Consider the following 111,374-nt stretch of genomic DNA (forward strand, 5'->3'; position numbering starts at 1 on the left):
ATGATCCCCGGGATCAACAAGATGTGCAGCGCATACAGCCGCGGGATGATGATGCTGCCCGGGAAGTCCCCACCGAACAGCGCCCAGTGCAACCACGTCCCGATCAACGGCATCCCCAACGTGATCGAGGAGAACGCCGCCCGCAACCCGGTGCCCGAGAGCAGGTCATCGGGCAACGAATACCCGAAGTACCCCTCGAACATCGCCAAGATCAGCAGCAGCGACCCGATCACCCAGTTCGCCTCCCGGGGCCGGCGGAACGCACCGGTGAAGAACACCCGCGCCAAGTGCACCATGATCGAGGCGGCGAACAGCAGCGCCGCCCAATGGTGGACCTGGCGGACGAACAACCCACCACGCACCTCGAAGGAGATGTCCAACGCGGTCTCATAGGCCCGCGACATCTGAATCCCGTTGAGCGGCTGATACACCCCGTGATAAGTGACCTCGGCCATCGACGGATCGAAGAACAACGTCAAGTACACACCGGTCAACAGCAACACGATGAAGCTGTACAACGCGATCTCACCCAACAGGAACGACCAATGCGTCGGAAACACCTTGTTCAACTGACGGCGCACCGCCGCCGAGGGGTGATACCGCGAATCAATCGCATCGCCCTGATGGGCGGCAAGTTCAGCGAGCTTGGGACTCATGTGTTCGCTCCCGTGTGTCGACCTTCATTGTGCCGCTCGTAGCGCGTCATATTCTCGTCATGAATGGCTTATGCACGCTTCGTCATGAATCGGTCATCGGTGTGACATCACTGCTCAATTCGGCGCTGAAGTCCCGCATGGATCCCACCAGCGCTTCGAGCACGCGATGGGCGACCGTCAGCTCCGCGACGGAGAATTCTCGCAGCGAGGCTGCGGTGTGGACTCCCAGCGGCGTGAAGAACGCCCGGGCGACGGCATTGGGGTGGTCTGCGTAGCGCAGCAGCACCTTGCGCCGGTCGGACGGATGCGGCTCACGCGTCATATGTCCGGACTGCACCATCCGGTCGACGAGGTAGGTGATCGCGGCGCCGGAGACGCCGATGCGGTGGCCCAACTGGCTCTGCGTCAGCGGCTCGCCGTCGCGCTCGGACACCATGACGTGTAGCAGCGCACGAAAGTCGTTGTCAGTCAAGTCATGTCGATCACAGAACACCCGACTCAGATCATCGGACTCGGCGGACAGCGCCTGCACGTCGGACACGATCGACGCCTCGACGGCATCCCTGCTGGGGCTCACTCAATAATCCTTAATTTGATTAATGGTTAATCATCTTAATATAGTCGTCGTCATGAACTCGTGGGATCGATACGCCACCATCATCTCCGGTCGACGGTCGTGGATCGTCACGCTGTTGATCACCGTCGCAGCGGGCCTGCTGATGGCCCTCACGGGCGCGGACGACGGATCCACCAAATCGCCCGTGCCGGTGCCCGCCTCGGCCGAGTCTGCCCGCGCGGCCTCGCTCGCCAAGGACTTTCCGGCGGGTGACCAAGCACCGGTACTCCTGGTGGTCTCACGCGCCGACGGCGCGGCACTGTCCCCGGCCGATCTCGCGTCCGCCCGCGAAGCACGCCAACGGGTCCTGGCTCGCGCCGGCACGCAGGGCGGCGCTCCGCTCGCCACCTCCGAGGACGGCGTCGTCGCCGTGGCACCGGTGTCGATCGCCGCCGACCTCTCCGGTTTCGAGCTCGCCGACACCGTCACGGGCCTTCGCGACGCCGCGACGGACGGCGCACCCGAGGGACTGCGGCTCCAGGTCACCGGCGGACCGGCCTTCGGCGCCGACATCGCCGACTCGTTCTCCGGGGCCAACGTCACCCTTCTGGCGGTGACCGCCGCGGTCGTCGCGCTGCTGCTCATCCTCACCTATCGTTCGCCCATCCTGTGGCTGGTGCCACTGGCCGTCGTCGCCCTGGCCGACCAGACCGCCGCCGCGCTCGGCGGCGTGGTCGTCGGAGCGGGCGGTCTGACCTCCGACGGTTCCACCACCGGAATCACCAGCGTGCTGGTGTTCGGCGCCGGCACCAACTACGCCCTGCTGTTGATCTCGCGCTACCGCGAGGAGCTGGTGCGCACCCCGCACCACCGCGAGGCACTGAGAGTCGCACTGCGACATGCCGGCCCGGCCATCCTGGCCAGCAACGCCACCGTCGTGCTCGCACTGCTGACGTTGCTGCTGGCCGTGGTGCCGTCCACCCGCAGCCTCGGCGCGCAAGCTGCCTGCGGACTCGTGGTCGCCGCGGTGTTCGTCCTCGGCGTCCTCCCACCACTGCTCGCACTGTTCGGCCCGAAGTTGTTCTGGCCCTTCATCCCCCGGCAGGCCAACCACCGCGAGCCACAGCGCGCAGGAGCGTGGTACCGCGTCGCGACGTGGGTGAGCGATCACGCCGGACGGGTCACCGTCGGCACCGTGGCCTTGCTGGCCGTCCTCTGCACCGGGGTGTTGAGCACGCCGATCGGCCTGTCGCAGACCGACCAGTTCCGGGTGAAGGCGGAATCGGTGTCGGCCTACGACACCCTCGCCGCACACTTCCCCGGCGGACTGTCCTCACCCACGTCGGTCCTCGGACGCACCGACCGCGCCGATGATCTCCAGCGGGCCATCGGCGCCACCACCGGCGTCGTGTCGGCGCGTGCCGCCGGCACCTCGGAATCCGGTCTGACGCAGTTCTCGGTCGTCGTCGACGCCCCTCCCGCCTCGGACGCGGCCTTCGACGTCGTCGAACGCCTGCGCGGAGCGGTCCGGGCCGTCGACGGACAGGCCCTGGTCGGCGGGCCCGATGCCCAGGCACTCGACGCCCGCAACGCCGCTCAGCGTGATCAGCGCGTCGTCATCCCGGCGATCCTCGTCGTGGTCCTGCTGGTGCTCTACGTCCTGCTGCGGGCGGCGCTGGCCCCCGTGGTCCTGGTGGCGGTGACGGTGCTCAGTGCCCTCGCGGCCCTGGGCTTCGGCGGGTGGCTCAGCGTCCACGCGCTCGGCTTTCCGGCGCTGGACGACACCACTCCCCTCTTCGCGATTCTGTTCCTGGTCGCACTCGGCGTGGACTACACCATCTTCTTGATCACCAGGGCCCGGGAGGAGACCCACGAGCACGGCACCCGCGAGGGCGTCGTACGGGCCGTCTCGGCCACCGGCGGGGTCATCACCAGTGCCGGCATCGTGCTCGCCGCGGTCTTCGCGGTCCTGGGCGTGCTGCCCCTGATCGTGCTCACCCAGATCGGCATCATCGTGGGGCTCGGCATCCTCCTGGACACCTTCCTGGTGCGGACCGTGATGATCCCGGCCCTGTTCACCCTCGTCGGACCGCGCATCTGGTGGCCGGCACGCGTCGACCCGGCCATCCACCACCACCACACCCAGCGGGAGGTTGACCATGTCCACTAGCGACACCACGATGCGACCGACGAAGTCGTCGGTCCGGGCGTGGCGATGGATCTCGACCCTGCTGGCGGTGAGCCAGCTGGCCAGCCCGCCGGTCGTCGCGCGACTGTTCGGTGACTTCCTGGCCTCCGGCGACACCAACCGGGCACTCATCACGCCGTCGGGCTACGCGTTCTCCATCTGGGGCGTGATCACGCTGCTGACCGTCGTCACCGGGGTCGCCGTCCTGCGCCACGGACTCGGCTCGCCATGGGAGACCCGCGTCCTCGTCGAGCTGTCGGTGGTCTACACCGGCTTCACCACGTGGTTGGTCGTCGCGGCGCAGGACTGGCTGTGGGTCAGCGTGGCCGTCTTCGCGATCATGAACGTAGCCCTGGTCGACGCCGTCCGCCTGACGGTGTGCCGGGCCCGCGATCTGACCTGTCCGGGCTGGGTCCGCGGGCTCGCCACGGTGACCTTCGGCCTCTACCTCGGCTGGAGCAGCGTGGCGGTGTTCGTCAACGTGGCAGCCGCGGCGATCGGCACCGGGGCACCGGCCGGCGACGTCGGCTGGCAGGCGGCGATCCTGGTGGCCGCCACGGCGGCCGCGCTGGTCCTCACCTACGTGCTGCGCGGTTCGCCGGGTTACGTGGCCGCGGTGGTCTGGGCACTCGTCGCCGCCTCGATCGGCGCTGCGCACCGAGGGTCGACGGTGCTGGCCGCCGCCGGGCCTCGACCAGGGGGTGACGGTCCGGCTACTCCAGGGGAGCCGCGTCCTCGGGACGCTCCGGGGTGCCCGAGCCGTGCCTGGCGGCGAGTCGCCGATGCTCGACGAACTGCCAGGCCACCCCGGCGACGACGGCCAGCCCCGCGAGCAGGGCACCACCGGTGGCCAACGAGCTTCGGCCGACGGCGAAGCCGGCAAGGCTCAGGGCCGTCAGGGCGAGGCCGGCGGCGATCAGGGCGTAACCGGGCCACCGGGCGGCGTCCTTGAGGGCCTCGCCGGCGATGGGTCCGGGTTTGTTGGTCGCCTCAGCCGCTCCGCCCTCGTGTCGGTCGTCGGGGATGTCGTGTGCCATGTCGGGTATTCGGTGCCGACGGGCCGCGCCGGCGCCCCGTACCGCGTGTTCTGTGACACATCCACCGCAGAGCGCCGACTTCGGGGAGAATGCACCGCATGACCGCTACGGACGACGTGTCCTCGCAACGCTTCGGTTCGCGGCGCCACGAACTGGCCGAGACGTACCTGCGGTCCCCGGCCACCCGGCCGGCGTCGTCGGGCCGAGGAGTGCACCACACGGCGCTGATCAGCGGTGACGTCGAACGGACCATCCGGTTCTACCAGGAACTGCTGGAGTTTCCGCTCACCGAGCTCATCGAGAACCGCGACTACGACGGTTCCACGCACTTCTTCTTCGACATCGGCAACTCGAACCTGCTGGCGTTCTTCGACTTCCCGGGCCTGGACCTGCAACCGTACCGAGAGGTGCTCGGCGGGTTGCATCACGTGGCCGTCAGCGTCGAGCCGCAGCGGTGGCAGCACCTGCGGGAGAAGCTGGCCGCGGCTGGCGTCGAGGTCTCCGAACACAGTGGGGTGTCGCTGTACTTCCGCGACCCCGACGGAGCACGAATCGAGTTGATCGCCGACCCCCTCGGTGAGATGTACGGCACTAAGGTGCTCTGACCTCGGACCCGTCCAGAGCGGTGGCGGTGACGAATTCTTCGAGAAGTTCCTACGAGTGATGTTGCGGGTGTTCATGACCTCGATTCAGACCGACGAGTTGGTCGTCCTCCTCGACGACGCGGGCCGCAGCATCGGCACGGCCCGCAAGGCCGACGTCCACGGCACGGCGACTCCGCTGCACCTGGCGTTCTCCTGCTATCTCTTCGACGACGAAGGACGAGTTCTGCTGACGCGGCGGGCGCTGGACAAGCGGGCGTTTCCGGGGGTGTGGACCAACTCGTTCTGCGGCCACCCGGCACCCGGGGAGCCCCTCGAGGACGCCGTGGCCCGCCGGGCCCGTGCCGAACTCGGCGTCGACGTCTCCGACCTGCGCTGCGTTCTGCCCGACTTCCGCTACCGCGCCGTGGACGCCGGCGGCGTCGTGGAGAACGAAGTGTGCCCCGTCTTCTGCGCGCGGGTCGACGGACCTCTCGACGCCGACCCCGAGGAGATCATGGACTCCGCGTGGGTGCCGTGGGATCAGCTGCGGGCGGCCACCTCGATGCCGTGGGCCATCAGCCCGTGGGCCGTGGAGCAGGTGCCGCTACTCGACGCCGCAAACGTCGCGCGCTAGCTCAGCGACCGGACCTCAACGCGAACAGCCGCTCGGCGTAGGCGAGGTCGTCGCGCCACAGCCGCGCGGCGGCGGCCCGCATCAGGGGCCGGATCACGGGCGCCGCGACCAGACCCTTGCCGAAGTTGGGTCGGTCGGAGTGCGCGATGACTGCCTCCAGCACCGCGGTGCGCGGCAACCCGTCGGCGCCGGGACCCAGTGGCGTGCCATGGGTTTCGACGACGCTGCCGACACCCTCCCCCTCGACGATGCGCATGACCACGGTCCGCGGCCCCGGTGCGGTGAACTCCGCGATGACCGGGACGCCCAGCTTTCCGAGCCGGAAGGTCACGTCGACGAGGAAGCGGTCTTGGGCGTCGGGAAGCTCGTCGACCGCAGGCGGTGCGCTGAGCACCTTGAGCTGTGTGAAGGAATACGGGTGGAACCAGGCGCCGTGCCAGGGGTCCAGCCGGTTGGCGACGATGTCGCGGGGCTCGCACGTTCCCTCGAGTCGGGCGACGGCGGCCATCTGGGGGTGGCCGGGCCGTTCCGGGACGATGGGTGCGTCGGTGGGCTCCTCGCCCCCGACGGCGTCGAGGCGCACCCAGCACAGCACGCCGTCGTCATGGGCGGGGTACGGCTTCCAGGCGCCGTGCCGGCGATCGGAGAGCCGCAGTCCGTGCCACGGACACACCAGCGTGCCGCACTCCACCGGCGCGGTGGCGAGGTCGGCACCGAGGTGCGGGCAAGCGCGCGGCGCGACGAGCAATCCGCCGTCGGCACCACGCCAGGCCACGATCTGAACGCCGGCGACCACCGAACCCGTTGCCTTGCCGGCGATCTGGGAGCTCGCGGCGAACGGGAACCAGTTGCCGCTGGGTCGGCGTTCGGCGCGGCTCAGAGCGGTGGAGATCACCCGCGGGTCGGCGTCGGCGAAGGTCGGCGTCTGCGCCGACCAGTCCAGGGGCGGCAGCGTGGTGAACGGCCAACTCTTGGCCATGTTGGCGCGGAACTCGGTGAAGGAGCTCATGTGCGTTGACCTTCCGCTCGCGCGATCAGGCGACCGAGCCGCGCGGAACGGCCGCGGTTGGGCACGGTGTGCAGCGTGTGACCGGCCAGACCGAAGGTGTCGAGCAACTCGTTGGCCGCCGTCCACCCCGTCGTGGCGGCCCGCTCCATCAGCGCGACCGGCAGATCGATGCGGATGCCGTCCCCGGCCAGCATCACCCGGGGATCGGGTGTGCGCACGGTGGGCCGTCGTTCGAAGTCGCCGGGCCCGAAGGTCGGACAGTCCTCGCGCCGCAGCAACCGCTCGTCGACGACGGTCGCCGCGGCGGTCTCGGGATAGAGGTCGTACATCCGGGTCAGCAGACCCTCGCGCACCTCGGCGTCGTCGCCGGTCACGGAGTAGCCGTGCAACTCCACCACCGAGCCTCCGGTACGTGAGGCCCACTGTGCCGCTTCGCGTTCGTAGCGTTCCAGCACGCTGACGTTGTCCAGGGGCGGCCTGCCGCCCGTGCCGAGGAACGCCGCCCGGTCGGCACGCACCGGGCGGTCCAACCACAGTCGCAGCACCACGAACGGCGGCGCGTTGCCTACGCCGGCGACACGTCCCCGCCAGTCGTCGTCACCCAGGGTGGGCGACGCCGCCACGATCCGCCGCAACCCGGCGACGTCGGTCGCCAGCACCACGGCGTCCGCGGCGAGCGGCTCGTCGGAGCCGCAGTCGACCCGCACCTCGTCGCCCATCTCCACCGAACGCACAGAGGTCCCGGTGTGGAATCGGACGCCGTTGCCCTCCAAGTACTTTCGCAGCGGATTCCACAGCGCCTCGTCGAAATTGGCGTTGGCGACGTCGAACACCAAACCCTCGTTGGAGCCCAGGAAGTAGATGTGGAACATCGTCACCAGCTCGGCGGCCGAGAGCTTCTCGGGCTTGACGAAGAAGCTCCTCGCGAATACCTCGAACGCCAGGTGGCGCGCCGCGTCCGGAAAGTTGATGTCCTGCAAGAATTCCGCGGCGGTCCGGTCGTCGAGGTCGCGGTAGGTCTGCGGCACCGACGCGGTGGCCAGTGGCGCGGCGGCCATGCCGTCGATCCGCATGAGGTCGCGCAACCGGAAGGTGGGGCTGCGCAGGGCGAAGGTCAGGGCGTTGAACGGCGGCGTGCGCGGCAGACCGCGGAACGTGTCGCGGCGACCGTACTCGTCGACCAACGGGTAGTCCTCGACGGGAGTCAGCGCCGACAGGTGCGGATCCGAGCGACGCAGCAGGGCACGCAGGTTGTAGTACTGACGGAAGAACGCGTGGAATCCACGGTTCATCGCCACCGCGGATCCGTCGGCCAGGGTGTCGGGCCAACCACCGACCCGCCCGCCGACGTAGTCGGTGGCCTCGACGACGTCGACGGCCACACCGCGTTCGCTCAGACCGGCGGCGGCTGCCAGGCCGGCGATACCCGCACCGACGACCACCACTCGCGGCCTCGTCGCCAGCGCGTCGGCGTGGGGCAGACCGGCTCGCGCGGGCACGGTCTCGTGAAGCTTGTCCACTCCTACCCCTTCCGGTGCCGAAGCCGCGCGCCCCAGGCCTTGACGACACCCGCTCCGGCGACGGCCGCGCGGCGTCCGTTACCGACACTGGCACGTCGGCTGAAGATCTCGAAGTCCATCTCCTCGATTTGGTCGAGAATCTCGGAGTAGAGCTTCAGGGCGGTCTCGACGCATGGTCGTGACACCGGCGCCAGAGCCGTGATGCCCGGTCGGGCGGCGTCGTACACCCGCCGCGTGACGTCGTGCTGTTCGCGCAGGGCGCGACGCACCCGGGCGTCGATCTTGCGGTTGCCCTGGCACCAGGTCAGGACGTCGCGGTCGACGCCGTGGACGGCGAGTTCGTCAGCGGGCAGGTAGACCCGTCCGCGCCGCAGGTCCTCGTCGACGTCGCGCAGGAAGTTGGTCAGCTGGAACGCCTTGCCCAGTGCGGCTGCGAACGGCGCGGCGTCCTCCCGCGGGCCGACGGTTCCGAGGATGGGCAGCATCTGCAGACCGATCACCTCGGCCGAGCCGTACATGTACCGCTCGAGGGCGGCCCGGTCGGGATAGTCGGTGACCGTCAGGTCCATCCGCATCGAGGCGAGGAAGTCGTCGAAGAGCTGCCACCCGATGTCGTAGCGGCGCGCGGTGTGCACCACCGCCGTGAGGGTGGGGTCATCGGCGCAGGCCTGGTTCTCGACCAGGCAGTTGAAGAGTTGCGTGGAGAACAGCTGCAGCTGCTGAGCACGCACCTCGTCACCGCGGGTGTCGTCGAACTCGTCGAGGATGTCGTCGGCGCGGCGTGCGAAACCGTAGAGCGCGTGCACCGCGGGGCGTTGGGCGGGGGCCAGCAGCCGCGTCGCCAGGAAGAAGGTCTTGCCGTCGCGGGCGTTGATCTCCCGGCACGTCCGGTAGGCGTCGCGCAACGACGGGTCGAGCACGCCCGCGGCGTCCAGTTCCGAGCCGATCATCGTGATGCGACCTCTCGATTCGCTTGCGCCACCGGCACTCCGGTGATCCGGTCGGCGGCCAACCGGCCCGACATCACGGCGGTCGGAACGCCGACACCGGGCACCGTGGACGATCCGGCCAGCACCACGTTGTCCACGCCGCGCACGGTGTTCGCCGGGCGGAACGGTCCGGTCTGGGCGAAGGTGTGCGCCAGCGCGAAGGGCGTTCCGGCCAGCATGCCCTGGCGACCCCAGTCCGCGGGTGTCACCACCGAGAGCACCTCCATGTCGTCGCCGACCTGAGGCAGTCGCTCTTGGACGGCGCCGAGCATGTGCTCGACGTAGGCCGACGACGTCGCGTCCCAGTCCATCTTGCCGATCTCGGTGTTGGGAGTCGGGGCCAAGACGTAGAGCAGGTCACGCCCGGGCGGGGCCAGGGACGGGTCACCGGCGGTCGGTCGCGTGACCAGCAGCGACGGGTCACCCATCACCCGACCGTCGGTGATGATGTCGGTGAAGGTCTGCTTCCAGGCCTCGCCGAAGAGGATCGTGTGGTGGCCGACCGACGAGTCCAGGGCGGGCACGCCGACGTGAGCCACGACCGCCGACGGCGCCGGCCGCAGCTTGAGCAACCGGCGGGGCGCGTAGTCCAACAGCCGGTAGGTGTCGGGTAGTTCGGTGGTGAGCACCACGGCGTCGGCCGGGATGCGCTGGCCCCCGTCGGTGATGACCGCGGTGGCCCGTGAGCCGCTGCGCTCGATGGCGGACACGGTGGCGCCGTAGACGAATTCGACGCCCGCGTTGGCCGCCGCGGCGGCCATCGCGTCGGGCAGGGCCCGCATGCCGCCACGGGGGAAGTAGACCCCGGCGACGGTGTCCATGTAGGCGATCACCGCGTAGACGGCCAGTGCACTCTGCGGGGGCACCCCGGCGTAGAGCGCCTGGAAGGTGAACACCCGCAACAGGCGTTCGTCGCTGAGGAACTTGCGAATCACGCTCTCCCACTTGCGGAATCCGCCCATGGCCAGCAGTCGGCCCAGTTGCGGAGTCAGCAGCGAGAGCGGCGAGTCGAAATTGGCGCCGATGAAGCCGTCGAACTCGGTTTCGTACAGCGAGGTCAGCCACTGGCGCATCTGCAGGTAGGCGTCGGCCTCCTTGGTGCCCGCGAACCGCTGAACCTCCGCGTACATCGCCATCGGATCGGTGTGGACCTGCAGGGTCTCGCCTCCGGCGAACACCGCGTTGTACGCGGGGTGCACCGGCATCAATTCGATGCGGTCGGTGAGCTTCTCCCCGACCGCGCCCATGGCGTCGTCGATGATGTCGGGCATCGTCAGCACGGTGGGCCCCATGTCGAGGCGGTAGCCGGAGACGTCGGCCCGGCCCACTCGTCCGCCGGGGTGATCCTCCCGTTCGACGACGGTGACGTTGCGGCCACGGCCGGCGAGGTAGAGCGCCGCCGACAGTCCCGACAGGCCACCGCCGACCACGACGACCCGGTCGGTCTTACCCTTTACGGTGCGCATCACGCACTCCTCTCGGTGCAGTACACGGCCATGTCCTCCATTGCGGCACGGGCGTCTTGTGGAATCCCGGCCACGTCGAGGTAGCCGATCGCCTGGGCCAGCCGCTGCTCGATGAGTTCCTCGATCCATTGGATGGCGCCGCTGGCGATGATCAGCGTCCGCCATCGTTCGGCGTCCTCGGTCGTCAGGGTGGGGGTGGTCATCAGGTCTGCCAGTTGGCGTCGCAGTCCGGCGTCGGCCATCTGGTGAGCGGCGACGACGACGCTGGTGGCCTTCTGCGCCTCCAGGTCGGTGCCGACGGACTTGCCCGTCACCGTCGGGGACCCCGAGATGCCGAGGAGGTCGTCGCGCAGCTGGAAGGCCTCGCCGATCGCGGTGCCGTACCGCCCGACGGCGTCGACGACGGCTTCTCTACAGCCGGCCATCGCCGCGCCGATCTCCAGCGGTCGCCGCACGGTGTAGTTGCCGGACTTGCGCCGCGCCACGTCGAGGACTTCCTCGAACGTGGGGAACGCATGCGAATCGTTGACCAGGTCGGCGAGTTGACCGACTGCCAGTTCGACCCGCATCTCGTCGTAGCGGGGCCAGATGCGCGCGAGCGCCTCGGCGCTGACGCCGCTCTGGCGGAGCATCTTCTCGGCCCACACCAGGCAGAGGTCACCCAGGATGGTCGCCGCCGACTCACCGAAGCGATCCGAGGAATCGGTCAGCCCGCGCCCGCGGTGCCAGGCGCTCAACGCGACGTGGGCGGCCGGGCGGCCGCGACGCAACGTCGACTCGTCCATCACGTCGTCCTGCAGAAGGGCGAAGGCGTGGAGCAACTCCAGGCTGGCCGAGGCGCGCAACGCCGCCTCGTCCTGCTCCGCGCCACACAACCACCCCAGGTACATGAAGGTCGACCGAACGTACTTGCCGCCGTCGAGGAAGTCTGACAGCACGCCGCTCGCGACGTCGACGCCGGTGCCGTCGAGTTGGGGAAGGCACTCGGTGGTCACGAAGTCGACGAGCAGGCCCCGCACGGCGGCCCGCACGTCGGCCGAACCTTGGACGGCTCTGACGGGTGACCGGCCGCGATGCCCGCGATGGCGCCGATGGGACAGGACGACACCCGGCGCCTCGTGGTCGTCGCCGGTCATGTGCACGGATTGCCCACTCGGCACGGGTTCACGCCTCGCTTCCACGCGTCATGCGACTGCGTACGTTCTGGTCCGTCGGTGTCGTTGCGCTGGTCCCCACGGCAGGAGATTCGGAGCCGAGGTGAATCCGGCGGTGTGTGACGTGGACGATATTTCCGCATCGGCGTGGATCAGGCGAGGTGACCACCCAGTTCGGCCTCGGCGCCGACGTGCCGGGTAGCGGCGTCGGTCACGCGCTGGTGCGCGGTGCGCAGCAACAGGTCGTGCTGGATGCGGCGCTGCGGTGACGACGTGCGGGCCAGTTGCACCAGGTCGTCGGAGACCTGCCGGGCGATCAGCCGCAGTTTCACGTTGTGCTGCTGGGACTGCTCCCGCAGGCGCAGGAACGCTTCGTCGGCGTCGATCCCGTACACGAACATCAGCATGCCCTTCGCCTGCTCGATGACAGCCCGGTTCGAGTCGTATTCGAAGGCGGCGTTGGTCGTCGCGACCGACTCCTCGTCCCCGGATCGGCCGTGTCCGGGGTCCGGGCACGGGATGCCCATCCGCTGCCGCTCGGACTGCATGACCCCCCCAACGAAACTGAACGAGTAGTCCTTTTCTGAACTATTCGTCCAATAGTGCCCTGTGCTCGGCACCCAGGTCAACGCCCCGCGGTGTCCGCGCTGGTCACGGGCAGGGTCAGCCGGAAACGAGCACCCACCTCGGACGGTTCACACACCAGGTCGCCGCCATGCGCCCGCGCCAGGGCCCGGGCGATCGACAACCCCAGTCCGGCCCCGCCGTGGTCGCGGTTGCGCGAGGCGTCCAAGCGCACCAGACGGTCGAAGATCCGCTCGCGGTCGGCCGGGGCGACCCCCTGCCCGGTGTCGCCGACGACCACGTTGGCGACCGGGTTGGCGGCACCCGCGTCCACGTCGACGTGGACGGTGATCCGGCCGCCGGCCGGGGTGTAGCGGCGCGCGTTGTCGAGCAGATTGGCCAAGATCTGACCCACGCGATGGGGGTCGGCCCGAATCATCAGGCGTTCCGCACCCGTGCGCACCACCGACGTCTGGGGTGCGAGCATGTCGGCTCGCTCCACCTGAGCCTCGGCGATGCCCACCAGGTCGACCTCTGCCATCCGCAGCGGCAGCCCGGCGTCGATGCGGCTCAGGTCCAGCATGTCGGTGACGAGCCGGCCGGCCCGGCGGGCGTCGGACAGCAGCAGCGAGAGTCGGCGCTTCGTACGCGACGACGCCTCCGGCGTGGTGTCGTCGGCGGTGTTGGTCAACTGCTCGGCGGCGACCTGAATGCCGGCCAGCGGCGTGCGCAGTTCGTGCGCGGCGTCGGCCAGGAAGTCTCTCGTCTGCGCCTCGGCGCGGCGGGCCGCCTCCGCGGCCTCCTGCGCGTTGCGCTCGGCAGCCTCCAACGCATCGAGCATCACGTCGAAAGCCGCTGCGGCACGGCCGAGTTCGGTGTTCGGGCGATCCGGATGCAGACGACGGCCACGGTCGCCGGTGCTGATCGCCCTGGCCACCATGGTCAACCGGTCCAGGGGACGCAGCGCACTGCGCGCGACGACGACGAGCAGCACGGCCGCCACGACGAGGGTGATGGCACCCGCGCCGATGAGCAACTCACGCAGATCGCGCACCGCCGCGGTGGCCGGCGTGGTGTCGGCGACCAGGATCACCCGCGAGCCGTCGGGCAGCGGATGCACCAGCGCGGTGTTGGTCTCATCGGGTGGCGGCGGAGGAGGCGGCGGCCCGCCCGGACCACCCGGCGGCGGTGGCGGACCGATCGGATCACCCTGCCCGGGAGGCCGTCCCGGCCCGCCCGGAGGACCTGGCGGCGGCCCGGAGGGCGCCAGCGCCGCTCCCGGCCCCTCGACGGTGTCGGGGCTGATCGCCGGGTCGCCATAGGACTGCCCGTCGGCGGTCACCAGCAGCGCCCGGATGCCGCCCCCGTTCAACTCGGCCGCCGTCTGTTGCGGCGAGGCGCCCGACTGCGCGAGGGCGTCGGCGCGCGTCGCGGTCGCCACCAATCGGTCGTGCAGGTCGCGACTGACCTGGGCGCCGAAGGCGAAGTCGATCACCACGCCGAAGACCACCAGCGCGGTCGCCAGAAGGGCCACCGCGGAGAGCGTGACGCGGCGGCGCAACGACGGGGTCTCGGTCACGATGTCGTCGGTGTCAGTTGATAGCCAATTCCCCTGCTGGTGTGCAGGATTCGTGGGCCGTGTGCCTCGAGCTTGCGACGGAGGGCGCTGATGTAGACCTGCACCAGATTGGGGTCGTAGGCGTCGTAACCCCACACCGCGGTGAGGATCTGCTCCTTGCTGACCAGCCTGCCCCGTTGGTCGGCGAGGTAGGCCAGCAGGCGTAGCTCGGTGGCCGTCAGGTCCAACGGCTGACCGGCGCGGGTGGCCGTGCCGGCGTCGACGTCGAGCATCAGGTCCCCGAGTTGCACGGCCGACGGCAGCCGGCCGCGGCGGCGCAACACCGACCCGACCCGCGACACCAACTCGGCCAGCTCGAACGGTTTGACGACGTAGTCGTCGGCCCCGCCGTCCAGGCCGCGCAGCCGGTCGTCGAGCCCATCGCGGGCGGTGAGCAGCACGATGCCGGTGTCGCCGTAGTCCCGCACGACGTTGATCAGCGCGAACCCGTCACGGCCCGGCATCATCACGTCGAGCACCACCAAATCGGGACGGAAGCCGCGCAGCGTCTCCTCCAGGCCCGTGCCGTCCGAGCGTGCGCCGGTGACGTATCCCGCGTCGTCGAGCGCTTCGCTGACCATTTCGCGGATCGTCTCGGAGTCTTCGACGACCAGGACGCGGGCGCGCGGCTCTGGACGCAACGGTGCGCGACTGGTCATGCGTTCATTGTGTCCCGTGCCGGGGGCGCCTTCCTGAAGCGAAGCTGAAGGATTCGGCCTGCACCCGCATTCTTCAGGTTGGCTTCAAGTTCGCCCAGCAACGTCGTCACCAGCAACAGCCAACCGAAAGTGAGGACGACGTGAACGACGACAAGAACAACGACACTGCCGACACCACCGACACCGACGATTTGACCGCCCAGCACGTGGAACCCGCGCCGCCGGCCGAGAAGCCGGCCAGCCGCTGGTCCGGCACCGGCGACCGCGTCCGCCAGCACCCCGTCGGGGTTGCGGTGGGAACGGGTGTCGCCGCCCTGATCGTGGGCGGCATCCTGGGCGCCGCGCTCTTCGGCGGACCGTCGACGGACGTGGGGCCGGCCGGGATGTCGAATCACTATGCGGCCCAGGGTGAGATGTGCGCGCCCGGACCGCCTCCGGGTGGACCTGGCGGCCAGTTCGGCGGCCCGCCGCCCCCGCCTCCCGGTGGACCAGGTGGACCCGGCGGACCCGGCGGTCAGTTCGGTGGCCCCCCGCCCCCGCCTCCCGGTGGACCAGGTGGACCCGGTGGACCCGGCGGCCAGTTCGGCGGCCCCCCGCCCCCGCCTCCCGGTGGACCAGGTGCGCCCGGTGGACCCGGCGGGCAAGCTGCCCCCGCTGCTCCTGCGGCCCCGGGCCCTCAGCAAGCCCCGGCACCGCAACCCGGCGGCTCCGCACCGGCCCCGGCCGCACCCACGACCCCCTTGCTCCCGGCCGAACAGCCGGCTCGCTGAGCCAAGGTCGCCGCGGGGTTCTCGGGACGACCCGAGGACCCCGCGGCGGCTCATGCGAACCCGAGTTCCAGGCCTGCCCACAGGGCTGCGACGGCCCCGACGACGCATAGCGGCACGGTCGCCAACCCCAGCAGCGTGAACTCACCTAGCCGCGGCCGGATCCCGGCACCGGAGAGCACCCGTCGCCACAGCAGGGTCGCGAGTGATCCGACATAGGTCAGGTTGGGTCCGATGTTGACGCCGACGAGCATCGCCAGGATCAGACCTGCCGGCGCACCGGAGCCCAGCGCCGTGAGCATCAGCAGCGTGGCGGGCAGGTTGTTGACGACGTTGGCCAGCACCGCCGACACGGCGGCCACCACCAACAAGCCGACGAGCGTCGGCGCCTCGGGCAACACCCGGGCGACCGCGCGGCCGAGTCCGTGCTCGCTCACCCCGGCGACCACCACGCCGAGGGCGAAGACGAACAGACAGAACAGTGGTGAGCCGGCCCGGACGATCGTCGGGATCGTCACCGAGCCGCGGCGGAGGCCGGGGATGGCCAGCACGACGGCACCCACCACCGCCACCCACACGGGTTCGATGCCGGCGAAGCCCGAGGCACCGAAACCGACCAGGGTCGCGGCGAGGACGACGAATGCGTAGACGGGCGTGGCCTGCTCGGCGGGCGCTTCCTCCTCGACCGACTCCGCGTCGCGTTCGGCGGCGAGGTCCTTGCGGAAGAAGATGCGAAACACGGCGTACTCGAGGCCGACGACGACCAACCACGGCAGCGCCATCACCGCGGCGAACGAGACGAACGTCAGTCCCGAGGCCGAGAATGCCAGCAGGTTGGTCAAATTCGACACCGGCAGCAAGGTCGACGCCGAATTCGACAGGTGGGCGCACGCGTAGACGTGCGGCTTGGCGCGGACCCGCACGAGACGGGCCGTCGCCAACACGACCGGGGTCAGGAGGACCACGGTCGCATCCAGACTCAGCACGGCCGTCGTGACCGACGCGGAGACGAAGACCAATGCCATGAGCCGCTGCGAGCTGTCGCCGGAGGCCCGCGCGAGCGCAGCGCCCAGCCACCGGAAGACCCCCTCCTCGTCGGCCAGATGCGCGAGAACCAGGATGGCGGCGAGGAATCCGACGGTCGGACCCAGCAGCTTCATCTGTTCGAGTGCGGCACCGGGACTGACCGCGCCGCACACCACCAGGACGGCGGCCACCGGCACCGCCAGCGTCGCCTCGGGCAGTCCGCGGGGTTGGACCATCGCGAACACCAGCACCGCCGCCAGCGCCACCAACGCGGCGACCTCGGCCCAGATCCCGGTCATCGGCGTACTCGAAGGATCACCGGCCGCGGTCCTTCCGGAGCGTCTCGTAGGCGTGCCTGCCACGACTGAACGTCGCGGCGTCGCCCCCGGTGTCCGGATGGTGCGCCGCGGCGTGGTCGCGCCACGCACGCCGAAGTTCGGCCAGCGTGAAGTCGGGCATGAGCCCCAGCACGGTGAGCGGATCGGTGGACGGTGCCGGCAGCGCCGGGCGCTTTGGTGCCGAGGCGTTCCTCGGCGAGGTGCTGCGCGCCGCACCCGTCGTGGCAGCGGACTTCTTCGCCGGCGCCTTCTTCGCCGGCGCCTTCTTCGCGGCCTTCTTCGCCGGCGCCTTCTTCGCGGCCTTCTTCGCCGGCGCCTTCTTGGCGGGAGCCTTCTTGGCGGCCACCTTCTTCGCGGGCGCCTTCTTCGCCGGCGCCTTCGTGGCGACCTTCTTGGCGGGCGCCTTGCCGACTGTCTTCTTCGCGGGAAGTTCTTTCATCACTCTCAGCTCGCCGGAATCGATTGCCATCATTGGTTATTCACGCATCAGACAGGTTGGCCGACACTCCCTCGACACTTGGGCACGACGGTCATCCGGCACGGGATACATTGCCATACGCACGCGCCGGCAACGGCCGGATCGTTGCCCGACGCTACGGGGCCTACCTGAATCCAACCTGAAGACGGGTCCATGTTCAGACGTCGGAGACTCTGGGTACTCCGCGATCGGTTCCCGGAGAACGGGAACGTCACACGCCGACGAATGGAGCTCACCCATGGGTGACAGTGGACCCGAAGAAGCAGTGAAGGGCGTCGTCGAGGACGTCGCGGGCAAGGCCAAGGAGGTCGTCGGCATCGTCAGCGGCAACGACGGCCTCCGCGAAGCCGGCAAGGCACAACAGGACAAGGCCGAGGCTCAGCGCGACGTCGCCAAGAAGGAGGCCGAGGCCGAGGCTGCACGCGCCGCCGAGAAGTCCGCCGAGGCACGTCAAAAGGCCGCCGAGTAACGCACTTTCGCGAAGGCTGTAACGGGCGGGCAGATCCTCCAACGGTTCTGCCCGCCCGTTTGGCGTGGGGACGGCCCTATTCCGCGGTGTCTCCCGAGAGGTCGTAGTCCAGCCGCACCGTGGTGCCGTCATGGCGCCGGTCGACGGTGCATTGGTCGGACAGGGCGCGCATCAAGGCCAGACCCCGGCCCCGCCGGTTGAGCGCCACGGCCGGGCTGGGTCGCCATCGCCCGCGATCGCTGATCCGCACGCGGAGCCGGTGCCCCCCGTCGTAGTGGGCGTGAATCGTGATGTCGCCGCCATGACGCCCGTGGTAGGCATGTTCGGCGCAGTTGGCCAGCGCCTCGTTCACCCCGAGCAGCACGTCGGCACAACGCGATTGGGTCAGCGGGACGTCGGACTGATGCAGCCAGGCATCGAGATCCTGGCGCAATCGCGACGCCTCGACGGCGTCGGACCGGCGCGTTCGGTGCAGCTGCGTACTGGTCCCCACTGGTGCGCGCATCGCTGTCATGTTCGGGGCATACCCCGAAATTCGGAGATGACCACCTGTCGGCGACCACTCGTCAGCGTCCCTGCGCCCACAGTTGCTCGGTCAGGTCCTGGAACGTCACCAGGGCGATGTCGTCGTCCGCGCGTTGAAGCGCCGATCGACTCATGACGGCGCGAACGACGGATCCGTCGGCGTGCGACAGCCGAACCAGCGAGCCGGCATGCCGTTGCAGCTCGGTGACGGCACCGTCGGACTTCAGGGGCGCCTCGAAGACGTCGGTGAAGTTCATGACCTGCAGTTCCTCGCGCCTGAGGCCGAGCATCTCGGCCATCGCGTCGTTGGCGAAGAGCACCGTGCCCTTCTCGGTGACCGCCACGACGGGCACGGGCAGTTGATCCAGCACCCGCAATGCGGGCAGGCGTCGCAGCGTGTCCATCTGCGTCTCGTCGTGGGTGCGTGGACGCCTCCGGTCGACCGACGGCCGGTCGGGCTGAGGTGGTGGAGACTCGACGTGCATGTCAACTCCTCACATTCGCCGAATATCTCTGTGCGGCAGCGCCTTTACGGTAGGCGTTTGACGTGGGTCGACTCCGGACTCGCCGTCGTCTCATCCGCCTCCGGCCCATGTTTGCGGGTGAAGCGCCGGGTGACCGACGACAGTCCGAGCAGGGCCCGCGAGATCGCGGTGGGCGTTCCGCCGTTGCGGCGCTGAAGGTACTGGCCGAGCTTGGTCAGCACCGTGGCCACGACGGGAAGCAACAAGCTGGCCAGGATCCAGCGTCTGACCGGGGTGGCCAAGAGGGCAAGCATGGAACGGTCCCTTCTAGTCGACGGCGGATGCCGTCATCGAACCCGGCGACGCTCGCGCTTGCCGGTGTGAATGGTGGTGCGGGTGGCGACCGACGGGTCGGTGAGCACGCCCGCGATCTGCGCGCACACGGCGTCGATGGCCGGGATGAGCCGGTCGGATCGCGGGGACGCACTCGTGGTGACGGTGAGGTCGACGGTGCGGGTGCCCCGGTCGATGACGGCCTTGCCGCTGGCTGATTCGACGTCGAGGGTCTGCTCTAGGGCCTGGGCCGCCGCGGAGGCAACCTCACCGAGGTCGACGGTGATCGACCCGGAGTCGTCGCGACGCAACGGCAGGTCCTTGACCTTGGCGGCCGGCGAGTGCGCGAACAGCCACCGCAGTGCCAGGACGACCAGCACGACGCCGGCGCCGGCGAGCGCGAAGGGCCACCATCCGGTCGTGGTGGCCGAGTGCAGTCCGGGCACCGAGACGTTGCGAGGCAGGTTGGACACTCGGCCGGTGGTCCACACCACCAGTGCGGCGCCGAGCGCGACGAGCGCGAGTCCGGCGACGACGGCGGCGAACCGGTCGAAGGTGACGGCGGTGCGGGTCATGTCAGTTGGCTCCCGTGCGGGTGCGCACCGTGATGCGCGGGGTGGTGGTGGTGAAGCCGCCGATTGCGTCGGCGACGGCCGTGGTGATAGCGGCCTTGAGGGTGGGGTCGTCCCCGGTGACGTCGGCGGTGACCTTGACGGACCGCAAGCTCGCCGAGGCGCGGCTGTCGAGCACGCCAGGCACGGAACCGGCTGCGGCGCGGGCCAACCGGGCGAGGTCGGCCTTCGTGATCCAGACGCTGGTCGAGGCCGGGACCTCCAGTGCGGTGCGTCGCCGCGGCCGGATCGCGGCGTAGATCCACCACAGTCCGACGAGCACCGCGACGACGCCGGCTGGCAGCATCCAGCCCTGAGGGGTCAGACCGTCGAGACCGGAGACGGCGGCGTCGATCCACGCCGTGCCGGTCAGCCAGCCGAAGTGCACGGCGGCGTCGCGCAGCGCGATGGCGCCCGCGGCGAGGATCAGCAGGGCCAGCAGCGCCCCGACGTAGCCGGCGGCAGGCGCAGCCACGGGCGGACGGCCCGGTGCGGGCCGGGCGGTCCCGACTGCGTGTTCTTGGGTGGTGGTCATTGCACGGTCCTCGATGAAGCGGTCAGGGGTAGGACGGCGTCGACGGCGACGTCCACGCGGTCGACGGTCAGCGCGGCGTAGTCCTTCAGGGCGGCGACGACGTTGCGTTGGACGGCGGCGCCGACGACGACGGCGGACTCGGGCCACGCGACGGCGATGTTGACCTGTACGCGTGCCCGGTCACCGGCGACGGCGACGCTGGCGCGCGGCAGTTCGCGGCCGGTGATCTTGTCCAGACCCGCGGAGTGCGGGTGCACTCCTTCGGTCAGTCGGGCGGCGTGCACGGCGAGCCGTTGGGCCACCTTGTCGCGTACGACGAGATCGCCGCGTCCGCCGGGGTCCTCGGCGGGGTCGACGCCGATGTCGTCGTCAGCCACGACGGCTCCCGGGGAACAACGCCGACAGGTCGAACTCGCCGTCGCGCTGGCCGCCGACCAGATATCCGGCGACGCCCAGGATCAGGGCGATGACGAACCCGGTCAGCCCGCCCGCGGCCGCGGCGATGCCGAGCAGCAGTCCGGCGATCAAGCCCAAACTCGATGTGGTCATGTCAACCTCCGAAAGATGTTGCAGCACGGCGTTTCCGGTCTGCGGGGGATATCGGTCAAAGTTCGATGTAGCGGCGCCGCCGGCGCAACAGTCGAAGTGGGTGGGAAATGATGGGGCGGCGCCGGGTACGGCGGACGGTCACCTGCACCGCCGGCGGGCGGAAGTGGACGTCGATCTCGCGAAGCGCGGCTTGGAAGTCCGCTGAGCTGCCGCCGTGATCGGGATGCAGCTCGCGGGCTGCGGCGCGGCGGGCGCTGGCCCGATCCGGGTAGCGGTCCCACCGCGCCACTGTCACGGCGCGGACGCCTCGGTGACGACGTCCTCCACCGTGACGTCCACGACGCCTCCGGTGACTGCCGCGGCGGCGTCGCGGACGAGCGCCGCGGTCTCCCGCACGGGGCTGCCGTAGCGCAGCGTCACGTGGACCTCGGTGACGTCGTCCGAGCCGGTGCGGATACCCGCCACGCGGTGCCCGGGGAGATAGGTCGCGACTTCGCCGAACATGCCGGCGTGCAAGCCGACCACCCCCGGGACCGCGGTGACGGCGGCGGCGACGAGATCAGCCTGGTCCGGCTCGCTCGTCGAGGTCGCCCCTGCGCCCGTGTCGGTGCCGGTCACTGCACCCGGGTGACGGCGTCGTCGACGTCGTCGTCGTCGCCGGCGAGGTGGATGTCATGGACGGTGACGTTGACCTCGGTGACCTCGAGACCGGTCATCCGCTCGATGGCGGTGATGACGTTGCGGCGCAGGCCGCCAGCCAGATCGGAGATGGAGACGCCGTATTCGGCGACGATGTCGAGGTCCACGGCGGCCTGCTTCTCGCCGACCTCGACCGACACGCCCTGGGAGTGGTTGACGTTGGCGCCCGGGATGCGTTCCCGCAGCGCGCCGACCACTCGGGAGGCTCCACCGCCGAGGGCGTAGACGCCGCTGACCTCGCGGGCGGCGATGCCGGCGATCTTCGAGACGACGGTGTCGGCGATCGTGGTCTTGCCCTGCGAGCTGACCAGGTTCGAGCTACTGGCGGCCGTGACGGACTTGCCGGAGGTCGTGGTGGCGGTGGTGACGGGCTGGGTGCTGGTCATCGTTCCTAACTCCTTGTCGGGTGGTGCACTTCGTGCTTGGGTGACGTCGTACTTGGTGTAGTCGGGGCGCGGGGGCCAATCCGAACGTCCGATTCGCGTGAGCTGACTCACAACGCGGTGCCCGGCATGAACGAGGGCCGCGCCCGCCGCTGACGCGGCGCGACGCGGCCCTCGTGGCTGGCTACTTGAAGGTGTCCTTGATGTTCTCGCCGACCTTCTTCGCGCCGGACACACCCTGGTCCTTCTTGCCCTCGGCCTTGAGGTCGTCGTTGTTGGTGACGTCACCCACGACTTCCTTGGCCTTGCCGATGGCGTCTTCTGCGGCGTTCTTGGCCTTGTCCACGATGCCCATGGTGCTTCCCTTCGTTGTGTCGATCATCTGTTGCCCCCGAGCGTTCCTCGGGGGAGTCTTGATTAGCGCGTCAGTGCGCGCCCGATACCTGCCTTGGCCACGCGCTTGGCGGCGCGCTTGGCGTCGCGGCGCCCTCGGCGCGTCGGCTGACGACGCCGGCGCACGACGATCGCGACCAGCACTGCGGCGGCGACCGCGCCGATGACGACGCGCGTGTCGCCCAGCTTGGAGGCGGCGTCGTCGAGGTGGAGCTGGCGGGCCGCGTCGGCGGTGTCGTCGGCGAGGCTGGAGAGCTGATGCTTGGCCCCGTCGACTGCCTCTCCCACGGACTTCTTGACGTCTTCGGCCTTGTCCGACGCTGCCTCGACGGCGTCGCCGGCCTTGTCTGCGACCGCGTCTACGCCCTGCTTGACCTTGGCCTCGGCGGTCTCCGCGGTACCTTCGGCCTTCAGGTCGTCGTTGCCGGTCAGGTCACCGGCGGCCTCCTTGGCCCGTCCGACGGCCTCCTGAGCCTTGTCCGTGAAATCTGCCATCAGCGTCGTCCTTCCTTGGAGTCCTCGCCCCGACCGAATGTCGGCCAAAGCCACCCCGTTTCGAGATGTCGGAAGTTGAGTCGGGCGAGCACGCCAAAACCGAACGTCGTCTCGACGTGAACCGGCTCACATATCGTCGAATCGGGGCGACCGCGCCCAACCGGGCGGCCGCCGACCGATGTGCCAGTACTATCTGCCCGAGCACCATCTGACCCCCTTCGAGTTCGGGTGCGGACGTGTAGGGAGCGTGCGTGACGACAGGCACCGGCGGACGAATCGCCGATGCGGGCGATGCCGCCCTGCTCCACGCGGCGGCGCTCGGCGACCGTGAGGCGTTCGAAGTGGTGGTCCACCGCTACGGCCCGCCGCTGCACCGGTATGCGCGAAGATTGCTCGCCAACGAGGCCGACGCGGCCGACGTCGTGCAGGCCACGTTCATCGCCGCGTGGAAGCAGCTGGAGACCTTCCAAGGCCGGTCGTCGCTGAAGACCTGGTTGTTCTCGATTTGCTCCCACAAGATCGCCGACAATTACCGCGTCAAGCGTGCCCAACCGATCGACGACCAGCTCATGGAGGCGATCCCCGCTCCGACGCGCGACTCGGACCCGTTCACCGCGGCCTCGAACTCGGCATTCTTGGCGGCGTTGGAGGCAGCGCTGGCCGAGCTGCCGTATCGTCAGCGCGCATCCTGGGTACTACGGGAAATAGAGTCCATGACGTTCCCCGAGATCGGGGCGGCTCTGGACACGAGTCCCGACGCGGCACGCGGCCATCACTTCCGCGCCACCGCGACACTTAGAGCCCGACTGGAAAGGTGGCAATGACTTCTTCGCCTCCGGAACCAGACCCTCTCTTCCGTGCGATCGAGTTCCTCCGCGCGGCACCCGAGCCAGGGTGGGACGCCATCGCCGGCCGCGTCATCTCCTCGATCCGCACGACCGCCCGGCCCGGCGGGCACCCCCTTGCCGCGCAAGACCCGACCGGCATGGCCGGTCCCGGTCGGCTCTTCGTGAGCGACCACGTGCTGCGCAGCACCTTGGCGATAGAGCTGCGGCAGCGCTACCTCTGCGCTCCCACGCGCATCACGTTCGACATGGACGACCGGACCAAGACGCTTCTCGGCGTGACGATCGAACTCACCGGCAGCTACGGAACCGACCTTCGGCAGCTCGCCGATCACATCCGCGTGACGACGCTGGGCGTGGTCGCCGACCTGCTCGGTCAGGCCGTCGGCCAAGGACCGGTCGACGTGACGGTGACCGACGTCGTCACCGGAGATCCGCTCGGCGCGTAATCCTCGGCATCTGAATCGTCACCACGCAACAGTGCTTGAAACGGTCCGCGTCTCGGCGGAACATTGAGGGCGTCGCCCAAGACCCCGGCGACGGCGGTTTCGGCACGCCCCGTCTCGGCGGTGGGCAACTCGTAGGAGTCGTTCGCTTGGGGAGGATAATGAGTACCGCGACCGACGGTCATCGGCCGTCTGACATACCGCAGCCCGACGACGAGGCGCGGATCTCCGATGCGGTACGCGACATCGCCGAGCAACGCGCCTTCATCGAACAGGCCAAGGGCATGTTGATGTTCATCTACGGCTTGGACGAGCATGCGGCGTTCGACCTGCTCCGTTGGCAGTCCCAGCAGCACAACGTCAAGCTCAGGGCACTCGCCGAACAGGTCGTGAAGGACATCGCCGAGCTGGGCAAGCGCAATCCGCTTCCCAATCGGCTCGAACACGACAGGGTGCTGCTCACCGCCCATCAGCGGGTGGTGTCGTCGGCCGAACGCCAGGGCGAGGAACGATCCGAGAACGATGCGTAGCCACCGAGCCAGTTGGGTAGCAACACAAGCGGAGGGGTCACATCCCGGGATGTGATGTTCTCAAGCCCTTGGTGGTTCCGACCAGAGCCACCAAGGGCGTCCCCTCCCCCTACGGAACGAGTTCCTCGACGTCGTCGAGCGATGCGTCGCGCGTCTCGCGCATCACCAACAGCGCAATGCCGGTCAGCACCGCGGCGCACAGCAGGTAGACGCCCACCCACGCCACCCCGTAGGAGGTGGCCAGCCACGTCGCGACGAACGGCGCGATCGCTGCGCCGAGGATGCTGGCGACGTTGTAGGCGATGCCGGAACCGGTGTACCGCACGTTGGTCGGAAACAGTTCGGGGAGCACGGCACTCATCGGCCCGAAGGTCAGGCCCATCAACGTCATGCCGACGATCAGGAACACCAGCGTCGACGTGGTCGTCGCCGACGCCGGGTCGAGCAGTAGCCCGAAGGTGGTGCCGTAGATCATGATTGCGACGGTGATCACCAGCAATGTGACCCGGCGGCCGAACTTGTCGGCCAGCAGTCCGGTGACCGGCAGCATCGCAGCAAAGAAGAGCACCGAGATCAGTTGCAGCTGAAGGAATTCGAGATACGGGATGCCCAATCCCCCACCGCTGGCGGTCTTCTTGCCGGTGCCGAAGCTCAGTGCCCACGTGGTGACGACGTAGAACAACGTATAGGTCGCCAGCATGACGAACGTGCCGATGACGAGTTGGCGCCAATGGTTGCGGAACACCTCGGCCAGCGGCGCGCGGACCCGCTCACCGCGGGCGATCGCTCGGGCGAATACCGGGGTCTCGGTCAGGCGCAGCCGAACGTAGAGACCGATGGCCACCATCACCGCGCTGAGGAGGAACGGGATGCGCCAGCCCCACGTCAGGAACGCACCGTCGAGGTCCGGACTGGCGGTGTTGAAGCCCAACCACAGCACCAGGATGAGGAACACGCCATTGGCCAGCAGGAACCCGAACGGGGCGCCGAGCTGCGGCCACATCGCCGCCCACGCGCGCTTGCCGGGTTTGGCGGTCTCGGTGGCCAGGAGTGCCGCCCCGCTCCACTCCCCGCCGAGGGCAAGGCCCTGGCTGAAGCGCATGATCGCGAGCAGTGCCGGCGCAAGCAGCCCCACCTGGTGGTAGGTGGGCAGCACGCCGATGAGGAACGTCGCGATGCCCATCACCAGCAGCGAGGCCACCAGGGTGGTCTTGCGTCCGATCCGATCGCCGAAGTGCCCGAACAAGATCGAACCGAGTGGACGCGCGACGAACGCGAGGCCGAAGGTGGCCAGCGAGGCGAGCAGCGCCGTCGTCGGGTCGCCCTTGGGGAAGAAGAGGTGCGGGAAGACCACGACGGCCGCGGTGGCGTAGGCGTAGAAGTCGTAGAACTCGATGGTGGTGCCCACCATCGAGGCGACGACGATCCGCCCGCGGGGCACGCCGTCGACCAGGTCCGGTTCGCGTGTGGTCATGGGTGGACATCCTTGCACCCGTCGCGCGACCAGGGCGTGTCCGACCCCGTGGCTACCCTCGGGTTGGTGGAGTCGTTTGCAGTGTCTCGTCAGGACGTGCTGGATCGCGTGTCGCGAATCGACGCCGCGCGGTACGCCAGGACGCGAAACCACACCAACGGTGGCACGCAGATCTCGCCGTACCTCACCCGCGGATTGGTGACGCTGCCCGAGGTGCGCGACCTGATCCTCGAGCGGCACACGCCGGCGCAGGCGTACAAGTTCGTCTTCGAGTTGGCGTGGCGCGAGTATTGGCAGCGGGAGTGGACGTTCCTCGGTGACCGCATCTTCACCGACGTGAAGCGTCCGCAGCACCCCGTCAGCTCGCGGCGGATGCCGCGGGCCGTGCGCGACGCCGACACCGGGGTCGACGCGCTCGACGCCGCGGTCCGCGGTCTCCACGACACCGGCTACATGCACAACCACGAGCGAATGTGGTTGGCGGGCTTGATCTGCAACCTGAGTCGTACCCATTGGTGGGAGCCCAGCCGGTGGCTGCACTATTACCTTCTCGACGGCGACCCGGCCAGCAACAGCCTGTCCTGGCAGTGGGTGGCGGGCACCAACAGCCACAAGAAGTACGTGCCGGCCCAGCAGAACGTCAACAAGTATTCACCGCTGCGGCAGCACGGCACCATCATCGACCACGGTTACGGCGTGCTCGCCGACATGGCGGTTCCGGACGTTCTCACCGACCGGGCGGATCTCGACCTCGCCTGGACGCCACCGCCGGGCGACGAGCCGTTGGTCGACCCGGCCAAGCCCACGTTGCTGTATCACTCGTTCTGGTTGAACGCGGCGTGGCGCGATGAGGTCGACGCCAACCGGATCGTGCTGCTGGAGCCGAGCTGGTTCGCCCGCTTCCCGGTCTCGCCGATGGTCACCGACTACCTGGTGCGGTGCGCGCGGGAGATCCCGGGCGCCCAGGTGGTCGTCGCCGAGTTCGACGACCTCGACCTCGGGGACGACGTCACCTTCATGCGCCACCCGTCGGTGCCGCACTGGCGTGGCGCCGCCGACGAGATGCCGCGGATGTTCCCCAAGGTGCCGGAGAGGTCGTACGCGTCGTTCACCAGTTTCTGGAAGCAGTGCGAGCGAACGACGGGGTGAGGGTCTCCGGTATGCCTAGTCGTCTCGATGCGCGATCGTAAGGCTGTGCAGGTAGCCGGCCGAGAAGCTGGCGACGTTGTCCACCCCCACCCGTCCCGGACCGTGAGCGGGACCGATCGCGACGCCTTGGCCAAGTTGACCCGCAGAGTTGCTACCCCAGCTCCACAGCTCGTTGCCAGACGTGAGCGCGAGCGCATGACCCAGACCAGCAGAGACGTCTACGACCCGCGACAAGTTCGGAATCTGGTGTGCAAGCGCGTCGTGGCTCAATGGGTCCACGTTGGGACCCAGCTGGTGAAAGCTGTTGCTGCCCATGGCCCAAACATGCCCATCGCGGTCGACCGCGTAGCTGTTGAAGTCCGCTGCCGCAATCGCGACGATGTCGCGTCCGGTGAAGGCGCCGGTCTCCGCGGGCTTCTGCGGATCGCGGAAGAACAGCCGGTCCGGATCGCCGGTGCCTAAACAGCCCGCGATGTTCATTCCAAATACCCACATCTGCCCAGTCGTTTCCTCCAACGCCACCGTGTGGTAAAGGCCCGCCGCGATGGCCGAGGTGCCGTTGATCAGCGACGTGATTCGGATCGGGAAGTCGAACTGGTCGTTGGGTGACGCCGGGTCGCGGCCGAGTTGCCCATCGCCGTTGCTTCCCCACCCCCAGACAGATCCATCGGATCGCAGCGCCAAACTGTGCCACCCGCCGGCTGACACCGCCTTGACTCCGCTGAGTCCCTGCACGCGGACCGGTACCTCCTGATCCATACCGGAGCCGTCACCCAACTGGCCGTATCGGTTGTCCCCCCACGCCCACACCGACCCGTCCGACTTCACTGCAAGGTTGTGTTCGTAGCCGGCGCTAATTGCTATCACCTGGTCGATGTCGGGCACCTGTGCGGGCACCTGAGACCCACCAGACACCGAGCCCTTGTTGTCACGTGGCCCCCACGTCCACACGGTGCCGTCGTGTTTGAGTCCGACACTGTGATGCGAGGCCGCCACCATGATGAAGCCGTCGGATTCGGCCGGACGGACTGGGCTCGACGACTGGGCCGTACCGCCGCCGACGCCGAGTTGACCGTGGCCGTTGCCGCCCCAGGCCCACAGTTGCGTGGCGACTAGCGGCTCAGGTTCACTGCATCCGCCAAAACACTGCACGAATATCGCACCGTCGGCGTTCGACGGAATTCCGGTCGACGCGGTGCCGTGGACCACGCCTACGCCGGTTTCGGTGTACTTGGGATCCACAAGCGTCCGGTGGTGGCCCTCGCTTTGCAGCCACCACTCGACGGCGGCCGCCGGTGTCGTCCCGCGGCCATGCTGCGCCGCCGCGCCAGTGAACCATGCGGAATAGGCATTCTCGTTGCGCGGCACGCCATCCGGGTCCGCGGGGCAGTAACCAGCCTCCTTGATGCGCACCTGCTCGTCCTTGCCCGTGACGGGATTGACATGCGGAATGTGCCCGCTGTCACCGGAGTCGGGCCACCACTTGATGGTGGCCGCCGCCATCGCGTGTTCGCGCGCGGCCTTCCGCAGCTTTGCGTTGAGAGTGAGCGGCCCAACCCCCTCGGCGGCGCGCGCTTCGTTGATGAGACAAAGGACGGCCGCTTCCGCGGCGTCGGCGGAGGACGATACTGCCTGGTCTTCGGTGTTCTCGCAGAGCGTCATGAGACCAGAAAATACGCCGACGACCTCGCGAACGGGATCTTATTGACGCATCGTCCGGTTCCGACGGGCAAGCGGACGGTCGCGCCCGGGCGACTGTCGAAGAGGCGCGGATTCGCTGGCGAAGGAGTCGACGAAAACTGTTCCGAGGCTGCATCCTCCAAGACTCTTCATCGGCGTTGCCCTCGCGATCCAGGTGAATGGGTTGATTTCAGCATGGATGCGACCCACGCCGAAGGCCGAGGCCCGTGGTCGCGCAGGTAAGTAGCCTTCGGCGCTGCGTCCACGGCCGAGCAGCAAAGTGAACTAGCACGATAATGCGAACCGGTCGGATACTTCCGCCTGCCCGAGGTGGGCAGAACGTTCCTCCGCAGGGCTGAGTTTGGCAAACCTTTCGCCTTCGCGTTCCCGGCTGTACCATCTGGCCGATGAGCAACCCCCAACCGGTACGCGGGGCGTTTCGTGACTCTTGGCCCCGCGCCGCCGTGGTCCTGGCTGCCCTGGTCATTCTCATTGCGCCGATGACGGTCTTGACGGGCATGCCCCACGCTGGCGCCGACGACTGCCCAGACGCCGAGGTGACCTTTGCCCGCGGCACCGACGAACCGGCCGGCGTCGGGCGCGTCGGGCAAGCCCTCGTCGACTCGTTGCGTGAACAGACCGGGCTGAACATCGGTGTGTATGCGGTGAACTACAAGGCGAGCCTCCTGCAATTGCACACCGACGCCGGCTCCAAGGACGCGGTGTCGCACATCGTTGCCATGGCCGCCAAGTGCCCGAACACCCAGCAGATCCTGGGCGGATATTCGCAGGGAGCGTCGCTGGTGGACATCGTCACCGGGGTTTCGGCGGGCGGCATCCTCAAGGGCACGCCGTTGCCCGCGCAGTACGCAGACGTCGTCGCGGCAGTCGTCACGTTCGGCAACGTGGCCGATCGCGTCGGCACACCCATCACGACCAGCAGTCCGCTGTTCGGTTCCAAGGCAATCGACCTCTGCAACCCACGAGATCCGATTTGTCACGCGGGCGCAGGCAACGAGTGGAGCGGGCACACGGAAGGCTACGTACCCGTCTACACCGACCAGGCCGCGACCTTCGTGGCCGCACGGCTCGTGTTCGCCCAACCGCCGCCTGCCCCTGAGCCCTTCGCGACTACCCCTGAGCCTGAGCCCTATGCGACGGTCGCACCGGCTCCGACCGCCGAGCCGTCCATCGTCTACCGCTGACTGAGCCTCGTCGCAGGGGTGCGTCTTCGTGCTGTCACGAAGCTGTCATGTCGATGTGTTTCGCCCTTCGGAATGCATAGGACGTCGATGCAGGTGCTAGAAGCATGGAATCACGAACCTGGCTCAGGTGGACCATTTCCGCAGTTGCCGCCACGGCGTTCACCATCGCGCCGACGGCAATCCTCAAGTCGTCGAACGGTTCAGTTCAGCTCAGGCTGACGACTGCTACAACGGCAACACCGTGCTCAAGCCGTCTGGAAACAGTTGCACACTCCCGGGACCCGTAAGCAAGATCCGCGGCTCGGCGCCCGATGCCAACGCCATCGTCGCCTGCCGGAACCACCCGGGGTGCCTTCGCCACCTATGTCAACAGCCCCTAGGCAGGCGTTCCCATCTGACTGACGACTCTGGGAGAGGAGCGGTACGGTGCCCCCAGTCGGACTCGAACCGACACTTGGCGGATTTTAAGTCCGCTGCCTCTGCCAATTGGGCTATGGGGGCCGCCCAAGCTCGTAGGCTAGTTCAGGCACCGCCATTTTCGCCCCTGGGGTCCGTTGGTGCCGGCGCCGGAACGCATCCCCCTGGCGTCGCGGGCTTGGCCGATGAGCATCGTTGCCGAGCCGACCAGTCTCCCGACGGCCACTGCTCGCCCACTTCGCCTGTCGGACAGAGTCGTTGGCGCGACCTTCGGAAACCTCGAAACCGCCTACCCGACCGGGCTTGGTTCGGACTCGGTGGACTTGGACTTCGGTGGTTCGTCGACCGAGGAGCGGGTCTCGGGCACGGTGAAGATGAGCAGAACCAGCGCGACGACGGCGATGGCGGTCAGCGCAAGCATCGCGGTGGTGTAGCCGGCCGCCTGGTCGATCGCGCCGGCCAGCGCCGGGCTCAGGGTTCCGCCGATGCCCTGCACCATCGTCGCGGCGCCGAACGCCACGTTGAAACGGCCGCTGCCGCGGGTCAGGTCGGCCACCATGATGGCGAACAGCGCACCCTGCAGCCCGGCGCCGATGCCGTCGAGCGCCTGCACCGCGATCACCTCACCGGGGTTGTTCGCCATGACGAACAGCAGCCCGCGGACGGGCAGCACCACGAAAGCCGCCACCATCAACGGTTTTCGGCCCCACTGGTCGCCCCGCTTGGACACCAGCAGCGCCATCGGGATCATCACGACCTGCGCGACGATGATCAGCGCCGCCTGGTAGAGCGCGCCGTCACCGGTGTTGCCCACGGCCAACTTCTGCCCGGTGATGGGCAGCATCGCCCCGTTGGCCAACTGCCACAACCCGACCACGGCCGCGAGCAGCAGCAGCGGCCGGTTCCGAAGGAGCATCCGGAACCCCGAGGGCTTCTCGTCGTCACCGTCGTCGTCCTTGGGCTTCAGCCCGCGAGCCAGATCGTCGTTGATCAAGTGCCCCTTGATCATCAGGGTGGCCAGCACGACGAAGATGCCGAACAGGCTGGCCAACCAGAAGCCCATCTTGAGGCTGATGAGGTACCCCGCGAGCCCGGCGACGGCCGAGCCCATCACGTTGCCCGCGTGGTTGAAGGCCTGCATGCGTCCGGTCTGGGCGGCGTAGCGCTTGGGGCCCACCATGCCCAGTGCAATCGCCGCGATCACCGGGCCAAGCACGACGCCCGCAACCCCCGTGATCAGCTGCGCCGCGGTCACGATGGCGAAGGTCGGCTTGAGCGTGACGATGAACGTGCCGAAGGACGTCAACGCGGCCGCGGCCGCGAGCAGGGCGCGCTTGTGCCGAGTGGCGTCGATCAGCGCCCCGGCCGGCGCGTTGAGCAGCAGGCCGACCGCCCCGCCGAGGGTGAGGATCAGCCCGATGTTGGCGGGGTTCCACGTCTCCTTGTTGATCAGGTACACCCCGAGGAAGGGTCCTAGGCCGGCCTGGACGTCGGCGAGGAAGAAGTTGACCCCGTCCAGCGCCCAGAGGGATCGCTTGAGTTCGGGGCTGTCCGTCATCGGTCTCGGCTCCCGGCCAAGGCCCACGAACCGTGGTGGGCCGTGCAGGTTCCGTTGGGGCTCATCCCGTAGAGGGCCAACTCGCCGAGTTCACCGCTGAACTCCTCGATCGCCGGCAGGACGAACAGGTCGGTGCGGCTGGTCTCGTCGCGAGGCCAGGTGAGCGTGACGTGTGGATTGAAGCGGTCGTCCTCGTCGTCGGAGACGTCGTCGAAGCCGTAGCGCCGCAGCTGCCGCACGCGCGCCGGATCCTCGGGATCAGGGGCGTCGACGATCGCCGCCAGCGGTTCGCCGCCCGGCCCGCGTTCCCTGAGCCGGCCGCGGCGCAGCGGCTCCACCGCGTTGACCACCGCCCGCTGCACGGCCCGGAACTCGTCGCTGCGCTCGAAGAAGACTTCGGGCGCACCCTCGTGGTTGTGCCGGTACTCCGACGCGGTGGCCGACACCGGTCCACACGTCCGGGCCACCTCGGCCAACGCGGCACCGACCTCGGGCACCTCGTCGTCCTCGACGGCCATCATGAAGATCGACACGTGGGGCTCACACGGACCGTCGGATTGCCCCGGAAAGTTCGCACCGAGCCGGAAACACGCTCCGCCGTGGGCCTCCATGGCGTCGGCCAATTGGTTGCTACACGTCACGGCCAATTGACGTAGCCGTGGCGGTAGGACGAACACGACGTCGAGTGTCACCAGGGTCATCGGCTTCTCTCTCAAGAAGAGACCCGGATGAACCGGGCGGCAAACACCACGGCGATGTATTGCTGGGAGTGATGTTGACCGATGAACCTGAATCCAAACTGAAGATTTCAAACCTGGCAACTACCTGAATGCATTGTCCCTCAATGCATTCCTGCAATCGGGCGGCTCTCCGGGCGGGTACGAGCCGACGCCTCGACACCCGTGAGAGCCGCCACGCGTCGGCGGTCAGCGAAGCCTGTGCGACGACGGCCCCGGATGCCCTCTTCCGTCGATCACGATGGGGGACCTGATTATTCGGTTGCCGAGCATTACTGGTCGTGTTGCGATGCTGTTCATGGAGGTGGTGTTCAGAAGGCTCAGCGATCGGCAGTACGCGATAGGAGTGATCCGGGACGGAGTTCGAGACGTCGGCGGCGACGTCGCGATGAGGCTGGCTCCCGGAGACAGCGACGTGCCGCACGACCTCGTGCACTTCGTCGTCGAGGAGCAGGCCGAACTGACGCTGGGGATCTTCGGTCAGTGCGCGGCCGGCGGTGACGTCGGCGGGTTCTTTCGTGCCACCATCGGCAAGCGCGGCAGGGCCCGCCAAATCAAGCGATCTCGCCGACTCGGTGGGGCCGGGCGCTCGCAGGTCGACAGATCCGAGGTGCTGGCGAGTCTTGCTCGAGATGGCGCGATCTCGCCGGAGGTGGACCCGGCGACTGTCTCGCCGACGTTGCGGGAGTCGATCAACGGCCGACTCGACGCGGTCATGACGCAGTGGAACGGAGTTCCCGTCGGAGGCGACCTCGTGTTGCACTGGCCGACGCACCTGACGATTCGACGAGGACGGCTATAGCCACCCCGGTCCTCGACTCGCTTTACAACCGCAGTGCGTCGGCGATCAGCGCCGCTTGCGCGATCACCGCGTCCTGCCAGGGCTGCAGGGTGTGCGCGGGGGAAGCGTCGAAACTCTGGCCGAACGGATCCGGCACGCCGGTCTCGTGCCCGGACAGGGCCTCGAGCACTGCCAGCCCGCAAAACGGCACGTGCACAGGCGAATACCCACCTTCGTGGGAGAACACGATGTTGCCGCCGCACACGTCCTCGGCCAGGCGCACCAGCGTGGCGGCCATGTCCTTGAATCCGCCAGAGGTGACGGTCATGCAGCCCAGCGGGTCGACGGGGCTGGGGTCGAAACCACTGGAGACGAAGATGATCTCGGGCCGAAAGGCGGTGACGGCTGGTACGGCGACGCGCTCGATCGACGCGAGGTAGGCCCCGTTGCCCGACCCCGCCGGCAGGGGCACGTTGATGTTGGTGCCCTGCGCGCCGGTCTCGGTAACGCTGCCGGTGTCCTGCGGGAACAGCCGGTCCTGGTGCAGCGAGATGGTCAGCACGTCGGCGTCGTCGGCGTAGATCGACTCGGCTCCGTTGCCATGGTGCACGTCGTAGTCGACGATCGCGACTCGACGCACTCCGAGCGTCGCGCGCACGTATTCGATTGCGACGCAGACGTTCGAGAACAGGCAATACCCCATGCCCATGTCGCGGCGGGCATGGTGGCCCGGTGGTCGCACCAACGCGTACGCGTTGTCGACCGCGCCGCTCAGCACCGCCTCGGCAGCGGCGATGGTGCCCCCTGCGGCCAGCCGGGCGATGTCGTAGGACCCGCGCCCGAACGGCGTGAAGCCGTCGCCGCCGTCACCGCCGCGGTCGGCGCTTTCGCGTTCGATGCGGTCGACGTGCGCGGCGTCGTGCACCCGCAGCAGGTCTTCGCGCGTCGCCATCCGAGGCGTGACCCGGACGAGTTCGTCGATCATGCCCGAGACTTCCACCAGCCCAGCCATTCTCGACTTCGACTCGGCACTCTCGAACGTCATGTGGGGCTGGTTGAAGCCGCCCGCCGGGAAGATCCCGACGTGGGTTCCGGTGTCGTGCCAGGCGTAGCGCTCGTGCCAGATGTATCCCGTGCGCCGTGTTGCCGTCATCGTGCGATCCGTTCTGGTGTGTGCAGGGAGTCGAACAGCTCGTCCACGCGTCGCCGTTCGTCTTCGTCGTCGGGCTTGAGGTATGCCACCGCGACGTAGACGGCGAAGTTGACCGCCAGTGCGGCCACCCCGGAGGTCATGCCGCCGAGCACGGGAATCGCGATGGGGAAGGACACCTGAAGCACGCAGGCGGTCGCGAAGCCGAGCACCATCGCCGAGACGGCCGCCGCCGCGTTGCCCCGCCGCCAGAAGATGCCGAGGAACACCGTCGGCGCCAACTGCACGATGCCCTGGTAGGACACCTGGGCCAGGGCCACCATGCCCGAGGACAGCACGTCGGTGGTCGCGACCGCGACGGCGCCTGCCAGCAGTGTCAGCACCGCGACCGAGACCTTGCCCCAGCGGGGATCCTCGACCCGGGTGCCGCGGGCCACGCCCACGACGTCGTTGGCGATCTGGGCGCCCAGGGCCTGAAGATTGGCGCCCACGTTGCCCATCGTCGCGGCGAGCACGCACACGCCCGCCAGCGTCAGCACCAGCGGTCCGCCCACCGACGCGGTGATGAACCAGACCTCGTCGGGCGCGTCGGCGACACCGGGCAGGGTCGACGCGGCCATGGCCAGCAAGCACAGCGAGCACCCGAAGATCACCAGCAGCGGGGAGGCCATCACCGCGGCTCGCTTGATCGACTTGGTGCTGTTGGAGGCGAACAGCCGCACGAAGATGTCCGGCCAGCACCAGCCGCCGAGGGCGCCGGTGGCGATCAGGGAGAAGAGGTAGAGCGGACCGTCGACGCTGCCGGGCCCGGGCAAGGTGAAGAACGACGGCGCCACCTCGCCGAACCCGTGGCCGTTGGTGAGCAACCACGTCAGCAACCCGAGGATCAGGACGGTGCCGAAGAGGTAGGCGACGACGCCCTGGACGAAGTCGCTGATGACCAGGCCACGGGCACCCAGGCGCACCGTCCACCACTGCCGGACCACCAGGACCCCGATGCCGATCAGCGCGGCGACGGTCGCCGACACCCTGCCGAAGGACAGGTATTCGAACACCAGCGTCAGCGACTGCATGCCGAGCACCACCCACGGGAACGACGCGATGGCGCCGATGACGGCGGCGGTCACCCGCACCGCGGTGGACCCGTAACGCAGACCCAGCAGGTCGGCTTGGGTGCGCAGGTCGAACCGTCGCCCCCATTCGTGGACGGGGCGGGCCAGCAGGAACATCAGCACCACGGCGAGGATGGAGTAGGCGACGAAGTAGAAGCCGATGGCACCGGCGCTGGCGGCATAGCCCGCGAACGCGATGAAGATGGTGCCGGGCAGCCAGGTGTTGACGAAGGCCATGGCCGAGAACACTGGGCCGAAAGATCTTCCGGCGGTGGCGTATTCGCTGAAGTCGGCGCTGCCCTTGGTGCGCTGAAGCACCACGAGCAGGACGACCAGGAACACGACGACGCCGCCGTAACCGATGAGCACGTCCACGCTCACTCCTCCCCGGCCGCGTCGACGCGATACATGACCACCAACGAGAGCACCCCGAGGACGCCGGTGACGACGAAGAACCAGACCCCACCCTGACCGACGATCCACGTCAGCGGCGGGAACAGCAGGATGACGAAGTTCAGGACGGCGATCGCGAGCACGATGCGGGCGGCACGGGTCCTCGGTGGGCGTGGGACGGGCGGGGCCATCGGCGTCTCCATTCGTGCCGGAACGTTCCGGCATGACTGAGACTCGCGCCACGGGCGCGCGTTGTCAAGGGTCCGACGCGGACTCGAGTGCTGGTTACGATGGCGCCATGGCAGCGCGACGCGTGACGATCGTGGAGATCGCCCAGCACGTCGGCCTGTCCAAGACCACCGTGTCCGATGCGCTGCACGGCGGTGGCCGGGTGTCGCCGCCGACTGCCGCCCGGGTGGCCGCCGCAGCCAGTGAACTCGGCTACGTGACCAACCGGGCGGCCCGCCAGCTTCGCGGCCGCAACGTCGGCGCGTTCGGCATCTACATCCCGCCAATCGCGCGAAACTTCAACTTCTACATGGAGTTTGCCTTCGGAGCGGCGCACGGTTCGGCCGAGCACGACGCCGATCTGACGTTGTTCGCCCGCGACGCCCACGTCGGTCCACGCCACTTCCAGGTCGACGGCGTGATCGCGGTGGACCCGCTGCCCGGTGACCCCATGCTCGAGCGACTCGTCGAGGCCGGCATCCCCATGGTGACCGCTGGGCGCCCGCCCGAAGCGCTCGCCGGCGCGGTCGCCGCAGTGATCGAGGCTCCGCACGCCGACCTCGCCCGTGCCGTGCTGGATCATCTGCACGACAGCGGTTTTCGTCGACCGGCCTTCGTCGGATCCGATCAGCAGTTCTATTCGTCATGGGCCGACGACGTCCGGCAGAGCTACCTCGACTGGTGCGCGGCGCACGTCGTCGAGCCGTCAGCATTCGACTGCCCCCTGGGTGCCACCACCGAGGAACTCGGCGCCGCCGTCCGGTCGGCGGTCGCCCCGGCCGACGTCGACGCCCTGGTGTGTGCGCCCCAGGGATTCGCCGGTCGATCCCTGGCCGTCTTGGAATCCCTTGGTCGCCCCGTCGGCCCTGGCTTCGGATTGGCGTCGTTGAGCAGTGACCCGACGACGGAACTGGGCAACCCGCTGATGACGGTCGTCGACCTGGCCCCGTGGACCTTTGGCCGCGAGGCCGTCAACCTGCTCGCGTCGGTGACAGCCGGCGAGTCGCGCGACTACCTGAACCGCTTCGACGAGGTCGGCGTCCGCCCGGCCGGTGCCCCGTAGCCAGACCCGCTACTGGCCTTCTGTCCCGGACGCGGGCTTGGCGTTCGCATCAGCGCCGTCGTCATTGGCCGGACCGGCGGGCTTGTCGTTGCCCGTGGCGTGGACGCCGGGCACGGCCTTGACCGACTCCTTGACGGTGTCCTTGACCTCCGGGGTGTCCTTGATGGTGTCCTTGACCTCCGGGGTGACCTTGACCGGGGTGACGGGATCGGGCGCGAGGGTGACGTCCTTCACCGGCGCGGGTTCGGCCGTCGGCGCCGGAGTCTTCTCCGGCTCGACCTCGACCGGGGTGACGACCGTCGGCGGCTCATCGCTCACCACCGGTGCGACGGTGTCGTCGACCACCGGATCACCAACGGATGCAACGCCTTCGGACTCCCCCGCCTTGGGGTCACTCGAGACGCCCGCGGACCGCGACGACATCAGGGTGTTCGCAGTGGAGAGCGTGCTGAACGACGACACGTCGGACACGTCCGCGGCGGCGAACGTCGGCGGCGGCGGTGGCGTCGTCGCGAGCGCGGTCGCGATGCCGAACTGTGCGGCCTCGATGCCGCCCACGATGGCACCGGCACCGGCGCCCAGGGACACGACGAAGTTCCTGGTGCCCTCCAATGCGGCGTTGACGATGTTGCCCAGGTTCAGGGTCAGCACCGCGGCGACGAAGTCCTGGACGCCGACGATCGCCGCCGTCGTCACCCCGTTGGCCGCGGTCAGGAACCCGTTGGCCACGCTGAGGTAGGCCAGCGGCACCGCCTCGCTCAACGCGGCCTGCACCAGGGCGGCCCGCTGGTTGCGCCAGATCAGCGAATCGAGCAACGGCTGCCCCACGGCGATCACCGAGTCGCGGATCGCGGCCGCCACGGTGTCGAAGGCGCCGACGAAGTCGAGGGCCAGCACCTGTTGGATCGCCTCGACGGTCACGCCGGGGATCGCCAGCAGCGACTGGGCAAGGCCGACACCGGACTTGGCGAAGCCGCCGAGGTACACCGCCCAGTTCTCGATGGTGTTGCGGATGTTCTGCCGCACGATCGGCAGGGACAGGATGTAGGGCCAGTCGATGGCCGTCAGTTGGACCTCGCGCGACACCGCGGCCGTCACGCTCGCGACCTCGGCGGACATCCGTGCGGGCGCAATCGGGCTGACCGGAGTCAACGCGATCGCGCCGGCACCGACGAGTGCGACACCCGTGGTGAACCACGGTCGAATGGCAGCTTCCATGTCCTACTCCAACCCCCGACGTAAATTGACGATCTTGACAGTAACCCGCAGCGCCCTCACAGGTCGGCTATTCGCCGCACGCCGTAGGGAAGGCGTAAAGACGCAGCTCGGACGCGTCAAGAAAACGCAAGGGCGGACCCGTCGACCGGAAGTCGGCCCTACCGTGGTGGCCAAGTCGACCGTGCGCTCGACGGCCGACGAATGAGGGGATGATGGGCACGTGAGTCCCGACGCGTCCACGCACCGCCCGAAGCGGGGCGAGCTGCGGATCTACCTCGGCGCGGCGCCGGGCGTGGGCAAGACCTTCGCGATGCTCGGCGAGGCGCACCGCCGCCTCGAACGGGGCACCGACGTCGTGGCCGCGGTCGTGGAGACCCACGGCCGCAAGCGAACCGCCGACCTGCTCGAGGGCATCGAACTGGTGGCACCGCGACTCATCTCCTACCGCGGCACCGAGTTCGCCGAACTGGACGTCGAGGCGGTGCTGGCGCGGCGCCCCGAGGTCGTGCTGGTCGACGAGTTGGCCCACACCAACACTCCCGGCTCAAGGAACACCAAGCGCTGGCAGGACGTCACCGAACTGCTCGACGCGGGCATCGCGGTGGTGTCCACTGTCAACGTGCAGCACCTGGAGAGCCTCAACGACGTCGTCGCCCAGATCACCGGCATCGAACAACAGGAGACCGTGCCCGACGAGGTGGTCCGGCGGGCCAACCAGATCGAGCTGGTCGACATCACCCCGGAGGCGTTGCGGCGCAGACTCTCTCACGGAAACGTCTATGCACCTGAACGCATCGACGCTGCGCTGAGCAACTACTTCCGCCAGGGCAACCTCACCGCCCTGCGCGAACTGGCACTGCTGTGGCTGGCCGATCAGGTCGACGCCGCGCTGGCCAAGTACCGCGCCGACCACGAGATCAGCGACACCTGGGAGGCCCGGGAGCGGGTGGCCGTCGCCGTCACCGGCGGCGACGAGTCGGAGACGCTGGTGCGTAGGGCTTCTCGCATCGCGTCGCGGTCCAGCGCCGAGCTGATCGTGGTGCACGTGGTACGCGGCGACGGACTGTCCGGCGTCTCGGCGCCGCAGATGGGCAAGATCCGCGAACTCGCCGTCAGCCTGGGGGCGACGGTGCACACCGTGGCCGGCGACGACGTCTCGACCGCGCTGCTGGACTTCGCCCGCGAGATGAACGCCACCCAGCTGGTTCTCGGCACGTCGCGGCGTTCCCGGTGGGCCCGCATGTTCGACGAGGGCATCGGCGCCGCCACGGTGCAGCGCTCGGGCAAGATCGACATCCACATGGTCACCCACGACCAGGCCAAGGGTGGCCGGTCATGGCAGATCGCCCCGCGCGAGAGACGACTCGCGTCATGGCTCGCCGCGATCGTCGTGCCGTCGGTGCTGTGCGCGGTGATCGCCCTTCTGCTCGACCGCGTCCTCGGCATCGCCGGGGAGAGCGTGCTGTTCTTCGTCGGTGTGGTCGTCGTGGCGCTGCTCGGCGGCGTCGGGCCGGCGACGGTGTCGGCACTGCTGTCGGGACTGCTGCTCAACTACTTCCTCGTCGCACCGCGCTACAGCTTCACCATCGCCCAACCCGACAGCGCCGTCACCGTCGTCGTGCTGATCCTCGTCGCCGTGGCGGTGGCCGCACTGGTCGACAGCGCGGCCAAGCGCGCCAGGGAGGCCCGCCGCGCGTCGCAGGAGGCCGAACTGCTGGCCTTGTTCGCCGGCTCGGTGTTGCGCGGCGCCGACCTGAGCACACTGCTCGAACGCGTCCGAGAGGCCTATTCCCAACGCGCGGTGAGCATCTTGCGCGAGCGCGACGGCGAACAACGAATCGTCGCCTGTGTCGGAGCCGATCCGTGCGTCGACGTCGAATCGGCCGACACCGCCATCGAAGTCGGCGACGACGAGTTCTGGATGTTGATGAGCGGACGGCAGCTTGCCGCCCGCGACCGACGCGTGCTGACGGCGGTGGCCACCCAGGCCGCCGGGCTGGTGCGCCAACGCGAACTGATCGACGAGGCCGGGCAGGCCGAGGCCATCGCGCGGGCCGACGAACTGCGCCGCTCGCTGCTCTCGGCGGTCAGCCACGACCTCCGGACGCCACTGGCCGGAGCCAAGGCCGCGGTGTCGAGCCTGCGCGCCGACGACGTCGGGTTCTCTCCCGAGGACACCGCCGAACTGCTCGCCACCATCGAGGAGTCCGTCGACCAGCTGACCTCACTGGTCGGCAACCTGCTCGACTCCTCACGGCTGGCCGCCGGCGTGGTGCGACCCGAGCTGCAGCGGGTCTATCTCGACGAGATCGTGCACCGCGCCATTCTCGGAATACCCCGGGGCACGGCAGGATTGGACCGCATCAAGGTCGACGTCGGCGACACCGCGGTGATGGCCGACGCCGGCCTGCTGGAACGCGTCCTGGTCAACGTCGTCGACAACGCGATGCGCTACGCACCCGACGGCATGGTCCGCGTCAACGCCGGCCGGGTCGGCGACCGCGTCCTGGTCAACGTCGTCGACGAGGGCCCTGGTGTGCGACGTGCGCAGGTCGACGAACTGTTCGCCCCCTTCCAGCGACTCGGCGACCAGGACAACACCACCGGCGTCGGGCTGGGATTGTCGGTGGCGCGGGGTTTCGTCGAGGCCATGGGCGGCACCATCAGCGCCACCGACACCCCCGGCGGCGGGCTTACCGTCGAGGTCGACCTCGCCGCCCCGAAGGAGGACACCCCATGACCCGGGTGCTGGTGATCGACGACGAGCCGCAGATCCTCCGCGCCCTGCGCATCAACCTCTCGGTGCGCGGTTACGAGGTGCACACCGCGGCCACCGGCGCCCAAGCCCTCACCGTCGCCGCGGAGCACAAGCCCGACGTCGTCGTCCTGGACCTCGGGCTGCCCGACATCTCCGGCATCGAGGTGCTCGAGGGCCTGCGAGGCTGGCTGACCGCGCCGGTCATCGTGCTCTCGGCGCGCACCGACTCCTCCGACAAGGTGGAGGCCCTCGACGCCGGCGCCGACGACTACGTGACCAAGCCCTTCGGCATGGACGAGTTCCTGGCCCGGCTGCGCGCGGCGGTGCGGCGGGCCGACGCCTCCGTCGACACCGATCAGCCCGTCGTCGAAACCGATTCCTTCACAGTCGATCTCGCTGCCAAGCTGGTCACCAGACACGGGGTGGAGGTTCACCTCACCCCCACCGAGTGGGGCATGCTGGAGATGCTGGTGCGCAACCGCGGCAAGCTCGTCGGCCGCGAGGAACTGCTCAAGGAGGTGTGGGGACCCGCCTACGCCAAGGAGACCCACTACCTGCGGGTGTATCTCGCCCAGTTGCGCCGCAAGCTCGAAGACGATCCGTCCCATCCGCGCCACCTGATCACCGAGACCGGCATGGGATACCGCTTCGCGCAGTGACGTGCGGTCACGGCGTCGCCAGCAACTTCGCTGCCACCGCGACGATTGGACTGTGCAGGTCCTCTATCGAGTTCGGGTCCCCGACGAGGAGCGCTTCGACCACCAGCGTCGAGATCGCCGCCACCAGCGTGCGACACGCGAAGCGGGCGGCATCGGTGCGAGCGTCGAACACGTCCGCCACACCGTCGACGAATCGCTTTTGCTTGTCGAGCTTGATGGCGACGGCCTTGGGTCCAGCGCAGTACACGCCGACGAGGTAGAGCTGGGAGGTCTCCGGGCGGGACGCGATCACCTTCAGGTACGTGGTCAGGAAGCTCGCGAACCGGTCCATCGGGGCGTCGGCGGCCGGGGTCGAGAAGATGACGTCGATCAGCGCGTCCTGGCGACGTTCGTAGCTCTCCAGGAAACAGCTCTGCTTGGATTCGAAGATCTCGTAGAACGTCTGCCGCGACACACCGGCGCTGCGGACGATGTCGGCCACGCTGGTTCCGGAGTAGCCGCGCGCGGACATCTCGGCTTCCAGCGCGCCAAATATTCGCTCGCGTTGATTAGTTCGAACCTCGTCACGGCTGAGTTGATGCCGACCAGGTCGAAGCTGTTTGCTGCTGTCCATGCCACCGCCACCAGGTAGACGTGAATGCTGTGCGAGTGCTGAGTGTAGGCGCTAGATCTGCTGGTCTACGGATTGCCAATGATGAACAGGAGTGTCTATATTTGCTCCGACGGGCGGGTCCAGATGAGGGGACTGGATCCGCCCGATTCGATCGTCGTCAGCGAGCCTGCTCCTTCACCGCCTGCAGCGTATAGGTCAACGGCAGCCGCTCGCCCCCCTCGGCCAGCAGGAACTCGCCCTCGAAGTCCGGGCTCGCGACCATCGCGTCGTCGAAGAAGTTCCAGGCCAACTCCCGGTGTTCCTCGAACCCGGTGATCCGAAGACCCACGTCCAAGAGCGCCGTGAAGATCTCACCGAGCCCGTGGTTGAACGAGATCGACTCCGGCGACGGCACCGTGCCCGTTCCGGCATAGGTGTCCTCGTAGACGAAGCGCGTCCCCGGCGTCTCGAAGTACGGATACTCCACCACCAGCAAACCGTCGGGCCGCGGGTCGCTCATCGCCCACAGGATCGGGTGCCCCTCCCTGACGAACAGGCGTCCCCCCGGGCGCAGCAGACCCGCGACGACGCCGGCCCACTCGCGAATGTCGGGCAACCAACACAACGCCCCGATGCCGGTGTAGACGAGGTCGGCGCACTGGACGCCGAGAGCGTCCACCGCGGCGGCGACATCGGCCTCGACGAACCTGACGTCTGCATTGGCCCGGGTGGCCAGCGCCCGTCCCGCCTCGACGGCCGACGGCGAGAAGTCCAGCCCGGTCACCGATTTAGCGCCCAACCGGGCCAACGACACGGTGTCGGTGCCGATGTGGCATTGCAGGTGCACCACGTCGAGGCCGTCGAGTCGCCCCAGTCGGGGCAGGTCGTAGGTCACCACCCCCGAGAGGTAGCCGGGGTCCTCGAAGCTGGCCAGGTCGTAGCCACCCGGCCCGGTGTGCATCGGCACCCGCGACTCCCAGTTGGCCAGATTGACGTCGCGCCAGTCGTCGGTCATGCCGTCATCATTCCCGACGCGCTACCCGCCCGCCGTCTCCTCGGCCAATGCGATCAACCGCGCCCGCACCACGTCCGGGCGCTCGTCGAGGATGAAGTGCCCGGCGTCGACCGGCTCGAACGTGTAGTCGTCGGCGTTGGCCGTCGCGGGATCGGCGAGTGCCGGATGCACCGCGATGTCACCCATGCCGAACAGCACGCGGATGGGCACCGTGGCGCGACGCTCCTCGGGTTCCCTTGCACCCTGGGGTAATTCGCGCAGAAGGAAGGTGCGATAGGTGTCGGTCGCCGTCCGCGCCACCATGGGGTCGCGGAAGCGGTCGGCGTACACCCGCGCCGCGGCGGGGTCCAGCCGGTGCGCCTTGGGGCCGACGGCGAACAGATACCGCAGATACGGCGTGCGTCGCTGCAGCGGCACGCCGATGGTGGCGACGAACGGCTGGTAGAGGAGGAACCTCCAGAAGTGCGGCAGGATCGACTTGGTCGTCTGCCACGGATGCGCCATGTTCATCACCAGATAGGCCTCGAACCGCTCCGGCGCGGCGAGCAGCATTCGGTATCCGACGTAGCCACCCCAGTCGTGGCCCACCAGCAGCACGCGATCCAGACCCATCGCATCCATCAGCGCGAGCACGTCGGCCGCCACGTCGTCCTTGGCCCAGCGGTGCGGCGCGGGCCCGGACCAGCCGTAGCCCGGCAGGTCGGGCGCGATGACGCGCAAGCCGGGCGGCGGGTCGGCCAGCAGCCCGCGGTAGACCCAATGATGTTGTGGCCAGCCGTGCAGGGCCAGCACCGGCCGCCCGTCCTCGGGCCCGGACTCCGTGACGTGAAAGCGCACGCCGCGCGCCTGCACGAACGATCTGCGGACACCCTCGATCGGCGGAACAAGACTAGTCATAAGTCCAGGTTATGGGACCCGTGAAGCCAGTACGCTCCCGATATGCCGGGCTATCGCGAAATGTTCGACGCCAGTATCGAGGACCCGTGCGCCTTCTGGGCTCGGGCGGCCGAGGCCGTCACGTGGATCCGTGCACCTCGACGCATCCTCGACGACTCCAATCCCCCGTTCTATCGGTGGTTTCCAGACGGCGAGCTCAACACGTGCGCCAACGCGCTCGACCGCCACGTCGCCGGTGGTCGCGGCGAGCAGGCCGCGCTGATCTACGACTCGCCCTTGGCCGGCACCAAGCGCACCTACACCTATCGCGAACTGCTCGACGAGACCGCGCGCTTCGCCGGCGTGCTGCGCGGACTCGGCGTCGAGAAGGGCGACCGCGTGGTGATCTACATGCCGATGGTGCCCGAGGCCCTCGTCGCGATGCTGGCCTCGGCCCGCCTGGGCGCCGTGCACTCGGTGGTGTTCGGCGGTTTCGCGGCCCACGAGCTCGCCGCCCGTATCGACGACGCCCGGCCGGCAGTTCTGGTGACGGCGTCGTGCGGCATCGAACCCACCCGCATCGTCGACTACAAGATGATCGTCGACGGGGCGCTGCACCTCGCCGAGCACCGCACCCCGGCGTGCGTCGTCCTGCAACGCGAACAGCACCCCTGCCATCTGACGCCGGATCGCGACGTGTCGTGGACCGAGGCCATGGCCGACGCCGAGGCCGTCGACCCCGTTCCCGTCGCGGCCACCGATCCGCTGTACGTGCTCTACACCTCCGGCACCACCGGAAAGCCGAAGGGCATCGTCCGCGACAACGGCGGCCACGCGGTGGCCCTGCTGTGGACCATGAAGCACATCTACGACACCGAACCGGGTGACGTGTTCTGGGCCGCCTCGGACGTCGGCTGGGTCGTCGGCCACTCCTACATCGTCTACGGTCCGCTGCTGCTGGGCGCGACCACGGTGCTGTACGAGGGCAAGCCCGTCGGCACCCCCGACGCCGGCGCCTTCTGGCGGGTGGCCGCCGAACATGGTGTGAAGGCACTGTTCTCGGCCCCGACGGCCATCCGGGCGATCAAGAAGGTCGACCCCGACGGCAACCTCCTCGCCGGCCACGACCTCTCGGCGCTGCGGTACCTGTTCCAGGCCGGCGAGCGGCTGGACCCCAGCACCTACCACTGGGCGGCCGAGAAACTGGGCATCCCCGTCGTCGACCATTGGTGGCAGACCGAGACCGGATGGTCCATCGCCGCCGCGCCGATGGGCGTCGAGGCGCTGCCAATCAAGGCCGGTTCGGCGACGGTGCCGATGCCGGGGTACGACGTCCGCATCCTGCGTCCGGACGGCACGGAATGCGAACCGGGAGAAGAAGGTTCGATCTGCGTCAAGCTGCCGCTACCGCCCGGCACGCTTCCGACACTGTGGGGCGACGACGACCGTTACGTCGCCTCGTATCTGTCGGCGTTCGACGGTTACTACCTCTCCGGGGACGGCGGCTACCTCGACGAGGATGGCTACCTGTTCGTCATGGGTCGCACCGACGACGTCATCAACGTGGCGGGACATCGCCTGTCGACGGGTTCGATCGAAGCCGTCCTCGCGACGCACCCCGCCGTCGCCGAGTGCGCGGTGATCGGGGCGGCCGACGAGCTCAAGGGTCAGGTGCCGCGCGGTTTCGTGGTGCTCAAGGCCGGCGCGTCGGCCGACGGTCTGGTCGACGAACTGGTTCTGGCCGTGCGCGAGAACATCGGTGCCGTCGCGGCACTCAAGAGGGTCGACGTCGTGGCGGCGCTGCCGAAGACGCGCTCGGGGAAGATCCTGCGCAAGACCATGCGTGGAATCGCCGACGGCCGCGACGAACCGGTGCCATCGACGATCGAGGACGCCGGGGTGCTCGACGCGCTGACACCCATCCTGAAGTCTTGATCCGCATCACGATGATCCGAACTATTCTCGAATGGTCATAGGTGAATGTTCGACCGATTCGACAGAGGTGAACTGCCATGCGGGTACCTGATCAACGCGCCGGTGGGTGCAACTGCCATTGCAATGCGTGCGACAACGGCCATCACTGCGGTAACGCGCCCAACTGCAACGTCCGACGCTAGGAGACCTCGGCTGCCGTTTCCGGCTCGGCCCGTAACCAGCTCGGGAACGGCAGCGGGGTGCCCTCGGACCGCTTGCTGTCGGCGCTGAAGAGGACCAGGCTCACCGCGAAACTCACGAGCGCGACGGTCCCGAGGATGCCGGCCGCCATCAGGTTGCCGCCCCCGAGGGTGACGACGGAGATCACGGCCGCCATGACGGCGCCAATCATGGTGACCAAGCCGCCAGTCGCCAAGATCTCGGCGCTCGGATCGTCGCTGTAGGTGCTCTTCTGCTTGGTCACGCTCGATTCTTACCCTGCGCTGAGGAGTTCAAAACTCGTCGTCACGCAAGCGACAACGCGATGCCGTCGAGGATGTCGTGTTCGCTGACGACCAGTTCGCCGATCCCGGCTCGCCCGCCGAGCGCGCGGGCCAGTTCCTCCACCACGATCGCGCCGCCGCCGATCACGTCGACCCGACCCTCGTGCATGGGCCCCAGCGCCGCCCGTTGGCGGCGGGTCATGCTCAGCAGCCCCTCGCACACCTTCAGAAGGTCTTCGAAGCTCACCCGCGACAGGTGGATGGCCTCGGAGTCGTAGGTGGGCAGGTTCATCGCCAACGCCGACAGCGTGGTCATGGTGCCGGCGACCCCGACCCAGGTCTTGGCCCGTTCGACGGGCACGACGTCGAAGACGGCGTCGAGCGCGTCGCGGACGACGGTTCGAGCGTCGGCGACCTCGGTCGCCGTGGGAGGGTCGGACGCCAGACACCGTTCGGTCAACCGCACGCATCCGATGTTGGCCGAGTAGCTCGCGTCCACCCCGGCCGAGGTGCCCACCACCACTTCGGTGGACCCGCCGCCGAGGTCGACGACGACGAAAGGTGCTCCGGCGGAGTCCAATTCACCGACCGCGCCGTGGAAGGACAGCGCGGCCTCCTCGGTACCGGTGATCACCTCGGCGACCGCGCCGGGGACCACCGCGCCGAGCACCTCGGCGGTCATCGCGAAGAACTCGTCGCGGTTGGCTGCGTCCCGGGTCGCCGAGGTGGCGACCATCCGCACCGCGGCGACCGAGTGCTCGGCCAGTAACGCCGCGTAATCGACCAACGCGGCACGCGTCCGTTCCAGCGCCGGCTCGGCGAAGCTGCCGGTCGCGTCGACGCCCTCGCCGAGGCGCACGATGCGCATCTCGCGGTGCACGTCGGTCAGACGACCGTCGGCCACGTCGGCGATCAGCAGTCGAATGGAGTTGGTGCCGCAGTCGATCGCCGCCACCCTCGTCACGTGCTCCACACCTCTCGGTCCAGGATTCCGGCCATCGCCGGCTCGGCGGCCAGGACGGCCAGCGCCTCGTCGCCGAAGGGGTTCACGCCGGGCCCCTTGGCCAGCGAATGCGCGATGACGACGTGCAGGCACTTGACCCGGTCGGGCATGCCGCCGCCGGAGAACGTCGTGCCCAGCGGTTCGACGGCGTCGCGTTCTGCCAGGAACGATTCGTGGGCGCGGCGGTAGGCGACGGCCAGCTCGGGATCCGCGGCGAGGCGTTCGGTCATCTCCCGCATCATCCCCGAGGACTCCAGCCGGCTCGCGGCCGCCGTCAGCGCCGGATGCGTCAGGTAGTACAAGGTCGGAAAAGGTGTTCCGTCAGGCAGTTTCGGGGCCGTCTTCACCACGGCGGGCTCGCCGTTGGGGCAGCGGTAGGCGATCTCCAAGACCCCCCGCGGTGCGCGGCCCAGCTGCCGGGCGACGGCGTCGAGATCTGCCGCGTCAACCACCGGGACCCGCTGGCGGTGGTGCGGGGGGTGGTGGCACGTCCGGTGCGGGCGCGCCGGGGGGCGGCGGCTCCGGGGCCGACGGAATTTGCCTCACGCCATGGGGCGCATCGGCGATCGTGTGCCACAGCGAGGTGTACCACGGCTGGTTGCTCGGCGGCTTCACCGCGTCCACCCCCGGCGCCTCGACCGGAGCGGCCCCCGGCGGCAGCTGAACCTGATACGGGATGTCGCCGGGCATCACGAAGCCGAGCCGCTCGCGCGCCTGGGCCGCGATGTACACCGGGTCCCCGAGCTTCAATTTCTGCTGCTGGAGATCGGCGATCTGCGAACGCAATTGCGCCTCGGCCTCGACGAGCTGCTTCATCTCGGTGCGCTGCGCGAAGTACGTGCGCACCGGCCCGGCGATCGTCAGCGTCAAGACGCACACCACGACCGCGAGGATCGCGGCGCGCCGGGCCGCCGAACCCAGGCGCTGATCGGACTGCTGCTCGGCCGCCTCGGCGATGGCCCTGCGGATGGGTTCGATGACACCGGTCGGCTCGTCGCCCTCGTCGAACTCCGCGGCTGCCTCGGCGGGTGCGGGACGCGCCTCGATGGCACGTGGCTCGCGCCGGATCGGAGACGCCCCACGCGGACGCCCGCCACCCTTGCCCGGCCGCGACGACGCGGGAGTCCGTCGCTTGGGGTCGGGCCGCTTGGCGTCGGGCATGGCCTGGGAACTCGGACCGGATCTACTTGGTCTCGACCGAGAAGCGCGGGAAGGCCAGATCGCCGGCGTAACGGGCGGCGTCACCGAGTTCTTCTTCGATGCGCAGCAGCTGGTTGTACTTGGCGACGCGCTCGCTGCGGGCGGGGGCACCGGTCTTGATCTGACCGCTGCCGACGGCCACGGCCAGGTCGGCGATCGTGGTGTCCTCGGTCTCGCCGGAACGGTGGCTCATCATGGTGCGGTAGCCGCTGCCGTGCGCGAGGTTCACCGCGTCCAGCGTCTCGGTGAGCGTGCCGATCTGGTTGACCTTCACCAGGAGTGCGTTGGCCGCACCCTTGTCGATGCCCTCCTCCAGACGCTCCGGGTTGGTGACGAAGAGGTCGTCGCCGACGATCTGGATGCGGTCGCCGATGGCGGTGGTCAGCGAGACCCAGCCGTCCCAGTCGTCCTCGGAGAGCGGATCCTCCACCGACACCAGCGGGTACGCGTCGAGCAGGCCGGTGTAGAACTCCGTCATCTGCTCGGCGGTGCGGGTCTGCTTCTCGAAGGCGTATCCCTTGCCGTCGGTGTAGAACTCGGTGGCGGCGACGTCGAGCGCCAGGGCCACGTCGGAGCCCAGCTTGAACCCGGCGCCCTCGATGGCGGAGCTGATCAGGTCGAGCGCGGCGACGGTGCCCGCGATGTCGGGGGCGAACCCGCCCTCGTCGCCGAGGCCGGTGGCCAGGCCCTGCTTCTTGAGCACCGACTTCAGCGAGTGGTACACCTCGGCACCCCAGCGCAGCGCCTCCTTGAACGACGCGGCGCCGATCGGCGCGACCATGAACTCCTGCACGTCGACGCCGGTGTCGGCGTGCGCGCCGCCGTTGACGATGTTCATCATCGGCACCGGCAGGATGTGGGCGTTCGGGCCGCCCAGGTAGCGGAACAGCGGCAGGCCGGCGGCGTCGGCGGCAGCCTTCGCCACGGCCAGCGACACCCCGAGGATGGCGTTCGCGCCGAGGCGCGACTTGTCGGGCGTGCCGTCGCAGTCGAGCAGTGCCTGGTCGACCAGACGCTGGTCGTCGGCGTTCAGGCCGATCACCGCGGGTCCGAGTTCGGCCAGGACGCCCTGAACTGCCTTCTCGACGCCCTTGCCCAGATAGCGGCTGCCGCCGTCTCGAAGCTCGACGGCCTCGTGCTCCCCGGTCGAGGCGCCGGACGGCACCGCCGCGCGGGCGGCGGACCCGTCGTCGAGCGCCACCTCGACCTCGACGGTCGGGTTGCCGCGGGAGTCGAGAATCTCTCGCGCTGCGATCTGCTCGATGACGGGCACTGACGTCTCCTCGCGTGGTGCTGATGCGGACCAGGACAGCCTAGAGCCTGAGGTTTACCGACGCCGAGAGAGCTACAGCGAGTGCCCCTCCGCGTAGGCGGTGGCCCAGTCGCGGACCGTCCTGGCGTACTGGTCGGACAGGTTGTAGGCCCGAAGCGCCTCCATCCAACCCCTCGGCGTGGCGAGGTCCTTGCCGCGCCAGCACAGGTATCCGGCCGCCGAGAGGGCCGCGTCGTCGATGTTGTCGGGGCTGACGACGCCGTCGTTGTTGGCGTCGACGCCGTAGAGCTTCCACGTCGCGGGGATGAACTGCATCGGCCCCATGGCCCGGTCGAACGACCGGTCGCCGTCCAGCGTGCCGCCGTCGGTGTCCGGGATGGACATGTTGCCCATCGAGCCGTCCAGCATGACGCCACGGATGGGCGGGGTCACGTCTCCGTCGGGGGCAATGGTCGCGCCGCGGTAGGTGCCGTGGTGGCTCTCGACCATCCCGATCCCGGCCAACGTCGTCCACGCGAGGTGGCACTTGGGGTTCTCGACCTCGGCGACGCGCGCGGCGTAGGCATAGGCCTCGAGCGCCGTCGCCGGAATGCCCAGGGTCGCCGAACGTTCCGCCGCCCACTCGTGCAGTTGGTCGGCGGGCCGGCCCTTGGCGTGAGTGTCGACCTGGGGCACCGGGTCACCGGGTGGGGGTGGCACGCCGTCGGGAATCGGGATGCCCGTCTGCCACGAGCACGACGAAGCCATCAGCAGCACGGCGGCGGCGACGACCAAGACGGCCCGCAGCCAACGCACTGACGACACCGGACTCCCTCGACGCTCTAGGACTCCCGCCATCGTCCCACGCCCCCGGGAGTGCCCCGGTTCACGACGGATGGCGGGGCGTGCCGTTCCGTCGCCCACCTTGCTAAGGTGAGCCACACCTAGCTATGGCTAGCCAATCTTTGGTTGACGTTCACGAGCAGCAAGGACGGGTGCATGACCGCGGTCGCAGACCTCTCGGTGTCGCTACTGGCTGCCGGCCCCAGCGTCACCTCCCAACTCTTCGGCAGCGCGCTGATCGGAGTCCGCGAAGGCCTCGAAGCCGCCATCGTCGTCACGATCCTGGTGGCATTCCTGGTCAAGGCCGACCGGCGCGACGCGCTCAGATGGGTCTGGCTGGGAGTCGGCGCGGCCGTCGTCATGACCGTCGCGGTGTTCCTGGTCATCCAGTTCGGCACCAGCACCATCTCCGGGCTCGGTGCCGAGGCCATTGCCGGGGTCGCGTCGCTGATCGCCGTCGCCATCGTCACGACGATGGTGCTCTGGATGCGCAAGGCCGCGGCGAGCATGTCCGGCCAGCTGCGCGGTGACATGGCCAAGGCACTCGAGGCAGGTGCGTTAGCCGTGCTGTCGCTGTCGTTCCTGGCCGTCGGCCGCGAGGGCGTCGAGACCGCGCTGTTCATGGTCGGCTTCGCCGAGGCCAAGACGCTGTGGCCGCTCGCGGGTCTCGTCGTCGGCGTCGTGATCGCGGTCGTGATCGCCTACGCCATGTACCGGGGCGCGCTGCACATCAACCTGGCCAAGTTCTTCAAGTACACCGGCGCGTTCCTCGTCGTCGTCGCCGCGGGCATCCTGTCCTACGGCATCGGCGCGCTGCAGACCGTCGGCTGGCTCCCCGGGCTGTCTCACCGGGCCTTCGACATCAGCTCGGGGATGGACTGGTCGTCCTGGTACGGCCAGATAGTCCAGGGCGTCTTCAACGTCACCCCGACGCCGACGTGGTTGCAGTTCCTCGCCTGGGTGGCCTACCTCGTCGTCATCCTCACCGTCTTCCTGCGCCCCACCAAGGCGCCCGCGAAGCCGTCGGCCTCGCCTACGCCGGACTCCCCCTCCTCCAGTTCCGACGCCCACGAGTCGGAACGCACCACCGCACCCGAAAGGTCGAACACGTGATCGTCTCTCCTCACACCGCGAGGACGGGTGCCGCCGCCGCGGCCGCCCTCTTGACGGGCCTCTCACTGGTGGGCTGCCAGGCCAAGGAAGCCCAAACCCCGGCGGGCGGCGGCGACAACGCCCCGGCCCAGATCACGGTCAACGCCTCGGACACGACGTGCGAGCTGTCGGGCACCGAAAGCACTACCGGCCCAAGCACCTTCGTCATCACCAACAACGGCACCAAGGTCACCGAGTTCTACGTCTACGGTGCCGGTGACCGGGTGATGGGTGAGGTCGAGAACATCTCCCCCGGACTCGAGCGCAAGCTCATCGTCCAGCTCACCGAGCCGGGCAAGTACCAGACCGCATGCAAGCCGGGCATGATCGGCGACGGCATGCGCGGCGACTTCACCGTCACCGGCGACGCGGTCGAGGTCGACACCGAGGGCAAGTTCAAGGAAGCCGCGGACAACTACAAGCGGTACGTAAACAGTCAGACCGAGGCCCTGATCCCGGCGGTCGACGTATTCGTCGCCGCGGTCAAGAAGGGCGACGTCAATGCCGCCAAGGCCCAATACCCCATCGCCCGAACCTATTACGAGCGCATCGAGCCCGTCGCCGAGTCCTTCCCCGACGACCTCGACCCCCGAATCGATCTTCGCGAGGCCGATCTGGAGCCCGGCCAGAAGTGGACCGGATTCCACGCGCTGGAGAAGCAGCTGTGGGTCACCGGCCTGCAACCCGACGCCAACGCGCTGGCCGACCAGCTCGTCGCCGACGTCAAGGAGCTCAACACTCGGGTGAATGCCCCCGACTTCACGGTCGACTCCACCCAGATCGCGGGCGGCGCCCAGGGTCTGCTCGACGAGATCGCCTCCAGCAAGATCAGCGGCGAAGAGGACATCTTCAGCCACACCGACCTGTGGGACTTCGAGGCCAACCTGCAGGGCTCGCAGACCGCGGTGTCCTCGGTGCGGCCGATCCTCGACGAACGCAACCCCGACCTCGCCAAGTTGGTCGACCAGCGCTTCGCCGAGTCCGAGGCATTGCTGCAGAAGTACCGCCAGGGTGACGGATTCGTCCTGTACGACACCGTGACCGAACCGCAGCGCCAAGAGCTCTCCCGCTCCATCGACGCGCTCAGCAAGGAAGTCAGCCAGGTGCAGGGTGTCATCGCCGGACAGTGACGCCCCACGGGCGCCGGAGTCGGCCGGCGGCGGATTGTCCCGCCGCCGGTTGTTCGGCGCCGCCGGAGTGACGGCCGCGGTCGTCGGCGCGGCGGGCGCGGGTGCGCTGGCCGGCCGTGCCTCGGCGGCCAGCACCGCCACCGAGGAACTGCAGGGCTCGGTGCCCTTCCGCGGCGAGCACCAGGCGGGCATCGTCACCGCGGCGCAGGACCGCATGCACTTTTGCTCCTTCGACGTCACCACCGACGACCGCGACGACGTCGTGGCGATGCTCAAGCAGTGGACCGAGATGGCCGAGCGGATGACGCTCGCCCAGGAGGCCGTGTCCAACGGCGCCGTCGGCCTCAATCCCTACGCTCCTCCTGCGGACACCGGTGAGGCCCTTGGCCTTCCGGCCTCGCAGCTGACCCTCACCGTCGGCTTCGGGCCCACGTTCTTCACCAAGGACGGCAAGGACCGCTTCGGCATCGCCGACAAGCGGCCCGAGGCGTTGATCGACCTGCCGAAGTTCCCCAACGAGACCATGGACCCGGCTCGCAGCCACGGCGACATCTGCGTGCAGGCCTGCGCCAATGACCCGCAGGTCGCCGTGCACGCCATCCGCAACCTCGCCCGGGTCGCGTTCGGCACCGCCGCCGTGCGCTACTCGCAGTTGGGCTTCGGCCGCACCTCCTCGACCACCCGCGACCAGGCCACGCCGCGAAACCTGTTTGGCTTCAAGGACGGCACGTCCAACCTGAAGGCCGAGGACACCGGCGCACTCGACGAGCACGTCTGGGTCGCCAACGGTGACGGGCCGGCCTGGATGACCGGCGGTTCCTACCTGGTGACCCGCCGCATCCGCATGCGCATCGAGAACTGGGACCACACCACGCTCATGGAGCAGGAGCGAGTCATCGGGCGCCTCAAGGGATCTGGCGCACCCATCGGCTACGCCGACGAATTCGACGCGCTGGACTTCACCACCAAGAGCTCCAAGGGCACACCCCTGATCGACATGGCCGCGCACGTGCGGCTGGCGTCGAAGGAGAACCTCAACGGCATCGAGATCCTGCGGCGGGGTTACAACTTCACCGACGGCACCGACGGCGTCGGCCACCTCGACGCAGGCCTGTTCTTCATTGCATTCGTGCGCGACCCGCGCTCCTCGTTCGTGCCGATGCAGATGGAGCTGTCCCGCCGGGACGCGCTCAACGAGTACATCACCCACACCGGGACCGCGCTCTTCGCCTGCCCTCCTGGCATGCGCGACGGCGACGCCTCGGCCTACTGGGGCTCGACGCTGCTGTCGTGATCGTCGAACGTGAAGTAGATGGCGAATTCTCCGCCGATGGTCGACATCTACTTCACTCTCGGCGGGGTTCGGCGTCGGGTTCGACGGTGCTCGGCCAATGCGCCCGCCACTCCTCTTCGGTGACGGCCCCCAACGGCGCGTTGCCGAGATCGGCGGCGTCCTCGGCGCTGCGCCGGCTCGCCAGAATGCTCTGCTCGACCGTGCGGACGACGTCGACGAAGTCCAATGCCTCTGCACGCACGGCACTCTCGGGATCGCCGCCGAACGTGGTGCCGATCGACACCAGACCCTCGGGCATCAGGTCGGCCGGCAGGCCGGCCGCCGTGGCCCGCTCGACGACCTTCTGCGCCAGCGCCAGCGCCGGCTGCCCGGTCGGCACGTCGTCCATGACCGAGCCGCGCGCCTTGACCTTGACCTCGCGGGCCTTGCGTTCCTCCCACTGGGCCAGCTGGTCGTCGAGTGAGATCGCTTCTCCGGCAAGCACTGCCGGGACCCGGTTGCCGAGCTTGCGCACCAGCGCGTCGGCCACCTCGTCGATGCCGAAGGGTGACTCGTCGGAGTCCTGGGCGATGCGGGCATGGAACAGCACCTGCAGCAACACGTCGCCGAGTTCTTCACGCAGCTCGTCGGCGTTGCCGCCGCGGACCGCGTCGAACAGCTCGTAGACCTCTTCGAGCAGATAGCGCCGCAGCGAGTCGTGGGTCTGCTCGCCCTCCCACGGCCCCGCCGTGCGCAGCGTGTCCATGATCGCGACGGCGTCCACCAGCCGCTCACCGGAAGCCGGTGCCGGCGTGGCGATCAGCCTCGCGCCCGCGGCCAACCGGGCCTTGACCACCGGATGATCGGGGTCAGAGGACAACAGCACCGGGGCATCCTCGCCGAGGTACGCCGGCCGGGAACCTGGTAGCGACCACGGCACCTTGACCGGCATCTCCTCGGTGTACTGCACGTCACCGGCGAGTAGAGCGACAGCCTCCACGGGCATCAGCGACGGCCGCCGCGGGTCGACCAGGACGACGGTCGACGCGACCTGCTCCGCGCTCACCCGGCGACCCCCGCCAGATCCGTGACGTCGACGTCGTTCTGCGGCCGGCCGTCCAGCGCCAGCAGCAGACCCGCCACCACGCGCAGCAATTCGGCGTCGCGGACCCGTGGGGCGCTGACCCCGCTGCCGACACGGGGAATCGGGATCGTGATGGTCGACGTCGTCGCGCGGTAGGTCGCCGACGGGTACATGCGCTTGAGCCGCAGCTGCTGAGAATCCAGCAGAGTCAACGGCGTAACCCGAATGGTCGTCGCGGACGCGGTCACCTCGGTCACGCCGTACTGGCGGCAGAGCAGGCGGAGCCGGGCGGCCGCCACCAGCAGCTGCGCCGGCTCGGGCAGCGGTCCGTACCGGTCGACCAACTCCTCCACCACACTGGCGACCCCGGCCTCGTCCTGGGCGGCGGCCAACCGTCGGTAGCCCTCGAGTCGCAGCCGGTCGCTGCCGATGTAATCGGGCGGCAGGTGGGCGTCGACCGGCAGGTCGATGCGGACGTCCTTGGGTTCCTCGGCGGTGGTGACGGTGTTGCCGTCGACCACCGCGCGGTAGGCCTCGACCGCCTCTCCGACCAGCCGCACGTACAGGTCGAAGCCCACGCCGGCGACGTGCCCTGACTGCTCGGCGCCGAGAACGTTTCCTGCGCCGCGGATCTCGAGGTCCTTCATCGCCACGGCCATGCCGGCACCGAGTTCGTTGTTCTGGGCGATGGTGGCCAACCGGTCGTACGCGGTCTCGGTCAACGGGACCTCCGGCGGATAGAGCATGTAGGCGTAGCCACGTTCGCGGCTGCGTCCCACCCGGCCGCGCAGCTGGTGCAGCTGCGAGAGGCCGAACGTGTCGGCGCGCTCGACGATCAGGGTGTTGGCGTTGGAGATGTCGAGCCCCGTCTCCACGATCGTGGTGCACACCAGGATGTCGAACTCGCGGTTCCAGAAGCCCTCGACGGTGCGCTCCAACTGCTCCTCGGGCATCTGGCCGTGGGCCACCACCACCCGCGCCTCCGGCACCAACGCACGCACCCTCGCGGCCGCGGAGTCGATCGACTTCACCCGGTTGTGGATGTAGAACGCCTGCCCGTCACGCAGCAGCTCGCGCCGCAGCGCCGCGCCGACCTGCTTGTCGTCATGGGGCCCGACGTAGGTCAGCACCGGGAACCGCTCCTCGGGCGGGGTGAGGATCGTCGACATCTCGCGGATGCCGGCCAGGCTCATCTCCAACGTTCGCGGGATGGGCGTCGCACTCATGGTCAGCACGTCGACGTGGGTGCGCATCGACTTGATGTGCTCCTTGTGCTCGACGCCGAAGCGCTGCTCCTCGTCGACGATGACCAGTCCAAGGTCCTTCCACGTGACACCGGTCTGCAACAGCCGGTGGGTGCCGATCACGACGTCGACCGAACCGTCCTTCATGCCGTCGATCACCGTGCGGGACTCGGCCGTGTCGGTGAACCGCGACAGACCCTTCACCGTCACCGGGAACCCGGCCATCCGCTGGGAGAACGTCTGCAGGTGTTGGTCGGCGAGCAGCGTGGTGGGCACCAGCACCGCCACCTGCTTACCCGCCTGAACGGCCTTGAACGCCGCGCGCACCGCGATCTCGGTCTTGCCGTAGCCGACATCGCCGCAGATGACACGGTCCATCGGGACCGCCTTCTCCATGTCGGACTTGACCTCGGTGATGGCGGTCAGCTGGTCGACGGTCTCGGTGAATCCGAACGCGTCCTCCATCTCGGCCTGCCACGGGGTGTCCGGGCCGAAGGCGAAGCCGGGCGCGGCCTGACGCTTGGCGTACAACGTCACCAGCTCTCCGGCGATCTCACGAACGGCCTTGCGCGCCTTGGTCTTCGTGTTGGTCCAGTCGCTACCGCCCAGCTTGCTGAGCGACGGTTCGGTACCGCCGACGTAACGCGACAGCTGATCCAGCGAGTCCATCGGCACGAAGAGCTTGTCCGAGCCGCCGCCGCGCTTGGCCGAGGCGTACTCCAGCACGAGGTACTCGCGGCGGGCACCGCCGACGGTGCGCTCGACCATCTCCACGAAGCGGCCGATGCCGTGCTGGTCGTGCACGACGAGGTCGCCGGCGGCCAGTGCAAGCGGGTCGACGACGTTGCGGCGCTTGGCCGCCAGCCGCTTGCCCTCGGTGGCGGCGGCCCGGTTGCCGGTCAGGTCGGTCTCGGTGATGACGACGAGGTTGGCCCCCGGGAGCACGACGCCGTCGCGCAGTGGACTCTTCAGCACCCCGACCACGCCGGGCTTGGGTACGTCGCCGGGCGCCAACATCGCTGCCGCCGTGTCGGATTCGCCCAACTGCTCGACGATGCGCTGCGCCGTGCCGGCACCGGGGGTAACGACCGCGGCCAGTCCACCGGTGGTCACGTGGGCCCGCAGCATCGCGAACATCTCGTCGAGATTGTTCTGCTGACCCCGCGCCGACGGGGCGGCCTTGACGTTCAATTCGATCGCCGTGCCGTCGGCGAGCTGGCTCAACGTCCACCATGGGTGCCCGCCGACCGCGGCGTTCGCCCGCACGTCGGCGAGGTCGCGGAAGCCCGACCCGCCGAGCTGCTCGAGGTCGATCGGTGCGTCGGCACCCATCGCCGCCACCGACCACGACGCCTCGAGGAACTCCTGCCCGGTCTTGATTAGATCCGCCGCGCGGGTGCGCACCTTCTCCGGATCGCACACCAGCACCGGCGCGCCGGCGGGCAAGTGGTCGGACAGCAGGGAGAGCTCGGTGGGGCGCAGCACCGGCAGCAGCGCCTCCATGCCGTCGGCCGGGATGCCTTCGGCGAGCTTGGCCAGCATGTCGCTGACCGTGCCGGTGACCCGGTTGTCGTCGTGCGGCTGATCGGCCGACAGCGCCGCCGCCCGCGTGCGCACGTCATCGGTGAGCATCAGCTCCCGGCACGGGACCGCGATCATCTCGGTGACGGCGATGTCGGGGATGGAGCGCTGGTCGGCGACGGAGAACATCCGCATCTCCGAGACCTCGTCACCCCAGAACTCGACGCGGATCGGATGCTCGGCGGTCGGCGGGAAGACGTCGAGGATGCCGCCGCGGACGGCGAACTCGCCGCGCTTGCCGACCATGTCCACCCGCGTGTACGCCAGCTCGACCAGCCGCTCCAGCACCGAGTCGAAGGTCGCCGCCGGGGCGGCTCCGGCGGCGAGCTCGGGTTCCTGCCCGACGGTCAGCGTCACCGGCTCCACGTCGGCCAGGTCGGGCGCCATCGGCTGCAGCAGCGACCGTGCGGTGGTGACCACGACCCGCAGCGGGGCGCCGAGACGCCGGTCGTCGGGTTTGGCCAGCCGTCGCAGCACCATCATCCGGGCGCCCACGGTCTCCACGCCCGGCGACAACCGCTCGTGCGGCAGGGTCTCCCAGGACGGGAACATCGCGACGGCGTCGCCCAGCACGGCGCGCAGTTCGGCGGTCAGGTCGTCTGCCTCGCGGCCCGTGGCGGTGACGACCAGCAGCGGGCCGGCCTCGGCCAACGCCGCGGCGACGAACAGCCGTGCGGCGGGCGGCCCGACGAGGGCGAGTTCCGCGGTGGCGTCGGCGGCGCGACGGGTGAGCTCTGCCAGACCGGGGTCGGACAGCGCGAGACGCACCAGGCCGGCCATCGGGGTCTGGACATGGGGGTGCCCCGATGTAGTCATTGTTCTCCCAGTCTAGTCGTCGGCGCCGCTCGGACGCCCAGTGGCCACTTACCCCGCGCTGACGTCGAAAAACCCTGCGTCAACTGGCCATTCGGGTCGCCGGCTAGTGCTGGTCGTGCAATTCGGGGTCGGCCTCGAGGTGGGTCAGCCCGTTCCACATCAGGTTGACCAGGTGCGCGGCGACGACTTCCTTCTTGGGCTCCCTGGTGTCGAGCCACCACTGGGCGGTCATAGACACCGACCCGACGAGGGCTTGGGCGTAGAGCGGGGCCAGCTCGGGGTCGAGCCCGCGCCGCGCGAAGTCGCCGGCCAAGATCGACGCGACCTGGCTCACGGCGTCGTTGAGCAGACTCGAATACGTGCCGGAGGCAATGCTGGCCGGGGAGTCGCGGATCAGGATCCGGAAGCCGTCGGTGCGTTCCTCGACGTAGGTGAGCAGGGCCAGGGCCACCCGCTCCACCCGCACCCGGGACCGGTTGTTGGTCAGCGACGAGGTGATGCCGTCCAGCAGCGCCGACATCTCCCGGTCCACCACGACGGCGTAGAGACCTTCCTTGCCGCCGAAGTGCTCGTAGACGACCGGCTTGGACACGCTGGCCCGTTGAGCGATCTCCTCGATCGACGTCGCGTCGTAGCCGCGCTCGGCGAACAGCGACTTGGCGATCTCGACCAGTTGCTGGCGCCGTTCGCTGCCCGTCATGCGCGCGCGGGGTGCACGCGCTTCCTTCTCCGGCGCCGCCACGGCCATCAGGGTAATCCCCGGGTCGCTTCGCTCCTGCCCGCCGCGCGTAATCCCCGCTCCCACCGAGTCGACTAAAGTCGTTCGCGCAGTCCGTCGTGGTGTAATCGGCAGCACCTCTGATTTTGGTTCAGATAGTTCAGGTTCGAGTCCTGGCGACGGAGCACGAAGCTGCGATTTCGGCGTGATTAGTCGCGGTGAGCGGGACCGATCACGCCGAGATCGCATGAAGGAGCCCACCCACATGGCGACACGAGGCGACACCGCGGTCATCGTCCTGGCAGCCGGCTCGGGCACCAGGATGAAGTCCGACATCCCCAAGATGCTGCACACGCTGGCCGGCCGCAGCATGCTCTCCCACACCCTGCACGCGATCGCCAAGGTCTCACCGCGGCACCTCGTGGTGGTCGTCGGCATGGGCCGCGACCACGTCATCCCCGCGGTCAACGGGCTCGCCGACGACCTGGACCGCCCCATCGACGTGGCCGTGCAGGAGGAGCAGCTGGGCACCGGCCACGCCGTCGGCTGCGGCCTGGCCGCGTTGCCCGACGACTTCGACGGCACCATCCTCATCACCGCCAGCGACGTGCCGCTGCTGGATTCGGACACCCTCGCCGGTCTGGTCGACGACCACGTCAGCCAGTCCACCGCGGCGACGCTGCTGACCACCACGCTGACCGACCCGACCGGGTACGGCCGCATCCTGCGCACCCAGGACGGCGAGGTGCAGAGCATCGTCGAGCAAGCTGACGCGACGGAGTCCCAGCGGGCGATCCGCGAGGTCAACGCCGCGGTCTACGCCTTCGACGCCGGGGCCCTGCGCGGGGCACTGACGCAGCTGCGGGCCGACAACGCCCAGCGGGAGCTATACCTCACCGACGCGGTGGAGATCCTCCGTCGCGACGGTCAGCGGGTCCGCGGCCGCCACGTCGACGACAGTGCCCTGGTCGCGGGCGTCAACGATCGAGTCCAATTGGCCGACCTACACCGTGAGCTCAACCGGCGCATCGTCGCCGACCTTCAACGCAGCGGCGTGACGGTCGTCGACCCGGCCACCACCTGGGTCGACGTGGACGTGACCGTCGGCCGCGACACCGTCGTGGCCCCCGGCACCCAGCTCCTGGGCACCACCCGCATCGGCGCACGCTGCCAGATCGGCCCGGACACGACGCTGACCGGCGTCACCGTCGGTGACGGCGCCACCGTCATCCGCACGCACGGCTCGTCGTCGGTGGTCGGCGACGACGCCGTCGTCGGGCCGTTCGCCTACCTGCGGCCCGGCACCGAACTCGGCGCCGAGGGCAAGATCGGTACGTTCGTCGAGACCAAGAATTCGACCATCGGCGCAGGCACCAAGGTGCCGCACCTGACCTACGTCGGCGACGCCGACATCGGCGAGCACACCAACATCGGCGCCTCCAGCGTCTTCGTCAACTACGACGGAGAAGTCAAGCAGCGCACCACGATTGGATCGCACGCGAAGACGGGCTCGGACAACATGTTCGTCGCCCCGGTGACCATCGGCGACGGCGCGTACACCGGCGCCGGCACCGTCGTGCGGCAGGACGTGCCACCCGGCGCGCTTGCCGTCTCGGCGGGTCCACAACGCAACATCGAGGGCTGGGTGGAACGAAAGCGTCCCCACAGCGCGGCTGCCAACGCCGCACGCAAGGCGGCCGCGGAAGCCGACCGTTCGGACACCTGACGTTGGCCTCGTGGCAACCCGGACCACGCGTCCCCAGAATGGCTACGTACGATCAACCCGTATCGATCCCCGACGGCAAAGGCAGCTTCGACGTGGCCACGGACTGGACCGACAATCGCAAGAACCTGATGTTGTTCTCGGGTCGTGCGCATCCTGAGCTCGCCGAACAGGTCGCCAAGGAGCTCGACGTCAGCGTCACCGCGCAGACGGCCCGCGACTTCGCCAACGGCGAGATCTTCGTGCGCTTCGACGAGTCGGTACGTGGCTGCGACGCCTTCGTGCTGCAGTCGCACCCCGCGCCGCTGAACAAGTGGCTGATGGAACAGCTGCTGATGATCGACGCGCTCAAGCGCGGCAGCGCCAAGCGCATCACGGCGATCCTGCCGTTCTACCCCTACGCCCGCCAGGACAAGAAGCACCGCGGCCGCGAGCCCATCTCCGCGCGTCTGGTCGCCGACCTCTACAAGACCGCCGGCGCCGACCGCATCGTGTCGGTGGACCTGCACACCGATCAGATCCAGGGCTTCTTCGACGGACCCGTGGACCACATGCGCGGGCAGTCGCTGCTGTGCGGTTACATCCGTGACAACTACGCCGACCACGACATGGTCGTCGTCTCCCCCGACTCGGGTCGCGTGCGCGTCGCCGAGAAGTGGGCCGACTCGCTCGGCGGCGTCCCGCTGGCCTTCATCCACAAGACGCGCGACCCGCTGGTGCCCAACCAGGTGAAGTCCAACCGCGTCGTCGGCGACGTCAAGGGCAAGACCTGCATCCTCACCGACGACATGATCGACACCGGTGGCACGATCGCCGGCGCGGTCAAGCTGCTGAAGGCAGACGGTGCCGCCGACGTCGTCATCGCCGCCACCCACGGCGTGCTGTCGGACCCGGCCCGCGACCGGCTGGCCGAGAGCGGTGCGCGCGAAGTCGTCGTCACCAACACGCTGCCCATCGGCGAGGACAAGATGTTCCCGCAGCTGACCGTGTTGTCGATTGCCCCCCTGCTGGCCAGCACCATCCGCGCGGTATTCGAGAACGGCTCTGTGACGGGACTGTTCGACGGGGATGCCTGAGATGGCGCGTCCAGTGGACGACGTCCGCGAGACCCGATGACGCTGCTGCGCACCGCGGCCGTCGTGGTCACTGCACTGGCACTGGCGGGATGTTCGACCGCCGGACGGGATGCGGCGCCGTCGTCGACCACGTCGTCCTCCGCGGCGTCGACGACCGACACCCCCGCCATGACGCCGGCGCCACCGACCGCCGCGGCTCCGACCGACCGGCCACAGGGCTTTCGCGACTACCTGGCGTCGATCAACGTGACCGGCGCTCCGGTACACCTCGACCAGGCGCCCGGACTGACCGTCACGGTGCCGGTGCCCGAGGGCTGGGCACAGACCAGCGACCCGCTGTTCTCGACCGGCGTCGAGTTCATCCAGCCGGTCGGGCAGAGCGGCAACGGGCCGTCGGTGACGCTGATGGCCGTCGAGCTCACCGGCCCATTCGATCCGAAGGACGCGATCCGCCACGCCAACGCCGACGCGCTGCCCCCCACCGCCACCGACGTCACCGAGTCCTATGACGACTACGACGGCTTTCCCTCGGCGGCAGCCCAGGGCGTGACCGCCTCGACCCAGCACTACAACCGCATCGTCCTCGCCGACGTCCCGTCGACCGGCAAGCGGTACCTGGTGCAACTGACCGTCACCACGCCCACCGATCAGCTGATCGCCGCCAACCCACCGCTGAAGAGCGCCGTGGCCGGATTCAAGGTGGCGGTCTCCTGAAGCGCGCCGGAATCGTCGTCGCCGGGGCCGCGATCACGCTCGCCGTGGCCGGCTGCGGTCCGTCGACGCCCGACTACAAGTCGATCTGGACGACGACCACCTCGACGACCACCACCGCCGCGAACGCCGAGAAGCCGATCTCCTTGTCGACCTACTTCGAGAACATCGGGATCACCGGCGCGCCCGTCGCCCCCGACAAGCTGACCGACCTGACGGTGACCGTGCCCGAGCCGCCGGGCTGGAAGCCGTACTTCAACGTCAACCTCTCCCCCGGCACCCGCACCATCGCCAAGGGCGACACCTACCCCACGGCGATGATCCTGGTCTTCCAGCTCGACGGAAACTTCGACGTGGCCGAGGCCCTCAAGCACGCCAACGGCGACGCCGAACTGTCGGAGAACTTCAAGCAGCTCAACGCCTCCACCGACGACTTCCGCGGCTTTCCGTCCTCGATGATCGAGGGCACCTACGACCTCAACGGGCAGCGGATGCAGAGCTACAACCGCATCGTCTTCGCGAGGGGCACGCCCGCCCGGGCCAATCTGCCCGGCCAGATGTACCTCGTCCAGCTCACCGTGACCTCGTTCGCGGACAAGGCGCAGGCCGACGGCCCGGACATCGAGTCGATCATCAAGGGCTTCGTCGTCGCCCCGAAGTGACCGCGATTATGGTTCAGCCATGACTGAGTGGACCGCCGCAGACCTGCCCTCGTTCGCCGGCCGCACCGTGATCGTCACCGGCGCCAACAGCGGACTCGGCGAAGTCACCGCACGCGAGCTGGCCCGCGTCGGCGCAAAGGTCGTCATCGCGGTGCGCAACCTGGACAAGGGCAGCGACGCCGCCGCGGGCATGACCGGTGACGTGGAGGTGCGTCACCTCGACCTGCAGGACTTGTCATCGGTGCGGGCCTTCGCCGACACCGTCGACGCGGTCGACGTCCTGGTCAACAACGCCGGAATCATGGCGGTGCCGTACGCGCGGACCGTCGACGGGTTCGAGAGCCAGTTCGGCACCAACCACCTCGGTCACTTCGCGCTGACCAACCTGCTGCTGCCGAAGATCTCCGACCGGGTGGTGACGGTGTCGTCGATGCTGCACCTGCTCGGCAAGATCAGCCTGAAGGACCCCAACTGGACGGCCCGCCCGTACTCGGCGTGGCTGGCCTACGGTCAGTCCAAGCTGGCCAACCTGTTGTTCACCAAGGAACTGCAGCGCCGCCTCGACGCGGTCGACTCGGCAATCCTGGCGGTGACCGCCCACCCCGGGTACTCGGCGACCAACCTGCAGGGGCACGCCGAGGGCAAGCTCAGCGGCTCGCTGATGTCGCTGGGCAACAAGGTGGCCACCAACGCCGACTTCGGCGCGCGCCAGACCCTCTTCGCGGCATCGCAGGCCCTGCCCGGGGACGCATTCATCGGGCCAAAGTTCGCCATGCGCGGCCCGACCGGCTTGACGTCGCGGAGCCCGCTGGCGAGCAACGCCGCCACCGCCAGGGCGCTCTGGGATCTGTCCGAGCAGCTCACGGGCACCAAATTTTCGATCTGAGGGGTTCGTGCGCTAGCCTTGGCGACGATCACGGCGAGGGTGGACCGCTGAAGTCTCGAACTTCTGGGCCTACCGTTATCGACGGGAACCGATTCGCAGCCCCGCTGCCTCCAGTCGCCCTCACCGTGCCACCAGACGAACGGCACAGGAGCGACACACATGGCCAAGACTGCGGCCCACGCATCGAACAATCTGACCGCTGAGGTCCGCACCAAGACCGGCAAGGGCGCCTCGCGTCAGGCTCGTCGCGATGGCAAGGTGCCCGCGGTGCTATACGGCCACGGTGCCGACCCGCAGCACCTGACGCTGCCGGCCCGAGAATTCGCCGCCGTGCTCCGCAACTTCGGCACCAACGCCGTGCTGACCCTCGATATCGCCGGCAAGGAAGCCCTCGCGCTGCCCAAGGCCATCGAGATCCACCCGATCCGCCGCAACATCCAGCACGTCGACCTGATCATCGTCCGTCGTGGCGAGCGGGTCACCGTCGAGATCAACGTCAACGTCGAGGGCGACGCCGGACCGGACACCCTGGTCAACGTGGAGTCCAACACCATCGAGATCGAGTCCGACGCGATGTCCATTCCGGAGAACCTGACCCTGTCGGTCGAGGGTGTCCCGGCGGGCACGCAGTTCCTCGCCTCGCAGGTCCCGCTGCCCGAGGGCGTCACGCTGATCTCGGATCCGGAACTGCTCGTGGTCAACGTGATTCCGGCGCCGACCGCCGAAGACCTCGAGGCCGAGGGTGCCGGCGAGGCAGTCGACGAGCCCGCCGCCGACGCGGAGGCCGAGGAGTCCGAGGAGTCCGAGTCCACCGAGTCCGAGTCCGAGTAGGTCCCGGTGGCCGAACCACTACTGGTGGTCGGCCTTGGCAATCCCGGACCGCGGTACGAGACGACGCGGCACAACTTCGGCTTCCTCGTCGCCGACGTCCTGGCCGATCGTCTCGGCTCGGGATTCAAGGTGCACAAGAAGTCGGGTGCCTTGGTGACGACGGGTCGGCTCGGTGGTCGGTCGGTGGTGCTGGCCAAGCCGCGTACCTACATGAACGAGTCGGGACGCCAGATCGGTCCACTGGCCAACTTCTACTCCGTGGCACCCGCCGACGTCATCGCCATCCACGATGAGCTGGACATCGACTTCGGTCGCATCCGGCTCAAGCTGGGTGGCGGCGAGGGCGGTCACAACGGACTGCGTTCGGTGGCGTCGGCGTTGGGCACCAAGGACTTTCAACGTGTCCGCGTGGGTGTCGGCCGGCCGCCGGGCCGCAAGGATCCGGCGACCTTCGTGCTGGAGAACTTCAGCGCCGCCGAGCGTCCGGAGGTCGGGTTGATCTGCGAGCAGTCCGCCGACGCCACCGAGCTGTTGATCGAGTTGGGTCTGGAGACCGCGCAGAACACCGTGCACGCCTGGTGATGCGGCACCCCCTCTTCCCATCGAGTGTGCTGCCAGATCGCGAATTCGACGAAGAATGCGATCTCCCAGCACACCCGATGGGGCGCCGGGGGTGATTCAGCCTCGGCCGGCGATGCCGCTGTCGACCACCTTCACCGGCTTGTGCGGATAGCGCTTCTCGGCGTGGTCCTTGGCCGCCGAATTCGGCAGCACGTAGAGCGTCTCGCGCTTGGCCTGAAGCGGTTTGAGCACCAGGTCCATGAAGCCCTTGCGGTCCTCGAGGTAGGGCTCGATGACGTCCTCTCCCGCCGGGCACACCGCCAGACAGTAGGCGGCCTTGTAGTTCGCCTTGAACGACAAGCTCTGCCACATGGAGGCGTTCTCCGAATCAGTGACGCGCGAACGGAAGTCGGCCGCGTCGGCGCTGTCGGCGATGGTCTGCACGTAGTCGGTGAAGCCGCCCATGAACTCGCGGTAGTTGTGCACCGAACACGCGACGAAGTCGAATTCACCGTCCTTGCCGATCGCCCCAACGGGGCACGCCGCGACGCAGAGCTTGCACTCCAGGCACGGTGAATAGTCCAGCGGCTCACCGTAACTGGTGACCGGAGCGTCGACCAGGATGGTCGCCAGCAGGATGAAGTTGCCGAACTTGGGGTGAATCACGTTGCGGTGGATGCCCATGACTCCCAGGCCGGAGGCCACCGCGACCGGCTTGTGGGCGACGACCCAGATGCGGCCGGGGAACTGATCCATCTCCATCGGGAAGGTCGCCGACGGGTTCAGTGCCCGGTGACCGGCGTCCTGCAGCGTTCGGGTGATTCGGTGGGCGGCCTCGTTGATGATCTCGCCGGTGCGGTGGAACTCCTGGTTGGCCACGCTGCGGGCCGGCGACCGGACGTTGTCGCGGTTCATTCGGACCACCAGTGAGATGAAGGTCTTGGCGCCCGGCAGCGCGGACTCGACGTGCTCGCGTTCGGACTCGAGGGCGGGATTCTCGACGCTGGCGAAGGCGACGTCGTCTGCGCCTGCGGCCAGGCAGACCTCGCGCAGCCAGTCGGCGTCGATCACCGCCGGCGGCGGTTCGGCCTTGTTGGCGAGCACCTTTCGCACGGTGGGGTGGTTGGAGATTCGTCCGGCGAGGCGGTCCGTCATGCTAGGTATAGTACACAATATCTAGCATGTGTCAGGATTCGGCCGAAACCCGTAAGGACTCCGTAGGGATGCTCGCCGCGCCCGCCGGTCGGGCGTAGACCTGAGGGCGTGAACGACACGACGACCACGCCCCTGTGGCGACGATTGCTCGACGGCGGGCACTCCTGGGGCTCCCTGGAGGTGTCCCCCTCTCGTTACGGCGTCACCCGCTACCGACTGGTGGTGTTCCCGCCCGGCCTGTCCCCCGACGACCGGGCCCTGCTTCGCATCTGGAGAGCCTGGCCGACCTGGGGCATGGCGACGTTCCTGGCCCTGGAGATCCTCCTGGTGCCCGCGATCGGACCCGTTGCCGCACTCTGGATCTCCTCGACCGTCTTCCTCGGCGGGGGCGCGGTGATGATGGCGATGACGGCACCGTACCGCGGCGGCGTCCGCACGATGGTCGCGATCCGCCACTCGGGAGTGCACGACCCGCAGGCCGCCGAGCAGTTCCTCGAGTTCTACGTGGTGGCCCACGAGCTGATCGAGGCCGACCACGCGCTCGCCGCCGATGCGATGGAGCCCGTCGAACACGAAGTGGCCGTGTGGCGCGCCTACGACCGGATCGCCCGAGCGCACACGGACGCCGAACGCGGTTAGCCGAGAAGGGGTGCCGGCGTGAGCCAAGGTGCGCACGCCCGATCTCCAACGACGCGCGCTCCTCGAGCTCTTCGGCATCCTCGCGGACACCCCTGGGAACGTTGGGTCTACGTCGCGGTGCGCCGGGTCGACGGAACCACCTTCGGGACCAGGTACCTGTGCACGGCCGCCGACCGGGTCACGTCGCCGGCGATCAGGCACTCGCCGGGGTCGCGAGTCGCCTGCTTCGACAGGTCGGGGCCGACGACGTGGTATGCCGCTCGAAGGCGCACGCCACCAAGGCAGTACACGTGCACACGTTGTAGCAGCTCATTCCGAGGGGGCGGCCGCAACGCATCGCCGACTCACAGCCGAACGTGGACTCTTGCCACGGGACTGCGCGCGCCAGCCGTGACGAAGAGTCCCCATTCGGTGCACCAGTGGGGGACGCTAGGTGACCAGGGAGACCGAGTTGGCGCGACGCAGCTTGCCCGAGGGCGTCTTCGGGATGGTGCCGGGCCCGAGGACCACGACGTTGCGCGGCCGGACGTCGACCTCGGTGACGACCTCGTGGGCGACCTGGTGTTCGATGCGCCGCACCTCGGCGGGGTCCTCCCAGGCGTTGGACTCCACGGCGACGGCGAACGTCTCGCGGGAGTGCCCGGCGTCGAGGCGCACCGCGACGGCGCAGCCGGGTCGGACGCCCTTGACGCGACCCGCGGCCCGCTCGATGTCGGTCGGGTAGATGTTGCGGCCCGCCATGATGATGACGTCCTTGACGCGACCGCAGACGACGATGTGGCCGTTCTCCATCTGGTAGCCGAGGTCGCCGGTGTCGTACCAGCCGTGCTGGTCCTGGGCGGGCAGGAAGCCGCCCATGGTGATGTAGCCGGGGGTCAGCGACTCGCCGCGCAGTTCGATGACGCCGACGCCGCGCGCGGGCATGATCTCGCCGTGCTCGTCGACGACGCGGGCCTCGAGGTCTCGCAGCAGCGGGCCCAGCGAGGCCAGCCGGCGGGTGTTGCCCTTCGTCGACGGCACCGCACGCCGCAGGGCGGCCAGCAGATCGGCGTCGACCTCGTCGACGACCAGGCCGGCACCGCACTCCGAGAACGAGACCGCGAGCGTCGTCTCGGCCATTCCGTAGGCGGGCAGGATGGCCTTGGGGCTCAGACCGAACGGCTTGCCCGCGTCCAGCAGGTCCTCGACGTCGGCCGGTTCCACGGGCTCGGCGCCCGAGAGCGCGAAGCGCAGCGTGGACAGGTCGAACTGGCCGGGCTCGGCCTGGTTGCGCAGGCGCTTGGCGAACAGCGCGTAGGCGAAGTTGGGCGCCGCGGTCATGGTGCCCTTGTACTTGTCGATCAACTTGGCCCACAGCAGCGTGTCGCGCAGGAAGTCCATCGGCGTGACCTTGACCAGCTCCGCGCCGAAGTACATCGGGATCGTCAGGAAGCCGACCATGCCCATGTCGTGGAAGCAGGGCAGCCAGCTCACCATGACGTCCTTGTTGACGTCGTACTGGGCGCCGATGAACATCGCCTCGGCATTCGAGTAGATGTTGCGGTGCGTGATCTGCACGGCCTTCGGCGACCCGGTCGAACCGGACGTCAGCTGCATCAGGGCCAGGTCGTCCTCGTCGGTCTCGACCGGGTCGACGGGCTCGGCCTGCAGCAGGTCGCCGATCTTGAGGACCTTGATGCCCTTCTCCTCGAGGACCGGGATGGCGACGAGGAACGGCTCGGAGACGACGACGGCGGTCGCCTCGATCATGCCGATGACGTTCATGGTGTCCTCGGCCCAGACGACGAGGTCGGTGCGCGGCGTGGGCTGGTGCAGCATGGTCAGGCTGGCGCCGCGCATCCAGAGCGCCTGCGCGGTCGGCGCGATCTCGACGGGATAACCGGCCAGTACGCCGACGGCATCCCCGGGTCCGACGCCGGCCGCGGCCAGACCGCCCGCGATGCGGCGCGCACGTTCGTGCACCTCACCCCAGGTGTGACGCACCGGCTCGTGCGGCTCACCGGTCACCATGCCAGTGGTGACCGTGGCAGCGTTGCGGTACATCTTGTCGGTAAACCTGCTCACGACAACCTCCTGGATCTGGGGAGCCCGCCGTGGGCCCCAGTGTTGGACGTGAAGCCAACGCGCGCTGTTCCATGTTCCACCCGTTCGCGCGTGCGTTCCGAGCGGAACGCGCACACGATTGGGGTGCGATTTCGTCTCGAAACGGATGCGGTGAAAGGCGCTGCACCGGGCCGGGCCTGATCGGCGCCGCCGCTGGCGGAACGCCCACCGAGGACCACGGTGGGCGAAGTCGTCGCGCCGCACGTGAAGCCGCTCGTCATCACCGCCGATCATCTTAAGAGACCCTTAAGTAACTACCAAACTTCTGGCTCGATTGAGGCGTGGGTCACACCTCTGCGGCTGCGTCATGCGGTGGGCTGCGTCATGCGGTGTTCGAGGGCGCCGGCACCACCCGGGCGCCGTGCACGGGGCCGCTCGCCGCGCGCACCGTGCGGCACACGCCGGCCCCGGCGAGCTGAACGCCGACGTCGACCGCGGCCGAGGCCGTCGGGCAGAGGAAGGCGCACGTCGGGCCCGAGCCGGAGACGATGCCTGCCAGCGCGCCCGCGTCGACCCCCGCCCGCAGCGTCCTGCGCAGCCCGGGGTCGAGGTTCAGCGCCGCCGGCTGCAGGTCGTTGCCGAGCAGCGGCGCCAGCTCGTAGGGGTCGCCAGAGGCCAGCGCGGTCAGCAGCGGCTCGGGATCTTCGAGCCGCGGCGGCGTGGTCTTGGCGTCGTCGGCTCTGATCCGGTCGATCTCGGCGAACACCTTGGGCGTGGACAGTCCCCCGTCGGCGAATGCCAACACCCAGTGGAAGGTGTTGCGGGACAACACCGTTGCCAGCTGTTCACCGCGGCCGGTGCCGAGCGCCGTGCCACCGTGCAGGGCGAAGGGCACGTCGCTGCCGAGTTCGGCGCCGAGCGCGTGCAGGTCCCGCCGCGGCACCCCCAGCTCCCACAGTGCGTTCATGGCCACCAGCACCGCGGCGGCGTCCGCGCTGCCGCCCGCCATGCCGCCCGCCACGGGAATGGACTTCTCCAACACGATGGCCACGTCCGGCTCCCGGCCGACGTGCGACGCCATCAACTCCGCGGCACGCCACGCCAGGTTGCGGTGGTCCAGCGGCAGCGACTCGCCGTCGCCACCCAGCCCGTCCCCGGCCAGCTCCAGCGACAGCAGGTCGGCGTTGCGCACCGTGATCTCGTCGAACAGAGACACGGCGTGGAACACCGTGGTGAGTTCGTGATAGCCGTCCTCACGCAGGTCACCGACGCCGAGGTAGAGGTTCACCTTGCCCGGCACGCGCACGGTCACCGACCCCGTCGACACCCATTCGGCAGCTGCGTCGGAGCGGGGCACGCACCGAACAGTAACGAAGCCCGTCCGCAACGGAAAAGGAAGCCGCGAGATCCGCGGATCACTGTCGGTTCTGCGAGAATGTGCACGACAATGGACGCGTTCGGGGACTACGTGATCGACGGTGTCGTCGGCCACGGCGGCTCCGCCACGGTCTACCGGGCCCATCACGCCGCGGGGTCGACCCCACCCGTCGCACTCAAGGTGCTCGACGAAGACCACCGGGACGCCGCCCACATGACCCGGCTGCGACGCGAATTCGACTTCGCCAGGGCCACCGCACACCCCCACGTGGTGACGGTCTACGAATACGGCCCCGGCTGGCTGTCCATGCAGCTGATCACAGGCGGCACGGCGGGGAACCTGCCCAGCCGCGAGCTACGCCTCACCGCCCTGGCCCACATCGCCGACGCCCTGGACCACGTTCATGCCCTCGGCATCGTGCACTGCGACGTCAAGCCGACCAACATCCTTGTCTCCGAACCATTCTCACCAGCCGGCGCCATCCTCGTCGACTTCGGCATCGCCCGCTCGCTGGCCCACGAGGGGACCCACCGGATGACCCACGTCGAAGCCTCACTGCCCTACGCCGCACCCGAAGTGCTGCACGGCCATCCTCCCTCGGCCGCATCCGACGAATACGCACTGGCGTGCACGGCCGTCGAACTGCTGGTCGGATCGCCGCCCTTTCGCGCCAGCACCCCGATGGCGCTGGTCGACGCCCACCTCAACGCTCAGGTGCCGAAGTACTCCCGACGGATCGCCTGGATGCCGCACGCCTTCGATTCGATCCTCGCCAAGGCGATGGCGAAGTCACCCGACCTGCGGTATCAGTCCTGCGCGGAGTTCATTTCGCTGATCGCGCACGCCATTGGGTGAGCACACCCAAACGGTGCACATCGCGTTCTTTACTCAGTTTTTACCCCTTCGGGAGCGGTCTTGATCGTCGGCGGCTAGCTTCATCGGATGACCACCGAATCTCAGAGCGCTTACGACAATTCCGCGCTCGCACACGAAGAAGCGGGCTACGAGAAGGGGCTCAAGCCCCGGCAGGTGCAGATGATCGCCATCGGTGGAGCGATCGGCACGGGCTTGTTCATGGGCGCCGGCGGCAGACTCGCCAGCGCCGGCCCCGGCCTGTTCATCGTCTACGCCGTCTGCGGCGTGTTCGTCTTCTTCATCCTGCGGGCCCTCGGCGAACTGGTGCTCCATCGCCCGTCGTCGGGATCGTTCGTCTCCTATGCCCGCGAATTCCTCGGTGAGAAGGCCGCTTACGTCGCCGGCTGGATGTACTTCTTCAACTGGGCGTGTACGTCGATCGTGGACGTCACCGCCATCGCCCTCTACATGCACTACTGGGGCACCTTCGGCGCCATACCGCAGTGGCTGATCGCCTTGATCGCCTTGGTGATCGTGCTGACGATCAACATGATCTCGGTCAAGTGGTTCGGCGAGATGGAGTTCTGGGCGGCGCTCATCAAGGTCGTCGCGCTGGTCACCTTCCTCGTCGTCGGCATCGTGTTCCTGGCGGGCCGCTTCAAGGTCGAGGGTGCGAGCACCGGACCGTCGGTGATCGCCGACAACGGTGGTCTGCTTCCCAACGGGCTCATCGCCCTGGTCGTGATCACCTCGGGCGTCATCTTCGCCTACGCCGCAGTCGAATTGGTCGGCACGGCGGCCGGTGAGACCGAGAATCCCGCCAAGATCATGCCGCGGGCCATCAACTCCGTCATCTTCCGAATCGCGATCTTCTACGTCGGATCGCTGATCCTGTTGGCCCTGCTTCTGCCCTTCACCGCGTACAAGCAGGGCACCAGCCCGTTCGTGACGTTCTTCTCCAGCATCGGTGTTCCCGCGGCCGGCGACATCATGAACTTCGTCGTGTTGACGGCGGCGTTGTCGAGCCTCAACGCCGGGCTGTACTCGACCGGCCGCATCCTGCGGTCGATGTCGATGAACGGCAGCGCACCGAAGTTCACCGCCAAGATGTCGAAGAAGGGCGTGCCGTGGGCCGGGATCGCGCTGACGGCGTGCTTCACCGTCGTCGGCGTGTTCCTCAACCTCGTGGTGCCTGCCGAGGCGTTCAACATCGCCCTCGACCTGTCGGCGCTGGGCATCATCGCGTCGTGGGCCACGATCGTGATCTGCCAGATTCAGCTGTACCGGTGGTCGCAGAAGGGCATCCTGGAGCGGCCCAGCTTCCGGTTGTTCGGCACCCCGTACACCAGCTACGCCACCCTGGTGTTCCTCGCGGCGGTGACCGTGCTGATGTGCATCGAGAACTACTGGAACGCCATCGCCCTGGTGATCATCGTGCCCGCGCTGGTCGGCGGCTGGTACGCCGTGCGGGGACGGGTGCTGGCGGTGGCTCAGGAGCGCGTCGGCATCACGGGCAACTACCCGATCTACGCGGAGACCCCGTTGCAGGACGAGTTCCTGGCCAAGGATGCCAGGGCGCGCGAGGCAGCCAAGGCGAAGTCACACGAGGACGAGAGCTAGAAGCGGACGGCGTCCGCGTGTGCTGAGCGCTCAGGCGCTTCAGTACACGCGGACGTTGGGCTGCCGGGGTGCGGCCTCGACCTGGCCCGACCGCTGAAGTAGACGCACGAAGTCGGCGATGCCGAGAGTCTCGCCCCGGCGTGCCGGGTCGATGCTCGCCGACAGCAGACGCTCCGCGGATTCGTTGCCGGAGCCGGCCCACTCCGCGAAGGCGTTGCGCGAGGTCTTGCGGCGCTGCGCGAAGGCGATGTCGATCAGCTCGAAGACCTTCTTGCGAAACTCGTCCTCGACGGGCCAGGGCGACGTCTCGTAGCGGTCGATGCGCACCAGACCGGAGTAGACGCGTGGAATCGGCCAGAACACCGTCGGCGAGACCGTGCCGTGCCGACGGACGTTGCCGTAGAAGCGCACCTTGGCGCTCGGCACGCCGTAGTCCTTGCCGCCGGGCTCGGCCGCGAGACGCTCGGCGACCTCCAACTGAACCATGACCATGACGGTCCGGATGGTCGGGAACTGGGCGAGCAGGTGCAGCAGCGCGGGGACCGCGACGTTGTAGGGCAGGTTCGCGACGACCGCGGTTGGCTGCTCGTCGACGTCGGACGGCATCAGGTCGAGGACGTCCTTGTTGATGACGACGAGCCTGTTGATCTCACTGTGGGAATGGTCGCCGATGGTCCTGGGAAGCTGAGCCGCCAGAACGGGGTCGATCTCGACCGCGGTTACCTTGGAACCGCGATCGAGGAGAGCCAGGGTCAACGAACCGAGACCGGGCCCCACTTCGAGCACCACGTCATTGCGGTTCACCCCCGACGCCGACACGATCCGACGCACGGTGTTGGCGTCGTGGACGAAGTTCTGTCCAAACGCCTTCCGGGGCCGGAACTCGAGTTCCTTTGCCAGATGCCTTATCTCGGTCCGCCCGAGGAGCCGAATCGTCAGCGCACACCCAACCTTCCACTACACACGGGCCACGCACCCCAACCCTGGCGCGCCCGGGTGACCTCAGCAATCGCGATCTGCTCTTCTCTCGAAGCCAGATCGGCCCGCTGAGCATACCGCAAACCACCGTTGCGCTCCCATGTGTTTTGGTCGAATTGCACTCCACCGTAGAAACCGTTACCAGTGTTTATAGCCCAATTACCTCCGGCTTCGCACCGAGAGAGGGCGTCCCAGGTCTCACCTTGGGACACCGCAGGCACCTCCGTACCGGGCTTGGCGCCGACGCGAATCTTGCCGTCGACGGCCGGAACGATGACGACATTGGCTACTGGCAGCCTCCCCGTCTCCACTCCGTTGACCGTCGCGACGGCGTACGTCACGTCCTGAAGACCCGGTGTTCCGGGGTCGTCGACGACCGTCCGGCTCATGTTCATGGTCACGTCCGGGACCACGTCGTTCGTGGGAACCAGCGGCACCCGCTCGGTCGACCTGGACACCCGGACCCGGGTGACCTGGATCTGCATCCCGTCCGACACCGGCGAGTTCGCTGCCGGCACGACGGTGTCGCTCTGCTGCAGCGGCATGCCCGCCGCCTCGAGGAAACCGGCCACGTTCGCCGCCGCCACGCGCACGGTCTTGATCACTCCGCCGTCGTCGACCTGCGCGGTGCGCGCACCCACCACCGGGAGCGACATCCCCTCCAGCGGCACCCGACTGCCCCGCGAGGCCGCCGCGGGCGCGGTGTCGGTCATCGACAGCTGGGCCAGGGCCCCCTGCACGGTCGACGCCGTCGTCCAGACCTCACGGCTGTTGCGACCGTCCAACGAAATCTGCAGCGGACGGCTCCGGCGCAGCACGATCGTCTCGGATTGCTCGACGGTCTCGTTTGCCGCGGGGTACAGATCGTCGCGTTCTCCGACGGTGAAACCGTTCTCCTGCACGACGTCGATCACGTGAGACTTCATCGTGGAGACGGTCATGGACGTGCCGTCGACGGTCAACGTGACGGTCTTGTGGGTGCCGACGGCGTACCCGCCGGCAAACGTCAGCGCGACCAGCAGGCCGCCGACCAAGAGCCGCAGATGCGGTGAGCGCGCTTCATGAAGCCTATGTAAGTAGTTCAACGATTACTTTCCCGACTATCGGGTCGGCGACCTGCAGAGAACCGGGGCCGACCACACCTATTACAGGACGGTAACCAAGTCCCCTGGTGGCAGCAACTCGCGTTCAGCTGCTCATTCCGTAGGTCCGACGCGCGTTCTCCGACGTCTCGCGGGCGACGTCGACGGCCGATCTACCCACGACCTCGGCCAACGCCCGCACGGTGTACGGCAGACAGTACGACTCATTCGGCGCCCCACGGAACGGATGTGGCGTCAGGAAGGGGGCGTCGGTCTCGACCAGTAGCTGCCCCGGCGGAATCACGGCGGCGGCCTCCCTCAGCTGATGGGCGTTGCGAAAGCTGACGGTCCCCGACAGGCTCAGCAGCCAGCCGGCGTCGACGCACGTGCGCGCCATCTCGGGGCCCGACGAGAAGCAGTGGAAGATGACGGACTCCGGCGCGCCCTCGGTGGCTAACACGTCGAGGACGGTCGCGTCGGCATCGCGGTTGTGGATCATCAGCGGCTTGCCGGTGCGCTTGGCGAGGTCGACGTGCCAGGCGAACGCCTCCCGCTGCTCGGCGGGCTCGGCGCAGCCGTCGAGCTTGCCAGGCCAGTAGAGATCCATGCCCGTCTCCCCGATGGCGACGACGCGGGGATGGGCGGCGAGCTCCTCGATCTCCGCGCGAGCCGACTCGGTCAGCGCGTTGGCGCGCGTCGGGTGCAAGGCCACCGCGGCGTACACGCGGGAATCCCACTCCGCCGCCCGAACGGCCCACCGGGCGGAGTCCAGATCGTCGGCGATGGTGACGACAGCCGTCACGCCGACGGCCTCGGCCCGGTCGAGGATGGCGCGCACGTCGTCGGCGTCGGAGGCTCCGCACGCGTCGAGGTGGGTGTGGGCGTCGACCAGGTTGCCGACGGGTTCCGGCGCCGGCGGCCTCTCGCGTCTTGAACTCACACCACACAATAAGGTGAGTCCAAATGAGCGAGCCGACCATTCCCCCCGGCGCGGGGACGCGCACCTCCGGGTACTACATCACGACGGCCATCGACTACCCCAACGGTGCGCCGCACATCGGCCACGCCTACGAGAAGACCGCCACCGATGCGATCGCGCGGTTCAAGCGACTCGACGGTTACGACGTCCGGTTCCTCACCGGCACCGACGTGCACGGCCTGAAGATGGCACAGACCGCAGAGCGGGAAGGCGTCCCAACCGCGGAGCTGGCTCTGCGCAACTCCGACACGTTCCAGGCCATGCAGGAGCGGTTGAACGTCTCCTTCGACCGCTTCATCCGCACCAGCGATGCCGACCACCTCGAGGCGTCGGCCGACATCTGGAATCGGATGAACGCCGCCGGCGACGTCTACCTCGACTCCTACTCCGGTTGGTACTCGGTGCGCGACGAGCGATTCTTCGCCGACGACGAACTCGAGGAGCGCGCCGACGGCACGAGGTATTCGATCGAGACCGGCACGCCCGTCACGTGGACCGAGGAGCAGACCTACTTCTTCCGGCTGTCCTCGTACACCGAGAAGCTGCTCGCGCACTACGAGGCGCATCCGGAGTTCATCGGTCCGGACGCCCGGCGCAACGAGGTCGTCAGCTTCGTCTCCGGTGGACTTCGCGACCTGTCGATCTCGCGCACCACGTTCGACTGGGGCGTGCCGGTGCCGGATCACCCCGACCACGTCATGTACGTCTGGGTCGACGCGCTGACCAACTACCTGACCGGCGCGGGGTTCCCCGACACCGACTCCGAGTCCTTCCGCAAGTACTGGCCCGCCGACCTGCACATGATCGGCAAGGACATCATCCGGTTCCACGCGGTGTACTGGCCCGCCTTCCTCATGTCGGCAGGTATCGCGCTGCCGCGGCGGGTCTTCGCCCACGGGTTCATCAACGTCCGCGGCGAGAAGATGAGCAAGTCGGTCGGCAACGTCGTCGACCCGATCGCCCTGGTCGACGAGTTCGGCGTCGACGCGGTGCGCTACTTCCTGCTCCGGGAGGTGCCGTTTGGTCAGGACGGCAGCTACAGCGAGGAATCCATCATCGGTCGGATCAACTCCGACCTGGCCAACGAGTTGGGCAACCTGGCCCAGCGCTCGCTGTCGATGGTGAACAAGAACCTCGACGCCAAGGTGCCCCAGCCGGGTGAATTCACCGCCGAGGACCGCGAACTGCTGGCCCTCGCCGACGGACTGCTGGAGCAGGTTCGCGCCCAGTTCGACGTCCCCGCCATGCATCTGGCGCTCGAGGCCATCTGGCTGATGCTCGGAGCGGCCAACCGGTACTTCTCCGGTCAGGAGCCGTGGGTGCTGCGCAAGTCCGACGCCGCCGCCGATCAGGAGCGATTCGGCACCGTGCTCTACACGACGCTGGAGGCAGTGCGCATCGCGGCGCTGCTGATCCAGCCGGTGATGCCCGACTCGGCCGCCAAACTGCTCGACCTGCTCGGCCAGCCCGCCGATCGGCGGGACTTCACCGCCGTCGGCGCCCGCATCGTGCCCGGGACGCCGCTGCCGAAGCCCGAGGGCGTGTTCCCCCGCTACCAGGTCGAGTGAGTCGAGCCATCGGACTGTGACCTGCGTCACGCCATGTCACACTTCGGTGGTCGGAGGTGTCTTGATGGCATGAACGCACACGAGCAAGCCACGAAGGTCGTCGTCATCGGTGGCGGGTACGCCGGGGTCCTGGCCGCCAACCGTCTTCGGGTCGACGACGCCGTCGCCGTCACGCTGGTCAACCCCAGACCCCAGTTCGTCGAACGAATCCGGCTGCACCAGTACGTCACCGGGTCCGACGACGCCGTGGTCGACTTCGCCGACGTGCTGTCCGGTGAGGTCCGCCTGGTCGTCGACACCGCCGACCTGGTCGACCCGTCCTCGAGGACGGTGACGCTGGCCTCGGGCGAGGTGCTTGGTTATGACTACCTGATCTACGCCCTCGGCAGCACCGGCGCCGCGGCCGTGATTCCCGGTGCCGCCGAATTCGCCTACCCCATCGCCGAATTCGAGCATGCCGAGCCGTTGCGCGCCGCGTTGGCCGAGGTGCACCCCGCCGCCCCCGTCGTCGTCGTGGGCGGGGGCCCGACGGGTCTCGAGGTCGCCGCCGAACTCGGCGAACAGGGGCAGTCGGTGACGCTGGTGTGCGGCGGCGTCCTCGGTCCGTACCTCGGCGGGCCCGGCCGTCGCGCGGTGGCCAAGCGGATGCGCCGGCTCGGCGTGACCGTCGTCGACGGCGCCGGTGCCACGGTCACCGAGGTGCGACGAGATTCCGTGCTGCTGGCTGACGGGCGCGAGCTGCCCAGCGTCGTCACCATCTGGACGGCCGGCTTCGGCGTGCCAGACCTCGCGAGGCGCAGCGGCCTGGCCACCGACGGCATCGGGCGGCTGCTCACCGACGAAACCCTCACCAGCGTGGACGATTCGCGCGTAATCGGGGCCGGCGACGCGGTCGCACCCTCGAACGCTCCACTGAGGATGAGCTGCCAGGCCGCGATCCCGCTGGGTGCCCAAGCCGCCAACACCGTGCTGAGCCGCATCGCCGGCGACGAGCCGGCCCCGGTGGACCAGGCCTTCACCGGGCAGTGCGTCAGCCTGGGCCGTAAAGCCGGGGTCATCCAGATCGCCCACCTCGACGACCGCCCCACGCGGGTGTTCCTCGGCGGTCGGGCCGCGGCGGCGGTCAAGGAGGTCGTCTGCAAGGGCACGGTGTGGCAGCTGGGCGTCGAGGCACGCAAGCCCGGCTCGTACTTCTGGCTCAAGGGCGGCAAGCGGGCCGAGCACGTCGCGGCGGCAGTGCGGTGAACACCTCCGAGCATGCCGAGAGATTCACCAGCCTGCGGCCGCTCTTGTTCACCATCGCGTACGAAATACTCGGCACCGCAACTGAATCCGACGACGTGCTCCAGGAGAGCTACCTGCGCTGGGCGGAGGTCGACCTGGAGGGCGTCCGCGACACCAAGGCCTACCTCGCCCAGCTCGTCACCCGGCAGGCGCTCAACGCCCTACGCGCGCAGTCCCGCCGGCGCGAGACCTACGTCGGCCCGTGGCTTCCCGAGCCGCTGCTCGTCGACGCCGCCGACGCGTCCGCCGACGTGGTCCTCGCCGAGTCGGTGTCCATGGCGATGATGGTGGTGCTGGAGACGCTGAGCCCCGACGAGCGGGCGGTGTTCGTGTTGCACGAGGTGTTCGGCTTCGGCCACGACGAGATCGCCGAGACGCTGGGTAGGTCCACCGCCGCGGTGCGGCAGATGGCCCACCGCGCCCGAGAGCACGTGCATTCCCGCCGCAAGAGATTTCAGCCCGCCGACCCCCGGCGCTCATTGGAGATCACCGCCCAGTTCTTCGCGACGGCCGCGACGGGCGACGTCGACGCGCTGATCGCGATGCTGGCCCCCGACGTGGTCTGGACCGCCGACAGCGACGGCAAGGCCAGCGCCGCCCGCCGGCCGGTCGTCGGTGCCGACAAGGTCGCCCGCCTGATCCTGGGGCTGCTGCGCTTCACCGGCGAGGGTGGCCGGGTCGAGCCGGCCTTCTACAACGGCGCACCCGCGCTGGTGCTCTACCTCGGCGACGGCCTGGAGGGCGTGATCGCCGTCGAGATCACCGACGGCCTGATTTCGCACTTCTACGCGATGCGCAACCCGGAGAAGCTGGGTGGGGTGACGGTGCGACGGGAGATCGCGCGCTAGGAACGTCCGTGACAGGCTGTTGCGGTGCGGATCGAGCGGGTCTCCTCAGCCCGCAGCGCCCCGGAGGTGCTGCGGTGTCTGGCCGCCGCGACGACGCGCCTGGGTCTGCCGCCACCGGCGGCGTTGACCGGTGACTGGTTTTGCTCCCGGGCGGTCCTCGCGCCGAGTGTCGCGATCGAATCGGTCGACCCCGGTCAGGTCTTCGACGTCGCTCCCGCGTCGGGATCCGACGCCGTCGGCGGTGGATGGATCGGCTACCTGTCCTATCCCGACGCCGGGCGCGACGGGGTGGGTCCGCGAATTCCGGAGGCCGCGGGCGGCTGGACCGATGACGTCCTGCGCCTCGACGTCGACGGGAACTGGTGGTACGAAAGCCTTTCCGGGTCACCGGCACCCGCGTGGATGGTGAGCGCACTGGCCGTCGACCCGACGCCGTCTCGGTGTCACGTCGACTGGGGGCAGGCGGACCGCGACACCCACCGCGCCGGCGTCCTGGCCTGCCTGGAGGCCATCGCCGCCGGCGAGGTGTACCAGGCCTGTGTGTGCACTCGACTGGTCGGATCGGTGACGGGATCGCCCGTCGACTTCTTCGCCGACGCCGTCGCACGCACGGCGCCCGCACGCGCGGCGTTCGTCGCGGGCGACTGGGGTGCGGTGGCCTCCCTGTCTCCGGAGCTGTTCCTGCACCGGGTGGGCGCTACCGTTACGTCCAGCCCAATCAAGGGCACGCTGCCACTCACTGAATCACCTGCAGCACTGCGTGATTCAGTCAAGGACGTTGCCGAGAACGTGATGATCGTCGACCTCGTCCGCAACGATCTCGGCCGTGTCGCCGTCACGGGTTCGGTGACGGTTCCCGAGTTGCTGGTGGTGCGACGCGCGCCCGGCGTCTGGCACCTGGTGTCGACGGTCTCCGCGCGCGTCGACCCCGACGTCCCGACGTCCACGCTTCTGGACGCGGCGTTCCCGCCGGCGTCGGTGACGGGTACGCCGAAGGCCCGCGCCCGCGAGCTGCTCCAGACCTGGGAGCCGACACGCCGCGGGATCTATTGCGGGACCGTCGGTTTGGCGTCGCCGATGGCCGGCACCGAACTCAACGTCGCGATTCGCACGGTCGAGTTCGACGATGCGGGGGGTGCGGTACTCGGCGTCGGCGGGGGCATCACGGCCGACTCGGACCCCGACGCGGAGTGGGCGGAGTGCCTCCACAAGGCGGCACCGGTGGTGAATCGCTCAGCCTCGGGCGCGCAGCACCGCGTCGTAGAGCTCGCGCCGTGACGGCGCCCCGGGATTCTCGGCGATCACCTCGGCGCACGCGTCCTTGACTCCGGCGCCGGCCCGAACCAGTTCGTTGACCTCCGCCACGAGCGTGTCCAGGTCGGCGCGCGGCTCGGCACCGGCGACGACGACGGTGATCTCGCCGAGCACGCCGTCGGCGGCCCACGCGGCGAGCTCGGCCAGGGTGCCGCGCTTGACCTCCTCGTGGGTCTTGGTCAGCTCGCGGCAGACGACGGCGAGTCGGTCGGGGCCTAGCTTCTCGACGGCGTCGTCGAGACACTCGGCGAGCCGCCGCGGGGACTCGAAGAACACGCACGTGCGTCGTTCGCCGGCGAGCGTGCCCAGCCACGTCGAGCGCGCGGAATGCTTGCGGGGCGCGAAGCCCTCGAAGCAGAACCGGTCCGACGGCAGACCCGAGACGGCCAGCGCCGTCGTCACCGCGGACGGACCCGGCAGACAGCTGACGGTGAGACCGGCCGCGGCGCAGGCAGCCACCAGCCGATAGCCGGGATCGCTGATCAGCGGCATGCCGGCGTCGCTGACCACCAGCACCGTCGCGCCCGCGGTAATCTCCTCGACCAGCCACGGCACCCGGGCCGCCTCGTTCTGGTCGAAGAAACTGACCACCTTGCCCTGGGGCACGACGTCGAGACTCTGCGCCAGCGTCCGGATGCGCCTGGTGTCCTCGGCGGCCACGACGTCGGCGGTGCCCAGCGCCTCGACGAGACGGGCGGAGGCGTCGCCAGCCTGGCCCAACGGCGTGGCGGCCAGGAGCAGTCGACCGGGTGTCACATCGAACAGAATACGATCGCTGACGTGACCGCCCCGCCGATCGACCGCGAGCAGCCGGTGCCGGTCGTCAGCCCTGGTCCGCTGGTGCCCCTCGGCGACTTCGGCCCACTGGACCGCGCGCAGGGCTGGGCGATGACCTCGGTCGTCATGGCGCTGGCCGCCCTGACCAGATTCCTGAACCTGGGCTCGCCGACCGACGGCGGCACCCCGATCTTCGACGAGAAGCACTACGCGCCGCAGGCCTGGCAGATGTTGGGCAACCACGGCGTCGAGGACAACCCCGGGTACGGGCTCGTCGTGCATCCTCCCGTCGGCAAGGAATTGCTGGCGATCGGTGAGGCCATATTCGGCTACGACGGGCTGGGCTGGCGCTTCTCGGGCGCGGTGTGCGGCGTCATCCTGGTGGTGCTGGTCGCCCGCATCACGCGGCGGATCACCCGGTCGACGCTGCTCGGCGGCATCGCCGGCCTGCTGCTGGTCGCCGACGGCGTCAGCTTCGTCACGGCGCGGACCGCGTTGCTGGACATCTTCCTGGTGGTGTTCGTGGTGGCGGCGTTCGGTGCGCTGATCGTCGACCGGGACCAGGTGCGGGAACGGATGCACGTCGCCCAGTTCGAGGGCCGCATGGCCGCGACGCCGTGGGGTCCCCGCCTCGGAGTGCGGTGGTGGCGGTTCGGCGCCGGCGTGCTGCTGGGCCTGGCGGTCGCGACGAAGTGGTCGGGCCTGTACTTCGTGCTGTTCTTCGGCGTGATGACGCTGGTGTTCGACGTCAACGCGCGCCGGCACTACCGGGCTCCGCGGCCGTGGCTGGGCACCCTGCGGCGCGACGTCGCGCCGGCGGTCTACGTCTTCGGCCTGGTTCCGCTCGCCGTCTACCTCGCCTCGTATGCGCCGTGGTTCGCCTCGGAGACCGGCATCGACCGCCACGAGGAGGGCCAGTCGTTCGCCGAGGGCGGCCTGATGCCGGACGCGATCCGGTCGCTGTGGCACTTCACCTACGGCGCGTTCACGTTCCACTCCGGGCTGACGAACGCGGCCGGCAACCACCATCCGTGGGAGTCCAAGCCGTGGACTTGGCCGATGTCGCTGCGGCCGGTGCTCTACGCGATCGACCAGGACGGCGTCGCGGGCTGCGGCGCGCAGTCCTGCGTCAAGGCCGTGATGCTGGTGGGGACGCCGGCGATGTGGTTCCTCGCGGTGCCGATCCTGGTGTGGGCCGTGTGGAAGTCCTTCGTCAAACGCGACTGGCGCTACGCGGTGGCGCTGACTGGCTACTGCGCGGGCTTCCTGCCCTGGTTCGCCGACATCGACCGGCAGATGTACTTCTTCTACGCCGCGCCGATGGCGCCGTTCATGGTGATGATGATCGCGCTGATACTCGGTGACGTGCTCTACGCGCCACGGCAGAACGCCGAGCGTCGAACGTTGGGCCTGCTCGTCGTGTGCTTCTACGTGGCCGCGGTGATCACCAACTTCGCGTGGATGTATCCGATCCTGACGGGCCTGCCGATCTCCCAGGCGACGTGGCACATGCAGATCTGGCTGCCCAGCTGGCGTTAGCGTGTCGGCGTCGAGCCAGCGCTGACGGTCGCCCCGCACGCCTGTGGACAACCATGGCTGCTGGCTCGGGAATCGTCGGCACTCGGCGACATTCTCCGGTCATGGTCACCGTCTTCCTGGGCAGCGAAGCACTCGCCCGCCGCGACCTCACCCGGGGTCAATTGCGCGCCCGCTATCGCGCCATGTACCCGAATGTGTACGCACCTCGGCTGGCCGAGCCGTCGCTGCGTGACAGGACTCTCGGCGCGTGGCTGTGGTCGGGCAGGCGCGCCCCGATCACCGGCCGAGCCGCGTCTGCCCTTCACGGTGCGAAGTGGGTCGACCGCTGCGCTCCCGTCGAGCTGCTGTGGCCCAACAACCGGCCACCGCGAGGCATCATCACCCGCGACGATCACTTCACCTGCGACGACATCGTGGAGGTCGACGACATGGCAGTCGCCACCCCGCAGCGCACCGCATACGACTTGGGCCGACACCTGCCGCGAGGCGCGGCCGTCGCGCACCTCGACGCATTGTCTCGGGTAACCGGTCTGGCCACGGAGCACGTCGCACCGTTGATCGAACGCCGGCCGGGGGCTCGCCACGTCCGGCGGCTGCAGTACGCACTCGAGGTGATGGACGGTGGCTCCCAATCGCCGAAGGAGACCTGGTTGCGGCTTCTGCTGATCGGCGCCGGGTACCCGCGGCCGCGCACGCAGATACCGCTGACCAACGAGTTCGGTCGCGACTTCGCCCACCTCGACATGGGCTGGGAGGACGTCAAGATCGCCGTCGAGTACGACGGCGACCAGCACCGAACCGATCGCGCCCAATACGCCTGGGACGTCAAGCGATTGCGCCTCGTCGGGGAGATCGGCTGGCTGCACGTCAAGGTGATCTCCGAAGATCGGCCGACGGACGTCCTCCGCCGGGTTGCGCAGGCGTGGTCGGCCCGCCGAGCCAGCAGCCACGGTCGTTGAGCGAGCAACTCGACGACCCTGGCTACTGGCTCGGCGCCACCGACGGCGAACTACAGCGGGTCGCGCGCGACCGGACACGACATGCAGCGTGGACCACCGCGGCCGGTGCCGAGCTCCGAGGCTGAGATCGGCAAGACCTCGATGCCCGAATCGGCAAGGCGGGCATTGGTCTCCGTGTTGCGCTCATAGGCGACGACCACGCCGGGTGCCAACGCCAGCGTGTTGTTGCCGTCGTCCCATTGCTCCCGCTCGGCGGTCACCGGGTCCAGGCCCGTATCGATGACCCGCAGCTTGCCGATCCCCATCGCGTCGGCTGCCGCATCGACGAACGGCGCCGCGCTGGTGATCGAGACGCCTTCGGACTTCTGCCGAATCGTGAACGCGGACAACGTGTCCACGATGTTCGGGTACATCACCACCGCGTCCACGTCGACCATCGTGCACACCGTGTCCAGGTGCATCTGCGCGCGCTCCTGCGCAATGGGAACTGCGAGCACGGTGTGCGCCAGCCCGTCGTCGAACAGGCTGCGCGCCAACGCCTCTGCGCCAGCCGGCGTCGTGCGCTCCCCCACGCCGACGGCCACCACGCCCGGCGCCAGCAGCAGCACGTCGCCACCTTCGACGGGAGCCGACCGCGACTCGTAGGCCCGCCGCACCCCCAGGAACCGCGGATGGTGGGCGTAGATCAGATCGGTCAGCGACGTCTCCCGAATCCGCGCCGGCAGCGCCAGCGACGTGATGGCCACCCGCGGACCGATCCAGAACGACGAGTCCCTGGTGAACAACAGATTCGGCAGCGGGTCGATGACGAAGTCGGCGTCGTGATGCATGCGCTGCACCAGCGACAGCTCACCGCCGAGGAACGGCAACTCGTTGAACGTCATGCCCGCCATCAAGATTCGCGCCAACGGCTCGACCTCGAGCGTGCGCAGATAGGCCGAGAGTTCCTGCGCCAACGGAAGCCCCAGCCGTCGGCTGTCCACCGCCGCCGAGATCCCCTGCATCCGCGCCGCGCCGCTGGCGAGCGCTTCGGTCAGCAGGTCCGCCAGCAGCAGCACCTCCACGCCTCGCGAACGCAGCAGCGAGGCGAACGCATCGTGTTCCTCCTGCGCCCGCGCCACCCACGGCATCCCGTCGAAGAGCAACCGGTCGTTGTTGCGCGGGGTGAGGCGCTGAAGTTCGGGCCCCGGACGGTGCAGGATGACGACCTTGAGCGGTCCCACCTCTGAATTCGCGCCCAGCGTCGTGGCTGTCATGGCTAGCACCGTAACGCGAATCCTCACCCCAACTATGGTTTAGGTCATGGACGTGGTCGAGCTGACCCCCGGAGAGTTGAGCCAGCGCAGCGGCGTGGCGGTCTCGGCCCTGCACTTCTACGAGCGCGAGGGCCTCATCGTCAGCCGGCGCACGTCGGGCAACCAACGCCGGTACGCCCGCGAGACCCTGCGCCGGGTCGCGTTCATCCGGATGTCGCAACGCCTCGGCATCCCGCTGGCGCGCATTCGCGAGGCCCTCGCCACGTTGCCCGCCGATCGCGTTCCCACCAGCAAGGACTGGGCCCGCCTCTCGGCCGGGTGGCGTGCCGACCTCGACCAGCGGATCCTGCACCTGCAGCGCCTGCGCGACAACCTGGCCGGCTGCATCGGGTGCGGCTGCCTGAGCTTGAAGACGTGCCAGCTGACCAACCCCGGCGACGTCCTCGCCAGCACCGGCCCCGGCGCCGCCAGGCTGTAGATTCGAACGCGTGTGCGATAACCTGGGTGGGTGACGGGAATCGATCTCGCGATTCAGGATGCACTGTTCGGTCACGACGAGCGCCGTGAACTGGGCGACGGCGCCTGGGTAGACGTCCGGGCAGGCTGGTTCAGCGGCGCCCAGGACCTCTTCGAGGACTTGTTGACCGATGTTCCCTGGCGTTCCGAACGGCGCCAGATGTACGACCGGGTGCTCGACGTGCCACGCCTGGTCAGCTTTCACGATCTCACCGCGAGCCCCACCCCGCATCCCGAGATCGCACGACTGCGCGTGCGTCTCAACGACATCTACGCCGGCGAACTCGGCGAGCCGTTCACCTCGGCGGGGCTGTGCCTCTACCGCGACGGCAACGACAGCGTGGCCTGGCACGGCGACACCGTCGGCCGCAGCAGCATCGAGGACACCATGGTGGCCATCCTCAGCCTCGGCGCCACCCGGGTGCTGGCGCTGCGGCCCCGCTCCGGCGGTCGGGCGCTGCGCCTGCCGCAGAGCCACGGCGACCTGCTGGTGATGGGCGGCTCGTGCCAGCGCACCTGGGAGCACTCCGTGCCCAAGACCACCAAGCCCACCGGCCCGAGGATCAGCATCCAATTCCGTCCGCGCGACGTGCGCTAACGACCCCGCACGTCCTTGACCGCCGCGGTCAGCAGATCCCGGGCACGCTGCGTGTCCACGGGCACGACCGGCTTGTTGGGCTCCACCAGCGGATTGGCGGTGACGATCACCCGGAACGTCGAGAAGTCGGCGAGGTAGTTGTAGATCTCGCCCGTCGCGGGCTTGCCACCGACGATCGTCTGCACGACGCGGTGCGTGCCAAGGGTGCGGACCCCGTCGATGGTCGGCGATTCGACGACCTCGACCAGGCCCCGCACACCACCACCGGCGAAGGCCACCTTCTTGCACGCGTCGCCCGGATCCGGCAACGGAAGCACCTCGGAGATCTCCAATGCGATCGCGATGAAGCGGTTGCCGTCGCCTTCGGCAGTGGTCGCGGCCATGTTGCCCTTCAGACCCGGCGGCACGGTCGTACCCTGGGCGAGCTTCGCGCAGTCCGGCGGATCGAACACCGTTCCGGGCGGAAGTGGTTGCTGCGCAAGCAAACGCGGGTCGATGCCCGTCGGCGCCACGGTGCTGACCTTGAACTCCGGTCCGAAGCCGGCCTTGACGTCGAGCACCTTGGCGATGTCGGCCTTCGAATCGTCTGGCGTCGACGTGGTCGAGCAGCCGGCCACCGAGATGGCGACGGCCCAGCACACGAGGATCGAGAGTGGCGTCCTGGACATCGCGGCCAATCTACCCGGCCGCGGACCGTCCACCGCGAATCGCCGCGACGGTCTTCACGAGCAAGTCCGCGGCGAATCCCGGTGCGATCGGCGGAGCCGAGGAACCGGGGTCGGTCACCACCGTGACGTAGGCGACGTGCTGTCCGAGGTAGGCAAGGTATGTCTCTGCGTGCGAATGGGTTTCGGTGCCACCCTCGACGGTGGTGGTGACGTCGGCGGAGAGGCCCAGCGTCGGCGCACCGTCGACGACCGGCGCCGAGACGACGCCGACCACCCCGGAGGTGTGCCCGGCCGACACCTGCCACGTGCCACACGCGTCCACCAGCGTCTCGTCGAGGATCGGCGATGCGTCGGCCACCACCGCGTAGACGATGCCACTCGGCCCGGACGCCGACCACCCTCGCAGCGACGAGCCCGCCGCAGGATTGCCGAGCCCGGCACAGGAGGGCGGGTCGGCGACCCACTGCGCCCCGAGACCCCAGAGGGCGACCGGTTCGGCGCGAGCGGGCAGCGGGGTGAATTCGTAATCCGTTGGCAGGTCCGCACGAACGCGTTCCACCCGCCCCGGGTCTACGCCCGCAGCCGAGGCCGGCGGGTTCGGCGCTCGTGTCGGTTCGGGCGCCGGCGACGGCGAGCAGGCGGCGAGGCACGTGACGACCGCAAGGCACCACGCGAAGACGCGCATGCACCTTGGTATCACGCTCGCGCGACGCATTCGCCGTGTACGTTCACCGAACGACGACGAACAGGGGATCAGATGAGAACGCACAGCAGGGCCGCAGGTTCGGCCGCCGTACTCGTCGCCCTGGGCCTGGGACTCTCCGGCTGTGGTTCGGACTCCAAGACCGAGGCATCGACGACGTCGTCGACGTCGAGTAGCTCGGCCAGTAGCAGCACCGCCACCAGCAGCGCCGCCCCGACCTCCACGCAGGCCGGCGCCAACGAGACGATCGCCGACTACATCAAGGACAACGGCATCACCGAGACACCGGTCAAGCGCGGCGATCCCGGCACGCCGACGGTGACCATGCCACCCCCCGAGGGCTGGGCCGACGCCGGAGCCAAGACGCCACCGGGGGCCTATGGCGCAATCGTCTTCACCGATCCCGCCATGGCCGCAGACCCGCCGACGATCGTCTCGGTCATGTCGAGGCTCACCGGTGACGTCGACCCGGCCGAGATCTTCAAGTACGCACCGGGCGAGCTCAAGAACCTTCCGGGCTACGAGAGCGCGGGCGAGGGCGGCACCTCCAAGCTCGGCGGTTTCGACGCCTACCAGATCGGCGCGACGTTCGTGAAGGACGGCACCAAGAAGCTGATCGCACAGAAGACCGTCGTCATCCCGGCTGCCGACGGCAACGGCATCTTCGTGCTTCAGCTCAACGCCAGCGGTAGTGAAGACCAGATCAACCCGCTGATGGACGCCACCTCCAAGATCGACGAGCAAACCACTATTACGCCCTGACCGCTCAGCTAAGCTGCGCTGCACACCCTCAGCCGCACGAACCCGAGGAGAGGCGCCATGTCGTACGCCGAGCAGCCCATTCCCAGCGAACCTCCCCCACCGCAGCGCGGGCTGACCCGGGAGGAGCGCGGCCGCGACGTCAGCGACGCACAGGCCGAGGCCGAGGCGCAGCCGTCGACGTGGGGGCGCTTCCTCCACATGATGAGCCCGCGCCTGGTCTGGTCGATGGCCGACGGCTACCCGGTGGTGCTCAAGCAATTCATCCAGTTCTGCCTGATCCTGATCTACCCGGCCTGGGTGTTCGCGGTGCTGGTCGGTGGCCTGTTCCAACTGCTCTTCTACGTGACGGTCTACCCCGTGCTCTGGGTCCTGTTCTGGCCCGTGCGGGCCAGCCAGAAGAAGAATCACCCCGAGGAGTACGCCGCCAACCGGGCGAAGTACGCCGGCAAGAAGTGGTACGAGACATGACCGTGGCAGTCATGGACGCCCCGGCGGACGCAGTCGGGCACTAGTGGGTCTCTTCGACCGCGCGGGCGGCGCCTCCGTCGTCGTCACCCCCGGCGTCGTCACGCCCCGGCAGACGGTTCAGGCGACGATCACCACCGACGAACCCCTCGCCAAGGTCCGCTCAGCGCGCCTGGACTGGGGTTACCTCAACTTCTACCAGTATCACTGGGCCGGCCGCGTCGACTCCGTCGCGGCGCAGGGCAACGACACGGTGTGGACGGCCGGGCAGGTGGGCACGAACTACGGCGGTGACCGCGACACCGACGACTGGGTCAGCGTCGTCGTCGAGGACCTGCCGATCGCCACCGGCGAGTTCTCCGGCGCGTCCTCGACGTTCCGCATCCCGTCCTGGGCACCCGCTTCGGCGCCGGAGATCGCGCGCTGGGAGTGCCGGCTCACCGTCGACCGCGACGGTCGCGACGCCCACGCACGCGGCGAGTTCACCGTCCAGATCGGCACCGGCGACGTCGACTCCTACCTCGAACCACTCGAGCGCGTCTCCGGAAACGCCGAGACGGTACTCGACCTCGAGCTGGACAAGCCGGTCTGGCGCGCCGGCGAGACCGTCATCGGCCGGGTGACGCTGACGCCCACCGTCGACCTGCCCGACGGCGACCTCGCGGTGTCGTGGCAACGCGAACGCGAGTCGCATCCGTTGACCAGGACACCTGGCCCGGGGACTCAACTCGACGGCCGAATAGTGCAGCTCGACAAGAACATTCGGTTGCGGGCCGGCACGCCGGTGAGCTACGCGTTCCAGGTTGCCCTGCCCGATGACGCGCCACCCACGGCAGCCGCAGTGCACTCGTCGGTCAACTGGTTCCTACAGGCCCGGCTGATGTACCGCGGCTTCAACGGCCATCTGCTCGAGCGGGTGCGCCGTCCGATCACCGTGGTCAACGCCCCCTGACGGTCACGCCCTCGAGATCTGTGACGCCTCGGCGACTTGCTCGGCGGTCGGCCGCACCCCGGTGTACCGCTCGAACTGCTCGGCCGCCTGCAGCGCGATCACCTCGGCGCCCGTCACGACCTGCACGCCGGCAGCGCGCGCGGCCTGAATCAACGGCGTCTCCGACGGCAGCGCGACCACGTCGAACACGGTCCGAGCACGCGCGATCGTGGCGTCGTCGAAGGCCTTTTCGGAGGATTCCGGCGCCCCGGCCATTCCGATCGGCGTGACGTTGACGATGACGTCGGCGACGTGCGAACCGACCTCGTCGGCGTAGTCGTAGCCCAGTCGCTCGGCCAGGGCCCGTCCGCTGTCGGGGTTGCGGGCGACGACGATCCCCGACCCGAAGCCGTGGTCGCGGAACGCCGCACCGACCGCGCTGGCCATGCCGCCGCTGCCACGGATCATGACGCGGCCGGCCGCATCGAGCCGGTACTCGTCGACGAGCCGTTGCACGGCGAGGTAGTCGGTGTTGGACGCCCGCAGGAAACCATCGTCGTTGACGATGGTGTTGACCGAATGGATGGCCCTCGCCGACGCCTCCACCTCGTCGACCAACGCGATGACGTCCTCCTTGAACGGCATCGACACCGAACAGCCGCGGATGCCCAGCGCCCGCACCCCTCCGATGGCGGCGACGATGTCGGTCGTGGTGAACGCCTTGTAGACGAAGTCGAGGCCGAGGACGTCGTAGAGGTGGTTGTGGAAACGGGTGCCGATGTTGCTGGGACGGGCCGCCAGGGAGATGCAGAGCCGGGTGTCCTTGTTCAGCGGTGGCCTGCCCATCAGCCGACCGCCCGGATGACCTGCTGGGCCGCGGCACGGATGCCGCGGTACAGCTCGGGCGAGATGGTCAGTTCACGCATGACGGGCACGTCGAAGGCGGTGGTGACGACGCCCATCTCGTCGCGGTGCCACTGGGCGCCGTACCGGTCGAGGATCGATCGCATCGCAACATTGTCCGCCAGCACCCGCGCGGTGAAGCGACGGATCCCCTCGCTGCGCGCGGCGACCACGATCGCCTCCATGAGAAAGCTGCCGATGCCGCGGCCCTGATAGTCGTCGCCGACGATGAACGCGATCTCGGCGGCGGTCTGGGTGTCGTCGCGAACGTATCTGGCGTCGGCCACGATGGGCGCGTCGACGGCCTTCCCGGCGGTCAGCACCCACACGAAGTGGTCCACGTAGTCCACCTCGAACAGGTAGGCCATCAACGCCGGGGTTGGCGTTCTGGTGGTCTGAAAGCGCCGGTAGAAGGTGTCGCTGGAGAACTGGATGGGCCCGTGCAGGGTGCGCTCGTTGTCGCCGGGAAGCACCGGGCGCAGATGCAGCTCGGTGCCGTCGCGCAGGACGACGGGGATGGGCGTGACGTAGGTGGCGAGACGCTGGCGCGCGGTGCGCACCAGCTTCTCCATCATCCGGGGCACGTCGAGGACGGCGGCGATGGCCTCCCGGCCGCCGACCCACCCGCTGAGATCCTCGGCCACGGTGACCGTCGCCGAGCGCGGCGCGTCGCGCAGCAGCGCGATCTCCCCCACGATCAGCCCGGGTGTCACGTCGACCTCGATGACGTCGCCCTCGGATCCCAGGTGCGTGATCCGCGCCCGACCGGACCCGATCAGCAAGAAGGAGTCGGCGTGCTCGCCCTGGCGCATCAGCACCTGACCCGCCGGCGCAGCCAGCGGTGTTAGCAATCGAGCCAACGTGGCCAAACTCTCGGCGGAACACCCTGCGAAGAACGTCAGGGCAGCCAGCTCCTCGGCGCTGACGGTGCGTGGTCCCGTCACGCCGACGACGTTACGGGATGGCAGACGGGCAGAGGCCCGTTTCAGACCCCGTCCATCGGCGGGCCGTTGAGGTTGCTGACCTGCTGATGCGCGACGGCAGTGGCGACGGCGGTGCCATCACGCACCACGCCGACGATCGACACTTCGTCGTCGACGGCGAACGACGTCGCCGCGGCGCCGATCGCACTGCCCGCCGCGGTGATGGCGTTGGTCTCCGGGGTGATGACGTACGTGCGGGCGAACCCGTCGTCACTCCTTGCGGTGACCGAGGTCGCCGTGACGGCGACCAGCCGACCGACCTGGCTGACGGGCTGTTGGGCCATGGCGGGGGTCACGTACTCTTCGTGCCGCACTGCGGTGGGGCCGTCGTCGACCACGAGCACGACGAACGCCGCGGCAACGGCGACGAAGGCCACCGCGATCGAGGCGATGATCAGCGAGTTCGTCAGGTGCGAGCTGCGCTGTTTCCTGAGGTGTCTCGGGGCCACGGACGGTTCTCACTTTCCCTTGCCTGCCGCCTCTGTACCCTCGGCCCACGTCCGAGAAACTCGGGGCCGACGAGTGGGCACCGGTCTCGCGGCTCGAGATCACGGCAAGCTCTCAGGAAGACACCATTGTTTCGGCTGGCAGTTCGGCGTTAGTGTCTACGACAGGTTGAAACTGACAGCCCCCACACGTCATCGATGCCCGGCAAGAGATGATAGCGGCGGTCAGACGCAGCTTCCCGGACACAAAGGCGCTCCACCAGACGTCAATCTCAGGCGCGTGAGCGAAACCCACCGGAGGCCCCCGTGTCCCTAGCTCCCCGTATCTCGCCGGACCCACCCGGCCTACCCCGTGAGCGCGTGCGGTTCGCCACCTCCGCCACCCGCTCCCCGGTCCTCGTGGTGAGCGCGGAGGGCGAGGTCGACGCCGCCAACGCCCTGCTCCTCGGCAAGTACGTCGAAGCCGAACTGGAGAGCGCCAGTCGCCTGGTCGTCGATCTCCGCGAGCTCGAATTCTTTGCCGTGCAAGGGTTCTCGATTCTGCACCGCATCAACGTCATGTGCTCGCGGCACGCGGTGAACTGGGTGGTCCTGGCGGGCACCGAGGTCAACCGGGTGCTGCGGGTGTGCGACCCCGACGGTGGGCTCCCGGTCGCCGACACGATGGAGGCGGCGATCGCCACGGTCACGCGCCCGCCGCGGAGCCACCTCCGGCTGGTGACCAGCCGCTAGCCTCGGCCCACCGCGCCGGGCACCCCGGTTCCGACGGCGACCGATTCGCTCGGACCGCGGCGGAACACGTCGACCACGACGTCGTCGTCGAGATAGCGCGCCATCGGCGTCAGGCCGGCGGTCTCCCCGATCACGGCATTCGCCCGGTCCCCGGTGAGCGGATAGTCCGCCACGGGGTGTCGCCAGTGCGCGGCGACGATCGTCGCGCCCGCCGCCAATCGCCGGCATTCGCGGTCGAGCACCTGCCGCAGCGACTCCTCGCCGAGGTAGTACGCGACTTCGGAGACCACGACCAGGTCGACGTCCTCGCCCGGCCACGCCGCATCGAGTGACGAGCGCACCAGCTCGAGGTCCTCGCGGTCCCCCAGCCGGGTCCGGGTGATGTCGAGCGCCGCCTGCGCGACGTCGTAGGAGGTCACGCGGTCACACCGCTCGACGAGTCGTTCGGTCAGCATGCCGATGGAGCAGCCGGGTTCGAACGCGTGACGGTAGCGCTGGTCGGGCAGCATCGCCATGGTGATCGTGTACTTGCGCTGCTCGTACCACCGCTCGGCCATGCCCCACGGGTCCGCGGAGTCGGCGTAGACGTCGTCGAAGTACTCGTCGGGCAATCGGTCGGTCATCGGATCACCACCTCCGGAACCGCGAAGAGTCGCTCCACCACGAACGGCGGCAGCACCACCTCGGCGCCGTCGCGATAGGGCGCCAGCTGCGACGCATATGCCTCGGCGGCCTGCCGCTTGCGCGTCATCGCCGCCGAGTCGCGAGGCGCCGCCGACATCCGGTGCCACGGCACGGCGTCGTCACCGGGCGTCGCCCAATGCCACATCCACACCGGGAACTCCAGCAGCACGGCGTCGGTGACCGCCACGGCGGCGGCGGCACCGCGGCCGACGGCCTCGTGGTCGGGATGGCCGTCGCCGCGCCAGGTGGCGGCACACCACGTACCGGGCGGGCGCGCGGCCAGGACGTCGGTCAGCAGTGTGGTCAGCTCGTCCTGGTGCTCGGCGACCTCACCGTCGGCGAGGCCCAGCGTCACCGGCGGGTCAATGCCCAAAACCGCCGTCGCCGAACGCATTTCGTCGCGTCGCTCCCGTTCCAGCCAGCGCCGCTCCACGGGTGACAAGCCGGGTACAGAGCCTCCGCCGTCGGTCACCGACACCACCGTGACGTCGACGCCGCGCGATCGCAGCAGCGACGCGGTGGCGCCGAAACCGAGGGTCTCGTCGTCGGGGTGCGGCGCCACGACGACGAGCGCCGGGCACTCGGACAGGTCCAAGGTCGGCAGGCGCTGGACCCAGTCATGCCACTCGGCCGCGGGTGTTCCGCCGTCCACGACGGGTGCGGCCGCAAACCGCGCTCCGTTGCCCGGTGCCGTCGACGTCACTTGGCCGCCAGACGTCCCAGGGCGGCGAGGTCTCGCTCCGCATGGCTCTGCCGTACGTAGACGGTGAGGTCGGCGACCCGCCGGGCATGCGCTGCGTCGAGCACCAGCGGCGCAGGCCCGAGCGCCCGACCGGTGCGGGCGACGGCCTCGTCGACGGCCACCTCGACGACGGCACGCACCCGCCGGGCGATGAGCTCGGCGCGCCCACCCCGCGGCTCGGCGTCCACGTAGCACGCGGCCGAGACCAGGATGGCCTCCGCGGCGGCCAGCGCCGCGTCGACGGCCCCCAGATGGGCGCGGGCGTGCTCGTCGGGCGCCTTGCCGTCGTGCTCGGCGGCCACGGCGCGGTAGAGCGGGGCTGCGACTCCACGGGCGCCGCCCAGCCAGCAGGCCGCCACCCCCATGGCGCCGTGCCAGAAGCCGGGCCGGGACAGATATTCACCCGGTCGGCCGACGGGCACGGCGGCCGCGCCCGTCAGCAATACCGACCTGGTGTCGGATTCGTGCATGCCCACGTTGTGCCAATCGTCGGGCAGCGGTTGGACTTCGGCCTGGCCGAGGTCGACGGCGTAGAGGCCGCGTCCGGTGTCGTCGTGACGGGCTGTGACCAGGGCGTGGTTGCAGATCGTGGCGCCTGAGCACCACGCCTTGGTGCCGTGGAGCCGCACCCGGCCGTCGCCGTCGTCGGTGGCCGTCAGGACCGCGTTCGGGGCCTCGGCTGCCCACACCCCCCAGAGCCGTCCGGGTTCGGGACCGGGTCCGCCGAGTTCGGCCAGGATGGCCAGCGCGTCGGCGTGCGCCTCGGCAAGTCGTCCGGCCACGACGTCGTTCTCGGTGAGGGCGGCCAACTTCCACCATCGCGCCCCCGTGCGTCCGGATCCCGGTGTGGGAAGGTCGAGTTCGCCGGCCTCGAGCCAGCGCCTCACCAGGTTGACGGTCACGCGGCACCGTCGCGTCGTGCGACCGTCCCGAGGTGCGTGGCGAAGCCACGCGGTGCCCGACCCTGCGCCCGGGCCGAGGTCACCACCGACAGACCGGCGTCGCGGTGGATGCGGCGACCGGCCTGTTCGAAGCGGCGCACCAGGTCGACGTCCTCGTCGGAGGCCAGAGCCGCGAAACCACCTGTCGCCCAATATGCGTCGGCCCGGAATCCCATGTTGGCCCCGTGCACGTGATCGTGTCCGCCGCCGATCCGACGAAGCTTTGCCCGGTAGCCGGCGAGGTACCTGCGCACCGCCGCCGCGGAGTGTTGGCGCCAGTTGACCACCCGGACCACCCCGAGCACCATGTCGGCATCGGCGTCCAACTGCCGGATCAGCCAACTGGGGTCGACCACGCTGTCGGCATCGGTCGTGGCGTACCAGGTACGCGACTCGTCGGGCGCCTCGGCCCCCACACTGCTGCGCGCGTGGGCGAAGCCGGCGGCCCGCGCCGCTCCGACGTTGCGCGCGTCGACCTCGACGAAGTGGACGTCGGGGCCGAATCGTCCTGCCAGTGATGCGCTTCCGTCTGAGCAGGCGTCCAGCACGACGACGGTCGACACCGGCACCGGAACGCATGCCGACGCCGTGACGATGGCCTTCAGACATTGCGGCAACGTCTGGGCTTCATCGTGGGCGGGGACGACCACCACCACGTCGTCCCACCTCGGCGCCGCACTGGACCCCATCAACGGTTCCTCTCGTCGGTCACGATGGCGCACGAGCTTCGTGCGCCACCATGACCGACTCTTACCCGAGTGCAACGTGGGGAAACCCCGCCCCTACAGGTGCGGAGCCTCCTTGATCTTGCTGTCTTCCTTGCCTGCGGTCTGGCAGAAGGTCTGCACCGACAGCTTCGTCCCGGTGATCTCGAGTTGCGCTGCGTCGGTGCCTTTTTCGTCCTTCAGCATCTTCGACACCGCCGTCTGCTGGTCACCGTCGTTGGCCTTGAGGTAGTCCTTGCACGACGTGTCCCCGCCTTCGACCTTCGCGCCGCAACCGCTCAACAACACTCCGAGAGCCAGGCTCGCCGTCGCCATGCCCGTCATCGCCTTCATGCGCATCAAGCTCAAACCTCCTGCGAGTTTGCCGTGGACCGCCTTGGTCCCCATGCATGTGCCCTACGGCGGACGGTGCGAAACGTCTAGGGGTGTGGGCGGCCGGGATCGGGGTATCCCATGGCGGCACCCAGGAGGTACGCCCATGTCCGAACGACACCACACAGACGAGCCCGAGAATCGGTCGAGCAGCGAATCGGACGTCGACGACGACTCCCACGTCGCGGCATCTCGCGCCGACCGCGACGGTGGCGGCAGCTACGTCGGCGAGCAGGCCTCCGACGACGACTTCGACTCCGGCGAGACGGGCGCCGAGGCGCGCGCCCAGGGCTGACGCCCGTGGACACCGGAACTCAGAGCAGCACCCGTACGGCGGTCAACTGGATCCTGGCGATCTTGAGCGCACCCGCTGCACTGGCCGTCGTCGTCTACTCCTACCTGCAGGTTCTCGGTACCGCCGGCTGCAGCAGCGGGACGTGCACGGAGTTTGGCCCCAACGAAACGGTCTTCGGCCTCATCGAATACGGCACGCCCGCGGTGGCTGCGGTCGCCGTTGGGCTGTCGTTCCTCACCGCGCGCCACCGGTACGGGATCGTCGTACCGGCGGTCGCGTGGCTCGTCGTCATCGCCGCCGCCGCGGTGCTGTTCACGACGTTCTGACCGTCAGACGGCGTCGACCGTCGTCGGGGTCCTGCTGTCGATGCCCTCGCGGCGCAGATCGGCGACCACCAGCTGCCGTAGACGTCGGCCGGCGTCGAACTGCTTGCCGGGCAACGTGCGCGCCACCATCCTCAGCTTGACCTCGTCCACGCCGATGCTCTCCACGCCCATCAGCGACGGCGAGTCCAGCAGCAGGGTCGGTAGGACCTCGTCGCTCATGGCCTTGTCCGAAACGCCCTTGAGGACGTCGTTGACCCGGTTGAGGTCAGCAGAGGCCGGCACCGGAATGTCGACCACCGCACGCGCCCAATCCTTGGACAGGTTGAGCGATTTCACGATCTGGCCGTTGGGCACGGTGAACATCTCACCGTCGCTGGTGCGTAGCTTGGTGACCCGCAGCGTGACGTCCTCGACCGTGCCGACCGCCTCGTTGCTGGCCCCGATGGTCAACTGGACGAGATCGCCGAAGCCGTACTGCTTCTCGGTGATGATGAAGAACCCGCTCAACAGATCCTGGACGATCCGCTGGGCGCCAAAGCCGAGGGCCGCACCGAGGACCGCGGCAGGTGCCACCAGCGAGCCGATCGGCAGACCGAGGGTGTTGACGACGTCGACGGACACCACCACGTACAGCACGGCGATGGCCACCGACGAGATCACCGACGCCACGGCCTGACGGTGCTTGACCGCCTCGGACTGCACGGTCGCGTCGGAGTCGTCACTCTCGGCGAGCCGCCTGCTGATGCGACCGGCGAGGTGACGGATCACCCTGGTGGCACCGATCGTGGCGACGATCACCAGCACGATGTGCAGGCCCTTGGTGGCCATCCACCGCCCGAAGCTGGACGACCACAGGCCGTCCCAGGCCGTTGCGAACTCGAATGCGTTGTGAGTAATAGTCATAAGCGAAAGTCACGGGATTCGAGAACCCCTGCGGCCGAAGCACATTCGGCCCACCTCCCCGTGACTCGACGTCCCTTCACGATCGTGGTGTTCACGCCCGGCCACTGCCTCGCGGGCCACGGCGTCCGTCCCTCCCCCGGCAGTCTGCGTTCCCGAGGGTCCCTCGGGTGAAACACCCGTTTCACCGGACCGGGCAGGGGAACCCCTCCGAGCATGCCCACACCCGCAGTCCTGTTCGACATCGACGGCACCCTGGTCGACTCCAACTATCTTCACGTGCACGCCTGGCAGCGGGCGTTCGCCCAGGTGGACGTCGACGTGGAGTCGTGGCGCATTCACCGCGGCATCGGGATGGACGGCTCGTCGCTGCTGGAGGAGTTGGCTCCGGACTCCGGCGACGAGGTCAAGGCCCGCGCCAAGGACCTGCATTCCCGCTTCTACCTGGAGACCGCACGCTTGCTCAAACCGCTGCCCGGCACGCGCCGTCTGCTCGACCTGGTCGCCGCCAGCGGATTGCAGGTCGTGTTGGCCACCTCGGCACCCGAGGACGAACTCGCGTTGTTGCGCAAGGTGCTCGACCAGGAGGACATCGTGTCGGCAGTGACCTCGTCGGAGGACGTCGAGACCGCCAAACCGCGTCCCGACATCGTCGAGGTCGCGCTGCGGCGCGCGGGTGTGGCGCCGGGTCAGGCGGTCTTCGTCGGGGACTCCGTCTGGGACGTCGAGGCGGCGGGCCGGGCCGGCGTGGAGTGCATCGGCGTCGAGAGTGGCGGCGTGGACGCGTCGAGGCTCATCGGCGAGGGCGCGGTGGCGGTCTACCGGAACCCGCGCGATCTCGCCGACGGCCTGGCGGACTCACCGATCGGCCAACTGGCCGCCAGCGTCTCCGAGCGCGGATGAGGCGTCAGGACTTGGCCACTCGGTGAATGAGGGTCCTCGTGGCGCGCTCGACGATGGCCTGCTTCTCGGCCGGGTCGTCGACGCGGGCCGCCCTCTTGGCGGCCGCTGCGATCGTCAGGCCCTGCTCGTACCCCAGCACCACCCGAGGGTCGACGTAGGACGTCCGCGCCACGGCGGGCGTGTTGCCCAGCCCTGCGGACACCTCCTTCATGACCGCCGACTCCACCCGCTTGACCACCTTCTTCGACACCGGCGGATCGGCGTCGACGAAGGCCGTCGCCGCCAGCACCGTGCCGTGCCAGGTGCGCAGATCCTTGACGCTGTAGTCGGCCCCGAGCAGCTCCTTGAACCGGGTGTTCAGGTCGTCGGCGTGTACGTCCTTCCAGCCGCCGTCACCCCGCACCACCAGGAAGCGCTCGCTCGGGCATTCCCGCCGCATCAACGACCGCACCGACCTCACGACCGCCGGATCGTCGATCTCGAGGCTGCGGCGGACCCCGCTCTTGGCCGGGAAGTCGAACGACACGACCCCCTTGCCGACACTGACGTGCTCGCATAGCAAGGTGGCCAACCCGTGGGAGTCGTTCTCCTCGGCGTACTGCTCGCCGCCGGCGCGGAAGTACCCCAGGTCGATGAGGTGCAGCGCCAGCGCGAGCACCCGCTGACGGGTGAAGCCGCGACCACCGAGATCCTTCGCGATCTCCGCCCGCCATCCGGGCAGCCGCTTCGACATCTCGAGCACCCGGTCGAACTTCGCCTCGGCGCGCTCTTCTTGCCACGCCCGGTGGTACAGGTACTGACGACGCCCGGCCGCGTCGGTTCCGACGGCTTGGATGTGGCCGTTGGGGTACGGGCTTATCCACACCTTCTTCCAGGCCGGCGGGATGACCAGTTCCTCGATGCGTGCGAGGTGCCGGCCATCGGTCAGCGAATCACCCTCGGCGTCGAGGTAGCTGAACCCCTTGCCGCGCCGAACCCGGGTCAGACCTGGCCCGGTGAGGACGCTTCGCCGCAGCCGCAACGCCGACCCTCAGTCCTTCTTCTCGAGCGCATCGGGACGGTGCACGGCCTCGCCGCCGCTCTTGTCACTGCGCACCAGGTACTGCGGGTCGTCCTTCGAGGCCCGCACGGTGCGCTTGGCGGCCTTGGTGTCGCTGGTGATCTTCTTCTCGACCGTGCCCTCGGCGGTACCGCCGTGGCTCTTCCATTCCACGTGGTCGCCCTTGGAGAAATCGTCGTTTGCCATGAATCGTCAATACCCATCTCGCACGCCGTCAAGCGTGGCCGGGGCAACCCGCGGCAACGGGGGAATGTTCGCGGGCCGGTCGTGAAATGATGACCGCGTGGACGTGGGCGCCAGGAACAACGTGACCTTCGCCGGTCTCGAGTCGGGGCCGACGGTGATGCTGGCCCACGGGTTCGGATGCGACCAGAACCTGTGGCGTCTCGTGGTCGAACGACTTCGGGATCGGTTCCACCTCGTGCTGTTCGACCACGTCGGATCGGGGCTGTCCGACCCGCAGGCATGGGACCCCGAGCGGTACTCCTCGTTGCAGAACTACGCCGACGACATCCTCGAGATCGCCGAGCGCCTCGACCTCACCGACGTCGTCTTCGTCGGTCATTCCGTGGCCGCCATGATGGGCGTGCTCGCCGTGGTGAAGGATCCCCGCCGCTTCGCCAAGCTCGTCTTGTTGACCCCGTCGCCCTGCTACCTCGACGACGACGACTACACCGGCGGATTCACCCGCATGGACATCGACGAACTGCTCGAGTCGATGGAGAGCAACTACCTCGGGTGGTCGCGGACCATGGCGCCGCGGGTGATGGGTACCCCCGATCGGCCGCAGCTCGAGGAGGAGCTCACCGAATCGTTCTGCCGCAACGATCCCGCGATGGCTCGGGTGTTCGCACGGACGACGTTCCTGTCGGACAATCGGGCCGACCTGCCCCGGGTCGGGATTCCGTCCTTGGTGATCGAGTGTCTCCACGACACCTTGGCCCCGCGTTCGGTCGGCGCCTACACCCACCAGCACATCGCGAGCAGCGCCATCGTCACGATCGACGCCACCGGTCACTGCCCTCAGCTCAGCGCTCCCGACCCGACCGCGGCGGCCATCGCGAGCTTCGCGACCCCGGCGTGACGGCCGGCTCCGAGGCCGTCCGCGACGCCTTCGACAACGCGCCGTGCGGGTACGTCATCACCACCCCGGACGGGGAGATCCAGGCCGTCAACCAAACCATCGCGTCCTGGCTGGGGCGCGAGCGAGACGCGCTGATCGGCACCCCCTTCGCGCAGATGCTGACCGCGGGCGGCCGCATCCACTACGAGACCCACTTCGCCCCGATGCTGCTGGCGTCCGGAGCACTCAGCGGCGTCGCCGTCGACATCGTCGCCTCCGACGGCAGACGACTCCCTGTCCTGCTCACGGCCAACGTCAAGTCCGACGCCGACGGCCGACCCCTGCTGGTCCGCATCGTCGCCGACGACGCCGCAGACCGTCGCTCCTACGAGCGCGAACTCCTGGCCGAACGCAGGCGTGCCGAGGAAGAACGCAGTCGCGCCGTGAGTCTGGCTCAGACGCTTCAGCTTTCGCTGGTCCCGCCGTCGTTCTCACCGCCCCCGGGCCTGCAGGTCGCCGCGCACTACCACAGCCCGTCGGCCGGCGACGTCGGCGGCGACTTCTACGACCTGTTCCCGCTGTCCCGCGAGAGGTACGGCTTCTTCCTGGGCGACGTATGCGGAAAGGGCGTCGGCGCAGCCACGTTGACGTCGTTGACCCGATACACGTTGCGGGCCGCCGCCGTCGGTGACGATCACCCGGTCACGGTGTTGCACACCCTCGACAGCGTCCTCAAGCAGGACGCCCACGGCGGCCGGGACTGGTTCTGCACGGTGCTCTTCGGCGTGATCTCAAGCGCTGCACACGGTTTCGACGTCCAGATTGCGACCGGCGGGCATCCGCCACCACTGCTGCTGCGCAGTGACGGCACCGCCGACTACGTGCCCACCAACGGGGGGCAGGCCGTCGGCCTGTTCTCCGAGCCGAGGTTCTCCTACACCCGGCTCGCGCTGTCACCGGGCGACACGCTGGTCGCATACTCCGACGGATACACCGAGGCGCGCACCGGCGCCGGGTCACGCTACGACGACGACGGCGCACTGCTGCGCTTCGCTCTCGCCCACTCCCCCAACGACGCTCACGGCATCGTGGCGGCCATGCGCGCCCTGATCGAGGACCTCGGCACCGGGGTCGACGACGACGCCGCCACGCTGGCGCTGAGCGTCGCCCCCGACGTCGTCGCGGTCTAGGACAGTTCGAAGTTCATCGTCACGGTGGTGCCGGTCGCGGTGCCGTCGAGGGAGACGTCACCGCTGACCGCGCGCATCAGCGGCACCCCGCGCCCGCGGGTCCGCGGATTGGCGTCGGGCAGTTTCCACGAGCCGAAGTCGTCGACGCGAATCGAGATCCCGCGCCCCTTGGCCTCGGCGCAAACCACCACGCGCCCCGGCGCCGCTCCGCGGTAGGCATGTTCGATGCTGTTGGTGCACGCCTCGTTGACCACCAGCACGATGTCCCCGCCGAGGTCGTCGGGGATCCCGGTGGCCTGCAGCCACGCGGTGATCTGACGCCGGATGTCGCTCAGCTGATCGGGGGTGGCGAGCACGTCGATCATCAGCGGCGCCGGCGGGCGTCGGTACACCACGATCGCGACGTCGTCGTCGAAGCCGTCCTTGGGCGCCAAGCGCTCCAGCACCGCGTCGGCGACGACGTCGGCCGAGGACTCGACCGTCTCGGCCAGCACGTGGCCCGCTCGTTCGATCCCGTCGTCCACCAACTCGTCTCGGCGTTCCACCAGACCGTCGGTGTAGAGCATCAGGGTGGAACCGGGCGGCAGGAACACCGAGGCCTCCGGCCGCGGACCCGACTTCTGCACCGCGAGCGGCACCGACGTGGCACCGGTCAGACTGCGGGCCGCTTCGCCGGGGGCGGCCAGCAGCGCCGGTATGTGTCCCGCGCTGCTGTAGGACATCTGCCCGGTGTCGGCGTCGACGATCCCGACGAAGACAGTGGTGCAATACGCGCCGGCGATGAGCGCGGCCGCGGAATCCAATTCGTCGAGCAACCGCCCCGGGCTGACGCCGTTGACCAGCAGTACCCGGGCCGAGCTGCGCAGCTGGCCCATCACCGCCGCGGCCGACAGCCCGCTGCCCACGCAGTCGCCGACGACGATCCCGACCTGGTGGTCGCCGACCGCGAGCACGTCGTACCAATCGCCGCCGATCTCCAGCGGCGAGGCGGCCGGCTCGTACCGGACCGCGAATCCGACGGGAGGCTTGGTCGTCGGCATCATCGTCCGCTGCAGGGTCGACGAGGCCTCCCTGGCGATCTCGAACTGGCGAACGTGCTGGACGGCGAGACTCAGATGCCCGACCAGCGTCGTGACGAGCAGCCGGTCGTCGTCTCCGATCACCCGAGGTTCGGCGTTCTCCAGCCACAGGGCAGTCGGCGTCACGCCGGAGAGCACGGCCATGATGCCCAACCACGGGCCCGACGGGCCGGCCGTCCCGATCGCCTGGACCGACAACGGCGGCCAATCCCGCGACTCGGTGAAGCGGGCCTGCAGGAACGGGTCGAGGTCGCGCCAGGCGATCGGCTCCGCCGACCCGGCGACCGTGACCTCGGGCTCGGCCCCCGACCTCGTCGACGTCACCGCGATCACCCGGGCGAGGTCGACGGCGGAGCGAAGCTCCTCGAGCACGATGTCGAGCACCTCGGCGACGCTGGTGGCGATGCCGACGGCCGTGGCCAGCCGCACCACGGCACGCTCCCGGGCGGAGGACGCCCGCGCCGACGTGACGTCGCGAATCGTGCCGACGTAGGCGTCCCCTTCGGTCACGTCGGTGGTGACGGAGTTGATGCTGACCTCGGCCCAGCTGATGCGGCCGTCCTGGTGGCGAATCTGGGTCTCGGCCGCGACGCTGCCCTCGTCGACCAGCAAGGCCAGCCGCCGACTGGCGTCATCCTGGTCGACCAGCCAGGGATACGGCCACCGGTACGGCAAACCCTCGGGTCCGCAGCCGGTGATCGTGGCGAACGCCTCGTTGACCTCGACGATCGTGCCCGCACGGTCGACGACGAAGAAGCCCTCCTGCAGGGAGTTCACCAGCGCCGTGCGGAAGGCGTCGCGAAGCTCCAGGTCGTCGGCCCGCGCGCGTTGCTGCTCGTAGCGCTCGGCGCCGTCGACGAATCCGCGGGAGGCGGCGTCGACGGCGGCGAGGGTCTGCTGCAGGAACCGCAGGGCCGCCGGACGCGACGAGGCGGGAAGGTCCTCGGCGAGCTGGAAGTGGCATTCGACCATGTCGGTCACGCTGAGGCGGTCCTCCAACGCCCGACGACCGAGATCGCGTCCGGCGCGCAGACTCTCCTCCCCGCCGACGTCCAGATAGTGCCGAAGAGCCGCCGCGTAACGGCCGGCGAAGTCCGCTTCGGTCATCGGGTCGTGACTCCGTCGTGCGCAGCAGGTGCTGAGGCGTCGACCGTCACGCGCGTGTGTTCCCCCAAAATGCGATTCGCAATCGCCACCGTGGGCACGAGGATGCTCCTTGACTAGCGGGCACGAGTGTCCGGCGGGTCCGAGTGCTCCGCCGCGTCCTTGCGTCCGGTTCGTTTGCCCGCCGATCTTGACATTAGCCTTGGGGGTGACGCGCGTGTCGAACCCCGGTTTGATCTTCGGGTGCGCCAACGCGGACACTAGACTTCGCGTGTCTCGTCGCCGCGGCGACGAACCAGAACGTCAGTAGGGAGGACGGCCGTTGCCGGCAGCCGATGCGATCTCGACCTCGGTCGAGCGGCGGAACGGGGCCACCGTGGTCAAGGTGGAGGGCGTGGTGGACCTCGCCACCTCACCCCACCTGGAGGAACTCCTGGCCGAGCTGCTCGAGCAGCACGCCAGCGCCCTGGTCGTCGACTTGACCGCGGTGACGTTCCTGGCCTCGGTTGGGCTGCGAATCCTCGCCGAGACTCACGAAAGAGCTGGCGGGACCGGCAAATTCGCGGTCGTGGCCAGCGGCCCTGCGACCGCACGCCCCATCCAGTTGACCAAGCTCGACGAGTTCCTGGCGCTCTACCCCAGCGCCGACGAGGCTCTCGCCGCACTCGGCGCCTAGCCACGCGGACTCGCACCGGTACTGTCTAATGACTGTCGATCATGGGCAGCGCCGTACTGCGACGTTCGAAGGATGTGGTTGCCGGTGGGGGCTCCACACGACCCAGGTGCGACGGCTGGTGCCCGCGTCGGGCCGCTGACCGGGCCCTTGTCGGTGCTGCTGGTCGAGGACGACCGCGGTGACGCCCTGTTGGTCGAGGAATTGGTCGCCGACGTCGACATCGACGTCCGGTTGGTCTGGGCGGCGTCGATGGCCGACGCCGAGGTCGAGCTGGACACGCTGCGCCCCGATTGCGTCCTGCTCGACCTCAACCTGCCCGACGCGAACGGCATCGCGGCGCTCGACCGCGTCACCAAGTGCGACCCCGCCATCCCGATCGTCGTGCTCACCGGTTTGACCGACGAGCACTTCGGCGTGTCCGCGCTCGCGTCGGGCGCGCAGGACTACCTGGTCAAGGGCCGCGTCGACGCCGAGATGCTTCGGCGGGCCCTGCTGTACGCCATCGAACGCAAGCGCGCCGAGATCACCGCGGCAGACCTCCGCGCCAGCCAGCTGCGGGCCCAGGAGAACTCCCGCCTCGAACGCGGGCTGCTGCCGTCACCGCTGCTGCTCGACGATCCCGGCGTCGACATCGTGGCGACGTACCGCCCGAGCCGGGCGAACGCACTGCTCGGCGGTGACTTCTACGACTTCGTCCAGACTCCCGACCGCACCGTCCACGTGATGGTCGGCGACGTGGCGGGCCACGGTCCCGACGAGGCCGCCCTGGGGGTCGCCTTGCGAATTGGCTGGCGCGCGTTGACCTTCGCCGGCCTGCGGGGCAACGAACGCATGGGTCAACTCGAGCGGATCCTGCGCGCGGAGAGCCCCGGTGCGCGGATCTTCGCCACGGTGGTGAGTCTCGCGTTCTCTCCGGATGACCGCAGCTACACCGTGGTCCGGGCCGGGCATCCCGGCATGCTGCTGCACGGCCCGGGCGGAGTGGAGTGGCTCGAGCCGCCCGCCGGCCCCGCTCTGGGTCTCGGTGCCGCGACGTGGCCCATCGCGGAATTGGAGTTGCCGGCCGGGCACGGTCTGCTGCTGCTGACCGACGGGCTGTTCGAGGGGCACGCGGGCGTCGGCAACGAACGGCTCGGCGAGGACGGCCTGCTCGAGCTGGCCCGGTCTCGGGCGGCCCTGACCGGTTCGGCGTTCGTCGATGCGCTCATCGAGGGCGCCAAGGAGAAGGCGGCGCTGCACGGCGGTCTGTCCGACGACGTCGCCGTCGTGCGAGTGGAACGGACTTCCTGATGGCGACCCAACCCGTGGAGACCTCCCATCGGTCCTCACCGCTGACCGTGCAGGGCTGGCAGACCCTGGTGCTGACCATCATGGGCCTGCTCATCCTCGGTGCCGGGATCGCGGGCGGGCTGCTGCTGAGCCGTTACGACGACGTCGCCCACCAGCTGATCGACGAGATCCAACCGTCGCGTTCGGCCGCCTACCAACTGCAGGCGGCGTTGCGCGATCAGGAGACCGCCATTCGGGGCTATGCCATCTCGGCCGATCCCCAGTTCCTGACCCCGTACTACACGGGGCAGCAGGCCCAGGCCGCCGCGACCCAGCAGCTGCGCGAGCACGCGGTCGGTCGCTCCGACCTGCTCGCCGACATGGACGCCGTCGACCGGGCCGCCGGCTCCTGGCGCACCGCGTTCGCCGAGCCGCTGATCGCCGCCATCCGCCCCGGCGCCCCCGCCGTGATGGACCCGGGTGTCGCAGACCGCGGCAAGGCTGAGTTCGACCGCATCCGGGCGCTCTTCGACACCCAGAACGCGCACCTCGCCGAGGCCCGGGCCGACGGAATCGTCGACCTCGACCGGGTCCGCTGGTGGCGCAACGCCGTTCTCGGCGCGATCGTCGTCGCACTTCTGCTGACCGCGGCGGCGCTGGCCGTGGTGATGCACACCGCGGTCACCCGGCCGCTGGCGTCGCTGGCGGCGTCGTGCCGGCGCATCACCGAGGGCGACTTCGGTCAGCGCATCGCGGTGCAGGGACCCAAGGACATCCGCGCCATCGCCGTCGACGTCGAGAACATGCGGCAGCGGATCGTCGACGAGCTCGAGGCATCCCGTCGGGCCGGGGCGCGACTGGACGAACAAACCGTGGAGTTGCGGCGGTCGAATGCGGAGCTCGAGCAGTTCGCCTACGTCGCCTCACACGATCTGCAAGAGCCGTTGCGCAAGGTCACCTCGTTCTGCCAGCTGCTCGAGAAGCGGTATCGCGACAAGCTCGACGATCGAGGCGTCGAGTACATCGACTTCGCCGTCGACGGCGCCAAGCGCATGCAGGTGCTGATCAACGACCTGCTCACCTTCTCCCGCGTCGGGCGCCTCAACGCCGCGCGCACCGACGTCGACCTCGGTGCCGCGCTGGAAGCCGGCCTGGCCAACCTGTCCGTGGCGATCGAGGAGTCCGACGCGGTCGTCGTGCGCCCTGCCGAGCCGCTGCCCCCGGTCGTCGGCGATCCGACCCTGCTGGCCATGCTGTGGCAGAACTTGATCGGCAACGCCATGAAGTTCCACCGCGAGGGCGTCGCGCCCCGGATCGCGATCGAATGGGAGCGCGCCGACGATTCGGCCGGACCCGACGATGCTCGGTATTCGTTCACCCTGTCCGACAACGGAATCGGCATCGCCCCCGAGTTCGTCGACAAGGTGTTCATCATCTTCCAGCGGCTACACGGTCGCGACACCTACGGTGGCACCGGCATCGGACTCGCCCTGTGCAAGAAGATCGTCGAACACCACGGTGGCACGATCTGGATCGACACGTCCTACACCGAGGGCACCCGGTTCCGCTTCACCCTGCCCGTACCCTCCCCGGCGCAGGTCCCCGCACCATCCCTGGAAGGAACGGCCCCATGACATCAGCCGCTCGACCGATCGACGTCCTGTTGGTGGAGGACGACCCGGGTGACGAGCTCATCACGCGGGAAGCCTTCGAGCACAACAAGATCAAGAACAATCTGCACGTGGCGCACGACGGCGAGGAGGGTCTGGACTTCCTCTACCGCCGCGGCGCCTTCGCCGACGCTCCCACGCCCGACCTGATCCTGCTGGACCTCAACCTGCCGAAGTACGACGGCAGGCAGTTGCTCGAGAAGATCAAGTCCGACCCGGACCTGAACCACATCCCGGTCGTCGTGCTGACCACCTCGGCGGCCGAGGAGGACATCCTGCGCAGCTACAAGCTGCACGCCAACGCCTACGTGACCAAACCCGTGGACCTCGACCAGTTCATGAACGCGGTCCGTCAGATCGACGAGTTCTTCGTGCAGGTCGTCCGGCTGCCCCAAGGCTGAGGTCGAGGCCCTGCGGTGAGTGAACCCCAGGGAGTGTGGGTACCGTCACACCCATGAAGCTGATGTCGCCGACGGACTCGATGTTCCTTCTCGGCGAATCCCGAGAACACCCGATGCACGTCGCGGGCCTGCAACTGTTCGAACCGCCCGAGGGCTCGGGGCCGGACTACATCCGCGACATGTACGAGACGATCGCCAAGAACGACGACTTCCAGCCGACGTTCCGCAAGCATCCCGGGCGGCTGCTCGGCGGTATCTCGAACCTGGCATGGGCCTTCGACGACGACGTCGACATCGACTATCACCTTCGTCGCTCCGGTCTGCCTCGTCCCGGCCGCGTCCGCGACCTCCTGGAGTTGGTGTCACGGTTGCACGGCACACTGCTCGATCGGCACCGTCCGCTGTGGGAGGCGAGCCTGATCGAGGGCCTGGGGGACGGTCGGTTCGCGGTCTACACCAAGATCCACCACTCGTTGCTCGACGGCGTCAGTGCCCAGCGGCTGACCGTCCGCTCGATGACGTCGGACCCCGACGACCGCGAGATGCGGATCCCGTGGACGCTGGGTCCCAAGCAGCGCACCCGCCAGTCCAACGGCAGTCGGTCTGCGCTGCAGTCGGTGACGGGGACCGTCGGGTCGATCGCCTCGCTGGCCCCCTCGAGTTTGTCGCTCGCGCGGGCCGCGCTACTGGAACAGCAACTGACACTGCCATTCCGCGCTCCCAAGACGATGTTCAACGTGCCCATCGGCGGTGCCAGGCGCGTTGCCGCCCAGTCATGGCCGCTGGCCCGGATCAAGGCGGTCAAGTCCGCCGCGGGTGTCACCGTCAACGACGTGGTGCTGGCGATGTGCGCGGGGGCTCTGCGCGCCTATCTCATCGAACGAGCCGCGCTCCCGGAGGCACCGCTGGTGGCGATGGTGCCGGTCAGCCTGCGCACCAAGGACGAACAGGACGCCGGCGGCAACATGGTCGGCACCATCCTGTGCAATCTGGCCACCGACATGAATGACCCCGCCAAGCGCCTCGACGCCATCAGCACGTCGATGGACGACAACAAGAAGGTGTTCGCCGAGCTGCCGAGGACGCAGGCGCTCGCCCTGTCGGCGGTCCTGATGTCGGGTCTGGCGATGGGGCTGCTCCCCGGCTTCGTCTCGTCGGCGCCGCCACCGTTCAACATCGTCATCTCCAATGTTCCCGGCGCATCGGAACCGTTGTACTGGAACGGCGCCCGCCTCGACGGCAACT

General features: G+C 68.8%; 117 protein-coding genes, 2 tRNA genes and 1 pseudogene (1 of these 120 running past the window's edge). 52 read left to right on the forward strand and 68 right to left on the reverse strand.

The window, feature by feature from the left end:
* The coding region (locus ABZ195_RS03590) for a cytochrome b (RefSeq protein ID WP_355214969.1) at nucleotides 1-656 on the reverse strand (656 nt) is incomplete at its 3' end.
* 82 nt (nucleotides 657-738) lie between these two features.
* Nucleotides 739-1,233 carry a MarR family transcriptional regulator gene (locus tag ABZ195_RS03595; protein ID WP_355214971.1) on the reverse strand — a complete coding sequence of 165 codons (495 nt, stop codon included), beginning with the start codon at nucleotides 1,231-1,233 and terminating at the stop codon, nucleotides 739-741.
* Between the two features lie 82 nt (nucleotides 1,234-1,315).
* Between ABZ195_RS03595 and ABZ195_RS03600 the strand changes: the two genes are divergently transcribed.
* The 4 genes from ABZ195_RS03600 (at nucleotide 1,316) to idi (ending at nucleotide 5,655) form a co-directional block, all read left to right on the forward strand.
* A complete protein-coding gene (locus tag ABZ195_RS03600; RefSeq protein WP_355216037.1) occupies nucleotides 1,316-3,382 on the forward strand; it encodes an MMPL family transporter in 2,067 nt (688 codons plus the stop codon).
* Nucleotides 3,372-4,352, forward strand: coding sequence for a hypothetical protein (locus ABZ195_RS03605; protein ID WP_355214973.1), 981 nt, complete (start codon nucleotides 3,372-3,374; stop codon nucleotides 4,350-4,352). Before ABZ195_RS03600 ends, ABZ195_RS03605 begins: the two co-directional genes overlap by 11 nt.
* A gap of 183 nt (nucleotides 4,353-4,535) precedes the next feature.
* Nucleotides 4,536-5,042 (forward strand): VOC family protein, encoded by a 507-nt coding sequence (locus ABZ195_RS03610; RefSeq protein WP_355214975.1) that lies wholly within the window; start codon nucleotides 4,536-4,538, stop codon nucleotides 5,040-5,042.
* Between the two features lie 73 nt (nucleotides 5,043-5,115).
* The gene (gene idi / locus ABZ195_RS03615; RefSeq protein WP_355214976.1) at nucleotides 5,116-5,655 is read left to right on the forward strand and encodes an isopentenyl-diphosphate Delta-isomerase; all 540 of its coding nucleotides are present in this window, start codon (nucleotides 5,116-5,118) and stop codon (nucleotides 5,653-5,655) included.
* Nucleotide 5,656: 1 nt separating this feature from the next.
* Here the strand turns inward: idi and ABZ195_RS03620 are convergent, their stop codons facing one another.
* The 8 genes and pseudogenes from ABZ195_RS03620 to ABZ195_RS03655 all read right to left on the reverse strand — a co-directional run bounded on the left by ABZ195_RS03620 (nucleotide 5,657) and on the right by ABZ195_RS03655 (nucleotide 14,634).
* Nucleotides 5,657-6,664: a DUF5914 domain-containing protein gene (locus ABZ195_RS03620; protein ID WP_355214978.1), complete on the reverse strand. Its 1,008-nt coding sequence runs from the start codon at nucleotides 6,662-6,664 to the stop codon at nucleotides 5,657-5,659.
* Complete coding sequence (locus ABZ195_RS03625) at nucleotides 6,661-8,184, reverse strand: FAD-dependent oxidoreductase (protein WP_355214980.1); 1,524 nt, start codon at nucleotides 8,182-8,184, stop codon at nucleotides 6,661-6,663. The genes ABZ195_RS03620 and ABZ195_RS03625 overlap by 4 nt, the downstream gene beginning before the upstream one ends.
* A gap of 2 nt (nucleotides 8,185-8,186) precedes the next feature.
* Complete coding sequence (locus ABZ195_RS03630; RefSeq protein ID WP_355214982.1) at nucleotides 8,187-9,134, reverse strand: phytoene/squalene synthase family protein; 948 nt, start codon at nucleotides 9,132-9,134, stop codon at nucleotides 8,187-8,189.
* Nucleotides 9,131-10,639, reverse strand: a complete 1,509-nt coding sequence (crtI, locus tag ABZ195_RS03635) for a phytoene desaturase family protein (protein ID WP_355214984.1) — start codon at nucleotides 10,637-10,639, stop codon at nucleotides 9,131-9,133. Before crtI ends, ABZ195_RS03630 begins: the two co-directional genes overlap by 4 nt.
* A complete protein-coding gene (locus tag ABZ195_RS03640) occupies nucleotides 10,639-11,775 on the reverse strand; it encodes a polyprenyl synthetase family protein (protein WP_355214986.1) in 1,137 nt (378 codons plus the stop codon). The genes crtI and ABZ195_RS03640 overlap by 1 nt, the downstream gene beginning before the upstream one ends.
* Nucleotides 11,776-12,095: 320 nt before the next feature.
* Nucleotides 12,096-12,230 (reverse strand): annotated as a pseudogene (locus ABZ195_RS03645) (ANTAR domain-containing protein); the annotation flags it as partial.
* Between the two features lie 188 nt (nucleotides 12,231-12,418).
* A complete protein-coding gene (locus ABZ195_RS03650) occupies nucleotides 12,419-13,936 on the reverse strand; it encodes a HAMP domain-containing sensor histidine kinase (protein WP_355214988.1) in 1,518 nt (505 codons plus the stop codon).
* Nucleotides 13,933-14,634 carry a response regulator transcription factor gene (locus ABZ195_RS03655; protein WP_355214990.1) on the reverse strand — a complete coding sequence of 234 codons (702 nt, stop codon included), beginning with the start codon at nucleotides 14,632-14,634 and terminating at the stop codon, nucleotides 13,933-13,935. Before ABZ195_RS03655 ends, ABZ195_RS03650 begins: the two co-directional genes overlap by 4 nt.
* Before the next feature lie 140 nt (nucleotides 14,635-14,774).
* Here ABZ195_RS03655 and ABZ195_RS03660 point away from each other — a divergent pair, with 140 nt between their 5' ends.
* On the forward strand, nucleotides 14,775-15,404 hold the full coding sequence (locus tag ABZ195_RS03660) for a hypothetical protein (protein WP_355214992.1): 630 nt from the start codon (nucleotides 14,775-14,777) through the stop codon (nucleotides 15,402-15,404).
* Between the two features lie 50 nt (nucleotides 15,405-15,454).
* Here ABZ195_RS03660 and ABZ195_RS03665 read toward each other — a convergent pair whose 3' ends face one another.
* The gene (locus ABZ195_RS03665; RefSeq protein ID WP_355214994.1) at nucleotides 15,455-16,726 is read right to left on the reverse strand and encodes an ArsB/NhaD family transporter; all 1,272 of its coding nucleotides are present in this window, start codon (nucleotides 16,724-16,726) and stop codon (nucleotides 15,455-15,457) included.
* Nucleotides 16,727-16,742: 16 nt separating this feature from the next.
* On the reverse strand, nucleotides 16,743-17,204 hold the full coding sequence (locus ABZ195_RS03670; protein ID WP_355214996.1) for a J domain-containing protein: 462 nt from the start codon (nucleotides 17,202-17,204) through the stop codon (nucleotides 16,743-16,745).
* 277 nt (nucleotides 17,205-17,481) lie between these two features.
* Between ABZ195_RS03670 and ABZ195_RS03675 the strand changes: the two genes are divergently transcribed.
* Nucleotides 17,482-17,712: a CsbD family protein gene (locus ABZ195_RS03675; protein WP_355214998.1), complete on the forward strand. Its 231-nt coding sequence runs from the start codon at nucleotides 17,482-17,484 to the stop codon at nucleotides 17,710-17,712.
* A gap of 76 nt (nucleotides 17,713-17,788) precedes the next feature.
* On the opposite strand, the gene ABZ195_RS03680 is transcribed toward ABZ195_RS03675, so the two are convergent.
* From ABZ195_RS03680 to ABZ195_RS03735, 12 genes are all read right to left on the reverse strand, one after another.
* Complete coding sequence (locus ABZ195_RS03680) at nucleotides 17,789-18,217, reverse strand: ATP-binding protein (RefSeq protein WP_355215000.1); 429 nt, start codon at nucleotides 18,215-18,217, stop codon at nucleotides 17,789-17,791.
* A 61-nt stretch (nucleotides 18,218-18,278) separates the two neighbouring features.
* Complete coding sequence (locus ABZ195_RS03685; RefSeq protein ID WP_355215002.1) at nucleotides 18,279-18,722, reverse strand: PAS domain-containing protein; 444 nt, start codon at nucleotides 18,720-18,722, stop codon at nucleotides 18,279-18,281.
* Between the two features lie 44 nt (nucleotides 18,723-18,766).
* A complete protein-coding gene (locus ABZ195_RS03690; protein WP_355215004.1) occupies nucleotides 18,767-19,015 on the reverse strand; it encodes a hypothetical protein in 249 nt (82 codons plus the stop codon).
* 33 nt (nucleotides 19,016-19,048) lie between these two features.
* Nucleotides 19,049-19,609: an alkaline shock response membrane anchor protein AmaP gene (locus tag ABZ195_RS03695; RefSeq protein ID WP_355215006.1), complete on the reverse strand. Its 561-nt coding sequence runs from the start codon at nucleotides 19,607-19,609 to the stop codon at nucleotides 19,049-19,051.
* Nucleotide 19,610: 1 nt separating this feature from the next.
* The gene (locus tag ABZ195_RS03700; protein WP_355215008.1) at nucleotides 19,611-20,180 is read right to left on the reverse strand and encodes a DUF6286 domain-containing protein; all 570 of its coding nucleotides are present in this window, start codon (nucleotides 20,178-20,180) and stop codon (nucleotides 19,611-19,613) included.
* Nucleotides 20,177-20,557 carry an Asp23/Gls24 family envelope stress response protein gene (locus ABZ195_RS03705; RefSeq protein ID WP_355215010.1) on the reverse strand — a complete coding sequence of 127 codons (381 nt, stop codon included), beginning with the start codon at nucleotides 20,555-20,557 and terminating at the stop codon, nucleotides 20,177-20,179. The genes ABZ195_RS03700 and ABZ195_RS03705 overlap by 4 nt, the downstream gene beginning before the upstream one ends.
* Nucleotides 20,550-20,729 carry a hypothetical protein gene (locus ABZ195_RS03710; protein ID WP_355215011.1) on the reverse strand — a complete coding sequence of 60 codons (180 nt, stop codon included), beginning with the start codon at nucleotides 20,727-20,729 and terminating at the stop codon, nucleotides 20,550-20,552. The genes ABZ195_RS03705 and ABZ195_RS03710 overlap by 8 nt, the downstream gene beginning before the upstream one ends.
* Before the next feature lie 55 nt (nucleotides 20,730-20,784).
* A complete protein-coding gene (locus tag ABZ195_RS03715; RefSeq protein ID WP_355215013.1) occupies nucleotides 20,785-21,024 on the reverse strand; it encodes a hypothetical protein in 240 nt (79 codons plus the stop codon).
* Nucleotides 21,021-21,347: a hypothetical protein gene (locus tag ABZ195_RS03720; RefSeq protein WP_355215015.1), complete on the reverse strand. Its 327-nt coding sequence runs from the start codon at nucleotides 21,345-21,347 to the stop codon at nucleotides 21,021-21,023. Before ABZ195_RS03720 ends, ABZ195_RS03715 begins: the two co-directional genes overlap by 4 nt.
* Nucleotides 21,344-21,814, reverse strand: a complete 471-nt coding sequence (locus ABZ195_RS03725) for an Asp23/Gls24 family envelope stress response protein (RefSeq protein WP_355215017.1) — start codon at nucleotides 21,812-21,814, stop codon at nucleotides 21,344-21,346. The genes ABZ195_RS03720 and ABZ195_RS03725 overlap by 4 nt, the downstream gene beginning before the upstream one ends.
* Before the next feature lie 181 nt (nucleotides 21,815-21,995).
* Nucleotides 21,996-22,166, reverse strand: a complete 171-nt coding sequence (locus tag ABZ195_RS03730) for a CsbD family protein (RefSeq protein WP_149483423.1) — start codon at nucleotides 22,164-22,166, stop codon at nucleotides 21,996-21,998.
* Between the two features lie 62 nt (nucleotides 22,167-22,228).
* Entirely contained in the window at nucleotides 22,229-22,699 is a 471-nt protein-coding gene (locus ABZ195_RS03735; protein WP_355215019.1) for a CsbD family protein, read from the reverse strand.
* 251 nt (nucleotides 22,700-22,950) lie between these two features.
* On the opposite strand from ABZ195_RS03735, the gene ABZ195_RS03740 reads away from it, so the two are divergent.
* The 3 genes from ABZ195_RS03740 (at nucleotide 22,951) to ABZ195_RS03750 (ending at nucleotide 24,520) form a co-directional block, all read left to right on the forward strand.
* Nucleotides 22,951-23,523, forward strand: a complete 573-nt coding sequence (locus ABZ195_RS03740) for a sigma-70 family RNA polymerase sigma factor (RefSeq protein WP_355215021.1) — start codon at nucleotides 22,951-22,953, stop codon at nucleotides 23,521-23,523.
* Nucleotides 23,520-23,993: a hypothetical protein gene (locus ABZ195_RS03745; RefSeq protein WP_355215022.1), complete on the forward strand. Its 474-nt coding sequence runs from the start codon at nucleotides 23,520-23,522 to the stop codon at nucleotides 23,991-23,993. Before ABZ195_RS03740 ends, ABZ195_RS03745 begins: the two co-directional genes overlap by 4 nt.
* Nucleotides 23,994-24,151: 158 nt before the next feature.
* Nucleotides 24,152-24,520 (forward strand): ANTAR domain-containing protein, encoded by a 369-nt coding sequence (locus ABZ195_RS03750; RefSeq protein WP_355215024.1) that lies wholly within the window; start codon nucleotides 24,152-24,154, stop codon nucleotides 24,518-24,520.
* Between the two features lie 109 nt (nucleotides 24,521-24,629).
* Here ABZ195_RS03750 and ABZ195_RS03755 read toward each other — a convergent pair whose 3' ends face one another.
* Nucleotides 24,630-25,994, reverse strand: a complete 1,365-nt coding sequence (locus tag ABZ195_RS03755) for an MFS transporter (RefSeq protein ID WP_355215026.1) — start codon at nucleotides 25,992-25,994, stop codon at nucleotides 24,630-24,632.
* A 66-nt stretch (nucleotides 25,995-26,060) separates the two neighbouring features.
* On the opposite strand from ABZ195_RS03755, the gene ABZ195_RS03760 reads away from it, so the two are divergent.
* Nucleotides 26,061-27,143: an FAD-binding domain-containing protein gene (locus ABZ195_RS03760; protein WP_355215028.1), complete on the forward strand. Its 1,083-nt coding sequence runs from the start codon at nucleotides 26,061-26,063 to the stop codon at nucleotides 27,141-27,143.
* 15 nt (nucleotides 27,144-27,158) lie between these two features.
* Here ABZ195_RS03760 and ABZ195_RS03765 read toward each other — a convergent pair whose 3' ends face one another.
* Nucleotides 27,159-28,805 (reverse strand): CAP domain-containing protein, encoded by a 1,647-nt coding sequence (locus ABZ195_RS03765; protein ID WP_355215030.1) that lies wholly within the window; start codon nucleotides 28,803-28,805, stop codon nucleotides 27,159-27,161.
* A gap of 425 nt (nucleotides 28,806-29,230) precedes the next feature.
* On the opposite strand from ABZ195_RS03765, the gene ABZ195_RS03770 reads away from it, so the two are divergent.
* Complete coding sequence (locus ABZ195_RS03770) at nucleotides 29,231-30,028, forward strand: cutinase family protein (protein ID WP_355215032.1); 798 nt, start codon at nucleotides 29,231-29,233, stop codon at nucleotides 30,026-30,028.
* A gap of 427 nt (nucleotides 30,029-30,455) precedes the next feature.
* Here ABZ195_RS03770 and ABZ195_RS03775 read toward each other — a convergent pair.
* The 3 genes from ABZ195_RS03775 to ABZ195_RS03785 form a co-directional block, all read right to left on the reverse strand.
* A tRNA-Leu gene (locus ABZ195_RS03775) sits at nucleotides 30,456-30,529 on the reverse strand.
* A 205-nt stretch (nucleotides 30,530-30,734) separates the two neighbouring features.
* On the reverse strand, nucleotides 30,735-32,003 hold the full coding sequence (locus ABZ195_RS03780; protein ID WP_355215034.1) for an MFS transporter: 1,269 nt from the start codon (nucleotides 32,001-32,003) through the stop codon (nucleotides 30,735-30,737).
* Nucleotides 32,000-32,704, reverse strand: coding sequence for a hypothetical protein (locus ABZ195_RS03785; RefSeq protein ID WP_355215036.1), 705 nt, complete (start codon nucleotides 32,702-32,704; stop codon nucleotides 32,000-32,002). Before ABZ195_RS03785 ends, ABZ195_RS03780 begins: the two co-directional genes overlap by 4 nt.
* A 334-nt stretch (nucleotides 32,705-33,038) precedes the next feature.
* On the opposite strand from ABZ195_RS03785, the gene ABZ195_RS03790 reads away from it, so the two are divergent.
* Nucleotides 33,039-33,542 carry a hypothetical protein gene (locus ABZ195_RS03790; protein ID WP_355215038.1) on the forward strand — a complete coding sequence of 168 codons (504 nt, stop codon included), beginning with the start codon at nucleotides 33,039-33,041 and terminating at the stop codon, nucleotides 33,540-33,542.
* A 22-nt stretch (nucleotides 33,543-33,564) separates the two neighbouring features.
* On the opposite strand, the gene ABZ195_RS03795 is transcribed toward ABZ195_RS03790, so the two are convergent.
* Genes ABZ195_RS03795 through ABZ195_RS03805 form a run of 3 tightly spaced genes read right to left on the reverse strand, consistent with a single transcriptional unit; the run spans nucleotide 33,565 to nucleotide 36,367 of the window.
* On the reverse strand, nucleotides 33,565-34,674 hold the full coding sequence (locus ABZ195_RS03795; RefSeq protein WP_355215040.1) for a class II histone deacetylase: 1,110 nt from the start codon (nucleotides 34,672-34,674) through the stop codon (nucleotides 33,565-33,567).
* A complete protein-coding gene (locus tag ABZ195_RS03800; protein WP_355215042.1) occupies nucleotides 34,671-36,158 on the reverse strand; it encodes a sodium:solute symporter family protein in 1,488 nt (495 codons plus the stop codon). The genes ABZ195_RS03795 and ABZ195_RS03800 overlap by 4 nt, the downstream gene beginning before the upstream one ends.
* Before the next feature lie 2 nt (nucleotides 36,159-36,160).
* On the reverse strand, nucleotides 36,161-36,367 hold the full coding sequence (locus tag ABZ195_RS03805) for a hypothetical protein (RefSeq protein WP_355215044.1): 207 nt from the start codon (nucleotides 36,365-36,367) through the stop codon (nucleotides 36,161-36,163).
* A 107-nt stretch (nucleotides 36,368-36,474) separates the two neighbouring features.
* On the opposite strand from ABZ195_RS03805, the gene ABZ195_RS03810 reads away from it, so the two are divergent.
* Nucleotides 36,475-37,467, forward strand: coding sequence for a LacI family DNA-binding transcriptional regulator (locus ABZ195_RS03810; RefSeq protein WP_355215046.1), 993 nt, complete (start codon nucleotides 36,475-36,477; stop codon nucleotides 37,465-37,467).
* Between the two features lie 9 nt (nucleotides 37,468-37,476).
* Here ABZ195_RS03810 and ABZ195_RS03815 read toward each other — a convergent pair whose 3' ends face one another.
* Nucleotides 37,477-38,685, reverse strand: coding sequence for a hypothetical protein (locus ABZ195_RS03815; protein ID WP_355215048.1), 1,209 nt, complete (start codon nucleotides 38,683-38,685; stop codon nucleotides 37,477-37,479).
* 220 nt (nucleotides 38,686-38,905) lie between these two features.
* Here ABZ195_RS03815 and ABZ195_RS03820 point away from each other — a divergent pair, with 220 nt between their 5' ends.
* Entirely contained in the window at nucleotides 38,906-41,425 is a 2,520-nt protein-coding gene (locus ABZ195_RS03820) for a sensor histidine kinase KdpD (RefSeq protein ID WP_355215050.1), read from the forward strand.
* Nucleotides 41,422-42,102, forward strand: coding sequence for a response regulator (locus ABZ195_RS03825; protein ID WP_355215052.1), 681 nt, complete (start codon nucleotides 41,422-41,424; stop codon nucleotides 42,100-42,102). Before ABZ195_RS03820 ends, ABZ195_RS03825 begins: the two co-directional genes overlap by 4 nt.
* A 7-nt stretch (nucleotides 42,103-42,109) precedes the next feature.
* Here the strand turns inward: ABZ195_RS03825 and ABZ195_RS03830 are convergent, their stop codons facing one another.
* The 3 genes from ABZ195_RS03830 to ABZ195_RS03840 form a co-directional block, all read right to left on the reverse strand.
* Nucleotides 42,110-42,613, reverse strand: a complete 504-nt coding sequence (locus tag ABZ195_RS03830; protein WP_355215053.1) for a TetR/AcrR family transcriptional regulator — start codon at nucleotides 42,611-42,613, stop codon at nucleotides 42,110-42,112.
* A gap of 259 nt (nucleotides 42,614-42,872) precedes the next feature.
* Nucleotides 42,873-43,709 (reverse strand): class I SAM-dependent methyltransferase, encoded by an 837-nt coding sequence (locus ABZ195_RS03835; protein WP_355215055.1) that lies wholly within the window; start codon nucleotides 43,707-43,709, stop codon nucleotides 42,873-42,875.
* A 21-nt stretch (nucleotides 43,710-43,730) separates the two neighbouring features.
* The gene (locus ABZ195_RS03840; protein ID WP_355215057.1) at nucleotides 43,731-44,606 is read right to left on the reverse strand and encodes an alpha/beta hydrolase; all 876 of its coding nucleotides are present in this window, start codon (nucleotides 44,604-44,606) and stop codon (nucleotides 43,731-43,733) included.
* 42 nt (nucleotides 44,607-44,648) lie between these two features.
* On the opposite strand from ABZ195_RS03840, the gene ABZ195_RS03845 reads away from it, so the two are divergent.
* Nucleotides 44,649-46,520: a propionyl-CoA synthetase gene (locus ABZ195_RS03845; RefSeq protein WP_355215059.1), complete on the forward strand. Its 1,872-nt coding sequence runs from the start codon at nucleotides 44,649-44,651 to the stop codon at nucleotides 46,518-46,520.
* 178 nt (nucleotides 46,521-46,698) lie between these two features.
* On the opposite strand, the gene ABZ195_RS03850 is transcribed toward ABZ195_RS03845, so the two are convergent.
* The 6 genes from ABZ195_RS03850 to ABZ195_RS03875 all read right to left on the reverse strand — a co-directional run bounded on the left by ABZ195_RS03850 (nucleotide 46,699) and on the right by ABZ195_RS03875 (nucleotide 51,282).
* On the reverse strand, nucleotides 46,699-46,983 hold the full coding sequence (locus ABZ195_RS03850; RefSeq protein ID WP_355215061.1) for a hypothetical protein: 285 nt from the start codon (nucleotides 46,981-46,983) through the stop codon (nucleotides 46,699-46,701).
* A 41-nt stretch (nucleotides 46,984-47,024) separates the two neighbouring features.
* Nucleotides 47,025-47,966: a Ppx/GppA phosphatase family protein gene (locus ABZ195_RS03855; protein WP_355215063.1), complete on the reverse strand. Its 942-nt coding sequence runs from the start codon at nucleotides 47,964-47,966 to the stop codon at nucleotides 47,025-47,027.
* Entirely contained in the window at nucleotides 47,963-48,457 is a 495-nt protein-coding gene (locus tag ABZ195_RS03860; RefSeq protein WP_355215065.1) for a DUF501 domain-containing protein, read from the reverse strand. Before ABZ195_RS03860 ends, ABZ195_RS03855 begins: the two co-directional genes overlap by 4 nt.
* On the reverse strand, nucleotides 48,450-49,166 hold the full coding sequence (locus ABZ195_RS03865; protein ID WP_355215067.1) for a septum formation initiator family protein: 717 nt from the start codon (nucleotides 49,164-49,166) through the stop codon (nucleotides 48,450-48,452). Before ABZ195_RS03865 ends, ABZ195_RS03860 begins: the two co-directional genes overlap by 8 nt.
* A gap of 22 nt (nucleotides 49,167-49,188) precedes the next feature.
* Nucleotides 49,189-50,478, reverse strand: a complete 1,290-nt coding sequence (gene eno / locus ABZ195_RS03870) for a phosphopyruvate hydratase (RefSeq protein ID WP_355215068.1) — start codon at nucleotides 50,476-50,478, stop codon at nucleotides 49,189-49,191.
* Between the two features lie 72 nt (nucleotides 50,479-50,550).
* The gene (locus ABZ195_RS03875) at nucleotides 50,551-51,282 is read right to left on the reverse strand and encodes a lytic transglycosylase domain-containing protein (protein WP_355215069.1); all 732 of its coding nucleotides are present in this window, start codon (nucleotides 51,280-51,282) and stop codon (nucleotides 50,551-50,553) included.
* 174 nt (nucleotides 51,283-51,456) lie between these two features.
* On the opposite strand from ABZ195_RS03875, the gene efeU reads away from it, so the two are divergent.
* The 3 genes from efeU to efeB are packed head-to-tail and all read left to right on the forward strand — an operon-like array spanning nucleotide 51,457 to nucleotide 54,876.
* Nucleotides 51,457-52,413 (forward strand): iron uptake transporter permease EfeU, encoded by a 957-nt coding sequence (efeU, locus tag ABZ195_RS03880; protein WP_355215071.1) that lies wholly within the window; start codon nucleotides 51,457-51,459, stop codon nucleotides 52,411-52,413.
* Complete coding sequence (gene efeO, locus ABZ195_RS03885; protein ID WP_355215072.1) at nucleotides 52,410-53,582, forward strand: iron uptake system protein EfeO; 1,173 nt, start codon at nucleotides 52,410-52,412, stop codon at nucleotides 53,580-53,582. The genes efeU and efeO overlap by 4 nt, the downstream gene beginning before the upstream one ends.
* Nucleotides 53,563-54,876, forward strand: coding sequence for an iron uptake transporter deferrochelatase/peroxidase subunit (gene efeB, locus ABZ195_RS03890; protein WP_355215074.1), 1,314 nt, complete (start codon nucleotides 53,563-53,565; stop codon nucleotides 54,874-54,876). Before efeO ends, efeB begins: the two co-directional genes overlap by 20 nt.
* A gap of 52 nt (nucleotides 54,877-54,928) precedes the next feature.
* Here efeB and ABZ195_RS03895 read toward each other — a convergent pair whose 3' ends face one another.
* The 3 genes from ABZ195_RS03895 to ABZ195_RS03905 all read right to left on the reverse strand — a co-directional run bounded on the left by ABZ195_RS03895 (nucleotide 54,929) and on the right by ABZ195_RS03905 (nucleotide 60,280).
* A complete protein-coding gene (locus ABZ195_RS03895) occupies nucleotides 54,929-55,921 on the reverse strand; it encodes a nucleoside triphosphate pyrophosphohydrolase (RefSeq protein WP_355215076.1) in 993 nt (330 codons plus the stop codon).
* The gene (gene mfd, locus ABZ195_RS03900; RefSeq protein WP_355215078.1) at nucleotides 55,918-59,580 is read right to left on the reverse strand and encodes a transcription-repair coupling factor; all 3,663 of its coding nucleotides are present in this window, start codon (nucleotides 59,578-59,580) and stop codon (nucleotides 55,918-55,920) included. Before mfd ends, ABZ195_RS03895 begins: the two co-directional genes overlap by 4 nt.
* A 103-nt stretch (nucleotides 59,581-59,683) precedes the next feature.
* Nucleotides 59,684-60,280 carry a TetR/AcrR family transcriptional regulator gene (locus tag ABZ195_RS03905; RefSeq protein ID WP_355216039.1) on the reverse strand — a complete coding sequence of 199 codons (597 nt, stop codon included), beginning with the start codon at nucleotides 60,278-60,280 and terminating at the stop codon, nucleotides 59,684-59,686.
* A 131-nt stretch (nucleotides 60,281-60,411) separates the two neighbouring features.
* On the opposite strand from ABZ195_RS03905, the gene ABZ195_RS03910 reads away from it, so the two are divergent.
* The 8 genes from ABZ195_RS03910 to pth all read left to right on the forward strand — a co-directional run bounded on the left by ABZ195_RS03910 (nucleotide 60,412) and on the right by pth (nucleotide 66,769).
* Nucleotides 60,412-60,483, forward strand: a tRNA-Gln gene (locus ABZ195_RS03910).
* Nucleotides 60,484-60,563: 80 nt separating this feature from the next.
* Complete coding sequence (gene glmU / locus ABZ195_RS03915) at nucleotides 60,564-62,024, forward strand: bifunctional UDP-N-acetylglucosamine diphosphorylase/glucosamine-1-phosphate N-acetyltransferase GlmU (RefSeq protein WP_355215080.1); 1,461 nt, start codon at nucleotides 60,564-60,566, stop codon at nucleotides 62,022-62,024.
* A gap of 92 nt (nucleotides 62,025-62,116) precedes the next feature.
* Nucleotides 62,117-63,097, forward strand: a complete 981-nt coding sequence (locus tag ABZ195_RS03920) for a ribose-phosphate diphosphokinase (RefSeq protein ID WP_355215081.1) — start codon at nucleotides 62,117-62,119, stop codon at nucleotides 63,095-63,097.
* 36 nt (nucleotides 63,098-63,133) lie between these two features.
* On the forward strand, nucleotides 63,134-63,811 hold the full coding sequence (locus tag ABZ195_RS03925) for an LpqN/LpqT family lipoprotein (RefSeq protein WP_355215083.1): 678 nt from the start codon (nucleotides 63,134-63,136) through the stop codon (nucleotides 63,809-63,811).
* Between the two features lie 44 nt (nucleotides 63,812-63,855).
* Entirely contained in the window at nucleotides 63,856-64,470 is a 615-nt protein-coding gene (locus ABZ195_RS03930) for an LpqN/LpqT family lipoprotein (protein WP_355215084.1), read from the forward strand.
* Between the two features lie 19 nt (nucleotides 64,471-64,489).
* Nucleotides 64,490-65,356 (forward strand): oxidoreductase, encoded by an 867-nt coding sequence (locus ABZ195_RS03935; RefSeq protein WP_355215086.1) that lies wholly within the window; start codon nucleotides 64,490-64,492, stop codon nucleotides 65,354-65,356.
* 159 nt (nucleotides 65,357-65,515) lie between these two features.
* The gene (locus ABZ195_RS03940; protein ID WP_355215088.1) at nucleotides 65,516-66,187 is read left to right on the forward strand and encodes a 50S ribosomal protein L25/general stress protein Ctc; all 672 of its coding nucleotides are present in this window, start codon (nucleotides 65,516-65,518) and stop codon (nucleotides 66,185-66,187) included.
* Nucleotides 66,188-66,193: 6 nt separating this feature from the next.
* Nucleotides 66,194-66,769, forward strand: a complete 576-nt coding sequence (pth, locus tag ABZ195_RS03945) for an aminoacyl-tRNA hydrolase (protein WP_355215090.1) — start codon at nucleotides 66,194-66,196, stop codon at nucleotides 66,767-66,769.
* Between the two features lie 96 nt (nucleotides 66,770-66,865).
* Here the strand turns inward: pth and ABZ195_RS03950 are convergent, their stop codons facing one another.
* Nucleotides 66,866-67,903, reverse strand: a complete 1,038-nt coding sequence (locus ABZ195_RS03950) for a 4Fe-4S binding protein (protein ID WP_355215092.1) — start codon at nucleotides 67,901-67,903, stop codon at nucleotides 66,866-66,868.
* Between the two features lie 108 nt (nucleotides 67,904-68,011).
* On the opposite strand from ABZ195_RS03950, the gene ABZ195_RS03955 reads away from it, so the two are divergent.
* Nucleotides 68,012-68,542, forward strand: a complete 531-nt coding sequence (locus ABZ195_RS03955; protein WP_355215095.1) for a DUF6611 family protein — start codon at nucleotides 68,012-68,014, stop codon at nucleotides 68,540-68,542.
* A gap of 107 nt (nucleotides 68,543-68,649) precedes the next feature.
* Here ABZ195_RS03955 and ABZ195_RS03960 read toward each other — a convergent pair whose 3' ends face one another.
* From ABZ195_RS03960 to ABZ195_RS03970, 3 genes are all read right to left on the reverse strand, one after another.
* A complete protein-coding gene (locus ABZ195_RS03960; RefSeq protein ID WP_355215096.1) occupies nucleotides 68,650-68,832 on the reverse strand; it encodes a hypothetical protein in 183 nt (60 codons plus the stop codon).
* Nucleotides 68,833-68,971: 139 nt separating this feature from the next.
* On the reverse strand, nucleotides 68,972-70,606 hold the full coding sequence (locus ABZ195_RS03965; RefSeq protein WP_355215098.1) for a fatty acyl-AMP ligase: 1,635 nt from the start codon (nucleotides 70,604-70,606) through the stop codon (nucleotides 68,972-68,974).
* 361 nt (nucleotides 70,607-70,967) lie between these two features.
* Nucleotides 70,968-71,942 (reverse strand): 4-(cytidine 5'-diphospho)-2-C-methyl-D-erythritol kinase, encoded by a 975-nt coding sequence (locus ABZ195_RS03970; protein ID WP_355215100.1) that lies wholly within the window; start codon nucleotides 71,940-71,942, stop codon nucleotides 70,968-70,970.
* Between the two features lie 90 nt (nucleotides 71,943-72,032).
* On the opposite strand from ABZ195_RS03970, the gene ABZ195_RS03975 reads away from it, so the two are divergent.
* Nucleotides 72,033-72,818 carry a serine/threonine-protein kinase gene (locus ABZ195_RS03975; protein ID WP_355215102.1) on the forward strand — a complete coding sequence of 262 codons (786 nt, stop codon included), beginning with the start codon at nucleotides 72,033-72,035 and terminating at the stop codon, nucleotides 72,816-72,818.
* An 87-nt stretch (nucleotides 72,819-72,905) separates the two neighbouring features.
* Nucleotides 72,906-74,438, forward strand: a complete 1,533-nt coding sequence (locus tag ABZ195_RS03980; RefSeq protein ID WP_355215103.1) for an amino acid permease — start codon at nucleotides 72,906-72,908, stop codon at nucleotides 74,436-74,438.
* Between the two features lie 39 nt (nucleotides 74,439-74,477).
* Here the strand turns inward: ABZ195_RS03980 and rsmA are convergent, their stop codons facing one another.
* The 3 genes from rsmA to ABZ195_RS03995 form a co-directional block, all read right to left on the reverse strand.
* Nucleotides 74,478-75,377 carry a 16S rRNA (adenine(1518)-N(6)/adenine(1519)-N(6))-dimethyltransferase RsmA gene (gene rsmA / locus ABZ195_RS03985; RefSeq protein ID WP_355216041.1) on the reverse strand — a complete coding sequence of 300 codons (900 nt, stop codon included), beginning with the start codon at nucleotides 75,375-75,377 and terminating at the stop codon, nucleotides 74,478-74,480.
* Nucleotides 75,374-76,501: a transglycosylase family protein gene (locus ABZ195_RS03990; protein ID WP_355215105.1), complete on the reverse strand. Its 1,128-nt coding sequence runs from the start codon at nucleotides 76,499-76,501 to the stop codon at nucleotides 75,374-75,376. The genes rsmA and ABZ195_RS03990 overlap by 4 nt, the downstream gene beginning before the upstream one ends.
* 103 nt (nucleotides 76,502-76,604) lie before the next feature.
* A complete protein-coding gene (locus ABZ195_RS03995) occupies nucleotides 76,605-77,447 on the reverse strand; it encodes a TatD family hydrolase (protein ID WP_355215107.1) in 843 nt (280 codons plus the stop codon).
* 14 nt (nucleotides 77,448-77,461) lie between these two features.
* Between ABZ195_RS03995 and metG the strand changes: the two genes are divergently transcribed.
* The 4 genes from metG (at nucleotide 77,462) to ABZ195_RS04015 (ending at nucleotide 82,455) form a co-directional block, all read left to right on the forward strand.
* Complete coding sequence (gene metG, locus ABZ195_RS04000) at nucleotides 77,462-79,045, forward strand: methionine--tRNA ligase (RefSeq protein ID WP_355215109.1); 1,584 nt, start codon at nucleotides 77,462-77,464, stop codon at nucleotides 79,043-79,045.
* A 69-nt stretch (nucleotides 79,046-79,114) separates the two neighbouring features.
* A complete protein-coding gene (locus ABZ195_RS04005; protein ID WP_355215111.1) occupies nucleotides 79,115-80,290 on the forward strand; it encodes an FAD-dependent oxidoreductase in 1,176 nt (391 codons plus the stop codon).
* On the forward strand, nucleotides 80,287-81,177 hold the full coding sequence (locus ABZ195_RS04010; protein WP_355215113.1) for an RNA polymerase sigma-70 factor: 891 nt from the start codon (nucleotides 80,287-80,289) through the stop codon (nucleotides 81,175-81,177). Before ABZ195_RS04005 ends, ABZ195_RS04010 begins: the two co-directional genes overlap by 4 nt.
* Nucleotides 81,178-81,201: 24 nt before the next feature.
* Nucleotides 81,202-82,455, forward strand: a complete 1,254-nt coding sequence (locus ABZ195_RS04015) for an aminodeoxychorismate synthase component I (RefSeq protein ID WP_355215115.1) — start codon at nucleotides 81,202-81,204, stop codon at nucleotides 82,453-82,455.
* Here the strand turns inward: ABZ195_RS04015 and rsmI are convergent.
* Nucleotides 82,411-83,247, reverse strand: a complete 837-nt coding sequence (gene rsmI, locus ABZ195_RS04020) for a 16S rRNA (cytidine(1402)-2'-O)-methyltransferase (protein WP_355215117.1) — start codon at nucleotides 83,245-83,247, stop codon at nucleotides 82,411-82,413. The two genes, ABZ195_RS04015 and rsmI, sit on opposite strands and share 45 nt — an antisense overlap.
* A gap of 57 nt (nucleotides 83,248-83,304) precedes the next feature.
* On the opposite strand from rsmI, the gene ABZ195_RS04025 reads away from it, so the two are divergent.
* Nucleotides 83,305-84,807 carry a phospholipid carrier-dependent glycosyltransferase gene (locus ABZ195_RS04025; protein ID WP_355216042.1) on the forward strand — a complete coding sequence of 501 codons (1,503 nt, stop codon included), beginning with the start codon at nucleotides 83,305-83,307 and terminating at the stop codon, nucleotides 84,805-84,807.
* Nucleotides 84,808-84,908: 101 nt separating this feature from the next.
* Entirely contained in the window at nucleotides 84,909-85,766 is an 858-nt protein-coding gene (locus ABZ195_RS04030) for a hypothetical protein (RefSeq protein WP_355215119.1), read from the forward strand.
* Nucleotides 85,767-85,816: 50 nt separating this feature from the next.
* Here the strand turns inward: ABZ195_RS04030 and arcA are convergent, their stop codons facing one another.
* Nucleotides 85,817-87,022 (reverse strand): arginine deiminase, encoded by a 1,206-nt coding sequence (gene arcA, locus ABZ195_RS04035; protein ID WP_355215121.1) that lies wholly within the window; start codon nucleotides 87,020-87,022, stop codon nucleotides 85,817-85,819.
* A gap of 46 nt (nucleotides 87,023-87,068) precedes the next feature.
* On the opposite strand from arcA, the gene soxR reads away from it, so the two are divergent.
* Both soxR and ABZ195_RS04045 read left to right on the forward strand, forming a co-directional pair.
* Nucleotides 87,069-87,500 (forward strand): redox-sensitive transcriptional activator SoxR, encoded by a 432-nt coding sequence (gene soxR / locus ABZ195_RS04040; protein WP_355215123.1) that lies wholly within the window; start codon nucleotides 87,069-87,071, stop codon nucleotides 87,498-87,500.
* Between the two features lie 39 nt (nucleotides 87,501-87,539).
* Nucleotides 87,540-88,136 (forward strand): alpha-ketoglutarate-dependent dioxygenase AlkB, encoded by a 597-nt coding sequence (locus ABZ195_RS04045; RefSeq protein ID WP_355216044.1) that lies wholly within the window; start codon nucleotides 87,540-87,542, stop codon nucleotides 88,134-88,136.
* Here ABZ195_RS04045 and ABZ195_RS04050 read toward each other — a convergent pair.
* Entirely contained in the window at nucleotides 88,133-88,804 is a 672-nt protein-coding gene (locus ABZ195_RS04050) for a DUF5642 family protein (RefSeq protein ID WP_355215125.1), read from the reverse strand. The genes ABZ195_RS04045 and ABZ195_RS04050 overlap by 4 nt on opposite strands.
* A gap of 10 nt (nucleotides 88,805-88,814) precedes the next feature.
* Entirely contained in the window at nucleotides 88,815-89,363 is a 549-nt protein-coding gene (locus ABZ195_RS04055) for a DUF5642 family protein (RefSeq protein WP_355215127.1), read from the reverse strand.
* 198 nt (nucleotides 89,364-89,561) lie between these two features.
* Here ABZ195_RS04055 and ABZ195_RS04060 point away from each other — a divergent pair, with 198 nt between their 5' ends.
* From ABZ195_RS04060 to ABZ195_RS04070, 3 genes are read left to right on the forward strand one after another with little or no spacing between them, the layout of a single operon-like run.
* Entirely contained in the window at nucleotides 89,562-90,269 is a 708-nt protein-coding gene (locus tag ABZ195_RS04060) for an LpqN/LpqT family lipoprotein (protein WP_355215129.1), read from the forward strand.
* Nucleotides 90,270-90,326: 57 nt separating this feature from the next.
* Entirely contained in the window at nucleotides 90,327-90,737 is a 411-nt protein-coding gene (locus ABZ195_RS04065) for a hypothetical protein (protein ID WP_355215130.1), read from the forward strand.
* A gap of 43 nt (nucleotides 90,738-90,780) precedes the next feature.
* On the forward strand, nucleotides 90,781-91,686 hold the full coding sequence (locus tag ABZ195_RS04070) for a hypothetical protein (RefSeq protein ID WP_355215132.1): 906 nt from the start codon (nucleotides 90,781-90,783) through the stop codon (nucleotides 91,684-91,686).
* Nucleotides 91,687-91,689: 3 nt separating this feature from the next.
* Here the strand turns inward: ABZ195_RS04070 and ABZ195_RS04075 are convergent, their stop codons facing one another.
* The 3 genes from ABZ195_RS04075 to ABZ195_RS04085 are packed head-to-tail and all read right to left on the reverse strand — an operon-like array spanning nucleotide 91,690 to nucleotide 94,000.
* Entirely contained in the window at nucleotides 91,690-92,511 is an 822-nt protein-coding gene (locus ABZ195_RS04075) for a shikimate 5-dehydrogenase (RefSeq protein WP_355215134.1), read from the reverse strand.
* Complete coding sequence (locus ABZ195_RS04080) at nucleotides 92,511-93,512, reverse strand: GNAT family N-acetyltransferase (RefSeq protein ID WP_355215136.1); 1,002 nt, start codon at nucleotides 93,510-93,512, stop codon at nucleotides 92,511-92,513. The genes ABZ195_RS04075 and ABZ195_RS04080 overlap by 1 nt, the downstream gene beginning before the upstream one ends.
* Before the next feature lie 41 nt (nucleotides 93,513-93,553).
* Nucleotides 93,554-94,000, reverse strand: a complete 447-nt coding sequence (locus ABZ195_RS04085) for a hypothetical protein (RefSeq protein ID WP_355215138.1) — start codon at nucleotides 93,998-94,000, stop codon at nucleotides 93,554-93,556.
* Nucleotides 94,001-94,303: 303 nt separating this feature from the next.
* Between ABZ195_RS04085 and ABZ195_RS04090 the strand changes: the two genes are divergently transcribed.
* Nucleotides 94,304-94,729: an STAS domain-containing protein gene (locus tag ABZ195_RS04090; protein WP_355215140.1), complete on the forward strand. Its 426-nt coding sequence runs from the start codon at nucleotides 94,304-94,306 to the stop codon at nucleotides 94,727-94,729.
* Here ABZ195_RS04090 and ABZ195_RS04095 read toward each other — a convergent pair.
* The 5 genes from ABZ195_RS04095 to ABZ195_RS04115 all read right to left on the reverse strand — a co-directional run bounded on the left by ABZ195_RS04095 (nucleotide 94,726) and on the right by ABZ195_RS04115 (nucleotide 98,154).
* Entirely contained in the window at nucleotides 94,726-95,352 is a 627-nt protein-coding gene (locus tag ABZ195_RS04095) for an SAM-dependent methyltransferase (protein WP_355215141.1), read from the reverse strand. The two genes, ABZ195_RS04090 and ABZ195_RS04095, sit on opposite strands and share 4 nt — an antisense overlap.
* Nucleotides 95,349-96,116 (reverse strand): PIG-L family deacetylase, encoded by a 768-nt coding sequence (locus tag ABZ195_RS04100; protein WP_355215143.1) that lies wholly within the window; start codon nucleotides 96,114-96,116, stop codon nucleotides 95,349-95,351. Before ABZ195_RS04100 ends, ABZ195_RS04095 begins: the two co-directional genes overlap by 4 nt.
* Nucleotides 96,113-97,057, reverse strand: coding sequence for an acyl-CoA dehydrogenase (locus ABZ195_RS04105; RefSeq protein WP_355215145.1), 945 nt, complete (start codon nucleotides 97,055-97,057; stop codon nucleotides 96,113-96,115). Before ABZ195_RS04105 ends, ABZ195_RS04100 begins: the two co-directional genes overlap by 4 nt.
* Nucleotides 97,054-97,785, reverse strand: coding sequence for a glycosyltransferase (locus ABZ195_RS04110; RefSeq protein ID WP_355215147.1), 732 nt, complete (start codon nucleotides 97,783-97,785; stop codon nucleotides 97,054-97,056). Before ABZ195_RS04110 ends, ABZ195_RS04105 begins: the two co-directional genes overlap by 4 nt.
* Nucleotides 97,786-97,878: 93 nt before the next feature.
* On the reverse strand, nucleotides 97,879-98,154 hold the full coding sequence (locus ABZ195_RS04115) for a hypothetical protein (protein ID WP_355216046.1): 276 nt from the start codon (nucleotides 98,152-98,154) through the stop codon (nucleotides 97,879-97,881).
* A gap of 145 nt (nucleotides 98,155-98,299) precedes the next feature.
* Here ABZ195_RS04115 and ABZ195_RS04120 point away from each other — a divergent pair, with 145 nt between their 5' ends.
* Together ABZ195_RS04120 and ABZ195_RS04125 are read left to right on the forward strand one after the other, a co-directional pair.
* The gene (locus ABZ195_RS04120) at nucleotides 98,300-98,488 is read left to right on the forward strand and encodes a hypothetical protein (protein WP_355215148.1); all 189 of its coding nucleotides are present in this window, start codon (nucleotides 98,300-98,302) and stop codon (nucleotides 98,486-98,488) included.
* A gap of 5 nt (nucleotides 98,489-98,493) precedes the next feature.
* Nucleotides 98,494-98,814: a hypothetical protein gene (locus ABZ195_RS04125; RefSeq protein ID WP_355215149.1), complete on the forward strand. Its 321-nt coding sequence runs from the start codon at nucleotides 98,494-98,496 to the stop codon at nucleotides 98,812-98,814.
* Between the two features lie 3 nt (nucleotides 98,815-98,817).
* Here ABZ195_RS04125 and ABZ195_RS04130 read toward each other — a convergent pair whose 3' ends face one another.
* On the reverse strand, nucleotides 98,818-99,642 hold the full coding sequence (locus ABZ195_RS04130) for a mechanosensitive ion channel family protein (protein WP_355215151.1): 825 nt from the start codon (nucleotides 99,640-99,642) through the stop codon (nucleotides 98,818-98,820).
* 288 nt (nucleotides 99,643-99,930) lie between these two features.
* Between ABZ195_RS04130 and ABZ195_RS04135 the strand changes: the two genes are divergently transcribed.
* Nucleotides 99,931-100,617 (forward strand): HAD family hydrolase, encoded by a 687-nt coding sequence (locus ABZ195_RS04135; protein WP_355215153.1) that lies wholly within the window; start codon nucleotides 99,931-99,933, stop codon nucleotides 100,615-100,617.
* Between the two features lie 4 nt (nucleotides 100,618-100,621).
* Here ABZ195_RS04135 and ABZ195_RS04140 read toward each other — a convergent pair whose 3' ends face one another.
* On the reverse strand, nucleotides 100,622-101,638 hold the full coding sequence (locus ABZ195_RS04140; RefSeq protein WP_355215155.1) for a DNA topoisomerase IB: 1,017 nt from the start codon (nucleotides 101,636-101,638) through the stop codon (nucleotides 100,622-100,624).
* Between the two features lie 9 nt (nucleotides 101,639-101,647).
* Complete coding sequence (locus ABZ195_RS04145; protein ID WP_355215157.1) at nucleotides 101,648-101,863, reverse strand: DUF2945 domain-containing protein; 216 nt, start codon at nucleotides 101,861-101,863, stop codon at nucleotides 101,648-101,650.
* A gap of 97 nt (nucleotides 101,864-101,960) precedes the next feature.
* Between ABZ195_RS04145 and ABZ195_RS04150 the strand changes: the two genes are divergently transcribed.
* Nucleotides 101,961-102,761: an alpha/beta hydrolase gene (locus ABZ195_RS04150; RefSeq protein ID WP_355215159.1), complete on the forward strand. Its 801-nt coding sequence runs from the start codon at nucleotides 101,961-101,963 to the stop codon at nucleotides 102,759-102,761.
* Nucleotides 102,758-103,930 (forward strand): SpoIIE family protein phosphatase, encoded by a 1,173-nt coding sequence (locus tag ABZ195_RS04155; protein ID WP_355215161.1) that lies wholly within the window; start codon nucleotides 102,758-102,760, stop codon nucleotides 103,928-103,930. Before ABZ195_RS04150 ends, ABZ195_RS04155 begins: the two co-directional genes overlap by 4 nt.
* On the opposite strand, the gene ABZ195_RS04160 is transcribed toward ABZ195_RS04155, so the two are convergent.
* Nucleotides 103,927-106,116, reverse strand: coding sequence for a SpoIIE family protein phosphatase (locus ABZ195_RS04160; protein WP_355215163.1), 2,190 nt, complete (start codon nucleotides 106,114-106,116; stop codon nucleotides 103,927-103,929). The two genes, ABZ195_RS04155 and ABZ195_RS04160, sit on opposite strands and share 4 nt — an antisense overlap.
* 319 nt (nucleotides 106,117-106,435) lie before the next feature.
* Here ABZ195_RS04160 and ABZ195_RS04165 point away from each other — a divergent pair, with 319 nt between their 5' ends.
* The 5 genes from ABZ195_RS04165 to ABZ195_RS04185 form a co-directional block, all read left to right on the forward strand.
* Complete coding sequence (locus ABZ195_RS04165; protein WP_355215165.1) at nucleotides 106,436-106,789, forward strand: STAS domain-containing protein; 354 nt, start codon at nucleotides 106,436-106,438, stop codon at nucleotides 106,787-106,789.
* 84 nt (nucleotides 106,790-106,873) lie between these two features.
* Complete coding sequence (locus ABZ195_RS04170) at nucleotides 106,874-108,079, forward strand: SpoIIE family protein phosphatase (protein ID WP_355215167.1); 1,206 nt, start codon at nucleotides 106,874-106,876, stop codon at nucleotides 108,077-108,079.
* A complete protein-coding gene (locus tag ABZ195_RS04175; protein WP_355215169.1) occupies nucleotides 108,079-109,692 on the forward strand; it encodes a CHASE3 domain-containing protein in 1,614 nt (537 codons plus the stop codon). Before ABZ195_RS04170 ends, ABZ195_RS04175 begins: the two co-directional genes overlap by 1 nt.
* Complete coding sequence (locus ABZ195_RS04180) at nucleotides 109,689-110,129, forward strand: response regulator (RefSeq protein WP_355215171.1); 441 nt, start codon at nucleotides 109,689-109,691, stop codon at nucleotides 110,127-110,129. The genes ABZ195_RS04175 and ABZ195_RS04180 overlap by 4 nt, the downstream gene beginning before the upstream one ends.
* A 53-nt stretch (nucleotides 110,130-110,182) precedes the next feature.
* Nucleotides 110,183-111,374: the 5' portion of a wax ester/triacylglycerol synthase family O-acyltransferase gene (locus ABZ195_RS04185; RefSeq protein WP_355215173.1), read on the forward strand. It continues 173 nt past the right edge of the window; only the first 1,192 of its 1,365 coding nucleotides appear in the window; its start codon is at nucleotides 110,183-110,185; its stop codon lies off the right edge, out of view.

It is taken from the genome of Mycobacterium sp. NPDC006124 (genome assembly GCF_040614235.1).
Classification (GTDB): Bacteria; Actinomycetota; Actinomycetes; order Mycobacteriales; family Mycobacteriaceae; genus Mycobacterium.

What these genes read in the sequence shown, in the direction of transcription:
- ABZ195_RS03810 (WP_355215046.1), top strand. Translation starts at nt 36,475, where the DNA reads ATGGCAGCGCGACGCGTGACGATCGTGGAGATCGCCCAGCACGTCGGC.
- ABZ195_RS03785 (WP_355215036.1), bottom strand. Translation starts at nt 32,704, where the DNA reads ATGACCCTGGTGACACTCGACGTCGTGTTCGTCCTACCGCCACGGCTA.
- ABZ195_RS03770 (WP_355215032.1), top strand. Translation starts at nt 29,231, where the DNA reads ATGAGCAACCCCCAACCGGTACGCGGGGCGTTTCGTGACTCTTGGCCC.
- ABZ195_RS04030 (WP_355215119.1), top strand. Translation starts at nt 84,909, where the DNA reads ATGGTCACCGTCTTCCTGGGCAGCGAAGCACTCGCCCGCCGCGACCTC.
- ABZ195_RS03765 (WP_355215030.1), bottom strand. Translation starts at nt 28,805, where the DNA reads ATGACGCTCTGCGAGAACACCGAAGACCAGGCAGTATCGTCCTCCGCC.
- ABZ195_RS03675 (WP_355214998.1), top strand. Translation starts at nt 17,482, where the DNA reads ATGGGTGACAGTGGACCCGAAGAAGCAGTGAAGGGCGTCGTCGAGGAC.
- ABZ195_RS03745 (WP_355215022.1), top strand. Translation starts at nt 23,520, where the DNA reads ATGACTTCTTCGCCTCCGGAACCAGACCCTCTCTTCCGTGCGATCGAG.
- ABZ195_RS03865 (WP_355215067.1), bottom strand. Translation starts at nt 49,166, where the DNA reads ATGCCCGACGCCAAGCGGCCCGACCCCAAGCGACGGACTCCCGCGTCG.
- ABZ195_RS04160 (WP_355215163.1), bottom strand. Translation starts at nt 106,116, where the DNA reads ATGACCGAAGCGGACTTCGCCGGCCGTTACGCGGCGGCTCTTCGGCAC.
- ABZ195_RS04145 (WP_355215157.1), bottom strand. Translation starts at nt 101,863, where the DNA reads ATGGCAAACGACGATTTCTCCAAGGGCGACCACGTGGAATGGAAGAGC.
- ABZ195_RS03750 (WP_355215024.1), top strand. Translation starts at nt 24,152, where the DNA reads ATGAGTACCGCGACCGACGGTCATCGGCCGTCTGACATACCGCAGCCC.
- ABZ195_RS04135 (WP_355215153.1), top strand. Translation starts at nt 99,931, where the DNA reads ATGCCCACACCCGCAGTCCTGTTCGACATCGACGGCACCCTGGTCGAC.
- ABZ195_RS04065 (WP_355215130.1), top strand. Translation starts at nt 90,327, where the DNA reads ATGTCGTACGCCGAGCAGCCCATTCCCAGCGAACCTCCCCCACCGCAG.
- ABZ195_RS03710 (WP_355215011.1), bottom strand. Translation starts at nt 20,729, where the DNA reads ATGACCACATCGAGTTTGGGCTTGATCGCCGGACTGCTGCTCGGCATC.
- metG (WP_355215109.1), top strand. Translation starts at nt 77,462, where the DNA reads ATGAGCGAGCCGACCATTCCCCCCGGCGCGGGGACGCGCACCTCCGGG.
- ABZ195_RS03620 (WP_355214978.1), bottom strand. Translation starts at nt 6,664, where the DNA reads ATGAGCTCCTTCACCGAGTTCCGCGCCAACATGGCCAAGAGTTGGCCG.
- ABZ195_RS03835 (WP_355215055.1), bottom strand. Translation starts at nt 43,709, where the DNA reads ATGACCGACGACTGGCGCGACGTCAATCTGGCCAACTGGGAGTCGCGG.
- ABZ195_RS03980 (WP_355215103.1), top strand. Translation starts at nt 72,906, where the DNA reads ATGACCACCGAATCTCAGAGCGCTTACGACAATTCCGCGCTCGCACAC.
- ABZ195_RS03840 (WP_355215057.1), bottom strand. Translation starts at nt 44,606, where the DNA reads ATGACTAGTCTTGTTCCGCCGATCGAGGGTGTCCGCAGATCGTTCGTG.
- ABZ195_RS03665 (WP_355214994.1), bottom strand. Translation starts at nt 16,726, where the DNA reads ATGACCGGGATCTGGGCCGAGGTCGCCGCGTTGGTGGCGCTGGCGGCG.
- ABZ195_RS03830 (WP_355215053.1), bottom strand. Translation starts at nt 42,613, where the DNA reads ATGTCCGCGCGCGGCTACTCCGGAACCAGCGTGGCCGACATCGTCCGC.
- ABZ195_RS04005 (WP_355215111.1), top strand. Translation starts at nt 79,115, where the DNA reads ATGAACGCACACGAGCAAGCCACGAAGGTCGTCGTCATCGGTGGCGGG.
- ABZ195_RS03935 (WP_355215086.1), top strand. Translation starts at nt 64,490, where the DNA reads ATGACTGAGTGGACCGCCGCAGACCTGCCCTCGTTCGCCGGCCGCACC.
- ABZ195_RS03680 (WP_355215000.1), bottom strand. Translation starts at nt 18,217, where the DNA reads ATGCGCGCACCAGTGGGGACCAGTACGCAGCTGCACCGAACGCGCCGG.
- ABZ195_RS03780 (WP_355215034.1), bottom strand. Translation starts at nt 32,003, where the DNA reads ATGACGGACAGCCCCGAACTCAAGCGATCCCTCTGGGCGCTGGACGGG.
- ABZ195_RS04120 (WP_355215148.1), top strand. Translation starts at nt 98,300, where the DNA reads ATGTCCGAACGACACCACACAGACGAGCCCGAGAATCGGTCGAGCAGC.
- ABZ195_RS04110 (WP_355215147.1), bottom strand. Translation starts at nt 97,785, where the DNA reads ATGGGGTCCAGTGCGGCGCCGAGGTGGGACGACGTGGTGGTGGTCGTC.
- arcA (WP_355215121.1), bottom strand. Translation starts at nt 87,022, where the DNA reads ATGACAGCCACGACGCTGGGCGCGAATTCAGAGGTGGGACCGCTCAAG.
- glmU (WP_355215080.1), top strand. Translation starts at nt 60,564, where the DNA reads ATGGCGACACGAGGCGACACCGCGGTCATCGTCCTGGCAGCCGGCTCG.
- ABZ195_RS04115 (WP_355216046.1), bottom strand. Translation starts at nt 98,154, where the DNA reads ATGAAGGCGATGACGGGCATGGCGACGGCGAGCCTGGCTCTCGGAGTG.
- idi (WP_355214976.1), top strand. Translation starts at nt 5,116, where the DNA reads ATGACCTCGATTCAGACCGACGAGTTGGTCGTCCTCCTCGACGACGCG.
- ABZ195_RS04130 (WP_355215151.1), bottom strand. Translation starts at nt 99,642, where the DNA reads ATGGCCACCAAGGGCCTGCACATCGTGCTGGTGATCGTCGCCACGATC.
- ABZ195_RS03790 (WP_355215038.1), top strand. Translation starts at nt 33,039, where the DNA reads ATGGAGGTGGTGTTCAGAAGGCTCAGCGATCGGCAGTACGCGATAGGA.
- ABZ195_RS03755 (WP_355215026.1), bottom strand. Translation starts at nt 25,994, where the DNA reads ATGACCACACGCGAACCGGACCTGGTCGACGGCGTGCCCCGCGGGCGG.
- ABZ195_RS04175 (WP_355215169.1), top strand. Translation starts at nt 108,079, where the DNA reads ATGGCGACCCAACCCGTGGAGACCTCCCATCGGTCCTCACCGCTGACC.
- ABZ195_RS03940 (WP_355215088.1), top strand. Translation starts at nt 65,516, where the DNA reads ATGGCCAAGACTGCGGCCCACGCATCGAACAATCTGACCGCTGAGGTC.
- efeU (WP_355215071.1), top strand. Translation starts at nt 51,457, where the DNA reads ATGACCGCGGTCGCAGACCTCTCGGTGTCGCTACTGGCTGCCGGCCCC.
- ABZ195_RS03685 (WP_355215002.1), bottom strand. Translation starts at nt 18,722, where the DNA reads ATGCACGTCGAGTCTCCACCACCTCAGCCCGACCGGCCGTCGGTCGAC.
- ABZ195_RS03805 (WP_355215044.1), bottom strand. Translation starts at nt 36,367, where the DNA reads ATGGCCCCGCCCGTCCCACGCCCACCGAGGACCCGTGCCGCCCGCATC.
- ABZ195_RS04075 (WP_355215134.1), bottom strand. Translation starts at nt 92,511, where the DNA reads ATGGGCAGGCCACCGCTGAACAAGGACACCCGGCTCTGCATCTCCCTG.
- ABZ195_RS04095 (WP_355215141.1), bottom strand. Translation starts at nt 95,352, where the DNA reads ATGACCGACCGATTGCCCGACGAGTACTTCGACGACGTCTACGCCGAC.
- ABZ195_RS03725 (WP_355215017.1), bottom strand. Translation starts at nt 21,814, where the DNA reads ATGACCAGCACCCAGCCCGTCACCACCGCCACCACGACCTCCGGCAAG.
- ABZ195_RS03815 (WP_355215048.1), bottom strand. Translation starts at nt 38,685, where the DNA reads ATGGAAGCTGCCATTCGACCGTGGTTCACCACGGGTGTCGCACTCGTC.
- ABZ195_RS03825 (WP_355215052.1), top strand. Translation starts at nt 41,422, where the DNA reads ATGACCCGGGTGCTGGTGATCGACGACGAGCCGCAGATCCTCCGCGCC.
- ABZ195_RS04060 (WP_355215129.1), top strand. Translation starts at nt 89,562, where the DNA reads ATGAGAACGCACAGCAGGGCCGCAGGTTCGGCCGCCGTACTCGTCGCC.
- ABZ195_RS03640 (WP_355214986.1), bottom strand. Translation starts at nt 11,775, where the DNA reads ATGACCGGCGACGACCACGAGGCGCCGGGTGTCGTCCTGTCCCATCGG.
- ABZ195_RS03975 (WP_355215102.1), top strand. Translation starts at nt 72,033, where the DNA reads ATGGACGCGTTCGGGGACTACGTGATCGACGGTGTCGTCGGCCACGGC.
- ABZ195_RS03695 (WP_355215006.1), bottom strand. Translation starts at nt 19,609, where the DNA reads ATGACCCGCACCGCCGTCACCTTCGACCGGTTCGCCGCCGTCGTCGCC.
- ABZ195_RS03610 (WP_355214975.1), top strand. Translation starts at nt 4,536, where the DNA reads ATGACCGCTACGGACGACGTGTCCTCGCAACGCTTCGGTTCGCGGCGC.
- ABZ195_RS03630 (WP_355214982.1), bottom strand. Translation starts at nt 9,134, where the DNA reads ATGATCGGCTCGGAACTGGACGCCGCGGGCGTGCTCGACCCGTCGTTG.
- mfd (WP_355215078.1), bottom strand. Translation starts at nt 59,580, where the DNA reads ATGACTACATCGGGGCACCCCCATGTCCAGACCCCGATGGCCGGCCTG.
- ABZ195_RS03735 (WP_355215019.1), bottom strand. Translation starts at nt 22,699, where the DNA reads ATGGCAGATTTCACGGACAAGGCTCAGGAGGCCGTCGGACGGGCCAAG.
- ABZ195_RS04180 (WP_355215171.1), top strand. Translation starts at nt 109,689, where the DNA reads ATGACATCAGCCGCTCGACCGATCGACGTCCTGTTGGTGGAGGACGAC.
- ABZ195_RS03730 (WP_149483423.1), bottom strand. Translation starts at nt 22,166, where the DNA reads ATGGGCATCGTGGACAAGGCCAAGAACGCCGCAGAAGACGCCATCGGC.
- ABZ195_RS03925 (WP_355215083.1), top strand. Translation starts at nt 63,134, where the DNA reads ATGACGCTGCTGCGCACCGCGGCCGTCGTGGTCACTGCACTGGCACTG.
- ABZ195_RS03670 (WP_355214996.1), bottom strand. Translation starts at nt 17,204, where the DNA reads ATGAAAGAACTTCCCGCGAAGAAGACAGTCGGCAAGGCGCCCGCCAAG.
- ABZ195_RS03605 (WP_355214973.1), top strand. Translation starts at nt 3,372, where the DNA reads ATGTCCACTAGCGACACCACGATGCGACCGACGAAGTCGTCGGTCCGG.
- ABZ195_RS03950 (WP_355215092.1), bottom strand. Translation starts at nt 67,903, where the DNA reads ATGACGGACCGCCTCGCCGGACGAATCTCCAACCACCCCACCGTGCGA.
- ABZ195_RS03905 (WP_355216039.1), bottom strand. Translation starts at nt 60,280, where the DNA reads ATGACGGGCAGCGAACGGCGCCAGCAACTGGTCGAGATCGCCAAGTCG.
- crtI (WP_355214984.1), bottom strand. Translation starts at nt 10,639, where the DNA reads ATGCGCACCGTAAAGGGTAAGACCGACCGGGTCGTCGTGGTCGGCGGT.
- ABZ195_RS04050 (WP_355215125.1), bottom strand. Translation starts at nt 88,804, where the DNA reads ATGTCCAGGACGCCACTCTCGATCCTCGTGTGCTGGGCCGTCGCCATC.
- ABZ195_RS03690 (WP_355215004.1), bottom strand. Translation starts at nt 19,015, where the DNA reads ATGCTTGCCCTCTTGGCCACCCCGGTCAGACGCTGGATCCTGGCCAGC.
- ABZ195_RS03655 (WP_355214990.1), bottom strand. Translation starts at nt 14,634, where the DNA reads ATGACCAGTCGCGCACCGTTGCGTCCAGAGCCGCGCGCCCGCGTCCTG.
- soxR (WP_355215123.1), top strand. Translation starts at nt 87,069, where the DNA reads ATGGACGTGGTCGAGCTGACCCCCGGAGAGTTGAGCCAGCGCAGCGGC.
- ABZ195_RS03700 (WP_355215008.1), bottom strand. Translation starts at nt 20,180, where the DNA reads ATGACCACCACCCAAGAACACGCAGTCGGGACCGCCCGGCCCGCACCG.
- ABZ195_RS03845 (WP_355215059.1), top strand. Translation starts at nt 44,649, where the DNA reads ATGCCGGGCTATCGCGAAATGTTCGACGCCAGTATCGAGGACCCGTGC.
- ABZ195_RS03795 (WP_355215040.1), bottom strand. Translation starts at nt 34,674, where the DNA reads ATGACGGCAACACGGCGCACGGGATACATCTGGCACGAGCGCTACGCC.